This is a genomic window from Hydrogenophaga soli, from assembly GCF_054777695.1.
On the sequence record NZ_BAAHAK010000005.1, the window covers coordinates 1 to 112,964 of the forward strand.

Genomic DNA, 112,964 nt, shown 5'->3' on the forward strand with positions numbered 1-112,964 from the left:
GGTCAAAGGGGTTGTAGACGCTTTCGCCCAGCCAGTTGTAGCCGTTGTACCAGCGGCGCACCTCCTGGCGGTCCAACGCGGGCAGCTCGGGGGCGAACTCCGGGGCAAACACCGTGTCCACGTCGGCATCGGTGTAGCCACACAGGGCGCTGTAGCGGGGGTCCAGCGTGATGTCCTTGAGGTGGTTGAGGCCGGAGAACAAACTCACCTTGCTGAACTTGCTCACCCCGGTGATGAAGACAAAGCGCAGGTGCTCGTCGGCGTCTTTGAGCACGCTGTAGAAGTCCTTGAGGCCTTCGCGCATGTCCAGCGCCACAGCGCTGTTGGTGATGTTGTCCAGAATGGGTTTGTCGTATTCGTCCACCAGCACCACCGCGGTTTGGCCGGTGGTCTGGTGCACACGCAGCAGCAAATCGGCCAGGCGGCTGCGGGCATCGGGAAACTGCGCGGGCAGGCCAAACAGGGTTTCGTGTTCGTGCAGCTTCTGGTGCAGCACCGCGTCCAGGTCGGCCCGGTTCTTGAGCACCCCGCCCCCAAAGCTGATGCGAATGACCGGGTGGGTGCGCCCCCAATCCCAGCGAGAGTCTGCCGCCAAGCCTTCAAACAGCGAGCGCTTGCCTTCGAACAGCTGTTTGAGCGTGTCCAGGAACAGGCTTTTGCCAAAGCGGCGCGGGCGGCTCAAAAAGTAGCAGTTGCCGTTTTGCGCCAGATCCACCGCCATGCCCGACTTGTCCACGTAGTAGTGCGCATCGCCCTCGCGCAGCTTGGCAAAACTCTGGATGCCAATGGGCAGTTTTTTGCGGCGGGTGTGTGGAGCGGTGGGCGGCGTCATGGGGCAATTTTGGGCAGGCGCTGCATTGTGACTGTGACAGGGCCTCAAAGCCCGGGCAGCTTGTAGTCCTTGAGCTGCTCGCGCAAGGTGACCTTCATCATCTTGCCGGTGGCCCCCAGCGGAATGGTGGGCACAAACACCACGTCATCGGGGGTCTGCCATTTGGCAATCCTGCCCTCGTAGAAGGCCAGCAGCTCTTCGCGGCTGACGTCCGCCCCGGGCTTGAGTGCCACCACCACAATGGGCCGCTCGTCCCACTTGGGGTGCGGCATGCCGATGCAGGCGGCCATGGCCACCGCCGGGTGCGCCATGGCGATGTTCTCCACGTCGATGGAGCTGATCCACTCGCCGCCCGACTTGATCACGTCCTTGCTGCGGTCGGTGATCTGCATGAAACCGTCGGCGTCGATGGTGGCCACGTCGCCCGTGGGGAACCAGCCGTCCACCAGCGGCGAGCCTTCGCCCTTGAAGTAACGGTCGATGATCCACGAGCCGCGCACCAGCAAGTCGCCAAAGGTTTTGCCGTCCCACGGCAGTTCCTTGCCTTCGGGATCGACGATTTTCATGTCCACCCCGTACACGGCACGGCCCTGCTTGAGGCGCACCTTCATGCGCCCGGCTGCGTCCATGGCCAGGTGTTTGTTCTTGAGGGTGCACACCGTGCCCAGGGGCGACATCTCGGTCATGCCCCAGGCGTGCAGCACCTCCACGTTGTAGGTGTCCTGGAAGGTGGCCAGCATGGCCGGGGGGCAGGCCGAGCCGCCGATGACGGTGCGGTTGAGCGTGGAGAAACGCACGCCCGCCGTCTGCATGTGGCCCAGCAGCATCTGCCACACCGTGGGCACCCCGGCGGCCATGGTCACGCCCTCGGCCTCGATCAGCTCGTACACCGACTTGCCGTCCAGCGCCGGGCCGGGAAACACCACCTTGCAGCCCACCGCCGCCGCACAGTACGGCAGGCCCCAGGCGTTGACGTGGAACATGGGCACCACGGGCAGCACGCTGTCGCGGGCGCTGATGTTCAGCGCATCGGGCAAACACCCGCCGTAGGCGTGCAGCAGCGTGGAGCGGTGGCTGTACAACACGCCCTTGGGGTTGCCGGTGGTGCCGCTGGTGTAGCACAGGCTGGAGGCGGAGTTTTCGTCGAACTCCGGCCAGGTGTAGGTGGTGGGGTGCTGGGCAATCCAGGCTTCGTAACTCACCAGGTTGGGAATGCCGCTGTCGGCGGGCAGCTTGTCGGCGTCACACAGCGCCACCCACTTGCGCACCGTGGGGCACTTGGCGTGCACGGCCTGCACCAGGGGCAAAAAGGTCATGTCAAAACACAGCACCTGGTCTTCGGCGTGGTTGACGATCCAGGCCAGCTGCTGCGGGTGCAGGCGCGGGTTGAGGGTGTGCAGCACACGGCCCGTGCCGCTGACGCCGTAGTACAGCTCCAGGTGGCGGTAGCCGTTCCAGGCCAGGGTGGCCACCCGGTCGCTGAAGGCCAGGTTTTCGCCATCCAGCGCATGGGCCAGCTGGCGCGAGCGGCGGGCCACGTCGGCCCAGGTGTAGCGGTGGATGTCACCTTCCACCCGGCGCGACACCACTTCCCCCTCGGGGTGGTGACGGTCAGCGTGCTCAATGAGCGACGAAATCAACAGCGAATGGTGTTGCATCAAACCCAGCATGGCATCTCCTCTTGTGGTGTGTGTGGCCCGGGATGAAGGGCGCTGTCCCTATGGTAGACCAGCCCATAACCCCTGCCCCAGCAGGTGCAAGTCGCGCACCGGACAATCGCGGCCATGCCCACGGCCCCCTTCACCGCCCCTCCGTTGCAGCCCAGTGGCTTGGCCCGCGCCCTCCCCGGCCTGGCCTTCGAAGTGGCCCCCACCCCCCTGCCCGCGCTGCACTGGGTGGCCCGCTCGGACGCCCTGGCCGCCGAACTGGGCCTGGACGCGGACTGGCTGGCCAGCCCCGACGCGCTGGCCCTGCTGGGCGGCAACCGCCTGCCCACCCACGGCCCCACGCTGGCCACCGTCTACAGCGGCCACCAGTTCGGACACTGGGCCGGGCGCCTGGGCGATGGCCGGGCCCTGCTGCTGGGCGAACTGCCCTCGCCCCAGGGCCCCATGGAAGTGCAAATCAAAGGCGCGGGGCTCACACCGTTTTCGCGCATGGGCGACGGGCGGGCCGTGCTGCGCAGCAGCATCCGCGAATTTTTGTGCAGCGAGGCCATGCACGGCCTGGGCATCCCCACCACCCGGGCGCTGGCCCTGGTGGGCTCGCCCCAGCCGGTGGCGCGCGAAACGGTGGAAACCGCCGCCGTCGTCACCCGTGTGGCCCCCAGCTTCCTGCGCTTTGGGCACATGGAGCATTTTTCGTACAGCGGCCAGCACGAGGTGTTGAAGGCGCTGGCCGACCACGTCATCGACCGCTTCTACCCCCACTGCCACCAGACCCCCCACCCCTACACCGCCTGGCTGCGGGCCGTGAGCCACGCCACCGCCGCCCTGCTGGCACAGTGGCAGGCCGTAGGTTTTTGCCATGGGGTGATGAACACCGACAACATGAGCCTGCTGGGCCTCACGCTGGACTACGGCCCCTTCCAGTTCATGGACGGGTTCGACCCCCACCACATCTGCAACCACACCGACAGCCAGGGCCGCTACGCCTACGCCCGCCAGCCTGCGGTGGCGCGCTGGAACCTGTTCTGCCTGGCCCAGGCGCTGCTGCCCCTCATCGGCAACCCCGAAGATGCCCTGGCCGCCCTGGAAGACCATGCCGAGGTGTTTGCCACCCAGCTGGACCAGCGCATGGCCGCCAAACTGGGGCTGCCCGCCGACGCCGCAGGCGGCACCAGCACCGACGCCAACGCCCCCAACCCACTGCGCCAGTTGTCGGTGCAAGCCCTGCAGCTGCTGGCCACCGAACGGGTGGACCACACGCTGTTCTGGCGTCGCCTCAGCCACTGGGTGGCGGCGGGCCGCCCCCAGCCCCTGGACAGCCACCCCGCAGGCCGGGCGCTGGCCGACCTGTTCATCGACCGCGAAGCCCTGGCGCGATGGTTGCTATCGTATTCAGAGCTGCTTGCGCTTTTAAATAAAGCGCCAGATGCCATTTTGATGCTCAACACCAACCCCAAATACGTGTTGCGCAACCACCTGGCGCAAACGGCCATCGAGCACGCACAGGCCGGGGACTTCAGCACCGTCCACCAACTGCTGGGCGTGTTGCAATCCCCCTTTGACGAACACCCCACCTTCGACGCCTGGGCCGGCCTGCCCCCCGATTGGGCCGCGGGCCTGAGCGTCAGCTGTTCCTCCTGAAGCCCCTTCGGTCGCCGCGCCTACCCGCACTGACGTCAACGTTGGGACCGGCGACGCTTGCTCATCCGCAGCGCGCCCATGCCCGCCAGCAACGCCACCAGCAATGCCCACCACCCTGTGCGCCCCGCGGGCACACCCACCACAACGCCGCCGGGAATGCCCGGCCCGCCCGGATCGGTGATGACACCGGCGGTGTTGTTGCTGTCGCCCTGCCCGTTGTCGGTCACGCTGTAGGTGATGGTGTTGCCGCTGATGGTGGCCGGGTGCACGTACCAGCTGGGACTGGCCCCTGCCGTGGCCGGGCCATATTTGTAAAGCTGGGTGCCTGCAGGCAAGGCACTGGGGTACGTGAGGGTGACGGTGATGGCGCCCCCAAGGGAACAGCTGTTGGTGGTGAAGGCCACCACGCCATGGGGAAAGGTCACGCCCGGCGGCACAGGTGCCACCGAGGCCGCGGACTGCTGCCCCACGCTGGCAAAACCACACGAGGCCCCTCCAGCCAAGGCAGCGCTCACCGTTCCGGTGCCGGTGGGTGCCGGGCCACTGTAGGCGGTGTTCAGCGTGAAGGCGGCGTTGACGGTGCAATCGGCCGTGATGGCCCCCACGGTGTAGACGCTCCCCCCTCCCCAGCTGCCGCCGCACCCACTCATGCTCGACAGGGTGTACCCGCTTTGGGCCGAGGCGGTGAAGCTGGGTGTGGCGTTGTACGCCACCACCTGCGCCCCCGCGGGATTCAGGCTGCCCCCTGTGCCCGGGTTGGGGGTGACGGTGTACCCCCGGCTGGCGCTGCAGCTGGCGGTCGCCCCTCCGTTGCTCCCCGCACAAGTCCAACCGTAGGCACTGGAGCCGACCACCACGCTGCTGGCCGTGCCACCCACCCCACACAGGTTGGCAGACGGGGCGCTGGTCACCAATGGCGTGGTGCCATGGGCACTGCCGCAAGTGCCGTCCACCACAGGCAGCAAACCGTCGAAGGCGGACAGGGACTGCCCAGCCCGCACCAGGCGCACGTAAAGAACATCCCCCTTGTCCCCGGAGTTGGCGTACCCAAAACTGAACTCCACCACCCAAGCCCAGGTGGGGTCAAACGCATAGGAGGTGGACGACCAGTGCCCCCCATTGCCCCAGGTATCGCCACCGGTCGGGGTGTCGGGGAACGCAGTGCCGTCCACGGTGGGCCACACGGGCACGCTGGTGTCCACCAGACTCTCCAACTCCCGGATGCTGGGCAAGCGCCAATCGCTGTACCCCAGGTGAACGGCGGTGTTGCGGGCACTCACCTCGGCCAAGGCATCGGCCCAGGTGTACGTGGCGTTGGTGTTGGCGGCGCAAGACGTGGCCGCGCTGGTGCGGCTGCCCAGCACGCAACGGTCCCACACCAACCCGGTGGAGGTGTCGGTCACGGTGCCATCGGCATTGACGTTGAACGCCGCGTGGGCGGCCGACGCCAACAGGAGCAGCACGGCCACCATCAGACACACCCCCACCCGTTTCAGGGCGCACCTTGGCGAAAACCTGAATGGGGGTGGGACGGCGACGAGCGATGCCATGACAAACCCCATCACGGCACACCGCGCACCAGGCGCACGAAATATGGACTGGTCTTGTAGTACGCCATGGTCGTGCCGTCGCTGAAATAGACCAACCACGCAAAATCGGCGTTGAAGGCCGCCGGTTCACTGCTCCAATGCCAATCGCTGGTGGTGGCCGGGAAGTAGGTGGCGTCGATGGAGGGGTCCCACTGGCCCCAGTGCACGATGCTCAGCAGCTCACGCCGGGTGGGCAGCCGCCAACCCGTGCTGTGGCCGCAACGGTTGGCACTGTTGTGTCCGGCGTTGGGGTAGGAGGCGGCAACGGCGGTGCTCCAAGTGGCATTCTGGGTTTGCAGGCTCCACACCAGGCCGGTCACGTTGTCGAGGGTGCACGCCCAATCGGTGGACGGGCTGCCGCTGGCGGTGCCCGTGGTGTTGGCCGTGAGGGTGCTGGTGCAAGTGGGGCTGTTGACCACGGTCCCGTTCCACAACACACACGAATAATCAAACCCCGCCGAGCCGCCCCCGGTCTTGGTCGGCAACACACCGGCGGCCTGCGCCGCATCGCGCCCATGGCGCCCATCCTGGTGGGGGCGCGTGCCGCTGTTGCCCGCGGTGGCAGCGTCACACGCCACGGCGGCGTGGCTGACGTCGTAACACGCGGTCTGCCCCGTGTCGTTCAAACGCCCTGTTTGCGCCAACACCGATGTGCAGCCCAGTGCAGCCATGCCGACGGTCAGTGCGGTGGTGTGAAGTGGCGAGCACCACAAGGAACGGTGCATGGCGTGCCTCAACCTCAAAAATTGAGGAAAAGCCGATGATGCACCAGGCGGTTGCACACCGATAGTCCCCCCGGCGTCCTGGCCGCGACGTGTTGAGGCACCCGTTGGCCCACACGGGCTTGCACTTTGCCCTACCCTTGCAGACCTGCGGTTCGATGTTCCTGACCCCTGAAGCCCCATGACCCACCCCATCCAGAAAACCGACGCCGAATGGCGTGCCCTGCTGGCCGACAAAGTGGCCCAGGGCCAGGCCGAGCCCCTGGCCTACGAAGTGACCCGCCATGCCCGCACCGAACGCCCGTTCACGGGCCGGTACGAAACCGTGTGGGCCGATGGCAGCTACCACTGCGTGTGCTGCGGCAACACCCTGTTCAGCGCCGACACCAAGTTCGACGCCGGTTGCGGCTGGCCCAGCTTTGCGCAGGCCGTGCCCGGGGCCATCACCGAAGTGCCCGACCACAGCTTTGGCATGCGGCGCGTGGAAACCGTGTGCAGCCAGTGCGGCGCCCACCTGGGCCATGTGTTCGAAGACGGCCCCACCCCCACCGGCCTGCGCTACTGCATGAACTCCGCCGCCCTGGAACACCAGCCTGCCGACCCGAAAGACCCCCGGCCATGAGCGCAATGCCTTCGCCTTCCGGCCCCTATCCCCTGCCCGTCTCCATGCTGGACCTGGTGGCCGTGCGCCAAGGGGCCACCGTGGCCGACGCCCTGGCCCTGGCCTTGCGCACCGCCCGCCATGTGGAAGCCCTGGGCTTCACCCGCTACTGGATGGCCGAGCACCACAACATGCCCGGCATTGCCAGCTCGGCCACCGCCGTGCTGGTGGGCCATGTGGCCGGGGGCACGCAGCGCATCCGCGTGGGCTCGGGTGGCGTCATGCTGCCCAACCATGCGCCCCTGGTGGTGGCCGAAGCCTTTGGCACCCTGGCCGAGCTGTACCCCCACCGCATCGACCTGGGGCTGGGCCGCGCGCCCGGCACCGACCCGCTGACCCTGCGCGCCCTGCGCCGCAGCCGGGTGGAGATGGAAGAAGACTTCCCCCGCGACGTGTCCGAACTGCGCCACCTGCTGTCCCCGGCCCAACCCGACCAACGGCTGGTGGCCATGCCGGGGGCGGGCACCCAGGTGCCGCTGTGGCTGCTGGGCTCCAGCCTGTATTCGGCCCGCCTGGCCGGTGAAATGGGCCTGCCCTACGCCTTTGCCAGCCACTTTGCGCCGCAAATGCTGCACGAGGCGCTGGCGGTGTACCGCCAGCACTTCCGGGCATCGGCCCAGCAGCCCCAGCCGCATGCCATGGTGGCCGCCCCGGTGGTGGTGGCCCCCACCGACGACGAAGCCGAGCTGCTGGCCTCCAGCGTGCAGCAGCGGGTGCTGGGCATCGTCACCGGGCGGCGCGGCCTGCTGCCGCCGCCGGTGCCGGGCTTCATGGACGACCTGCCCGCGCACGAACGGGCCACCGTCAACGACTTCCTGGCCTGCGCTGCCATCGGCAGCCCCGCCACGGTGCAGACGCAACTGCAACGCCTGTGGCGCGCCACCGAGGCCGACGAATTCATGCTGGTGTGCGACGTGTTCGACCCCGAACTGCGCCTGCGCTCGCTCACGCTGGCGGCCAGCGCCGTGGAAAAACTACAAAAACCATAGCTGCTTGCGCTTTATTTGAAAGCGCGAGAGGCCAAAAAGGCTTCAATCCTCGGCATTCACCGCCTGCACCTGCACCGCCTGCCCCCACAGCGTGGACATGCGCGTGCGGGCCTGCGCCACGTCGTCGGTGGTGAAAAACCGCACCTCGCCCGTGCGGCTGGCGTGTTGGGGGTGGCGGCGGTCTTCGGTGCGCCGGGTCAGTTCGCGAGCCACCGCCGCCGACGACTCCACCAGCGTCACCCCCGGCCCGGCCACCTCGCGGATCAGCGGTTCCAGAAACGGGTAGTGCGTGCAGCCCAGCACCAGGGTGTCGGCCCCGGCCTCCACCAAGGGCTGCACATAGGTTTGAACCAGCTCACGCGTGGCCGGGGTGTCCAGCTCGCCCCGCTCCACCTGCGTCACCAGGCCCGGACAGGCTTGCAGCCGGATGTCCACGCCCTGGCCAAACTGTGCACACAAGCGGGCCACCGACGGGCTGTTCACCGTGCGTGTGGTGGCCAGCACCCCCACCACCCCGCTGCGGGTGAGGGCCGCGGCGGGTTTGATGGCGGGCTCCAGCGCCACGATGGGAATGTGCGCATGCGCCTGGATGCGCTGGCGCAGCTCGGACACCGCCACCACCGTGGCCGTGTTGCAGGCCACCACCACCGCCTTGGCCCCTTGGCCCACCAGGAAGTCCACCATGGCCATGGAGCGCTCGATGATGTAGGCGGCGTCGCGGTCGCCATACGGGGCGTGGCCCGAATCGGCCACATACAGCAGGTCTTCACCCGGCAGCGCCTGGTGAATGGCCCGCAGCACCGACAAGCCGCCCAGCCCCGAGTCGAACACGCCCAGCGGCGCGGTCGCGTCCACCACGGGGAAGATGGCGGAAGCAGCAACAGGTACAGCGGTGGAAGCGGCAGACACGGCGGGGGGCAACAACATCACAAGCCCAAGGGCGGTGGCCGCTATTCTGCATGGCCTGCATGACACTGCCCCGATAATCGCCGCCCATGCGCATCCTGCTCGACTTCTTTCCCATCGCCCTGTTTGTGGCCGCCTACAAGTGGCACGGCATTTACGCGGGCACGGCGGTGCTGATGGCCGCCACCCTGGTGCAAAGCGGGGTGATGTACGCCATCGACCGCAAGCTGGCCACCCTGCAAAAGGTCACCTTGGGCCTGGTGCTGCTGTTCGGCACGCTCACGCTGGTGCTGCAGGACGAACGCTTCATCAAATGGAAACCCACGGTGCTCTACATCGGCATGGCCCTGGTGCTGGCCCTGGCGCTGTGGGTGTGGAAAAAGAACCTGCTGCAGCTGCTGCTGGGCACACAACTCACACTGCCCACTGCCGTGTGGGACCGCCTCAACACCGTGTGGGTGGCCTACTTCCTGTTCATGAGCGGCATCAACGGCTACGTGGCCGCCTATTTCAGCACCGACGAGTGGGTCAACTTCAAGCTGTGGGGGTATGTGTTCCCGCTGATGTTCATCGTGGGCCAGGGCCTCTACATCGCCCGCCACCTGAAAACCGACGAACCGCCTGCCCCCGACCAACCATGACCCCCACCGCCACCCTCATGGACGCACCCCTCGCCTTCCCCAGCGCCCAGGCCCTGCACCACACCCTGAGCACCGCGCTGCAGCCCCAGGTGCTGGAGGTGCTGGACGAGTCGGCCGCACACGCAGGCCATGCCGGTGCCCAAGGGCGCAGTGCAGGCACGCACTTTCGGGTGCGCATTGGCGGAGCGGCCTTTGCAGGCCTGTCGCGGGTGGCGGCCCATCGGCTTGTGTATGATGCTTTGCGCCCTTACATGGACGCTGGCCTGCATGCGCTGGCCATTGAACTTGTGCCCACCACTCCAGTCTGAGCCTCGTTTCAACCGGCAAAGTTCCTGTTTTCTTTCCTCCCTTTCATCTCACATGAAACCCATCCTCACCCTGGCCGCCGTGGCGGTGCTGACCCTGTCTTCCTCTTTCGCATCGGCCCAGAACGTGGCGGTGGTCAACGGCAAGCCCGTGCCCATGTCGCGCGTGGACATGCTGGCCGACCAAATCGCCAAGACAGGCCGTCCGGTGAACGACGAGGTGAAGGCCCAGATCAAGGAAGAAGTGATCCTGCGTGAAGTGTTCATGCAAGAAGCCGCCAAGCGTGGCCTGGCCGGCAATGCCGACGTCAAGGCCCAGATGGAACTGGCCCGCCAGACCATCCTGATCCGCGAGCTGTTCAACGACTTCAACAAGAAGAACCCCGTCACCGACGCCGACGTCAAGGCCGAGTACGACAAGTTCGTGGCCGCCAACGGTGGCAAGGAATTCAAGGCCAGCCACATCCTGGTGGAAAAGGAAGACGAAGCCAAGGCCATCCTGGCCGACCTGAAGAAGGGTGCCAAGTTCGAAGAACTGGCCAAGAAGCTGTCCAAGGACCCCGGCTCCGGTGCCAAGGGTGGCGACCTGGACTGGGCCGCTCCCGGCAGCTACGTGCCCGAGTTCTCTGACGCCCTGGTCAAGCTGGCCAAGGGCGAAACCAGCGTCGAGCCCGTCAAGAGCCAGTTCGGCTACCACATCATCCGCGTGGACGACGTGCGCGAAGCCAAGCTGCCCAGCATGGAAGAAGTGGCTCCCCAGATCAAACAGCAACTGGGCCAGCAAAAGCTGACCCAGTTCCAGGAAGGCCTGCGCAAGGCCGCCACCATCAAGTAAGCCCTGGCGGCTTGCCCCTGCACAACGGCCCTTCGGGGCCGTTTTTCATTGGCTCCATGTCCACGAGATTTTTTTGCTTGAATGTGGAACCACCATGCACAGCCCAGCCAAGTCCACCCCCGTCCCGCCCCCCACAGCCGCCGCTGCGGGGTCTCCCGCGTCGACCCGCCCTTCACGCCCCGGCCTGGACTGGCCCCGCGCCCAGGCCTTTGCCACCCGTGAGCGCCAGCGGTTTGAACAGGCCCACCCCCAATCCGCCGCACTCGCCGCCCAGGCCCGCCAGCACCTGATGTTTGGTGTGCCCCTGCACTGGATGACCGACTGGGGCACCCCCTTCCCACTGCACCTGGCCCAGGCCCAGGGCGCCTGCGTGACCGACGTGGACGGCCACACCCTCACCGACTTCTGCCTGGGCGACACCGGGGCCATGTTCGGCCACGCCCCTGCCCCCGTGGCCGCCGCCTTGCAGCGGCAGGCCACCCGCGGCTACACCACCATGCTGGCCACCGAGGACGCCGCCATCGTGGGCCAGCAGCTGGCGCAGCGCTTCGGCCTGCCCCAATGGCAATTTGCCCTCAGCGCCACCGACGCCAACCGCTACGTGCTGCGCTGGATTCGCGCCGTGGCCGCACACCGCCACCCCGGGTCGGCCAAGACCAAGCTGCTGGTGTTCAACGGCTGCTACCACGGCACGGTGGAAGACGTGTTTGTGGACCTGGTGCACGGCCAGCCCACCCAGCGCGACAGCCTGCTGGGCCAGGTGCACGACCTGCGGGCCCACACCGTGGTGGTGGAGTTCAACGACCTGCCCGCCCTGCAAGCCGCGCTGGCCGCGGGCGACGTGGCCTGCGTGCTGGCCGAACCGGTCATGACCAACATCGGCATGGTGCTGCCCGAGCCCAGTTACTGGGAGGCTGCCCAGGCCCTGATCCGCCAGGCCGGGGCCTGGCTGGTGGTGGACGAAACCCACACCATCAGCACCGGCCCCGGCGGTTACACCCAGGCCCACGGCCTGCGCCCTGACGCCGTGGTGCTGGGCAAACCCGTGGGCGGCGGTGTGCCCAGCGCGGTGTACGGTTTTTCAGCCGAACTGGCCGCTGCCGCCGTGCAGGCCAAACACGATGCGCCGCCCGGCCACTCGGGCATTGGCACCACCCTCACCGGCAACATGCTGGCCATGGCCGCCATGCGGGCCTGCCTGACCGAGGTGATGACACCCGCCGCCTACGCCCACATGCAGGCGCTGGCCACCCGGTTGGCCGAGGGCTTGCGGGGCCACATCGCCCGCCGCCACCTGCCCTGGTGCGTGACGCAGGTGGGCGCGCGCACCGAGTTCCAGTTCTGCCCCACCCCGCCGCGCAACGGCACCGAGGCCGGCCAGGCGCTGGACAGCGAGCTGGAGCACCTCATCCACCTGGGGCTGCTCAACCGGGGCGTGCTCATCACCCCGTTCCACAACATGATGCTGGTCAGCCCCGCCCACACCCAGGCCGACGTGGACCGCCTGCTGTCGGCGTTTGACGAGGTGATCAGCCAGCTGGTGTGAGCCGCGGCGCGTTCATGCGGGCGGCGTAGGCCACCAACCGGGGCAGGCTGCGGGCATGGCGGGCCACGGCGTGGTCGAAGGGTGGGCTCAGCAACCCGTCGATGAGGGCCACCGCGCTGAAGTCGATCAGGTGCATCTGTTCACCCAGCACGTAGGGCCCCTCGCCCAGCAGGGTGTGGAAGGCGTCCACCAGTTCCACGCCCCGGGCTTCAATCTCCGCGGGGCTGCGCCGCCCCACCCCCTGCATGCGCAGGCTTTTGGCCACCGAGGCGCGGATGCGGTCGGCCACGAAACCGGACACCCAGCCCGGCACCTTCACGGTTTGCAGGTACTGCCGGATGACGGGGCGGTAATGCGCCCAGCCCGCGTCGTCCACCCAGCGCAGCCACACCAGCACGAAGTACAGGTCTTCTTCCAGCAGGGACTGGATGGCACGGGACAAGGCCTGTTGCGCGGGGCTGAGGTGGGCGTCCAGCGGCTGCGGGTGGCGCTGCTCCAGCACCGCCAGGATGTGGCTGGAATCGGCCACCACCTGCCCGTCGATCACCGCGCACGGCAGCTTGCCCGTGGGCGACTGGTTGGGCACCACGGTCTGCGCCTGGTAGGGCCAGCCGCGGTGGTCCAGGTAGGCCAGCACCTTGCGGCAAAACGGCGAAATGTCGGCCTGGCCCCAGGCGGGCAGGTAGCGGTAGAGGTGAATCATGGCGGTCATCGGTTCCAGGTGGTCCACAGCATCAAAACGCCCATCAGCACCGGCTGGTGCAGCATGTAGTAGCTCAGGCTCCAGCGGCCGGGTGCGGCCAGGCGGGGCATCCACCGCCGCTCCCACGCGCTGGGGGCCGTGGGTTGCAGCCAGTGCGGACGGTGGCGCAGCACCCACAGGCCCGCGGCCAGACCCCACGCCACGGCGGCCAGCCAGGGCACCAGGGGCACGTAGTCCTCGGTGAAGGGTTTGCGGCTGATCAGGCCCAGCCAGTTGAGCGATTTTTCATTGAAAAAATCGAGTGCAGCGCTTTCATATAAAGCGTAAGCAGCTACAAATTGAAGAGCAATCACCCCCACCCCCGCCCACCACAGCACCCGGCCCCAGCCCGCACACAGGCGGGCCAGCAGCAGCATCACGGCCAGGCCGTGCAACACGCCAAAGTAGATGTAGCTGTGGGGAAACATCACCGCCGACCCGGCGCTGACCAGCAGCGCACACCCGGCCACCTGCGCCCAACGCAGCCAGAAGCGGGCGTCCAAGCGCTGCGCCACCGGGCGTTGCAGCAGCCCCTGCCCGTGCAGGGCCACCGCCTGAGACAGCCCGGCGGTGAACAAGAACAGGCTGACGATGGCCGTGCGCTGCCAGGTCCAGAACGGGTCCAGCAGAAACTGCTGCGGCGGGATCAGGCGGAAGTGGTTGAGGTCAAAACAGAAGTGAAACACCGTCATCCACCCCATGGCCAGGGTGCGCAGCGCATCCAGCCGGTGGTGGCGACGGTCCAGCGGGCGCTGCGGCATCAGCACGCGGCCGCAACGGCCTGGGGCAGCCCGGCGGCCTGCACCAACAGGCGGGCCAGGTCTTGCGGGGCGCTGACCATGGGGTCGTGGCCGGTGGCCAGTTCGTGCACCGTCCAGCCGGGCTCGGAGCGCACCCGCTGGCGCATGACGGCCACCGTGGGCAGCGCGGGGCTGGTGCAGTCGATGAAGTGGCGCGGCAGCGCGGCCACGGCGGCGGCGTCAAAGTCCAGCGGGTCCTGGTACACGCCCAGGGGCTGTGGGGTCTGGCGGCGGTTCACCCACTCGTGGTCCGGCCCGTGCAGGCCAAAGGCCCCGGCATCGGGCGGCGGAATGGCCACGCCACCACCACGCTCACGCGCCAGCTTCAGGCGGGCGGCCACGGTTTCGGGGGTGTGCTGGCTGCTCCAGCTTTCGCCAGGGTGGGGGGTGACGGCGTCCACGTAGACCAGCCCGGCCACCTGGGCGGTGACCGGCCGGCGCTTGAGCAAGGCATCGGCCACGCCGGTGATGACCAGCCCGCCGTAGCTGTGCCCCACCAGCAGCACCCGATCCAGCTCCCAGCTGTCGATCAGGCCCAGCACATCGGCCACGTGGGTGGACAGGCGGATGTGTTCGGTCAGCAAATGCGCCCGCTCGCCCACCCCGGTCAGGGTGACGGCATGGGCCGCCAGGCCGTGCTGCGCCAGCAGGGGCAACACACGCTGCCAGCACCAGCCGCCGTGCCAGGCACCGTGCACCAGCACCACCGTGGGTGGCTTGGGGGACGAAGGGGGGGTGGAAGTCTGCGAAGGGCTCATGGTCTGGGCACAAAAAGGGGTTTCACAGGACAATGACGGGTTCAGTCATTTTGCACCGCCCATGCTCGCCCATCAGCTCGAACTGCTTGCCCCCGCCCGCACCGCCGACATCGGCATCGAGGCCGTCAACCACGGGGCCGACGCCGTCTACATCGGCGGCCCCGGCTTCGGGGCCCGCAGCAGCGCCGACAACCCGGTGCAGGACATTGCCCGGTTGGTCAAACACGCACACCGCTTCCACAGCCGGATTTTTGTCACCCTCAACACCATCCTGCGCGACGACGAGCTGCCACTGGCCCGCAAACTGGCCTGGCAGCTGTACGACGCGGGGGTGGACGCCCTCATCGTGCAGGACATGGGGCTGCTGGAGCTTGACCTGCCGCCCATCCAGCTGCACGCCAGCACACAAACCGACATCCGCACCCCCGAAAAAGCCCGCTTCTTGCAAGACGCGGGCCTGTCGCAGCTGGTGCTGGCCCGCGAGCTGACGCTGCCGCAGATTGCCGCCATTCGCCAGGGCCTGGCGAACGGTCTGGCGAACGGCCTGGGGGCCGAGCGCGAACCGGCCATCCTGGAGTTTTTTGTGCACGGGGCGCTGTGCGTGGCCTACAGCGGGCAGTGTTACATCTCCGAGGCGCACACGGGCCGCAGCGCCAACCGGGGCGATTGCAGCCAGGCCTGCCGCCTGCCCTACCAGGTGCAGGACGCCCAGGGCCGCTTTGTGGCCCACGACAAACACGTGCTGTCCATGAAGGACAACAACCAGAGCGCCAACCTCGAAGCCCTGGTGGACGCGGGCGTGCGCAGCTTCAAGATCGAAGGCCGCTACAAGGACATGGGCTATGTGAAGAACATCACCGCCCACTACCGCACCCTGCTGGACGAGCTGCTCCACCGCCGCCCCGAGCTGGCCCCCGCCTCCAGCGGGCGCTGCACCTACACCTTCACCCCCGACCCGGACCAGAACTTCAACCGCGAGTTCACCGACTACTTCGTCAATGGCCGCCAGGACGACATTGGCGCGTTCGACAGCCCCAAGAACCCCGGCCAGCCCATGGGCTGGGTGGCCAGCGTCAAGACCGGGCTGGGCCAGGGCAAGGACTGGTTCGAACTGGACGCCGACGACCCCGCGCTGGAGCTGCGCAACGGCGACGGCCTGTGTTACCACGACCTGCAGCAAGAGCTGGTGGGCCTGCAAACCAACCGGGTGGAGCGCCTCAGCGGCCCCGGCGTGCCGCCCGGGCGTTGGCGTGTGTTCCCCAAGGACCCCATGGCCAGCCTGAAGGACCTGCGCAAGGGCCGCCGCGTCAACCGAAACCGCAGCATGGACTGGGTGCGCACGCTGGAAAAACCTTCGGCCCAGCGCCGCATGGCGGTGTGGATGCAGCTGAGCGACGCCCACGGCAGCCTCAGCCTCACGCTGACCGACGAAAACGGCCACGAGGCCCAGGCCACCGCACCGCTGCCCACCGACCTGGCACAACACCCCGAACAAGCCCTGGCCAAGACCCGCGAGCAACTCTGCCGCCTGGGCGACACCGCCTTTGAAGTACGCAACCCTGAGGCCGACGTGACCGTGACGCTGAGCGCGCCCTGGTTCATCCCCGCCTCGCAGCTCAACGCCCTGCGCCGCGACGCCGTGGTGGCGCTGGAATCGGCCCGTATGGCCGCCTGCAAGCGGCTGCCCCGCGCCACGCCGGTGGAGCCGCCCGCGCCCTACCCCGAAGACACGCTGACCTACCTGGCCAACGTCTACAACCAGAAGGCCCGCGACTTCTACGCCCGCCATGGCGTGAAGGTGGTGGCCGCCGCCTACGAAAGCCACGAGGAAGAAGGCGACGTCAGCCTGATGATCACCAAGCACTGCGTGCGCTTTTCCTTGAGCCTGTGCCCCAAACAGGCCAAGGGGGTGACGGGGGTGCAAGGCACGGTCAAGGCCGAACCGCTGACCCTGGTGCATGGCAAGGACAAGCTCACCCTGCGGTTTGACTGCAAGCCCTGTGAAATGCACGTGGTGGGCCGCATCCGGCCCAACGTGCTGGCCCAGGTGCCCGCCAGCCCGGTGCACTTTTACCGCACCCGGCCCGCGGCGGGTGCCCCTCAGGCCTGAGGTTCAGGGGCCTGCACCGCCTCCGGGGGCTGGCCGAAAGCTTCGGCCTGGCCGGTGGGGTCGGCGGGCGACTGATACGGCGTGTACTGGTCGCCCAGCACCAGGCGGCGCACGCCTTCGCGCATGATCTTTTTCTCGGGCCAGGTCAGCGGGTGGCCCAGCGTGCGGCTCAGGCGCACCAGCAGCTGCCGGTCCACTTCCTGCGGGATGCCGCGGGCGTATTGCAGCTCGCTTTGCAGGTCGATGCGCTGGGTTTCGGGCTCTTCGTCCCACCACTGGGCCAGCTGGGCCATGATGCCCTCACGGTCCACGGGTTGCATGGAGACCGCAGGTGCCATGCCCGCCGCACCCGGGCGGCTGCCGTGCGCAGAGGTGGCCACGGCGGCCCCGGCGGCGCTGCCGTCCCACACGATGCGGCGGTCGGCCTGGGCCAGCAGGCGGGCCCAGCTGGGGTCGTCTTCCTGGAGCTGGCTGTAGTCGCCCACGCTGTCGTCGCACAGCAGGGCCACGCTCAGGCCATGCAGTTGGGCGTCGTCAATGGCCGCCCACAGGCGTTCGTCGTCCGACACCACCACCAGGTGGTCAGCGGCCTGGTGCTGGGCCAGGCGTTGGATGTCGGCCGACATGGCGCGGGTCATGGACAGGCCGCCGTCCTGCTCGGCATCGGCCACCGGGCGCACCAGCACGCCGTCGATCAGCACGTTCACTTCGCGGTCGGTGTACCAGTACACGCGGGTGGCCTCGGGCAGGCCGCCCACGTCACGCACCACCCGTCGCAGGGTGGCCACGCCATCGGCGCTCAGGTTGGCGGTGGCCCCGGGGCCCGAACGGTCGGCCGCATGGCCCAGCCAGGCCATGAACCGGGCATCGACCAAGGCCACGCAGCGTCCGCCCCGGCTGTCCGCAGACCCCGAGGGCACCGAAGTGGCATGGCCTTCCCCCGCGGTACCACGGTTGTTGAAGTAACGGGGAGAACGTCGATTGCGATAGGTATACATGGATTGAACAGACAATGAAAAGAAATAAGGCGCCCCCCTCGGGGCGCAAATCAAAACGCTCAGCGGGCCGAACGCAGCCGCCCGATCAGGGTCACCAGGGCCACCGTCAGCAGCCCGGCCACCACCCCGGACAGCGCCCCGGCCAAGACCACACCCGCGCTGCCCAACAGGCCGCCCACCGTGGGGATGGCGTTGGCCGCGGTTTCCACGCCCTGCACCCAGTGGTGCAACGCGGGCCAGCCGTGCAACAGGATGCCACCGCCCACCAAGAACATGGCCGCTGTACCCACCACCGACAGGGTCTTCATCAGCCAAGGGGCAAACACCAGCAACCCGGCCCCCAGGCGCTGTGCCCCAGCCCCGGGGCGACGCGCCAGGGCCAGGCCCGCATCGTCCAGTTTGACGATGGCGGCCACCAGGCCGTAGACGCCCAGCGTCATCACCACCGAAATGCCCACCAGCACCGCCACCCGTTCGGCCAGGGCGGCAGCGGCCACGGTGCCCAGGGTGATGACGACGATTTCCGCCGACAAGATGAAATCGGTGCGGATGGCCCCCTTCACCTTGTCGCGCTCAAAGGCCACCAGGTCCACCGCTTCGTTGGCCACGGCGGCCAATTGCTGCTGGTGGGCGTGTTCGTCTTCCGCTGGGGTGTGCAAAAAGCGGTGGGCCAGCTTTTCGGCCCCTTCAAAACACAGGAACAAACCGCCCACCATCAGCAGCGGGGTGATGGCCCAGGGGGCCACCGCGCTGATGACCAGGGCCAGCGGCACCAGAATGGCCTTGTTCAGCAGCGAGCCCTTGGCCACGGCCCAGACCACGGGCAACTCGCGGTCGGCCTGCACCCCCGTCACCTGCTGGGCGTTGAGTGCCAGGTCATCGCCCAGCACCCCGGCGGTTTTGGTGGCGGCCACCTTGGTCATGGTGGCCACGTCGTCCAACAGGGTGGCAATGTCGTCGAGCAGGACAAGAAGGCTGGAACTCATGGAAACCGTTTCTAAAATAACGAAGGCGCAGCGCGCGCCGTTGTGAACGGAGGCTCAGATTGACCCCCTGCTTTTCCACCCTGCCCCCCCGATTGTCGGTCACCCGTCGACCCTCGCGGCCCCGTCACCTGCAAATCGCCTTGTGCGCCCTGATGGTGAACGCCCTGTGCGGCCAGGGTGCACTCGCCGACCCAGCGCTGGACCTAGCCCAGGAACTGCTGTCTCGCGGCCAGGCCGTCCAGGCATTTGAACACCTGGCCCCGCTGGAGCCGGAGCAGGCCGGCTCCCCCGATTTTGACGCAACCCTGGGCCAGGCGGCCTTTGCTGCAGGCCACTACACCCGGGCCATCATGGCCTGGGAGCGCGTGGCGGCGGCCCAACCCGACAACGGCCTGGTCCGGCACCAGTTGCTGCGGGCCCTGCGCGCCGTGGGCGACCGGCCCGCCGCCGCGGCCCTGGCCTCCCACCTGGGGCTGCCCCCCTGGCAACCCGATGCCACCCGCACCGACGACGCTTTTTTTGTGTCGTTCGATGCCGTCGAACACGCCGGTCAAAGCACGCTGCACGGCAGCGTGGACATGGCGGTGGGCCGGGACACCAACGCCAACGTGGGCCCCAGCGATGCCAGCCTGAGCGGCGTTCTGGGCGATGGGGTCACCCCCTGGGTGCTGGCCCCCGGCGCGTCGGCCCAACGCGCCTCGTTCTGGCAACTGGCCGGAGCGGTGAGCGGACGCCATGTGTGGTCCCCGCAAGCCTCGTTGTTCGGGCAGGTGTCTCAAGTGCGGCGCAATTACCAGTCCCCTGTGGACAGCCTGGACCGCAACACCACCGACGCCCAGCTGGGCGTGGCCTGGCTGGAGGGCCGCCACGACCTGTCGGCCAGCTGGCGGTACAGCGGCGAACGCGAACGGGCGCAAACCACCCGCCGCGCCCAGGGGCTGGAGTTCAACTGGGTGTACCGGCTGGATGGTCACCGCCAATGGGCCAGCTTCGCCCAGCTGATGCGCCTGACCTACCCGGCGCAGCCGGAGCGAGATGCCGACCGCACGGTGGTGGGCACCACCTACATGCACCGCAGCCCGCTGGGGCACTTGACCTATGCCGGGGCTTACCTGGGCCGTGAACGGGCCCGGAACCACAACGGCGCACCCTACGGCCACGACCTGCAAGGCCTTCGTGCGGGTTACCAGCACTCGATCCGGCACGACCTGTCGGCCTACGTGTCGGTGCTGCACGAAAACCGCTCGCACGGCACGGCAGACCCGCTGTTTGCCCTGGCCCGCCACGACCGCCAGACCGAGATCGCCATGGGCCTGCACTGGGTGCCCGCCGACCATTGGCGGTTGAGCACCGCGTGGTCCAGCACCCGAAATGCGTCCAACATGCCCTTCCTGGCCTACCGCCGCCAGCAGCTGAGCCTGAGCCTGCGGCGCGAATTTTGAAGACCCGCCACCCACACTGAGGGAGCCTCACCATGTCGTTTCACTTCCGGTTGGCACGGGTTGCTGTGCTCGTCTCCCTGTCGGCAGGCGTTCACCCGTGGGTGCATGCCACGGCGGGCCGCATCCAGTACGCGGCGGGGGACGTGGAGCGAAGCCACGGCACCGTCCGCGAGTCCGTCGTCAAAGGCGTGACCGTGGACGTGGGCGATGCCATCATCACCGGGCTGACCGGACGGGCCCAGATCCTGTTTTCAGACGGCGGCCTGATTTCGCTCTACCCCGAAAGCCGTTTCAACATCCAAGACTATGGCAACGCCAGCGCGGGTGAGAGCGACCGCTTTCAGGTTCAGCTGTACCGCGGCTTGATGCGCGTCATCACCGGTTTGATTGGCAAACGGGCCCCCACCCGCTACAAGGTGGCCACCCCGGTGGCGACCATTGGCATCAGAGGGTCGGCCTTCCTGGTTCAGGCCAGCGACACCGAGGTGCGGGTGTCGTGTGAGGAAGACGCCATCGAGGTGTGCACCTCGGTGGGCTGCGTGGAGCTGAAACGGGGCGAATCCGCCCGCGTCACCTCGGAAACCGAGCTGCCGCTGCGCACCCACGTGCGGGCCAACATGCCGTCGCTGCCGGTGATGTACCCCGCGCTGGTCAACCCACAGGAAACCCGGGCTGCGCCCGCGCCCGCCACCGAGCCTCCGGCTCCGGCGGCCCCTGCACCGACACCCTCGCCGACGCCCACACAGCCCCCCTCACCGACGCCCGCGCCTGCACCAGCCCCCACAGACACGCCGACACCCGCGCCTGCACCTGGGGCCACACCGGTCAGTCCCAGCCCCACGGGCGCGGCACCACCACCCACACGGAACCCCAACCCCACCACCGGTGGCACCACCAGCCCCACGGCTCCAGCACCGGCACCGGCACCGATATTCACCATACGGCCACCGGTGAGCATCATCATTCACCCCATCACACCGCCCCCACCACCACCGCCGCCCGCCATTCGGTGAGCCGCGGGGCGCGGCGCGGGCGCAGGGTCAGCCCACCCAGCGGCGGGCGTTGTGCCAGATCTGCATCCAGGGGCTGTGGGCACCCAGGCCACCGGTGGCGGCCAGGTCGGTCCAGCTCATTTGCGCGTTGCGGAACACGCGCTCGGGGTGCGGCATCATGGCCGTGAAGCGGCCATCGGCGGTGGTGACCGCGGTCAGACCGCCGGGGCTGCCATTGGGGTTGAGCGGGTAGGTTTCCGTCGGCTGGCCGTGGTGGTCCACAAAGCGCAACGATGCCAGACCACCGGCCTGGATGGCCGCCAGGTTGCCGCGGTGGGCAAAGTTGGCAAAACCCTCGCCGTGGGACACCACCGCAGGCAAACGCGCCCCGGCCATGCCTTGCAGGAACAGGCTGGGCGATTCCAGCACCTCCACCAGCGCCAGACGGCCTTCAAACCGCTCGCTCTGGTTGGTGGTGAAGCGCGGCCAGGCATCGGCACCGGGGATGATGTCGGCCAGCTCGGCAAACATCTGGCAGCCGTTGCACACGCCCAGGCCGAAGGTGTCGGTGCGGGCAAAGAAGGCCTTGAACTGGTCGGCCAGGCGCGGGTTGAAGGTGATGCTGCGCGCCCAGCCGATGCCTGCGCCCAGGGTGTCGCCGTAGCTGAAGCCACCGCAGGCCACCACGCCCTTGAAAGTGGCCAGGTCAGCCCGACCGGTTTGCAGGTCGGTCATGTGCACGTCCACCGAGTCGAAACCCGCCTCGTGGAAGGCCCAGGCCATTTCCACGTGCGAGTTGACGCCCTGCTCGCGCAGGATGGCCACACGGGGCCGGGCCACATGCACCGCAGGCGCTACACCATTGGTAGCTGCTTGCGCTTGATTTGAAAGCGCTGGAGCCCCTAAATCCATAGAAAATGGCTTCAAATCAAACGGCATGTGGACGCGCATGCCGGGGTCGTCGGGCAGGCCGGCCAGGGCGTGCTCGCTGTCGGCGCAGGCGGGGTTGTCGCGCAGCTGGCAGATCTTCCAGCTCACGCTGTCCCACACCTGGTGCAGGTCGAACAGGCTGGCGTCAAACACCTTTTTGGTGTCGCGCCACACCTGCAGCTGGCCCTTGCCTTCGCCCATGGCCGACGACGTCGGACGGGTCTTGCCCACGAAGTGGCTGAACTTGGACAGGCCGTGCTCGCGCAGCACCTGCATGACCTCGTTGCGCTCGGCGGTGCGCACTTGCAGCACCACGCCCAGTTCCTCGTTGAACAGGGCCTTGAGCGTGAGTTCTTCGCGGCGGGCGCTGACCTGGGTGGCCCAGTTCTTGGCGTCGCCAAAGTCGGCACGGCTGTCGGCAATGCCGTCGCCTTCGGTGATGAGCATGTCCACGTTCAGCGCCACGCCCACATGGCCGGCAAAGGCCATTTCGGCGGCGGCGGCCAGCAGGCCCCCGTCGCTGCGGTCGTGGTAGGCCAGCAGCTTGCCTTGGCCGCGCAGGGCGTTGACGGCGTTGACCAGGCCGATCAGCAGCTGCGGGTCGTCCAGGTCGGGCACGGCACCGCCGAAGGGCGCGCCGTCCAGGGTTTGCATCAGCACGCTGCCGCCCATGCGGTGCTGGCCGCGGCCCAGATCCACCAGCACCAGGGTGGTGTCGTCCTCGGTGGCGTTGAGCTGCGGGGTGAGCGTGCCGGTGATGTCGGGCAGCGTGGCAAAGGCGCTGACGATCAGGCTGACCGGGGACGACACCTTTTGCTTCTGGCCCGCGGCATCGGTCCATTGGGTGCGCATGGACAGGCTGTCCTTGCCCACGGGGATGGACACGCCCAGGGCCGGGCACAGTTCCAGGCCCACGGCCTTGACGGTGTCGTACAGCGCGGCGTCTTCGCCGGGCTCGCCACATGCGGCCATCCAGTTGGCCGACAGCTTGACGCGGCCCAACTCGATGGGGGCGGCCAGCAGGTTGGTGATGGCCTCGGCCACGGCCATGCGGCCCGAGGCCGGGCCGTCCACCGCCGCCAGCGGGGTGCGCTCGCCCATGCTCATGGCCTCGCCACGCAGACTGGCGAAATCGGCCAGGGTCACGGCACAGTCGGCCACCGGCACCTGCCAGGGGCCCACCATCTGGTCGCGGTGCGACAGGCCACCCACGGTGCGGTCACCGATGGTGACGAGGAAGCGCTTGCTGGCCACGGTGGGGTGCGAGAGCACGTCGATGACGGCTTTTTCCAGGCTCACGCCGGTGAGGTCGGCGGCAGCGGCCTCGCGGGCGATGCGTTGCACGTTGCGTTGCATCTTGGGCGGTTTGCCCAGCAGCACGTCCATGGGCATGTGGACTGGCAGTGTGTCTTCGGACAGTGGCGGTTCCGGCTGGGCCAGGTCCACGTCACCGACCACCAGTTCCCGTTTATCGGTGGCCACGCCCACCACGGCGAAGGGGCAGCGCTCGCGTTCACAGAAGGCCTTGAACTGCGCCAGCGACTCGGGCGCAATGGCCATCACGTAGCGTTCCTGGCTTTCGTTGCACCAGATTTCCTTGGGGGCCAGGCCGGATTCTTCCAGCGGCACCTGGCGCAGGTCGAAGCGGGCACCGCGGCCGGCGTCGTTGGTCAGCTCGGGGAAGGCGTTGGACAGGCCGCCCGCACCCACGTCGTGGATGGCCAGGATGGGGTTGTCCGCACCCAGCGCCCAGCAGTGGTTGATGACCTCCTGCGCCCGGCGCTCGATTTCGGGGTTGCCGCGCTGCACCGAGTCAAAGTCCAGCGACGCGGCGTTGGTGCCGGTGGCCATGGAGCTGGCGGCCCCGCCGCCCATGCCAATGCGCATGCCCGGCCCGCCCAGCTGAATGAGCAGCGTGCCCGCGGGGAACTGGATCTTGTGGGTCAGTTGGGCGTCGATCTGGCCCAGGCCGCCCGCGATCATGATGGGCTTGTGGTAGCCGCGCACCAGGGTTTCGGTGCCCTGCGGGGTGTGCGCCACCACGGTCTGTTCGTACTCGCGGAAGTAACCGGCCAGGTTGGGTCGGCCGAACTCGTTGTTGAAGGCCGCGCCGCCCAACGGGCCTTCCACCATGATTTGCAGCGGGCTGGCGATGTGCTCGGGCTTGCCCACGGTGCTGCCCCACAGCTTGGAGACGGAAAAACCCGTCAACCCCGCCTTGGGCTTGGAGCCACGACCTGTGGCCCCTTCGTCGCGGATTTCGCCGCCCGCGCCGGTGGACGCACCGGGGAACGGGGAAATGGCCGTGGGGTGGTTGTGTGTTTCCACCTTCATCAGGATGTGGTGGGTGGCACTCTCTTTTTGATAGCTTGGTGCGCTTTCAGAAAAAGCGCCGGAGGCATTTTTTTCTTGTGAATTGGCGTGGTACTTGGCGACAAAGCGGGTCAGCTCGTGGCCTTCCATCACCGAGGCGTTGTCCGAATAGGCCACCACCGTGTGCTGCGGCGTGGTGCGGTGGGTGTGGCGGATCATGCCGAACAGGCTGTGGTCCTGCTTCTGCCCGTCGATGGTGAATTCGGCGTTGAAGATCTTGTGGCGGCAGTGCTCGCTGTTGGCCTGGGCGAACATCATCAGCTCCACATCGGTGGGGTTGCGGCCCATGGCGGTGAAGTGGGTGACGAGGTAGTCCATCTCGTCGTCGGCCAGGGCCAGGCCGAATTCGACGTTGGCCGCCTCCAGCGCAGGGCGGCCACCGGCCAGGATGTCCACATGCGCCATGGGCTGCGGCGGCAGCTCGGCAAACAGGGCCTGGGCCTGGTCCAGGCTGTGGAGCACGCTTTCGGTCATGCGGTCGTGCAGCACGTCGGCCACGGCCTGCAGCTGCTCGGGCGTGAGGGCCGCGGAGCCCAGCACCCCCAGCAAGGTTTTTTTCAGTTGCAGGGTGAACTGGGTGAGCCGTTCGACCCGGCGCACCACCAGGCCGCAGTTGTGCGCAATGTCGGTGGCCTTGGAGGCCCAGGGCGACACCGTGCCCACGCGGGGCGACACCCACAGTTGCGCGACCTCGCCGGTCACGTCCTGCGCGGGCTCGCCGTAGGTCATCAGCTCTTGCAGGCGTTGCAGGGTGGGCGCGTCGGGGGCCGATTCAAAGCCTGCCAGATGCACAAAACGGGCGCTGAGGCCCGTGATGCGTTCGGACACCGCCTGCAAACGCGGCAGCAGCTGTTGGGTTTTGAAGGGGCTCAGGGCGTTGCCGCCCAGGAAGGTGTGCAGGTGCAGGGTCACGGTGGTGAACGGGTGAGCAGCGTGGCAGCCGGGAGGGCCAAGGGAAACAAACACCCCGGCCTGGCGTGTGGGAAACCGGGGATTTTACCGGGGCAGCTTGCCCCCCAGAACCCCATGAAGCGCCTGCGCGAAACCCGGGGCGGCGCAGAACTCAGCTGAACCTCAGCAAGCCGTGACATGGTCCGCCCCGCGACGCAAGCGCTCTCCGCTTGGACACAGACCACAAAAACCTTGCAGAAAAGGGAACACCACCATGAAAACCACCCCCTCGAACGGACGTCGTCCCAGCCTGCGGGCATTCGCAGCTGCTGTGCTGTGCATGGCCGCGAGCCTGGGCCATGCCGACGGCACCAACGACGACTACCTTCACGCCAACGGTGGCCGCCTGTATGACGCCGCAGGCCAGGAGGTGCGCCTGACCGGCATTTCATGGTTTGGCTTCGAGACCGACCTGCAGGTGTTCCACGGGCTGTGGAGCGTGAACATGCAGAGCGTGCTCAGCACCGTGGCCAATCGCGGCTTCAACGTGGTGCGCATTCCCCTGTCGGTGCAACTGGTCAATCAGTGGCGCAATGGCAACGGCGGCACCGCGGGCAGCATCAACTACAACGCCAACCCGAGTTTGCAGGGCATGAGCAGCCTGCAGGTGTTCGATGCGGCCATTGCCGCGGCCAAGCAGTCCGGCCTGAAGGTCATGCTGGACATGCACCGCGTTGTCAACACCCAGCAGTCCAACAGCTGGGCCGCCCAGGGTTACACCACCGCAGATTTCGAAGCCTCCTGGCAATGGCTGGCCACCCGGTACAAGAACGACGACACCGTGATTGCGGTTGACTTGTTCAACGAGCCGCACGGCATGCCGGGCGACCCCACCATGAGCAAGTGGGACGACTCCACCGACGCCAACAACTGGCCCTACGAAGCCGCCCGCGTCGCCAACCAGATCCTGAGCATCAACCCGAACCTGCTGATCGTGGTGGAAGGCGTGGCCGCGACGCCGAAAACCGGCTTCACCTACGCCGACCCCAACGGGGGCAATTACGACTACAACTGGTGGGGTGGCAACCTGCGCCGGGCCGCCAGCCACCCGGTCAACCTGGGCAGCGCCCAAAAGCAGCTCGCCTATTCCGCGCACGACTATGGCACCAGCGTGGCCAACCAGCCCTGGTTCTACAACGGTTTCACCGAGGCCACGCTGACGGCGGACTGCTGGCAACCCAACTGGCTGTACCTGGTCACCCAGAACCTGGCGCCGGTCATCATCGGTGAGTGGGGCGGCAAGCTGGATGGCGGCTCCAACCAGGCCTGGATGACCGCCCTGGCCAGCACCATCAAGACCCATCGGCTCAACCACTTCTTCTGGGCGGTGAACCCCAATTCCGGCGACACGGGCGGCATCCTTCTGGACGACTGGAACACGGTGGACAGCGCGAAGTACGCCATCGTCGCGCCCACCCTGTGGGCCGATGCCAACGGCAAGTTCATCGGCCTCGACCACCAGGTGAACCTGGGGGCGAACGGCACCCACATCATGCCCGCCGCGAACGGAAGTGGCAGCGGCACAGGCACAGGCAGCGGGACGGGAACCCCCATCGTCAGCGCCACCATCAGCCCCACCACGGTCAGCATCGACAAGGCAACCGCAGCCAACCTGAGCGTGACGCTGACGCCCAATGGCCATGCGCTGACAGACATCTTCAACGGCGGCACCACCCTCAAGCTCGGCACGGATTACACCGTCTCGGGCAACACCGTCACCCTGCTGGCCAGCTACCTGAAAACCCTGCCCAAAGGGGCCTTGACGCTCACTTTCGGCTTCGACAAGGGCAGCAACCCGACGCTGATCGTCGTGGTGAACGACTCCACCAGCACGGTCGTTCCGGTCAGTGGCATCACGGTCAGCCCGGCGCAATTGACGCTGAACGGGGCCACCACCGGCCAACTGACGGCCGCCCCGGAGCCCACCAACGCCACCGGCGCGACGGTCAGCTGGCAGTCGAGCAACCCCGCCGTGGCCACCGTCAATGCCAGCGGGCTGGTCAGCGCCGTCGCCAACGGCACGGCCACCATCACCGCCACCGTCAGCGCCGCCAACGGCAGCTACAGCGCCAGCAGCACGGTCAGTGTGAGCGGCATCGGCAGCAACGCCGGTGCACCCGCCGGTTGTGCCAACGCCATCGCGACCAGCCTGCCGCTCACCATCGACGGGGCCAAGGACGTGTGCTACGTCACGTCCGGCACGGTCAACTTCGTCAACTCATGGAACATGCAGACGGTTGAGATCAATGGCACGAGCTACACCAACGTCTGGTCCAACACCTTGCCCGCGCGGATCAACGGCAACCACTACTTCCGCTACGTCGGCCAGTTCCCCTGGTCTCACCTGGAGGTTTCCGGCAGCGGCGGCAGTGGGAGCAGCACAAGCAGCCCGACCGCGCCCGCCCAGTACACCCTGACGATGGCGGTCAACGGCAACGGTTCCACCAACGTGGCCGTCGGCCCGCACGACTACACCTCCGGAACCACGGTGAGCGTCACGGCCACGCCCGCCAGCGGCTCCAGCTTCACGGGGTGGAGTGGTGGCGCCAGCGGCACCACCAACCCGGTGACCATCACCATGGACGGCAGCAAGACCCTGACGGCCAACTTCACCACCACCACCACCAACACCACGCCCCCCTCCAGTGGCGACAACGGCCTGCCCAGCCAATGTTCCGGTGTCTGCAATGCGACGCCCCCGGCCATGCCCATCCTGAGCAACAGCGGTGGCCAGGGCAACGTGACCCTGTACAGCACCGGGGCCAGCAATGGGGGGGCCTGCAATTACGGCTCGACCAACATCACGTCCTACGCGGCCATCAACGTCAACCGGCTGCCCGGAGACCTCCAAGGCCAATGGCAAGGTGGCCAGGTGTGCGGGCAATGCGTTGAGGTCACCACCCTCACCTCGCAAGGGCGCAAGACGGTGACCGTGCGCATCATGGACAAATGCCCGGACGACAACTGCGGCATCGACCTGGGTGGGGACGCACCCGCCGCCGTCATGAGCGATGGCTTCGGCCGCTACGCGGGCACCTGGAAATTCGTGGCCTGCGACGGCCACCCCGAAGTCTCCGACGGGGTGCCCGCCCTCGCGGTGGCCGACGGCAGCAACCCCTGGTGGGCGCGCGTGCGTGTGGCCAACCCCGTCAACGGCGTCGCCTCCATCGAGTGGAAAAGCACCACAACCACAGCCCAGGGCCACCTGCCCTTCTCAAACAATCCGGAAAACGCCTATGAGGTTCCCATCTCGGAGGTTCTCCAGACCTCGGGCGACTTCCTGATCACCGTGCATTACGTCGATGGGCGCAGTGCCACCGTTCAGCTCAGCGCCGCACAGCTCGCGACCGCGGGTGGCCGTTACGCGCTCAACTGAGGGCGTGGGGCGGCTCACTTCTGCGACAGCACCTCGGCCAGCTGGCGCTGGGCGGCCTCGGGGGACATTTTGGGGTCGTTGAAGAAGTCGGCCACCACCCCAATCCATCCCTCCGACATGTGCGACGGCATGGTCATGGACTGGGCGGACACCTGCTTGCCCTTGCGGGACATCAGGTCCAGACCGATCTTTCCGCAGGAATCCAGATGACTGCGCTGAATGTCGGTCCGCACCGGAATGGAACCCTTGATCCGGTTGAACGCCAGCTGGTTTTGGGTGTCCATGAGCTGACGCACAAACAGCAACTGAGCGCGTCGATCGCTCTCATGGTTGGTGACCGGAAACGCAAACGCATCCACCACCACGAAGTACACCGATTCGGTCCCCGGGGCCAGCAGGCATTGGTAGTCCTTGTCCAAGGCCAACCCGGCCTCGGTGAGTTCGCCTTTGGCCCAATCGCCCATGAATTGCATGGCCGCCCGGCCCTGGCCCACGGACAGGGTGGCGTCGGCCCAGGTCTTGTTCTTTCGAACCGGCTCGGCAAAAGCGCTGAGCCGCCGCAGCATGCCCAGCGCCTTCAGCATGTTGGGGGACATGGCGGACTGAGGATCCCCCCCGCTCATCAGTCGCGCATAGGCATCATGCCCGTAGAGCGAATAAATGATGTCATTGAAGATCAGCGAAATCTCCCAGGCACCCTCCCCCAATGCAATCGGGGTGTGACCCGCAGCCTTGATCTTGGCGGCGCTGGCCAACAAGCCCTCCCAGGTGTTGGGGGCTGGCAGCTTCAATTTGTCAAAGATCTTCTTGCTGTACCAAAGCCAATTTTCGGCGTGGATGTTGACCGGCGCAAAATAAACGCGCCCTTTGTAACTGATTTGATCCACGATGTTGGCGGGCAAGAAGTTGCGCCAGCCATCGGCCGTGGCCACTTCCTCAATGTCCTGAACCACGCCCATGGCCGGCAGTTCCTTGCTGCCTTCATTCGCATGCCATTGCATGACCGAAGGCGGATAACCATTGGCCACCCGGTCCGTCACCAACTTCACTTCGCTGGCCTTGTCTTTGGTGGGAACGTCATTCCATCGTCCCCCCTGGTTCTTCCAGACCCGACGATACACATCCAGGGATTTTTTCTCGCTGTTGGACACCCAAAAATGCACCACCTCAACGGCGGGATCAGACACACCACCTGATCCGGGAGCTTTCACCTCAGAAGCGGCATGGGACATCGGTACCGCAAACAACCCAACCGCGTACACAGCTGTCCACAACCAAGCTCTTTCAACCAAATTCATTCTGGTCACACCCCAACAACAACCTTGCCACCTCCGCCAACCGACAACGCCGATCCGGTGGCACGTGACGAAGAGTCATCCCCCGCAGAGGGGAAATTCTGAAAAAAACCCTTTACCGCATCAAACGGCTGGGGACGGGAGAAAAAATACCCTTGAAACACATTGCAACCCGCTTCCCGCAAAAACTGAACCTGGCCCTGGGTTTCCACCCCTTCGGCCACACAATGTTTACCCAAACTCTCCGCCAGTCCGATCAAGGCCCGAATGATCTGCTCCGACTTGACATCCACACCAATGTCCGCCACAAAACTGCGGTCAATCTTGATCTCATCAAACTGAAAATACCGAATATTGGCCAATGAAGCAAAGCCTGTGCCGAAATCGTCCAATGCGATCGACACCCCAAGTTCGCGCAACCGAATCACATTGGACAAAATTTGCTCTTTGTATTTGTTCACAAAAACATCTTCTGTGATCTCGATGGAAAAATTCATCCAATCGATGCCATGGCGTTTGACTGCATGCTCCAGCATGTCATAACACACCTCGGACACAAGCACCGCTTCCGGCATGTTGATGGCCACGGCCACAGACGATTGCCCTGCATTCCGCCAGGTGAGAATGTCACGGGCAACCTGGTTGATGACGACCTCGGTCATTTCGGTGATGGACGCTGCGGTATCCAACAAATGCAAAAAACGCCCGGGCGCGAGAATTCCCAGGTCGGGGTGACGCCACCGCACCAAGGCTTCGAACATGGGTTTGCGAATATTCCAGACATCCAACTTGGGCTGGTAATAAACAATGTACTCATTGTTTTCGGCCGCCATGGACAGGGCCGCACGCATTCTATTTTCTGCCATGCGCTCGGCCATCATGGCCTCATTGAAAATCGTCAGGCTGTTTCTTTTTCGCTTGGATGCATACAAGGCCAGATCTGCACATCGGATCATGTCCGCTGAATTGGTTGCATGGTCCGGGTACACCGCCCCCCCAATGCTGGCCGATGCATAAAAATCATGCCCTTCAATGCGATAGGGTTTGGAGAGCTCGTGTCGAATGGCTTCTGCCATGACCTCAAGCTCGGAGGCCGTGGTTTTATTGGAGGTCAGGACCGCAAACTCATCCCCACTCAATCGAGCAGACATGGTCACCTCCTTGACCACAAGCTGAATGCGGCGAGCCGCTTCCAGAAGCAACTCATTGCCTGCCGGATGCCCGAAAATGTCGTTGACAGCCTTGAAGTTATCCAGATCAATCAGCAACAAGCCAAACGAAATTTCAGAATGATCGGATTGATCATGGGCATCAGAAAACACCAAGGCATCCAGCGCCTTGAGGAATGACATCCGATTGGGGAGCTTGGTCAAACCATCTGTGTGCGCCAGATCCGACAGCTTTTCTTCATAGATCTTTTTCTTTTCGTATGTCACCCTCAGCCGACCGATCAAGGGATTCAATACAAAAACGCCCACAACCACCAGAGCAAGCACCAACGACCCCGTGAGCATTGCACTGATTCGTTCAGCGGCAACAATGCTTTCTTCACTTTTCGTCAACGATTTTTTGATTTCCTCTTCAAACCCCCGCATCATGGAACTTCCGGACGCAGCGGCAAAATCAATTGCCCCCCAATAGGAATACCGCTGACGCCGACTGGCCGTGTCAATCTTGACCAGAACTTCTGCCCTCTCCAGAAAATTCCTCAGCTGAATGTCCAGATCATTGTGCTCGACATCCTCCCCCAACTGGCTCCGAAGCTCATTCAACCGAGCCCGGATGTCTCGGATGTCGGCAATCTTTTGCCCCACGTCCTCCACCAGGCGGTCCACCGCGTTGGGGGGCAGGTTGACATCGGCGGATGCCCGCATCAATGCCCGCGTGGCATTCGTCAATTGCTGGAACTTGATGAATTGGCTGCCAATGAGAAAGCTGACACTCTGCTGCGCAGAGTGTCGATTCAACACCGAATGCATCACGGCATACATCAGCAGTGCCACCCCGACAATGGTGGCAAGCGTGCCCATGTAGTACCTGGAAACCGACTCAATGGGTCGATCAAGCGAAATGCTTTCGGTCACAGACGAGGCGTTTGGGGTCATCAATTGCAGCAGCAGGTGGCTGAAAGACCGTCAAAGGTCGGCGCAACACACCGTCCCTCTTTGGCACCAAAATCCATGTGGTACGCACAGCTCCCCCTGCCTGGACACCCTCTGCCTCTGCCGTGCGGCGTCTCCACAAGGACGCAAAGTTTCGATTGAACCCAGCCCCGAGGCTTCAAACCATCAGCGGTTTCTGAATTTCCCCCAGGGAAATCCCTAACTCTCAACCGCCCACACTGACTGACCCCGCGAAGTCGGTTCAAAATTTGTCACCGATCTCCATCTTAAGCGCTTATTAAGAATGCGCGGATAGCTATCTTTTTTAACCCTACACCACAACGCCTGAAACCCCGGACGCGGCCCCCCTGGGCCCCGCCCATCCGACAGCCGGTTGCGGCCACGCCGCCACAACCTGGCCCACCGCTGGGGTCTTGTCGGGCTGGCGATAATCTGTTCATGAGCATCACCATCAAAGACGCGGCAGGCATCGCCGCCATGCGCACCGCCTGTCGCCTCGCCGCCGAGGTGCTGGACCAACTGACCCCCCACATCCAACCGGGCATCACCACCCTGGAAATCGACCGCCTGGCGGCCGATTTCATGAAGCAGCAGGGCACGGTGTCGGCCACCGTGGGGTATCAGCCCCCCGGCTACCCGCCCTACCCCGGCCATTTGTGCACCTCGGTCAACCAGGTGGTGTGCCACGGCATTCCCAACGACAAGCCGCTGAAAAAAGGCGACATCGTCAACGTGGACGTGACGGTCATCACCAAGGACGGCTGGTTTGGCGACACCAGCCGCATGTTCTTGGTGGGCGACTGCTCCATCCTGGCCAAGCGCCTGGTGTCGGTCACCTACGACGCCATGTGGATCGGCATCGAGCAGGTGCGCCCCGGCGCGCGGTTGGGTGACATCGGCCACGCCATCCAGAAATTTGGCGAGGCGCAAGGCTTTTCCATCGTGCGCGAGTTCTGCGGCCACGGCATCGGCCAGAAATTCCACGAAGACCCGCAGGTGCTGCACTACGGCAAGCCGGGCACGCTGGACGAACTCAAGCCCGGCATGATCTTCACCATCGAGCCCATGATCAACGCGGGCAAGCGCGACATCAAGGAAATGGGCGACGGCTGGACCATCGTCACCAAGGACCGCTCGCTGTCCGCCCAGTGGGAGCACACCGTGCTGGTCACCGAAACCGGGTACGAGGTGCTGTCGCTGTCGGCTGGTTCGCCGCCCATCCCCGCCTTCGTCAAGGGCCGTTGAGCCCGGCCCCATCCCATGTCCACAGCTGAACCGTCGGTCGCACGGCCACTGAGCCTGCGTGAGCAGTACCGCCAAGGCAAGCAAGCGCTGCTGCAAGGCATGCCCCGCGAGGGTGCATCCACCCGCGGGGTGCAGTCCACCCTGCGCAAGCTGGCGGCCCATGCCGATGCGCTGCTGCGCCAGTTGTGGCAGCAGGCAGGGTTTGATGCGGCCACGGCCCTGGTGGCGGTGGGCGGTTTTGGTCGGGGAGAGCTGTTCCCCCACTCCGACGTGGACGTGCTGGTGCTGCTGCCCGACGCCGCCGAGCCCGAGCAGGACCCGGCCCTCAAGGCGCGCATCGAAAGCTTCATCGGCTCGTGCTGGGACGCGGGGCTGGAAATCGGCTCCAGCGTGCGCAAGGTGGCCGAGTGTGTGCAAGAGGCCGCCCACGACGTGACCATCCAGACCGCGCTGCTGGAATGCCGCCTGGTGTGTGGCCAAGGGCGGCTGTTCAAGCGGCTGGTGAAAGAACTCAGCGCGGTGATGAACCCGCGGGCCTTCTTCGTGGCCAAGACGCTGGAAATGCGCCAGCGCCACCAACGCCACGAAGACACGCCCTACTCGCTGGAGCCCAATTGCAAGGAAAGCCCGGGGGGTTTGCGGGACTTGCAGATCATCCTGTGGGTGGCCAAGGCCGCCGGGCTGGGCCACAGCTGGGACGAACTGGGCCGCCGCGGCATGGCCACGCCACTGGAGGTGCGCCAGCTCAAGGCCAACGAGGCCTTGCTCAACCTCATCCGCATGCGGCTGCACCTCATTGCCAACCGGCGCGAAGACCGGCTGGTGTTTGACATGCAAACGGCCGTGGCCGAGTCGTTCGGCTACCGCAGCGAAGTGTCCACCGACGAAAGCGGTGCCCCCAAGACCGTCAGCCGGGCCAGCGAAGCGCTGATGAAGCGTTACTACTGGGCGGCCAAGGCGGTGGCACAGCTCAACCAGATTCTGATGCTCAACATCGAAGAGCACCTGGGCAAGGAAGACGGTTTGGGCACGCACCAGTTGCGGCCCATCAACGAGCGGTTCTTTGAAAAGGCCGGCATGCTGGAGGTGGCCAGCGACGACCTGTACGTGCAGCAGCCCCACGCCATCCTGGAAACCTTTTTGCTGTTCCAGACCACGCTGGGCATCAAAGGACTGTCGGCGCGCACCCTGCGGGCGCTGTACAACGCCCGGCCGATCATGGGGGCCAAGTTCCGCGCCGATCCCGTCAACCGCCAGACCTTTCTGCGCATCCTCCAGCAGCCCGAAGGCATCACCCACGCCATGCGGCTGATGAACCAGACCTCGGTGCTGGGGCGCTACCTGTGGGTGTTCCGGCACATCGTGGGGCAGATGCAGCACGATCTGTTCCACGTCTACACCGTGGACCAGCACGTGCTGATGGTGCTGCGCAACGTGCGGCGGTTCTTCATCCCCGAGCACTCGCACGAATACCCGTTCTGCTCCCAACTGGCCGCGGGCTGGGACAAGCCCTGGGTTTTCTACATCGCCGCGCTGTTCCACGACATTGCCAAGGGCCGGGGGGGCGACCACTCCGAGCTGGGTGCCAAGGACGTGCGCACCTTCTGCCGCCAGCACGGCATTGCCCGTGCCGACGCCAAGCTGATCGAGTTCATGGTGGCCGAGCACCTGACCATGAGCCGCATGGCGCAAAAGGAAGACCTGAGCGACCCCGACGTCATCCGCAGCTTTGCCCAGCGCGTGGGCAACGAGCGCAAGCTGACCGCCCTGTACCTGCTGACCGTGGCCGACATCCGCGGCACCAGCCCCAAGGTGTGGAACAACTGGAAAGCCAAGCTGCTGGAAGACCTGTACCGCTACACCCTGCGCACCTTGGGTGGGCGCGAGGCCAGCCCCGACGCCCTGGTGGAAGGCCGCAAGCGCGAAGCCCTCACCCAGCTGGCCCTGCACTCGCTGCCGCACGAAGCCCACAAGACGCTGTGGGACACGCTGGACGTGAGCTACTTCATGCGCCATCAGGCGGGCGAAATCGCCTGGCACACGCGGCAAATCACCCGCGAAATGGCCCGCACCTCACCGGACACGGTGCCCACCCTGGTCCGTGCCCGCACCTCCCCCACGGGAGAAGGCTTCCAGGTGCTGGTGTACGCCCGCGACCAGGCCGACCTGTTCGCCCGCATCTGCGGCTATTTCGACATGACGGGCTTCAGCATCCAGGACGCCAAGATCCACACCACCCGCAATGGGCATGCGCTGGACACCTTCCAGGTGGTGGCCTCCAACCTGGACAGCCACACCCGCGAGCTCATGGCCATGGTGGAGTCGGACCTGTGCCGTTTCATCGACGAGCAGGCCCCGCTGCCCCGGCCCTCCAAAGGTCGCCTGTCGCGCCGGGTGAAGAGTTTCCCGGTCAATCCCCGCGTGGAGCTGCGCCCCGACGAAAAAGCCCAGCGCTGGTTGCTCAGCGTGTCGGCCAGTGACCGCCCGGGTCTGTTGTACAACGTGGCCCTGGTGCTGGCGCGGCATGCCATCAGCCTGCAACTGGCCAAGGTCACCACGCTGGGCGAACGGGTGGAAGACACCTTCCTCATCTGCGGCCAGCAGTTGCAACACAACCGCACCCAGATCGACATCGAAACCGAGCTGCTGGCCGCCCTGTCCGGCCAAGGTTGACGCCGCCGCGGTCAGTCGTCGTCCGCCGAAGCGTCCAGCCCCGGAAACAGCACCTCGGTGTACCCGAAGCGGCTGAAGTCGCGCACCCGCATGGGGTACAGCACCCCCATGAGGTGGTCACACTCGTGCTGAACCACCCGGGCGTGGAAGCCGTCCACCGTGCGGTCGATGGCCTGGCCATGTTCGTCCACCCCTTGGTAGCGGATGCGCTGCCAGCGCGGCACCATGGCACGCAGACCGGGCACCGACAAACAGCCTTCCCAGTCCACCTGCTCTTCCTCACCCAGCGGGGTGATGACGGGATTGATGAGCACCGTGGGGGGCACCACGGGCGCCTCGGGGTAACGCGGGTTGGGCTGCCCCGATCCAAAAATGACCACCTGCCAATCCACCCCGATTTGGGGGGCAGCCAGCCCTGCACCATGGGCAGCGGCCATGGTATCGCGCATGTCTTGCAGCAGTTGGGCCAGTGCCGGATCGGCCACATCGGCCACCGGCTGGGCCACCCGCAACAGGCGCGGGTCGCCCATTTTGAGGATGGGCAGGACCGCCATCAGCCCTGGCGGCGGGCGCTTTGCCAGCGCTGGACCAGGTCGCCAATGCGCCCCGCCACCGCGGCCACCGCCTGCGCAGGGGCTGAGCCCGGGGCGCTGGTGAACAGCAGTTGCCGCTTTTGCACCGCGGCACGCACCAGGGTGTCGGAGGGGATGTCGCCCATGTGGGACAACACCACCGGCCCACCGCCCAAGGAGGGCACAAACCGGTCCACCACACGCTGCAACTGGGTGGTGATCATGCGACCCTCACCGGGCTGCAGGGTTTGGTTGATGACCACGCGGATGGTGCGCCGCCCCTGCTGCGCCGCCAGCACCTTGACGGTGGCATAGGCGTCGGTGAGCGACGTGGGTTCGGGTGTGGACACCAGCAACACCTCGTCGGCCAACGAAATGGCGTACAGCACCACGTCGGAAATGCCCGCGCCGGTGTCGAGGATGACCACGTCGTAGTCGAGCAGCACGCCATGCAGCACCGACTGGAACTGCTCGCGCACCTCCGCCGTCAGGCGGGAGTACTCGACCAGGCCCGATCCGGCCAGCAGCACGTCGAAGCCCCCCGGCCCTTTGAGGATGGCCTCGCGCAGCGTGGCCTTGCCGGTGAACACGTCGTGCAACGTGGTTTTGGGAAACAGGTTGAGCACCACGTCCAGGTTGGCCAAGCCCAGGTCGGCGTCCAGCACCAGCACGCGCAGGCCGCGCTTGGCCAGCGCTGCGGCGGTGTTGGCCGACATGAAGGTTTTGCCCACCCCACCCTTGCCACTGGTGACCGCAAGGACCACGGCACGTTGGGGGTCTGCAGGGAACATGGGGGTGTAGGCCACCACGGGTTTTGCGGGAGCTGCTGCACTCGTCATCCGTTGCTCTCTTGCGCCCAGGCGAGACGCGCTTCATTCATGTCCAGATTCAAAGCCCCGTAGAGCAATTCTTTTTCTTCGGAAGACACCACCGTGTCGATGGTCTCTTCCAGGCACACGCGGTTGCGGCCCTCGTGCTTGGCACGGTACAACTGGCGGTCCGCCCGTTCGATCCAGATGTCCGGTGCCGAGCGTATCCACTGGGGCGCATAAGCGCCGCCCACGCTGACGGAGATGTCCAGTTCCAGCGTGCCGCCCACACAAACCGTGGTGACCGCCATGGCCTGGCGAATGCGTTCGGCCACGAACAAACCGTACGAATGGGAGCAATTGGGCAGCACCACCGCAAACTCTTCGCCGCCAAAGCGGGCCACCGAATCCATGGGGCGCACACAGTCCACCAGACGCTGCGCCACTTGGCGCAGCACTTCGTCGCCCGCCAGGTGACCATGGGTGTCGTTCACCCGCTTGAAATGGTCAATGTCCACCAGCAGCAGCAGCGCAACGTCGCCCGAACGGGCCACGCGGTCCAGCTCGCGCTCCATCACCTGCGCAAAACTGCGGCGATTGCTCAGCCCAGTGAGCGCGTCATGCGACGACAGGTCGCACAGGGCATCCACCACCGCCTGAACGTACTGGCACGAACTCAAGGCACTTCGATCGGGCACCGTTGAGGACTGCGCAATGAGCTTCAAAGCCGAATCCAGCTTCAGCTCGTCAACGAGGACACAAGGGTCCGAAGGTGGAGTTTTCACGGTGCTCGGTTGTGGGGGTCTCGTCGCGAGTCTAGCATTCAGGCGCCCCCCAGACCGCAGGAGAAGGCCATGAAACACGCCGTTGTTCTGCGTTTCGCCGCGCCATGGTCAGGGCCTTGGGCCTGTGGGGGGATCCCAATGACCGCCCACCGCCCCACGGGCAGCCCCTCAGTGCGGATACCCCGGGGTGAACCCGCATGCGAATATTCTGATCGATGGCTATACTCGTCAGGGTATTTTCATGGAGCCCGCCATTGAACGAGACAGCCCCTGATCAACGTCGCACTGTCAAACCCTTCTGGCCCCCGCTGGCCGCTGGCGTGGCCCTGGGCCTGGTGTTGTTGCTGACCTTTGTGTGGACCGGGCACGGTCTGGGTGCCACCGGTGCCTCCACCCGCCTGACCGCCTGGCTGGGGCTGGAAGTGGCCCCTTCCGTCACCCAGGCCAACGCCTACCTGGGCCCCCTGGTGGCCAACGGCAACCCCCTGCCATCGTGGATCAGCTGGCAGGTGGTGGGTGTGGCCTTGGGCGCGGTGGTGGCGGCCTTCCTGGGCGGACGGTTCAAGGTGCAAATGGACGGCGCACGCAGCGTGGGTACCCCCCGGCGTGTCGCCACCGCCCTGGTGGGCGGCATGCTGGCCGGGTTTGGCGCCCGTGTGGCCGCCGGTTGCACCAGTGGCCTGGGCCTGTCGGGCGCGGCCACGCTGGGCATTGCGGCCTTTGTGTTCCTGGGCACGTTCTTCGCGGCGGGCCTGCTGGTCAGCCGCCTCGTGGAAGGGCTTTGACATGTTTCCCTTGAACGACGGTGGGGCCATCTCCGGCCTGGTGTGTGGCGCCTTGTTCGGCTTTGTGCTGGAAAACGCCGGTTTTGGCAGCCCCTGCAAGCTGACCGCGCAATTCCGCCTGACCGATTGGTCGGTGTTCAAGGTCATGTTCACCGCCATCGTGGTGGCCGCGGCGGGGCTGTACGGACTGACCCTGGCGGGTCTGCTCAACCCCGACAACGTGTTTGTGCCCACGGCGCTGGTGATGGCCTCGGCCTTGGGCGGCGTCCTGGTGGGCAGCGGGTTTGCCGTGGGTGGCTATTGCCCGGGCACCTCGGTGGTGGGGCTGTTTTCGGGCCGACTCGATGCCCTGCTGTTCATCGTGGGCCTGCTGCTGGGCACCTTTGCCTTTGTCGGCCTGTACGGCCCCGCCATCGAGGCCGTGATGGCCATGGCAGAGATTGAAACCGGCGACACCTTCACCGACGCCTGGGGCATCCCCGAATGGGTGCTGATCGCCGGGCTCGGCGCGGCGCTGGTGGGCGTGTTCAAGGCGGGCTCGTGGTTCGAGCGCCGCAGCCGCGGCCCGGTCACCGCCCAGGAGGCGGTGGACGGTGCCCAGGCGGAGTCGGCCTGAAACCCATTCCCCCAAACCCCTTGTTGTTGATCGGAGTTGTCCATGTCCACCCGCCAAACCTCACCCCAGTCGCTGGCCCAAACCCTGTCCGCACTGCTGGTGGCCACCGCCCTGGTCACCCCGGCCATGACCGCCGTGGCCGCCGAACCCGCCAAGGCCGAGGCCACCAAAGGTGCCAGCAACCCCTGCGCCCCTGAAAACCCCTGCGCCCCCCTGAAGAAGAAAAAGAAAAAGGCCGACAGTGGCAACCCCTGTGCCCCGGCCAACCCCTGCGCCCCCAAGAAGTGACGCAGGCCACGCCCCAGCCCCAAGCCGCCGCCCGGGTGGCCTTGGAGGTGCCGCTGCGTTACGCCCATGCGGGCAGCAGCCTGGCACACGCCGCCCTGGCTGGGGCCCGCCAGTTCATCGAACTGGCCCACCACCCCAAGGCCGACGTGCGCGACGCCGCCGCAGGCACCCAGTTCTACTACCACGCCCATCGGCACGGCGGCGGGGAGCACGGGCACTTTCACCTGTTTGCCCGCGGCCCTGAAGAACGGGGCGACTTCATTCACCTGGCGGCCCTGTCGCTCAACGCCCAAGGCCTGCCCCTGCAGTGGTTCACCACCAACCAATGGGTCACGGGGGAACACTGGGCACCAGCGCCCGCGGTGCAGGCCCGGCTGGCCTCGTTCCGCATTGCCACCCCCGGGCGATTGGCTCCAGTGGCCCGGTGGTTGACGGCCATGGTGCAGCTGTTCCACCCCCAACTGCACCGCTTGCTGCAAGACCGCGACCAGGCCCTGGCCCGGTTGCAGCAACAACACCCAGAGCTGACGCCCCAGGCCCTGCGGCAAGACCGACGGTTCGACATCCTGTCGGCCACCTCGGCCGAGCTGGCCCCGCTTTTCATCGCCCCACCCCAAGGAGAACAACCATGAGACAACTGATGCGCCGTTTTGCGCTGGCCGCCACGGTGGCCGGTACCTCGCTGCTGGCCCAGGCTGGCATGCTGCCCGGCCCGCTGGTAGACACCGCCTGGCTGGCCGCCAACATGGACAAGGTGCAAGTGGTCGAGGTTCGCAGCAATGTGAAAACCTTCACCACGGCCCCCGAGTTCGAAACCGATGCCAAAATCGGCAAGAAACAGCTGGTGGAGGCCGGGGGCCACATCCCGGGTTCTCGCCTGATCGACATGAAGGCCATGCGCACCGACCGCACCTTCGGTGACCTGAAGGTGAAGTACATGATCCCCACCCAGGCCGACTTCCAGAAGGCCATCCAGGCCGCGGGCGTGGACGCCGACAAACCCATCGTGCTGGTGCCCCTGGGCGTGGAAGTGACCGACGTGGACGACGCCCTGCGCGTGCACTGGCAGCTGAAAACCTATGGCGAAGACGACCTGGCCGTGCTGGACGGCGGCCTGGCCACCTGGCTGTTGGAAAGCCGCGCCTTCAGCACCGACGCCCCCAGCGCCAAGACCGGCACCTGGGTGGCCAAGGCCGACCGCACCGCCCGCTACATGGCCACCTCGGAAGACGTGGCCCAGGCCATGGCCCAGAAAAACGCCACGCTGATCGACTCGCGCGACATCAAGCAATTCCACGGCCTGAGCAAGCGCGACTACGTGTACGCCTACGGCCACCTGGACGGGGCCAAGCTCTACTCGCCCGACCTGATGATGAAAACCGCCGGTGGTGCGCTGAAGTTCATGAGCACCGCCACCTACAAGGGCTTGCTGGTCGGCCAGGGCATTGACCCCGCCGCCCCCTCCATCTCGTACTGCAACAGCGGCCACCTGTCGTCCGGCCCCTGGTTCGTGATGAGCGAGCTGCTGGGCACCCCCGCCAAGCTGTACGACGGCTCCCTGCACCAGTGGACGCTGGAAAAGCGCCAACTGGCAGGAGCCGTGCCGCTGAACTGAAACGTGGTGGCCTGCGGGGCTGAAGCGCCGCTTCAGCCGCCCGCCAGGAGGGCGCGCAAGCCCTCCTCGTCCAGCACCTCAATGCCCAGCTCCCGCGCCTTGTCGAGCTTGCTGCCTGCGTCCGCACCCGCCACCACGTAGCGGGTTTTCTTGCTGACCGAACCGGCCACCTTGGCCCCGGCGGCCTCCAGCAGGGCCTTGGCCTCCTCGCGCCCCAACGTGGGCAAGGTGCCCGTCAGCACCACGGTGATGCCCGCCAGCGGCTGCGGGGCCTGGCTGTCGGCAGCGCCCTCGCCTTCCGGCCAGGTGACGCCGCACTGGCGCAGGCCCAGCACCACCTCGCGGTTGTGGGGTTGCTGGAAAAAGGTGTAGATGCTTTGCGCCACCACCGGCCCCACGTCGCGCACGGCCAGCAGCTGCTCCACCGTGGCGGCCTGGGCGGGCGTGGCCCCCATGATGGCCTCCAGCCGCCCGAAGTGCTTGGCCAGGTCCTTGGCCGTGGCCTCGCCCACGTGGCGAATGCCCAGCCCGAACAGGAAACGCGCCAGCGTGGTCTGCTTGGACTTTTCCAGCGCCTCCAGCAGGTTGCGGGCGGACTTTTCGGCCATGCGGTCCAAGGCCATCACCTGAGCCAGCTCCAGCCGGTACAGGTCGTCCAGTGCAAAGGCTCGGGTGCGCTGGGCCAGCTTGCCAAAGCGCAGGTGGCGCTGCACGCGCAGGCCCGTGGCCCGCGGCGGGTGCGCCACGCACACGCCCAGCAGTTGCCCGCCGTAGCCGGTGAGCGCGCCCTTCTTGCCTTGCCAGTCGTACATGGTGCGGGCCACGGGAAAACGCAGCTCCACCAGTTGGTCCACCAGCTTTTCGCCCAGGCCTTCCACCTCCACGGCACGGCGCTGCGCGTAGTGCAGGATGGCCTGCTTGCGCTGCGCCCCGCAGAACAGGCCGCCGGTGCAGCGGGTGTCGGCCTCGCCTTCTTCGCGCACGGCCAGGCTGCCACACACCGGGCAATGGCTGGGGGCGGTGTAGGGCTGGCCCCGCGGCGGCAGGGGCTGGCCATCGGCCCCCAGGCCGTCTTCGGGCCGGGGCAACACGGCCACCACCTCGGGAATGACGTCACCCGCACGGCGCACGATCACGGTGTCGCCCACCCGCACATCCTTGCGGCGGGCCTCGTCCTCGTTGTGCAGGGTGGCGTTGGTCACGGTCACGCCGCCCACGAACACCGGGGCCAGCTTGGCCACGGGGGTGAGCTTGCCGGTGCGGCCCACCTGAACCTCGATGGCCAGCACCGTGGTCATCTGCTCCTGCGCCGGGTATTTGTGGGCCACGGCCCAGCGCGGGTCGCGGGTGAGGAAACCCAGCTCCCGCTGCAAGGCCAGGCTGTCCACCTTGTAGACCGCGCCGTCGATGTCGAACGGCAGGCTGTCGCGCAGTTGGCCCAGGTGCTGGTGAAACGCTACCAATTCAGAAGCACCTTGCGCTTTCTGTACCAGCGCAGAAACCGGAAAACCCCACAATTTCAGGGCCTGCAGCATGTCGCTGTGGCAGGCCCATTGAGGGCCGCCCTCGGCGGCGGGGCTGACCTCGCCCACGCCGTAGGCAAAAAAGCTCAAGGGGCGCTGGGCGGCAATGCCCGAGTCCAGCTGGCGCACCGCGCCCGCGGCGGCGTTGCGCGGGTTGACAAAGGTTTTTTCGCCCTTGGCCCCGGCGGCGATTTTCTGGCGCTGCCCTTCGTTGAGCGCCTCGAAGTCGTCGCGGCGCATGTACACCTCGCCGCGCACCTCCAGCACGGGGGGAATGGCGGCCCCGGGCGCGCCCTCCAGCAGCCGCAGCGGAATTTGCGCAATGGTGCGGATGTTGTGCGTCACGTCCTCGCCCACCTCGCCGTCACCCCGGGTGGCGGCCTGCACCAGCACGCCCTGCTCGTAACGCAGGCTCATGGCCAGGCCGTCGAACTTGGGTTCGGCCACATAGGCCACGGGGGTGCCGGCCAGGATGGCCAGGGCCTCGGGGCCCAGCGGTTCGGCGCGGTGGCGCTCGTCGGTGGGTTTGAGTTGGGTGCGGCGGTGTTCGCTGGCCAGGTAGTCGCGCACGCGCTGGTCGAAGGCCTCGGCCCCCGTGGCGGTGGTGTCGGTTTCGGTGCGCAAACTCAGCATGGGCACCCGGTGGCGCACGGGCTTCAACTCAGCCAGGATGGCCCCGCCCACCCGCTGCGTGGGCGAATCGGGGCGGGCCAGCTCGGGGTGGCGGGCCTCCAGCGCTTGCAGGCGCTGGAACAGGCGGTCGTACTCGGCATCGGGGATGTCGGGCGCGTCCAGCACGTAGTAGCGGTGGGCGTGGTGCTGCAACTGGCGCACCAATGCTTCCATTTCGATAGCTTCTTGCGCTTTTACATCAAGCGCAGGAGTCGAATTTTCTTCAAAAAAATCGGGCTGTTGGGCCATGGGTCAGGAGAACAGGCGGCGGGCCAGCACGCTGCCCGCGTGCAGGTCGCGGGCTTCCAGCGCCGCGTACAGGCTTTCCAGGTCGGCGCCGATGCGGTCCAGCGCCTCTTCGGTCAGGCGGTGGCCCTGGTCGTCGGTCAGCATGCCGTCCATGGTGCTGCCCAGGGCGGCGGCCACCTCGCGCATGCGCTGGTAGGGTTGCTCGGCGCGGGCCACGTGGGCCACGTCCAGCAGCAGGCTCACCTCGCGCAGGGCCGATTGTTCGGGGTCTTCGGCCAGGGCGGCCTGGGTGTCGAACAACAGGCTGAGCACGGGGGCCTGGGATTCGGTCCCCGGCAACACCATGCGGCCCGGCAGGGCCCCGGCCACAAAGCCCAGCTTGGCGGCGTGCTGCTGCACGTAGCCGGGGCTCCAGGCGGCCTGCACGGCGCGCAGGGTGAAGCCCAGCTGGGCGTCGTGGGTGCTGGCGAACTGGTCCAGCTCGCGGGCGCGCAGCACCTCGTCGCGCATTTCGGGGAATTCGGGGGCGGCACCGATGGCGTCGGCCAGGTTCTGCGCCTTCATCACGAATTCGGAGAACTCGATGTCGTTCAGCGGCCCGTGGCGGTTGGCCAGTTGCACCCCCGCCTGCACGGCGGTGTAACGCTGGCCGGGGCGCGGGGTTTCCCATTCGCCGGTGGTGGCGTGCTGGGCCTCGATGGCAAAAGGCTTGCTGCCCACGCGGCGGGTGCCGGGCATGGCGGCCAGGATGGCGTCGCCCGACACCGCACCCTCCAGCACCAGCGGGGCCACCACGTCGATCAGGGCGTCCAGCCCGGCGCGTTTGTCGGCGCCGCGGCCATCGCCCGTGCCATCGGTGGACAGGGGCACACCGTCAAAGCCGGGTTCTTGCCGGTCGGTGTCGGGCTGCTGCGACTCCACCGGGGCGTCGGCCTTGCGCGGGGCGCTCTTGCGGGTGACCCAGGCGTTGTAGGCGACCACCGCCGCCAGGATGATGCCGCCCAGCATTGCCAGGCCAAGTTGAAGGTTGCTCATGGTGTGTGATTTTCGCTCAGTGCCACGCGGGGCCCATCAGTGCAACTCGGCCATGCCGATGGCGGCGTCCATGTCCACCGCCACGATGCGGGAAACGCCCTGCTCTTGCATGGTCACGCCAATGAGTTGCTCGGCCATTTCCATGGCAATTTTGTTGTGGCTGATGAACAGGAACTGCGTGCCGGTGCTCATGCTGGCCACCAGCTTGGCGTAACGCTCGGTGTTGGCGTCGTCCAGCGGGGCGTCCACCTCGTCCAGCAGGCAGAACGGTGCGGGGTTGAGCTGGAAGATGGCAAACACCAGCGCAATGGCGGTCAGCGCCTTTTCGCCGCCCGACAGCAGGTGGATGGTCTGGTTCTTCTTGCCCGGGGGTTGGGCCATGACCTGCACCCCGGCGTCCAGGATTTCGTCACCCGTCATCACCAGCTTGGCCTGCCCGCCGCCAAACAGCTCGGGGAACATGCGCCCGAAGTGGCTGTTGACGGCCTCGAAGGTGCCGCCCAGCAGCTCGCGGGTTTCGTTGTCGATCTTGCGGATGGCGTCTTCCAGCGTCTGGATGGCCTCGTTCAGGTCGGCCATCTGGGCGTCGAGGAAGGTCTTGCGCTCGCGGGCGGCGCTCAGCTCGTCCAGCGCCGCCAGGTTGACCGCGCCCAACGCCGTCATGTCGCGCTGCAGGCGGTCGATTTCGCCTTGCAGGCCGGTCAGCTTCACGCCCTCGGCGGCAATGCCTTCGGCCAGCGCGGCCAGGGCTTCGGGCTCGGTCTGCCCGGCCTCCAGCAGTTGCTGGTGGTATTGCTCGAAGGCCAGCCGGGCGGCCTGCTCCTTCAGTTGCAGCTCCACGATGCGCTGGCGCATGGGGTCCAGCTCGCGCTCGTGCTTCAGGCGCTGCTCGTCGGACGCACGCAGCTTGGCGGTCAGGTCGTCGTATTCGGAGCGGCGGGCGGCCAGGGCCTGCTCGCGCTCCATCTTGCGTTCCAGCGCCTCTTGCAGGCCGCCCTGGGCGGCGGCGTCGGACAGGCGGCCCATTTCGTCGTGGGCGCGTTGTTCCTCGTCCACCACCTGGGCCATTTGTTGGCGGGCGGTGTCGATGGCGCGGCCCAGCTCGGCCTGGCGGGCTTGCAGGCTGCGCTGGGCAAAGTTGGCCTCCTGGGCCTGGCGTTCCAGCACGCGCAGTTGGTCGCGGGCGGCGTTGAGGCGGCGTTCGGCCTCCAGCGCCAGGTCTTCGTGCTGGGCGTGGCGTTCCTGGGCGTCGGCCAGTTGCATGTCCAGCTCTTCAAACCGGCCTTCGGCGGCCATGCGGCGCTCTTGCAGGTCTTCCAGCTGGGCGTCCACCTCGGCCAGGTCCGACTCCACCTGCGCCTGGCGCTGGCGGGCCTGTTCGGCCTGGGCGTGCAGGCGCAGCACCTCCACCTGCAGGCTGTGGCGCTGGGCCTGGGCCTGCTGGGCCTGGGTGCGGGTGTGGCCCAGGCGCTGGCTGGCGTCGGCATAGGCGGCCTCGGCGCGGGCCAGCGCGGTGCGGGCCTCGTCGGCAATGAGGGTGTGGGCCTTGACTTCCTTTTCCAGGTTTTCGATTTCCTGGGCGCGGGCCAGCAAGCCGGCCTGCTCGGAATCCGCCGCGTAGAACGACAGCGCGTGGCGCGACACCGCATGCCCCGCGGGGGTGACGATGCTCTGCCCCGCGGCCAGCGCCTCACGCTGGGCCAGGGCGTGTTCCAGCGTGTCGGCGGTGTAGACGCCTTGCAGCCAGTCGTCCAACAGGCCGCGCAGGCCCGCGTCGGCCACCTGCAGGTAGCTGCTGAGGGCGGTCAGCCCCGCGGGCGTGCCCCCTGCCCCACCCGATGCCGCCGGAGGGTGAAAAAACGTGAGCCGCGCCGCGGGCGGGTCGTTGGCAAAGGCGCGCAGCATCTCCAGCCGCCCCACCTCCAGCGACTGCATGCGCTCGCGCAGTGCCGACTCCAGCGCGGTTTCCCACCCGGGCTGGATGTGGATGCGCTTCCACAGCGGCTGCAAGCCCTCCAGCCCCTGCTTGGCCAGCCAGGGCTGGAGCTTGCCGCCGCTTTGCACCTTGTCTTGCAGGGCGCGCAGGGCGTCCAGGCGGGCGGTGCGCTGGGCCACGGTGGCCAGCTCGGTGTTGAGGGTGTGCTGCCGCTGGCGGCGTTCGTCGTCCAGCGCGGGCACCTGGGCCTGGCCGTCTTCCAGCCGGGCCTGGGCCTCGGCCTCGCGCTCGCTGGCTTCGTCCAGCTGGGCTTGCAGGTCTTGCAGGCGTTCTTCGTCCGGGGCCACCAGGGTCTGGCGGTCGGCCCCCAGGCGCTCGCGCCGGGTACCCAGCTGGCGCACCTGCTCGTCCAGGCTGCGCTGCTCGGCGGCCAGCACCTGAATCTGCTGCTGCACGCTGGTGGCGGCCTGGCGCTGGGCGTTGGCCTTGGCCTGGGCCTGGCGGTGGGCGTCTTCCAGCGTGGGCAGGTTGGCGGCCTGGTCTTCAATTTGGGCGGCCAGAATTTCGGCCTGCTCTTCGGCGCTCAGGCCCTGGCCGCTCAGCGCCTCCAGCTCGGCCTGGGCCTGGGCTTCGCGCTCGGCCCACTGGGCGCTTTGCTCCTTGAGCTGGGCCAGCCGCAGCTCCACCCGGCGGCGGCCTTCCACCACAAAGCGGATTTCGGCCTCCAGCTTGCCCACGTCGGCGGTGGATTCGTACAGCGCACCCTGGGCCTGGTTGACGGCATCACCCGCCGCGTAGTGGGCCTGGCGCAGGGTTTCCAGGTCGGCCTCGGTGCGGCGCAGGTCGGCGGTGCGGGCCTCCAAGTCGTTGAGGGCCTTCAAGCCATCCTGGTGGATGCGGGCCTGTTCGGCCTCGGCGTCGGCACGCTTCAAAAACCAGAGCTGGTGCTGCTTGATGGTGCTGCGCGAGAGCAGGTTTTTGTACTGCAACGCCACCTCGGCCTGCTTTTCCAGGCGCTCCAGGTTGGCGTTGAGTTCGCGCAGGATGTCTTCCACCCGCGTGAGGTTGTCGCGCGTGTCGCTGAGGCGGTTGGCGGTTTCGCGGCGGCGCTCCTTGTATTTGGACACGCCCGCCGCCTCTTCCAGGAACAGGCGCAGTTCCTCGGGGCGGCTTTCGATGATGCGGCTGATGGTGCCCTGGCCAATGATGGCGTAGGCCCGCGGCCCCAGGCCGGTGCCCAGGAACACGTCTTGCACGTCGCGGCGGCGCACCACCTGGTTGTTGATGAGGTAGCTGCTGTTGCCGTCGCGGGTGAGCACGCGCTTGACGGCGATCTCGGCAAACTGGTTCCACTGCCCTCCGGCGCGGTGGTCTTCGTTGCTGAACACCAGTTCCACGCTGGCGCGGCTGGCGGGCTTGCGGTGGGTGGTGCCGTTGAAGATGACGTCTTGCATGGACTCGCCACGCAACTCGCTGGCCTTGCTTTCACCCAGCACCCAGCGCACGGCGTCCATGATGTTGGACTTGCCGCAGCCGTTGGGCCCCACCACGCCCACCAGCTGCCCGGGCAGCTGGAAATGCGTGGGTTCGGCAAACGACTTGAAGCCGGAGAGTTTGATGGACTGAAGGCGCACGGTGGGCAGGCAAAAGGCGAGGCCGCGATGATACCGGGGGGGCTGGTGGCGGGAGCTGCGGAGCGGGTGCCCGTGGGCGCGGCAGCCGGAAAGGCACCAAGGCTGGAACTTACAAAAGAAAAATGCTGCCAGCGCTTTATTTGAAAGCGATGGCTGCTATTGATTTTCGATGTACGAATGTGGGGCTAGCAAGAATGGGGGAAGGCTCAACATTTTAGTTCGGGGACCTTGCGCGGCTTTATGCGCAAGGTCCCCGCAACGACCAATTAGGCTGTGACACCAACGAAGGCTGTACATGGGACTAGTCATGATTGAGGCATCAGGAGCAAAGGCCTATTGCTACAAATTTTTGGCAAAGTTTAGTTGGAAGAATTGCACCACCATCGAGGCCTCCATTGCTCCGCCCCAAGCCAGCATTTACAAAAGCAAGCAGAGGCGCCTCATCCATTTTCATAGAATCATCAATGGTGGCAGCCGAAAATTGCCTCAATTTTTCTATATCAAATGATGGAATTCGTTCAAGAGCAAGCAAAATTCGGCGAAGCTCCTCGAAGGATATCTCATTTCTCGCGTATGCCGCAAAACATTTCGCAGTCAACTCTGGCTTTTTCTCACTCTCCATTCTGTCAATAATTTCAATTATTACCGCACCAGCTCTACCCGCAAATTTTTCATCCTCGTTTAGCTTTTCCACCATTGCAACTCGCTCAGCCTGAGGAACCTCTGAGAGCTGATTGAAAAAACGCCAAATCTTTGAGGCGAGCACCTGATCTCTCACAGAGCCCGCAATATTGAATACCCCAACAAAAGTATTAACCACCGGAACATCTTTCCACACCCCAGAATCAAGCAAGCCATCAATGCCAATCTCCAAATATTCCTTCCCCATATTAACCACCGAATCAGATCTAAGAAAATCAATTACAGCCAAACCTCGCGCAGTATCTTTTTTCATTTCAAACAACCCCCGAACTTAATTGAACCAATACATCCTAAATGGAAGCAAATAAAGAACCCAGCAATTACCTAAACAACACCCGGTTCAGCAACCATCAACAAGACCTCACCAAGAACAATTACTCAAGAAGCCAAATAGGCCCATATGAATTAAAGCACGCATTGCGAACAGCCTCCAAACGAACACTCCCCATAGACTCGAGCTCACCCCATTTATTAATCTGGAATACTGCAATGGTGTGCAGAACCTCCTTAGGCGTCCGCAGTACGTCGTAAATTCGAACTTCTCCATCCCTCTCCTGAACAGATGTCTCCAACCACATCTCCTTTTTATCCGCCGACGCCAACCTTGAATACAATACATTGATCAAAGGCAGATAGTGCCCATTACCCCGAGAAGCCTTGCAATCAATATCAAAACCCCTTACAATTCGCTCGGCCTTTGATGACTCAAAAGAAATTCGATTTCGATAGTCTCTCTCCAATTTCTGAATATATAGGGAATTGGAGGCATTGATTAATTTGACAACATCTTTCCCATTCAGTGAAGAAAGGCGCCCTTGGTTGTACATGGAGCCAAGGGCCTCTTGCGCCTTCATCCTGCCTTGCATAGCAGCTGCGCGGAACCACCTCACAGCCTCTTTGTCGTCTTTTGCGATTCCACGACCGTTTGCATATAGCAAACCAAGATTGGCTTGAGCCCATGCAGACCCTTGATCCGCAGCCGCAAGATACCATCTGAAAGCTTCTTTTAAATCTAGTGCAACACCTTGTCCGAATTCATACATCACACCAAGGTAAGCTTGGGCTTCAGAATTACCTTGATCCGCAAGAGGCTTTAGCAATTCGAATGCCAAGGAATATTTCTTTTCCTCAATGGCATCCTTTGCCTCAGACAACGATGCCAACGCCACCGAATCGACCTCACACTCAGGCTGCAAATCAAAAATAATTTGATTACCACCTGGAATATCTACATAAACCTGAATACCACCCTTACCCGAAGATTTAGTTTTGACATCACCATGACCTCGAATCACTAGAGATTGTTTTGCCTGAGCCACGCTCAGCTGCTCGCAACGGCCAGCTGATGTTTTAAAAAACCATTGTTGACTCTCCGATTCAGCAGCTGACGTGAGCGCATCAGATGCATCGTCCTTGCACGGCATCCAGCGCTTATCCGCACCAATGGCATTTTTTGGTCCCCAACACCAACCCCTGGCTTCGATTTCTGTTCCGAGTGCATCACGCCGCTCGCACGCTTTAGCGGTTTTCTCCTCATCGCCACCCCCTCGACAAAGGCCGTTCAAGCGATCAGCCTCCGCAAGCATTGCGTCAATACTCTGCGGGGTGGTTGCACCTACCTGACCTTCAACGGATTTGTCAAAGCAGCCTGACGACAAAAGAATTGCAACAACCGTAGCAAATGCAAAACGGCGATTAAAAAATATACTGATCAAGGCATCCTCCTAAAAGCGGCTTGAAGCTCGGGTATTCGGTGACACGAAATCCTGCGACCCCGTTGTGCTCCACGCATCGACCGGATAGGTTCTGTATGCGGATTCAAAACCTTCACTATAGCCTCAGCACTGAGAAGTACTGACCTCCACTGGGTGCGCATTTTTACCCGGAGACATGGCCGCAACGGCGAAATGCCGCAACCGTGCGACATAGGCGCGGCAGAGTGTGTGGCACTCCAGCACCGGTAACTCTGTGGGTAGTTGAATCGGTTACAGCATGGCGAGGTGACCAAGAATGCTTCCTTGCCGAGGTACTGCACTCGCATGATGGGCATGCTAGTTGTTGCCCGTGGATCTTGGGCAAGTCGTGGAGTCTCTCGCCGCATGGCGGGCTTCAGTACCGTCGAATCTTGTCCGTCAGAAGTTCTAGGCTGCGCACTAGCACATAGTGCCACTAGCAGGCCAGGAAATATGATTACTTTGCGCATCTTGGTGTGCGGCTTCAATGCGAGGCCCAACGCTGGAGGCAAAGTACAGCAGCGGAGGGACCCCAAAGCGCAGCTGTGGTTTATCACGTTGACCGAAAATTTAGGCTCCGTTTATTTGGCTAATTCCTTATATTCTGGAGTATTGCGTCGGCAAAAATCTTCCCTCCTAATTTCATCAATTTCCTTTTTAACTGATTCAGCCACTTCAGCTGTCCATGATTTTCTTTGAATCTCACTCATGTTTTTACAGATTGCCTTTGCCGACATTCCGATTTTCATGGAAACCCCAAGATTCAAGTTGCAAGCCTCTTCCAGCAAGCCATTGAAAACCCATGCTTGATATAACTCTTGACACTTTGAGCGCAAGGAAGAATTGTTAGACGTATTTTCCTTTTTTTCGGGATCATTTGTCATTTTAAATGCCGCCAAGGCAAAGACGTAGGCTCTTGTCTCGCGATTGTCATAGCGAGTCATTTGCGTATGAATTTCATTATCATGAAATATCCAGCAACCGTGCGCAAATGATTTTTCATTTAAATAAAACATGGCTTGCTTAGCATTACCATGCTTATCTCTGCATGAAGGGTCTAGCGCGGCGTCGTCAAACAGAACTGCCTTTAGGGCTTTCCCATTAACGGGGATGATTCCTTCGGCAACTTGTTTTGCGCATAATTCAAGGCAAAATACGGCTACACATAAAGCAAATATTAGTTTCCACATGAAATTATTTACATTAACAATAATCATTATATTTACCTACTCCCTTTCGAATGACCCGACAAATTAGCAAAGTGCTCTTTAACTTTGCGATGCGCTTTTTCAGGAGCCCACTCAACGGGTACAGCACAGCAATTCATTAATTCATTACCAACAGGGTGAGTTTTTAATGCCACCTTATAACCAAGAGTGCAAAGTTCAGCTTCGGAAATGGGTGAGCGTTTCTGCCCAGCCAGTGGGCCGCCAATGAAATCTGCATTCATGTCGTTCATCTCATGCTCCTAGTTGAGCCCAGCGGCCTAACGAATGAAAGGAACTTCCCCGTCCCGAGTGCGCCGCGCAGTTGCGGCAATCGGCATCCAAGTGCCACGATGGGAAGTGCGAAATCTCTTCAACTCACTCATTTGTTGGAAGGAAAGCCCATGGCCATTGCCACCATCGGCAACGCCGCTGCAATAGCGTCGATTCTGGTCAACACAAGCGCTCCCGCGCTTCCCCCATTTGAGGGATGTGTTGCGTGTTGACACTCAACTCACCGAGGTTACTTGACGGGGAAAAATTCAAGAAAAATCAGCCCCCATCGCTTGATCTAAAAGCGCAAGCAGCTCCATTTTCAATAGCAAGCCACCCTCACTTGGCGTTGACGATGCCTTTGAAGTCGTAGGGCACCACGATGGTGTGCACCTTGCCCGAGGCCACGCCCTCGGCAATCTTGAGGTTGGCCATGGCGTTCATGTAGCCAATGGCCCCGGCGTTGGCGTTGAGCGCGGCAATGCGCTCGGCCTCTTTCTTGGCGGTCTGGACTTCCACCTCTTTGGTCTTGAGCTCGTTTTGCGCCCGCACCAGTTCGTTGGCGCTTTGCACGATCACGTCGGCCGGCACGATGGCCCGCACCTGCACCTGGGACACCGAGAGCTTGTCGCCCAGGTTTTCTTCGGCCAGGGTCTTGCCGATCAGCTCGCGGATTTGCTGCTCGATTTGGGGGCGGTTGTCGGCCAGCTTCAGGGCTTCGTACCCCCGGGCCACCTTGTAGGCCGCGTTGCGGGCGCTCAGGGCCACGTAGTTCTGCATGAGCAGGATGTCTTCGCCCAGCATGCCGTGGAAGGTCTTGTTCTTGGTGGTCCACAACTCCGACACCGCCGCGGGGTTGACGCTGTAGACCACGGTCATGTCAAAGTCCTTGACGGTGGAGTTGTCGGAAGCCAGGGGCGTGAGGTTGTCCACCGGAACGGCCACGTCCTGCACCTTGAAGGTGAGCACGCTGCCCACCAGGGTCTGGTTGAAGGAGCCGGGCAGCAGCTCGCTGGCATCCACCGTTTTGTCGAAGTGGATGCGCAGCCCCACTTCCCCGGTTTCGATGCGGGTGCAGCCCACCAAGCCGCCCGCCGCCAATGCCACCACCGCCACCCACACACGATTTCGTTGGAACATGAAAACGCCCTCCTTGGTTTGACTTGCGCGTGGCTTCAGGCAGCGCTGGGCCACTTGATCTCGATCTTGCGATTCTGGGCAAGACAATCTCTGAGGTAGAGGTTGATGAGGCTTTGGTACGGAACCCCAGCCTCGGCGGCCATGCCCTTGAAGTACTGCACCACGTCTTCCGACAGGCGCATGGTCACCGACTTCTTGAGCTTGGACGCATAGGGGTTGGGGCGGGCGCGCATTTTGGACAGGTCGTACTCAGCTTTCATGTCATTCACCTCGGTAGTACTGGGCTTCGTTCTCGGTTGCTTTGCGGGCCGAGATGATGCGGATGACGTTGCCGTCTTCTCTCTCGCAGTGGCACACCAGCAGCAGCCGGGCGTCTGAACTCATGCCCAACAAAAGAAAGCGGTCTTCATCTTACATAGGCGGTCAAGCCGGGTGGCGTTGCAGCACCCGACCAAACAACACACCACTTCCACCCCGAATGCACCACAATCGGCCCATCCCTCCACCCCTTGCTGACCGCCATGAACACACTGTGCCTGCGGCTGGTTTTGCCGCTTCTGGTGACCCTGCCCCTGGCGGGCTGGGCCGAAGACCTGCCGTTGAGCAAGACCTACAACCAGTGCATGGAAAAGTCGGACGGGGTCACGGCGGCCATGGTGGAGTGCATCACCGCCGAGTACAAACAGCAGGACACGCGGCTGAACCAGGCGTACAAGGCCCTGGCCAAGGACTTGAACGCCGCCCGCAAGAAGCAGCTGCAAGAGGTTCAACGGGCGTGGCTGAAGTTTCGGGACGCCAACTGCGCCTTCTACGACGACCCCGATGGCGGCACCCTGGCCCGGGTGTTGAGCAACGAGTGCATGCTGACCCTGACCGCCCAGCGGGCCAAGGAACTTGAAACGCTGGCGCAGCCCTGAATGAGGTGGGGGCGTGCGATGATCGCCCCCCTCTCCCACACTGCCCGGTGCCGACTCACGCACCCGGCCACCCCACCCGATGCCCGGCTATTTCACTCAGCAACAGAGCATCGCCGTGCGTGGCGTGGCCGATTTGCACATCCGTTCGCTGCTCAACAACCAGCAATATGCCGACCCTCTGGGGCTGGCCGAAAAGGTGGGGCTGTCTGCGGCCACCTGGTCGCTGTTCGGGCTGTTGTGGCCCTCGGGCCTGGAGCTGGCCGCCCACCTGGGGCAGCGCCCGGTGGCGGCGGGTGAACGCATTCTGGAAATTGGCTGTGGCCTGGGGCTGGCCAGCCTGGTGGGCCATCGCCGGGGGGCGGACATGACCGCCAGCGACTGCCACCCGTTGGCCGCCGAGTTCCTGGCCGAAAACCTGCGGCTCAACGACCTGCCCCCCATGAAGTACCGGCACGGCCTGTGGGGCGGGTTGGTGCCCGAAGGCCCGTTGGTGCCCACGCCCTCCCCCGTGCCCAACGACGGCAGCGTGGCCGTGGCGGGGCGTTTCGACCTGATTTTGGGCAGCGACGTGTTGTACGAGCGTGACGACAGCGGCGGACTGGCCCAGTTCATTGACGACCACGCGGCTGCGCAGGCCGAGGTGTGGATCGTGGACCCGCACCGCGGCAACCGCCCGGCCTTCAACCGGCGCATGGCCCAGCAGGGCTTTGATTTGACGGAACAGCGCCTGGACCGCCCGGCCTCCGTCACCGAGACCGCCTACCGCGGGCGGCTGCTGACCTACGTGCGGGGAGGCGGTTCGGCCCACCGATAATGGCCGCCCATGAACCCGCTGCTCTCCCGCCTTCAGCCCTACCCGTTTGAACGCCTGAAAAAACTGTTTGCAGGCGTCACCCCCAACCCCGCGTACCGCCCCATCAGCCTCGGCATTGGCGAACCCAAACACGCCACGCCCGCCTTTGTGGTGGAGGCCCTGCACCAAAGCGCCCTGGCGCAGCCCAGCGGCCTGGCGGGCTACCCGGCCACGGCGGGTGAGCCCGCGCTGCGCAAGGCCTGCACCGACTGGATGCAGCGCCGCTACGGCCTGACGCTGGACGCCGCCACGCAGGTGCTGCCGGTGAACGGCTCACGCGAGGCGCTGTTTGCCTTTGCCCAGACCGTGCTGGACCCCACGAAGCCCAATTCAGTGGTGGTGTGCCCCAACCCGTTCTACCAAATCTACGAAGGTGCGGCCCTGCTGGGCGGGGCCACGCCCTACTACGCGCCCAGCGACCCGGCGCGCAACTTTGCCGTGGCCTGGGACACCGTGCCGCCCGAGGTGTGGGCGCGCACCCAACTGCTGTACGTGTGCTCGCCCGGCAACCCCACGGGGGCGGTGATGCCGCTGGACGAGTGGGCGCGGCTGTTCGAGCTGAGCGACCGCCACGGCTTTGTGATTGCGTCGGACGAGTGTTACAGCGAAATCTATTTCCGTGACGATGCGCCGCTGGGCGGGCTGGAAGCCGCCGCCCAACTGGGCCGCACGGATTTCAAGAACCTGGTGATGTTCACCAGCCTGTCCAAACGCAGCAATGTGCCGGGCATGCGCAGCGGTTTTGTGGCCGGTGACGCGGCGCTGATCAAGCAGTTTTTGCTGTACCGCACCTACCACGGCAGCGCCATGAGCCCGGTGGTGCAGGCCGCCAGCGTGGCCGCCTGGAACGACGAGGCCCATGTGGTGGACAACCGCAACCAGTACCGCACCAAGTTTGCCCAGGTGACGCCGGTGCTGGAAGCCGTGCTGGACGTGCGCCTGCCCGACGCCGGTTTTTACCTGTGGGCCGCCGTGCCCGGGCACTGGGCCACGCCCGAGCTGAGCGCCGACGAGCACTTCGCCCAGGCGCTGCTGGCTCAATACAATGTGACGGTGCTGCCGGGCAGCTACCTGGCGCGTGAGGCCCAAGGCTTCAACCCAGGGGCGGGCCGCATCCGCATGGCGCTGGTGGCTGAAACCGCCGAATGCCTGGAAGCCGCCCAGCGCATTGCCGCGTTTGTGCAAAGCCACGCAGCGGCCGCCTGAACACCCCCCGATTTCATCTCCGCAACATTCACCATGACCCAACAACTGCAAACCCTGATCGAAAACGCCTGGGACAACCGCACCAGCCTGTCCGCCTCGTCTGCACCCAAGGAGGTGATGGACGCGGTCAACCACGTGATCGACCAGCTCAACACCGGCAAGCTGCGCGTGGCCACCCGCGAGGCCGTGGGCCAGTGGACGGTGCACCAGTGGATCAAGAAGGCGGTGCTGCTGTCCTTCCGCCTGAACGACAACGTGCTGGTGCGCGCCGGTGACCTGGGCTTTTACGACAAGGTGCCCACCAAGTTTGCCGACCTGAGCGAAGAAGAAATGAAGGCCACCGGCGTGCGCGTGGTGCCCCCGGCCGTGGCCCGCAAGGGCAGCTATGTGGCCAAGGGCGCGATCCTGATGCCCAGCTACGTGAACATTGGTGCCTATGTGGACGAAGGCACCATGGTGGACACCTGGGCCACCGTGGGCAGCTGCGCCCAGATTGGCAAGAACGTGCACCTGAGCGGTGGCGTGGGCATTGGCGGCGTGCTGGAGCCCCTGCAAGCCGGCCCCACCATCATTGAAGACAACTGCTTCATCGGGGCCCGCTCCGAGGTGGTGGAAGGTGTGGTGATTGAAGAGAACTCGGTGCTGGGCATGGGCGTGTACATCGGCCAGAGCACCCCCATCTTCAACCGCGACACCGGCGAAACCACGTTCGGCCGTGTGCCCGCGGGCAGCGTGGTCATCAGCGGCAACCTGCCCAAGAAGACCAAGGCCGGCCAGGACTACAGCACCTACGCCGCCATCATCGTGAAGACGGTGGACGCGCAAACCCGCTCCAAGACCAGCCTGAACGACCTGCTGCGCGACTGACACCCAGCGCCTCCCACGGCCCACCCCGCACCCGCCCCCCCGGAGAGCTGCACATGGCGATGATGGAACGCATCCTCAGGCTGATGGCCGAGAAGCAGGCGTCGGACGTTTACCTGTCCCCGTTTGCCCCGGCCCTGATCAAGATCAACGGCCAGTGCGTGCCCATCAACGCCCAGCCACTGGCCAAGGACTCGCCCATCAAGCTGCTGGCCGAGGTGCTGCCGCCCACCAAGATCGAAGAGCTGGAGGAGGTGGGCGAGCTGAACATGGCCCTGCCGCTGGATGGGGTGGGCAACTTCCGCATCAGCGCCATGCGCCAGCGGGGCACCTATGCGGTGGTCATCCGCTACATCACGCTCAACATCCCGCCGCTCAAGTCGCTGAACGTGCCCGACATCCTGGGTGACCTGGTGATGGAAAAGCGTGGGCTGGTGCTGGTGGTGGGGGCCACGGGCTCGGGCAAGAGCACCACGCTGGCGTCCATGCTGGACCACCGCAACCAGCGCATGAGCGGACACATCCTGACCATCGAAGACCCGGTGGAATTCATGATCCGCCACAAAAAGTCGGTGGTGAACCAGCGCGAGGTGGGCAGCGACACGGCCAGCCTGCAAACGGCCCTGAAAAACGCGCTGCGTCAGGCCCCGGACGTGATCATGATCGGGGAAATCCGCGACCGCGAAACCATGAGCGCGGCGCTGGCCTACGCCCAGTCGGGCCACGTCTGCCTGGCCACGCTGCACGCCAACAACAGCTACCACGCGCTCAACCGCATCCTGAGCTTCTACCCGGTGGAGTCGCGGCCCACCATGCTGGGCGACATGGCCGCCGCGCTCAAGGCCATCGTGTCGCAGCGGCTGATGCGCACGGTGGAGGGCAAGCGGGTGCCCGCGGTGGAGGTCATGCTCAACACCGCGCTGATTGCCGACCTGATCGCCAAGTGCGATGTGGGCGGCGTGCGCGAGGCCATGGAAAAGTCGCTGGCCGAAGGCTCGCAAACCTTTGAAAGCGACATTGCCCGGCTGATCACCGACGGCACCGTCACCCGTGAAGAGGGCCTGGCCTATGCCGACTCGCCCACCAACCTGATCTGGCGCCTGCAAAACACCCACTCCGGCACCGCCGCGGCCCCCACCCCCGCCGTGGCCCAGCCCGACCCGGACGACACCCCGTCGTTCACCGAAATCACCCTCGACGACACCCCATGACCGCCGCGCTGCGCCTGACCGAACAGCTGATTGCCCGCCCCTCCGTCACCCCTGCCGACGAAGGCTGTCAGGACCTCATCGCCCGCCGCCTGGCACCCCTGGGGTTTCACTGCGAAACCCTCATGAGTGGCCCGGACGACTTTCGGGTGACCAACCTGTGGGCAAAATTTGAAACAAAAATGGCCAAAGCGCTTTCAGACAAAGCGCAAGCAGCTATCAAAACAATAGTATTTGCCGGCCACACCGACGTGGTGCCCACCGGCCCGCTGGACCAATGGCGCACGCCGCCTTTCGTGCCCAGCCATGCCAACGGCCTGCTGTATGGCCGTGGGGCCAGCGACATGAAGGCCTCGCTGGCGGCCATGGTGGTGGCGGTGGAAGAGTTCCTCGCCGCGCACCCACAACCGGCGCTCAACATTGCTTTTCTGCTCACCAGCGACGAGGAAGGCCCCGCGCGCGACGGCACCGTGGTGGTGTGTGACCAGCTCAAGGCCCGGGGCGAGCGGCTGGACTGCTGCATCGTGGGGGAACCCACCTCGGTGGAACGCACCGGCGACATGATCAAGAACGGCCGCCGCGGCACCATGAGCGGCAAGCTCACGGTCAAGGGCATCCAGGGGCACATTGCCTACCCGCACCTGGCGCAAAACCCCATCCACACCCTGGCCCCGGCGTTGGCCGAACTGGTGGGCACCGAGTGGGACCGAGGCAACGATTTCTTTCCGCCCACCACCTGGCAGGTGAGCAACATCCACGGGGGCACCGGGGCCAGCAACGTCATTCCCGGTGAGGTGGTGGTGGATTTCAACTTCCGTTTCAGCACCGAAAGCACGCCCGAGGGCCTGCAACAGCGGCTGGAAGCGGTGTTGCAGCGCCACGGCCTGGAATACACCCTGGCCTGGACGGTGGGCGGCCTGCCCTTCCTCACCCGCCCCGGCCCGCTGGTCAACGCGGTGCGGGAGGCCATTCGCGCCGAAACCGGGCTGGACACCGAGCTGTCCACCACCGGCGGCACCAGTGACGGGCGTTTCATTGCCCAGATCTGCCCCGAGGTGATTGAACTGGGGCCGCCGAACGCCACCATCCACAAGATCAACGAATGTGTGGCGGTGGCGGACATCGAGCCCCTCAAGAACATCTACCGCGGCGTGTTGGAGCGGCTCCACGCCACGGCCTGAGGGCCGCAGCGTGGTGTCGCGTCCCCCAGATCAGATGGGGTTGGCCAGGTAGGCTGCCAGGTCTGCCGCCTGCTGGGCGCTGATGGTTCCCTTGAGGAAGCCCATGCCCCCGGCATTGCTGTTGATGGCGTTCAGGATGGTGCTGGCCGAGTTGGCCCCCTTCAGCACCTTGCTGACGTTGGCCGACGGGTTGGCGGTGTGGCACATCGCGCAGCTGGCGGCATACACCACCTTGCCATTGGCCGCTGACACCGCGGGTGCCGGAGCCGGAGCCGGAGCCGGAGCAGGAGCAGGAGCAGGAGCAGGAGCAGGAGCAGGGGCAGGTGCCGGTGCGGGTGCGGGTGCGGGTGCGGGTGCGGGTGCGGGTGCGGGTGCGGGTGCGGGTGCCGGTGCCGGTGCCGGTGCAGGTGCAGGTGCAGGTGCAGGTGACGGTACTGGCGTGGTGGTGGGGGTGCACGACACCACCGGGGCGTGACGGCCCAAGGCCTCATCACACGCGGCGGTCAGGCCGCTGGCACAGGCTTGGCGCACGTCGTCGTTGTCCAGGGCGGTGGCCAGCGTGGGCAGCTTGTTGACCAGCGAGGTGCGGATCTTGCGTTGCTTGCGACCGTTGTCGTCGGCCTCGCGCTTGCCTTCGTCGTCTCCGTCGTCTTCCATGTGGCAGTTGTCGGCAGATGTTTCCGCCGTGGCGTCATGCGAGCGCTGCGAGCTTTGAACCCACAGGCGGGCCAGTTCACCGGCCTTCTTGTGGCTGGCACTGGTGCCGCGCTGGGCAATGTAGTTGTCGAACACCGACACCGTCAGTCCGGCCTGGGCCTTCACGGCGGCTTCTGCCGTCTCCAGCGACTCTTTGGCCGCCACCATGCGGGCATGGGCCATGGTGGTCAGCGGGCTCACCACATTGGGCCGTGCCAACGGTGCGGTCAGGGTGTAGGGGGTGGTGACGGGGCCGGTGTCGGCGTCCACCGCGTCGGTGCCCACCACCGCCAGCAGGTTGGCGTTGCTCAGGTTGTCCAACCCGGTGACGCTCAGGTTCACCTTGCCCTGGGCATCGGTGCGTCCTTGGGGTTCGGTGGGGTCACAGGCCTGGTTCTGGTTGACGTCCACACACACCAAGGCGTTCTGGACCAGGCCGTCCATGACGGTGGTGGACAAGGTGGACTGGGTCGGGGCGTTGTCCGAACCGCCACCACCACAGGCGGTGAGGGCGATGGTGGCCGCGGCCAGCAGGGACAGTTTGAACAAAGAAGTTTGATGGGTTGACATGGTCTCTCTCCTGAATGAGTGGGATGGGGGTAACGGAAACGTTTGAAAAAGAAAAAATGGACTCCACAGCGGCCCACGGTCACGGGGCTTGCGCTGAAAAGTGGTGGCTGGACACCTGGCCGTCGTGACGCACCAGCAGGTGGTCCACGCCCTGCCCCAGCAGCCACTCGGTGGCGCCATCGGTGCGCAGCATGGCCACGGTGGTCAGGGCACCGGCGGTGGTGGTGTTGGCGGCCCGCACGCTGACCGACTGCCAATGCGACACGGGCCAACCGGTGCGGGGGTTCAGCACATGGCAATAGCGCTGGCCCTGGTGGACAAAGTAGCGTTCGTAGTCGCCACTGGTGGCCAGACCGCCTTGCCGCAGGGGCACGCGCATCAGCACCGCCTCTCCGGCGTCGGGGCGCGGATGCTGAATGTCGATCCACCACGGCTGGTCGGCCAGCTCGGGCAGGCCGCGGGGTCCCAGGGCATTCAGGTCGCCACCCAGGTTGACCAGCGCGTGCCGCAGGCCGTGCTGGTGCAGCACCAGGGCGGCACGGTCGGCGGCGTATTCCTTGCCAAAGCCACCCAGGTCCAGCTCCATGCCTTCTTGCAGGCGCACCTGGTTCCCCCGCCGATCGACCCGAGGCCAACCCACGCAGGCCAGCAGCGCTTGCAGGCGCTCGGGCTCGGGCAGGCGGCCGGCCTTGAAGTCCCAGGCGTGGCGCAGCACGCCGGAGGTCACGTCGAACAGGCCGTCGCTTTGCGTCCACAGGCCAGCAGCAAAGTCCAGCAGGCCCTGGGTTTCGGCGTCCACCTCCACCCAGTCCTGTCCGGCGGCGCGGTTGATGCGCGAGACCACGCTGGACTCGCGGTACCGCGAGTACTTGTGCTCGATGCGCTTCACTTCGGCCATGGCCTCGGCGGCGGCGCGGGTGATGGCACGCTCGTCCCGCCCGTCGATTTGCAGGCTGCACGGCGAGGCCATGGCGGTGAAGTCAAAACGCAAGGTGCGCCAGCGGCTCATGGCAGGCCTCAGAAGCGGTGGGTCAGACCGACTTGCACAAACGTGGCGTTGAACGGCGCCAAGCCAGGGCTGCCGCTGCCGCCCAGGCGCAAGCCCGAGGTCTGGCGGTAGCGCTCCACCTTGAAGTCCACCGTGGTCTGGGCACTCAGCGCATGTGAGGCCTTGAGCGACAGCGTGACCGCGCCAAACGCCGACAGCCGCTGGTCCATCGACTTGGGGCCCGACGTGGTGGCCGCCCGAATGACGGTGGCGCCCTCGTCGTACTGTCCCGAGGCGTTGAACACCGGGTCCAGGTAGAAGCTGGCCGCACTCTGGGTGTAGTAGCGCACCCCGGGCGTGAAGGTCCAGCGTCCCACGGGTTGGACCCATTCGGCCCCCAGGGTGTGGGCGGACACGCCGAAGGTGTCCCGGTAGTAGCGGTAGCTGGTGCGCAGGGCCGCGTCAAAGCGCTCGATGTGGTGGTTCCAGCGGGCCATGGCAATCCAGCCATTGCGCTGTTCGGGCCGCACGTCAAAGGCCTTGTACGGGTCGTTGTAATAACCCTTGCCCACGCTGCGGGTCAGGTTGAACTGCACCACGTCCGACGGGGTCAGCACCTGGGTCACCCCGGCCATGATTTCCCGGGTGCGCTTGTGCTGGTTGATGGCGGTGTTGACGCCGTTGGAGGTGTTGTCGATGGTGTCGCTGGAGCCGCCCACACCCAGCACCCAGGTGCGGTTGTTGTCGTCGGACGACCAACGGCCTTCCAGCCCCAAGGCCCGCGAGGTGTAGTCGTGTTCATCCGAGTAGGTGGCACTGACCGACACCGACGCGCGGGACAGGTAGCGGGTGAGCTTCACATCCCCGGCCTTGCGGTGGTCGGACATGCGGCTGGCCCCCGACACCTGGGTGTGCATGCGGGGCGAGGCACCCGAGACGCTGTCGCTGACCATGGAGCCTTCAATGGCCCACTCGGGTGACAACGGGGCCTGGATGTAGACCTGGGGGGCGTTGACGCTCACCCGGTCCAGGTCAGGCTGGCTGTCGGCGTAATGCCCGTACTTGATGGCCAGGGTGGTTTTTTCGGGGGCGTTTTCGGCCTGGGCCGCGGTGGGGGCCAGCGCGGTCAGGGCTGTCAATGCGGTCAGCGTGGCCAGCCCGGGCAGGCACAACGACGCGCCCAGCACGCCCGCGGGTTTGGCGGCAGAGACCACACAGGAGGATTGGTGTGTTTTGGACATGGTGCAGTGCCTTGCTTCAGTTGCACCCGCAGCCACCACCACCGACCCCTTGGCCGCCGCTGGCGTTTTCTTTGCTGGTGTAGATGTGTTGGACAAACCGCTCGTCCAGCGGATCGCCCTCGAAGGTCATGTGCGGCTTGGCCAGGTTGCCCTTTTCCCAAGGGTTGACCTGCCCCAGGTTGCTGCACCCGGTGGTTCCCACCAGGACGCCACCCAGCGCCAGCGCACAGGCACCGCGCCACAGCGCAGCACACCGGGTTGAAGGGGTTGCAACGCTCATGGCTTGCTCCCTGCGTTCAGTGCCTGCTGGATGCGACCTTCCAGCTCGGCCCGCTGCTCTTCCCGGAAACCGCTGTGCACCATCAGCACCTTGCCGTCGGGGCCGATCAGCACCGAGGTGGGCATGCCCTTGATGGCATAGGCCTTGGGCACCTTGCCCGCGGCGTCAAACACCACCTCAAAACGGGCCGGGTTGTCGGTCAGGAACGCCTTGGCGTCGTCGGTCTTCTGGTCCAGGTTGACGGCCAGCACCTGCAAGCCTTTGCTGCCGTAGCGGCTTTGCATGTCGTTCATCCACGGGAACGACTGCTTGCACGGCCCGCACCACGACGCCCAGAAGTCCAGGTACACGGTTTTGCCCTTGTACTGGGACAGGTTGACGGTGCCTGCGGGCCCCGCCAGTTCGAAGGTGGGTGCGGGCTGGCCCACATCCACCGCCAGGGCGGACTGCGCCACCAAGCCAGCAGACCCCACCCAAGCCAGGGCCACTGCCCGGCGCATCCAGTGTTGAAAAGCAGGTTTTTTCACGGGGCTGATCTCCATTCAAGCAACGTTTGTGGGAAAATTTCCCGCAAAGTATAGACACACAAAACCCGTTTGAAACACCTGTTGTTGAAAATTTTGGTAAAAAGTCCCAAAACATGCAGAAGTTCCCCGCCCGCGGCACAATGGCGATGACATGACCGCCGAAGACCCTTCCAACCCGCCCTCCATGCCGCCGCCCTGCGGTTTGCCCCAGCCCGAGCTGGCGGCTGATGCGGTGTCGCAGGTGCTGCGCCCGCTGGCCCGGCTCATGATTGACCACGGCCTGCAACTGGCCCCCATGGTCGAGTTGCTCAAAAAGGCGTTGGTGGACGAGGCGGTGGGGGCCTATGGCCTGGCGGACAAGGGAAGCTCGGACACCCGCATTGCGCTGCTGACCGGGGTGCACCGCAAAGACGTGAAACGCCTGCGCGATCAATCGTCCGCCGACGTGACGCCGCCCATGGTGCCGTTGGCCGCATCGGTGGTGGCGCGCTGGATCAGCGAGCCTCGTTACCTGGAGGCCAACCGCAGCCCCCGCCCCCTGCCCCGCACCCCCGGCAAAAGCCGCCCGGGTGAGCCCGACTTCACCAGCCTGGTGGCCGACGTCAGCCGGGATGTGGGCGCCCGTGCCGTGTTGGACGAACTGGTGCGGCTGGGGGTGGTGGAGCTGACCGACGACGGCCATGCCGTGCTCAAGACCAAGGCCTTTGTGCCCCACGGTGGGCAGGGTGACGCCTTCCACTTCCTGGCTGCCAACGTCAGCGACCACCTGGCCACCGCCGTGCACAACCTGCAACCCGGGCGCACGGTGCCGCCCATGCTGGAGCAAAGCGCCTTTTCGCAAGACCTCACCGCCCATCAGGCCAACCAGTTGCACGAGTTGGCACGGCAGCTGTGGGCGCAAGCCTTGCAGCAGTTCCTGCAAATGGCCACGGTGGCCGAGGAGCGCAGCCTGGGGGCCGAAGAGCCTAAGCAAAGGATCAGGTTCGGTGTTTACCTTCATCAGGTCCCCCAAAACACACCCGAGGAAGCGGCCAAGCCGAAACCCTCGAAGAAGACACCGAGACCCAAAGCATGAAGCCCGATTCCGTCCCTCACCCTGCTGATCTGACCCGCCGGTCTGTGTTGGGAGTGGTTGTCTGCACCCTGATGGGCTGTGGCGGTGGTGGCGCTGCCGACACCGCCGCCGTGCCCTTGCCCACAAGCACGGGCTCTGGCGGCAGCGGCGGCTCAGGTGGCCCCAGCGGGGGAAGCGGTGGTGGGGGTGGCCCCTCGCCCGGGGACACCAATGTCGCCGGAGCACCTGGCACCGGTGGCACGGGCGTGACGTCGCACGGGGCCATCTCTGCCTTTGGCAGTGTGGTGGTCAACGGCATTCATTACGACGAACTGACCGCCCGCATCAGCCTGGATGGGGTTGAGTCCACGCCCGCGGCATTGCGCCTGGGCATGGTGGCCACCGTCCAAGGCACGCGCGACACATCGGCGCTGCTGGGCACCGCGCAACGCATTGACGTGTGGTCCATTGCGCAAGGTGACATTGCCCAGCTGTCCGTGCAAGGCAACACGGCGCAGTTCAGCGTCAGCAACCTCAGCATCGTGGCCGATGTGAACACCATGCTGGAAGGCGTCTCCAGCCTCTCCGCATTGCGCCCCAGCATGCGGGTCACCGTGTGGGGGCTGCAAACCAACACCGCGGCCACGCAATGGCGCGCCACCCGGGTGGCCACCACCAGCAACAGCCAGGTGGTCACCACCGGTTTGCTGGGCAGCTCGCCCGATGCCGCCGTGATCAACGGCTGGCGTCTGGATGGAGAGTTGCCCCAGGGCTGGAAATACGGCGAACTGATGCGCGCCCAGGGCACGCTGTCGGCTCAAGGCAACACGCTGAGGCTGGACAGTTGCATTCCCCAAGACTTCACGGCCCAGGCCGCCTCGGGGCAAGAGGTGGAAGTGGAAGGCGTGATCACCAGCGCACCACAAAACGGGCATTTCAAGGTGGGCACCGTCACCATCGACGCCCGCAACCTGACTGGTCTTCCCAACCTGACGGTGGGCATGGAAGTGGAAGTGAAAGGCACGCTGTCCAACGGGGTGCTGGTGGCCCGTGAGTTCGAGTTGGAGGACGAGTCCAAGCTCAACACCACTGAACTGGAAGCCCGCATCGACCAGTTCACCAGCCTGTCCAACTTTGTGATGCGGGGTCAGCGTTGCGACGCGTCCGGCGTTCAGCGCATTGAGGGCGGTCAAGCCAGCGACTTGCGGGTGGGCCTGAAGATCAAGGTCAAAGGCGTTCGGGCGGGGGACACGTTGATGGTCACCGAGATCGAAATCGACCATTGAAACGAATTCGGGCGGCCCAAAGCCGCCCGATGGGTCAATGAAAAAGGGGGCTTGGAAAAGCCCCCTTTTTTCATTCAGGCGAAGTTCAAAGTCCGTTGTTCGGCCAAGCCCGGTTGAGCGAGGTCAGGAAAGCCCCCGCGTCCTGGTAGCCCACCACCTTGTGGGCCACATTGGCGGAACTGGCCTCAAAAAACACCATGCCCGGTGGGCCAAACAGCCCAAAGCGCTTCATCAGGGCCTTGTCGTCGGCTGAGTTGCCCGTCACATCGGCCTGGAGCAGGCGTGCGCCCTGCAAACGGCGCTGCACATCCGGGTTGGAGAAGGTGAAGCTCTCCAACTCCTTGCAGGCCACACACCAATCGGCATAAAAGTCCAGCATCACGGTTTGCCCCTGTTGACGGGCCTGCGCCAAGGCGGCGTCCAACGCCTGCACGCTGTGAATGCGCTCGAACTTCAAATGGCCTGCGGCACTGGCCGTGCTGGCCGCGCCGCCCGCTGCCGCAGTGGCCGCCCCGGCCACCGCCACAGGACGCAAATGCCCCAGCGGCTGCAAGACCGACTGGCCGCCAGACGCGGCCCCCACCAACAGCACCCCAGCCACGGCCATCAACCCCACGCCACAGGCACGAGCGGGGACCGGCGCAGGATGGCCAGAGCCGCCACCAAACAAGCCCAACAGCGCGGCGGCAATCAGCAACCAAACCGCCCACAGCAGCATGTGCACGGCGGTGGGCAACACGGGCGACACCATCCAGATGGCCACGGCCAGCAGCATCATCCCGAACACCTGCTTGACCCGCTCCATCCACCCGCCCACACGAGGCAGCAGACTACCGGCCGACAAGCCCACCAGCAGCAGGGGCACGCTCATGCCCAACGCCATGGTGAACAGCGCGGTGCCGCCCAGCAACACATCGCGGGTTTGGCTGATGTAGACCAACGCCCCGGCCAGGGGCGCTGCCACGCAGGGCCCCACCACCAAGGCAGACACACCGCCCATCAGAAACACCCCAATCAGAGAACCACCCTGAAAGCGGTTGGACCATTCGGTCGCCCGACTCTGGATGGCGCTGGGCATTTGCAGCTCATAAAACCCGAACATGGACAGGGCCAAGCCGGACAGCAGCAGCGCAAACGCACCCAGCACCCAAGGGTTTTGCAGCGCGGCCGCCAGGCCCTCACCCGCCAAGCCCGCCGCCGCGCCAAACGAGGCGTACACCAAGGCCATACCCAGGGAATACGCCAGGGACAGCAAAAACCCCTGCCGACGGCTCACCGGACCGGACTGCCCCGCGATCAGCGACGACAGGATGGGCACCATGGGCAACACACAGGGGGTGAACGACAGCAACAAACCCGCCAGCCAGAACATGCCCGCCGTGCGCCACAGGCTGCCCGTGGCCAACGTGCGGGCAATGGCATCGGCATCCCCACCATCACCCACGGTGGACACCGCGCTGGACTGCACGGGAGAGGCTGAAGGCACTGCCGCCACAGCCGCGACCGCAGCGTCCGCCTCATCGTCTTTCAGCCAGGTGACGTCGGCTTGGCTCGCCCCCAGCACAGGCAGCCGGACCGCCAACGCCTGGGTCATGGGGGGGTAACACAAACCGGCCTCGGCACAGCCCTGCCACCCCACGTTGATGCGAGCGGGCGCCCCCCCCGCGCTGAAGACCACATCCACGTCCAGCGCATGCTTGTACACCGCCATGGTCTTGTTGAAATTGCTGTCCCACTTTTCCTCCGCTGGGGGCAGCACCAGGGGTTTGAGCACCGGCGCCTGCGTGGTGCCCTGGGCTTGCGGCTGCACGCTCAAACGCTCACGGTACAGGTGGTGTCCCGGCGCAATGTCCCAGTGCAGGCGCACGGTGTGGTCGTCCACCACCCAAGTGGTCAGGGCAAATGCTTTTTCGGGTGGCAAAAACTCGTCGGCCCACGCGGCAGGCCAGGTCATCACCAGCCCCACCAGCAGCATGAACCACGCCCCCCACCCACGCCAGCCGACCACGCCTGAGTGGCGCACTGAACGCTCCGCAGGAGCAACCGCTGGCTCATTGCCGCGGTCACCCACGCCACAAAGCGGCTTCAAGCCGCCCGTGGGTGCCAATGTCGAAGTGCACATGAACAACCTCCAAAAAAGTACAACCCTTGAATTGAACCACAAATTGGGAATTTTTCCCGATTTTTTAAAATTCAAGGATGTAACCGGAGGGGCTGCGGTGATGCAGCGCCTTGCGTTCAGTGGGAAATGGGGTCCGGCCCGAAGCGCCTCAGCACCTCACCGTACTCAGCCCAGTCCACCAAAGCGCCCCCTTGGCCCAGGAAGCGTTCGAAATCGGCTGCGGCGGGGTAGCTGAAATACTGAGGTTCCCCTTGCTGGGGGTGGGACGGGGGCCGTAGACCTTGTGCGAGCCGTTGCACGGCCTCCCCCATGGCCTGCATGCCCGGCTGGTACAGGCTGGCAATGTGGGCAAACAGCGACCGCCCAGGTTGCACCGGCATCCGCACGGTGTGAACGACACCGCCGGTGTCAATCTGCCCATCGTCAATCCAATGGAGGGTGCAACCGTATTCAGCGCGTTGTTGCAGCAGGGTCCAGAAGGTGGCCAGCACGCCACGGAAATCAGGCAACAGACCGGAATGCAGGTTGAGGATGCCGTGGCGCGCCACCGAGAGCCACGGCCCCTTGAAGATCTTGCCAAAACGGACGGACAGCATCACGTCAGGGGCAAAGGCTTGCACCGTGTCCAGCAGGCCAGGGGTGTTGAGGGACTCGATCAGCGTCAAGGGCCACGCGTGCCTGCGGGCCAGTTGCACGGTGGTCAGCCACTGCTCGGAACCCGTCAGGGGCAAGGCCTGCAACTTGGGGAACAGGGTGCGCATGGGCAACCCCTGCTCCAGAAACCGCCATTGGTCCAAACACGGGTTGGGATCGGCGGGCGTTGCCGGGGTTGCGCTGACCCCCACACGGCTGGTGCAGCCCAGCCAGACCTCATGGCCTTGCAGGTAAGGGGCCAGGTGGTTCAGTGCGATGCAGCTGAACAGGTCGTCGTTGACCATCACGGCAATGCGCATGCGGGGTGTCCTCCAAAGGAGGGGCATTGTCGCAGGCAAAATGGGCGGATTGCATCCCTTTCACCTTCGGTCACACCCTCCTCCATGTCCGCCGTTTTCAACTTCACGTTCGTGCCCTGGTTCCGTTCCGTGGCACCGTACATCCACAAGTTCCGCAACCAGACGTTTGTGGTTGGGGTGGCGGGCGAGGCCATTGCCGCGGGCAAGTTGCACCACCTGGCCCAGGACCTGGCCATGATCCAGAGCATGGGTGTCAAGGTGGTGCTGGTGCACGGCTTTCGCCCGCAGGTGAACGAGCAGCTCAAGGCCAAGGGCCACGCGGCCAGGTACTCGCATGGCATCCGCATCACCGACTCGGTGGCGTTGGACTGCGCCCAGGAGGCTGCCGGGCAGTTGCGCTACGAGATTGAGGCCGCGTTCAGCCAGGGCCTGCCCAACACACCCATGGCGGGCAGCACGGTGCGGGTCATTTCCGGAAACTTCATCACCGCTCGCCCTGTGGGCATTGTGGATGGGGTGGACTTCCAGCACAGCGGGCTGGTGCGCAAGGTGGACGTGAAGGGCATCACCCAGACGCTGGACCAGGGCTCGCTGGTGCTGCTCTCCCCCTTCGGCTTCTCCCCCACCGGCGAAGCCTTCAACCTCAGCATGGAAGAAGTGGCCACCAGCGTGGCGATTGCCTTGCAGGCCGACAAGCTGATTTTCGTGACCGAGGTGCCCGGCATTGCGCTGGACCCCACTCAGCCCGTGGGCGAAGACAATCCCATCGACACCGAGCTGCCGTTGGCCGCCGCGGAAAGCATGCTGGCCAAGCTCCCAGCGGCGCAAAACCCCACCGACGTGGCGTTTTACCTGCAGCACTGCGTCAAGGCCTGCAAGGCCGGGGTGGAGCGCAGCCACATCATCCCGTTTGCGGTGGATGGTGCCCTGCTGCTGGAGGTGTACGTGCACGACGGCATCGGCACCATGGTGGTGGACGAAAAACTGGAAGAACTGCGCGAGGCCACCCCCGACGACGTGGGCGGCATCCTGCAACTCATCGAGCCGTTCGAGAAGGACGGCACGCTGGTCAAGCGCAACCGCACCGAGATCGAGCGCGACATTGCCAACTACACCATCATCGAACACGATGGGGTGATCTTCGCCTGCGCCGCGCTCTACCCCTACCCCGAGGCCAAGACCGCCGAAATGGCCGCCGTGACCGTGTCCCCCCAAAGCCAGGGCCAGGGCGATGGCGAAAAAATCCTCAAACGCATCGAGCAGCGTGCCCGCCTGATGGGGCTGCAAAGCATTTTTGTGCTGACCACCCGCACCATGCACTGGTTCATCAAGCGCGGCTTTGTGCAGGTGGACCCCGACTGGCTGCCCGAGGCCCGCAAGCGCAAGTACAACTGGGACCGCAAGAGTGTGGTGATGGTCAAGAAGCTGAACTGAGCTTTCTTTCCATCAGTCCAGCTGCACGCTGGCCTTGGCGGACTGGACCTCCTTGGTGGTGCGCAGCTTGAGTCCCCCCGCCGACCGGCCTCGGGACTGCCCCATGGGCGGAGCCACACACGAGGGGGTGAACAGGTCAAGCCGCATGCGGATGTCGGTCTCCAGCGCATCGGCGTCAGGCACCTTGGCTCGGTGGCGTTCCAGCGACAACCGGGCGGTTTCCATCAGTTTGAGGTTGAGCGTGGTGTCGCACTGCTCCAGCAACATCCGCACCGTTTCGGCAGGTTTGCCCGCCACCGTCAGCGCCAGTGCCTCCTGCGCAATGCTCCCGATGCGTTGGTAGCTCGTCCTCACAGCGGCTTCGTAAGGAGGATGGCGCTTGGCGGCATTGGCCAACAAGTCGGTCAGGCTGCCGCTGGTGCAAAAACGCAATGCCAGGGTGTTGACCCATTCGTCGGCCACTTCCAGCATCAACTCCGAACGGGCAATTTCGCTGATCAGCGTGAGGAAGTTGCTGGCCGCTTCCACGTCGAAGACAGACGAGCGGATTTCCTGGGCGTGTTCCTTGATGTTCCCCACCACCAGAGCCAGCTGCTTGTTGACCAGCAGCAACAGGGTGTTGGCCATGGCCTTGAAGCGCACCAGTCGGGGTGAGCTCTCGTGCCGTTCCATCAGCTTGACAATCTGTTCGATGCAGCGTTTGATGCCCTGCGCATCCTTGAGTTGAAAGCGCGCAAACGTCAGCAACATCAAGGCCTGTGGGTCATAGAGCTTGGAGGTCAGCCCCAGCAAGGTGGCGCGATCCAAGGTCCGTGCCGCTTCTTTGTAGTCGCCTTGGTAGTAGGCCATCATGCCGTAGCGCTGCAACCGATCCACCGACCCCGGGGTGATCTCGGCGGCTTGACGAGCAGCCTCCAGGGCTTCGGTCGGACGGCTGTTGTCCAGGTGGAGCCGCAGCAGCACATCGTGGGTATCGGCAAACGCAGGTTGGTCTTTGGCCAAAGCGGACAACTCGGTCAACGCCGCCTCTGACTTGCCCCCATCCAGCAGCGAACGGGCCACGCCCAACCGAGCCCACGGCAGAGGCTGCTGGGCCACGATGCTGCGGTAAATCTCACCGGCCTCCTCGTGCTGGCCTTCCCGCATCATCAGCTCGGCGGCCACCCGACCCGCGTACAGCCAGTAGCTGGTCCGGGCCCGGTAGCGATCCAGGCAATGCTGAATGGCCGCCCGGAAGTCCCCCACCTCAATGGCATTGAAGATGTCTGCCAGCATGATCTTGCGGCGGTGGGCGTGTCGCAACCGCTCCAGCAAACCGCCCGCGGTGTGGGGTTTGAGCAGGTAACTGTCCAATGCGGACTCAGCCGCTTCCGACACCTGTGCATAGGTGGCTTCGCCCGTGAGCATGACGAACACGGTGCCGTAAGGCAGCACCTGCGCCCGCCGCAGATCGTCCAGCAACTCCTGTCCGGTGTAGTCGGTGTCTGGAAAACGCTGCTCGCACAGCACCACCTCGAACGACTTGGTTTCCAGCTTGTTGCGTGCTTCGATGGGGCGGTTGGCCGTTTCGACCGCCGTCATCCCGAAATCCCGCAACTGCTGTGCAATGACGCCGCGTGAGACGGCGTTGCCATCCACCACCAAGGCAGAGCAATCCAACAAATCAATTTCGCGCTGTTTCTTTCCACTCATGTCAGCTTCAAACCCCAACCCCAAAAGCGGGACTTTTTACCGCAAACAAACCCCGTTTTTTGTCCCGACCCGATATTTGCGTGGCCGCTGTGTCCCACGTCCAACGAAATGCCCTGTGCCGTGCGAAATGCCTCACTGTGTGTGAGCGGCACACACCCTGGTTGACCCCCATCAACACACAGGCCGCACCGTGTCCCCATACTCAAACCAGCAGAGTCAAACAACCCGAGACAAAGGAGCTGTGTTCCATGGATGTGCCCCATCAAGCGGTCAACTTGAATCAATCACCCGCAACCCCCGAGCCCACACCTTCCGCAGCACCGACCCCACCGGTCCGCAGCCGCTCGCCCAGGCGTCAGCCCCCTCGCAAGGTTGCCACCGGGGACACCCTGGGCACCGTCCGTGCCGAGCCGCTGCGCAAAGCCGCCGTCGACAGGGCCACAGACAAAGCCCGCAGTGCCAAACTGGTGGCCGTTGAAGACATCTTGGCCACCAGCTCCCCGGTGCCCAAAAACAAGGCGGCATCCCTGCGTGCCATTTTGGAAGGGGCCTCACCCGACGACGCCCAGGCCATCCGCCGCCTGCTGAAAGCCGAGGCCAAGAGCGCCCAGCGCAAAGCCCGCGACACCGCCACCGCCAAGGCCGACGAGGAACTGGCCAGCAACTGGCGCGGCGGCGAGTACCCGTACAAAAACCTGCTCTCTCGCAAGAACTACGAGCAGCAGAAGTACCTGTTGCAGGTGGAGTTGCTCAAGCTCCAGGCCTGGGTGAAGGAAACGCGCCAGCGGGTGGTCATCCTGTTCGAAGGGCGCGACGCCGCCGGCAAGGGCGGCACCATCAAACGCATGATGGAACACCTCAACCCCCGCGGTGCCCGCGTGGTGGCGCTGGAAAAACCCAGCGAAGTGGAACGCGGCCAGTGGTACTTTCAGCGCTACGTGCAGCACCTGCCCACCGCGGGCGAAATCGTGCTGTTCGACCGCAGTTGGTACAACCGGGCCGGGGTGGAGCGGGTCATGGGTTTTTGCTCAGAGGCTGAATACCAGGAGTTCATCCGACAGACCCCACAGTTTGAGCGCCAGCTGGTGCGCAGCGGCATCCACCTCATCAAGTTCTGGTTCTCGGTCAGCCGCAAGGAGCAGCGCCGTCGCTTCAAGGAGCGCGAGGCCCACCCGCTCAAGCAGTGGAAGCTCAGCCCCATCGACCTGGCCAGCCTGGACAAGTGGGACGACTACACCAAGGCCAAGGAAGCCATGTTCTTCGAAACCGACACCGCCGACGCGCCCTGGACGGTGATCAAGAGCGACTGCAAGAAGCGCGCACGCCTGAACGCCATGCGCTATGTGCTGCAAAAGCTGCCCTACACCAACAAGGACCCGCGCAACATCGGCGACCTGGACACCCTGTTGGTGGGCCGCGCCCACGTGGTGTACGAGCGGGGCGAACACCCGGGCAGTGCCATTTTGTGAACCAAAACGGCCTCTAGCGCTTTTTATACGGAGCTTTTCAGCTCCGTTTTTGATTGCAGACCAGCACCGCCACGGTGACGGCTGCGATGAACACGAAGTTCAGGAACGACCAATTGGCAATGGTCAGCGACAGGAAGGTCCAGTCCACCGCGGCACAGTCGCCACTGCCCTTGAACACCATGGGAATGACGCGCTGGAGCGGGAAGTTCTCGATCATGCCGTACAGGTCACGCCCGCAGCTGGCCACCTCGGGCGGGTTCCATTGCAACCAGCTTTGGCGGGCGGCCACAAACGCGCCAAACCCGGCCATCAGCAGCAGCTCGCCCTGAAAGACCAGGCGCAAGGCCCCGGCCTTGACCACGGAGGCCGCCAGTGCCGCCAACCCCACCAGTACCAGCGCATACCGTTGGACGATGCACATGGGGCACGGCTCCAGGCCCACCACATGCTGCAAGTACATGCCAAAGGCCAGCAGGCCCAGACACAGGGCGGCCAGGGCGGCCATCACTCGGGCGGGTTGTTCCGCCAGGAATCGTTGAATCATGAAATAACCACGTTTGAAAGGTTGCGCCAGATCAAGGGTGTCGGGCTCTTATGCCATCGCGTGACTTTTGTCACTGCGGTCAACCATATGAGGCAGCTTACACTCCCGCGGTTCCCATCCACCCGCACAACCGCAGAGTTTTTTCATGAGCGCTTTCCTGGAAGAAACCGTCACCGAAGTCCACCACTGGACCGATCGCCTGTTCAGCTTCAAGACCACCCGCGACCAGGCATTGCGCTTCTCCAACGGCCACTTCACCATGATTGGCCTGCGGGTCGATGGCAAGCCGCTGCTGCGCGCCTACTCCATCGTCAGCGCCAACTACGAAGAGCACCTGGAGTTCCTGAGCATCAAGGTGCAAGACGGTCCGCTGACCTCGCGCCTGCAACACATCCAGGTGGGCGACAAGATCATCGTGGGCAAAAAGCCCACCGGCACGCTGCTGATCGATTACCTGCTGCCCGGCAAAAACCTGTACCTGATCGGCACGGGCACAGGCCTGGCCCCGTTCATGTGCCTGATCCGCGACCCCGCCACCTACGAAAAGTACGAAAAGGTCATCCTGTTCCACGGCGTGCGCGAGGTCAAGGAACTGGCCTACGCCGAATACATCACCATGGACCTGCCCAACCACGAGTACCTGGGCGACATGGTCAAGGAACAACTGCTGTACTACCCCTCGGTGACGCGTGAGCCCTTCAAGAACCGGGGCCGTGCCACCGACCTGCTGGCCAGCGGCAAGCTCCAGGAAGACCTGGGCCTGCCCAAGCTGGACCCGGTGCACGACCGCGTGATGATCTGCGGCAGCCCCGCCTTGAACAAGGACATGCGCGAGCTGCTCAACGCCCGCGGGTTCACCGAAGGCAGCACCACCACGCCAGGGGATTACGTGGTCGAACGCGCCTTCGTGGAGCAGTGACGCTACCATCGCGCCATTTCTGAAAACGCCTCAAGGACACCTCGACATGGCACGCATGGTTCAATGCATCAAGCTCGGCAAGGAAGCCGAAGGCCTGGATTTCCCCCCCTACCCCGGTGAACTGGGCAAACGGCTGTGGGAAAGCGTCAGCAAGGAAGCCTGGGCCGCCTGGCTCAAGCACCAGACCATGCTGGTCAACGAAAACCGCCTGAACCTGGCCGACGCCCGCGCCCGCCAGTACCTCGCCCGCCAGATGGAAAACCATTTCTTCGGTTCGGGTGCCGACGTGGCCCAAGGCTACGTTCCTCCTTCGGCCTGAGGCCTGTCCCCCTTCCGCCGCCGGTGCCTGCGGGCACGGCGGCCCCTGCACAATGTCCACCCACCTGTCCCTGGTCGGACCCGATGCCACCGCATGGCTGGCCAGCCTGAGCGGCCAGCCTGAATCGGACCACCCGGTGGTGCTGGTCGAATCTGGCGCCCTCCCCTCCCTCCTGAACGGCCTGCCCGCCGCCCTCAACCAAGCCCCGCCCGTGGCCTGGCCCGAGCACCTGCCCGATGGCTTCCACCCCCTGCAACTGGGTGAGCGCTGGTGGCTGCTGTGCGTGGGTGATGTGGCCGAGTCGCTGGCCGAGCTGGTGGGCACGGTGCAATCGGTGTGGGTGTCTGCCGCTTGTGTACCCCTGCTGCCCGCGCAACTGCGGGTGCTGGGCCGCCTGTGCACGCGCGAGGCAGCCCTTCAGCTGCCCGCAGACTCCGTCACTCCCAGCGTACAAACAGCTCTGGCCGACGCGGGGTTTGCGCCTGCCGACCGCAAAGACAGCACCGACACCGCCACGTGGCACTACCAACCCCGCTGGCCCGTGACCAACAACGAGGCCGCCAGCCACCCGCCCTCCGCCCTGGTGGTGGGCGCGGGCCTGGCCGGTGCGGCGGTGACCCTGAGCCTGATCGAACGGGGCTGGCACGTTCACCTGCTGGACCAGCATGCGGAACCTGCCCAAGGCGCATCGGCCCTGCCCGTGGGCGTGATGACCGAACACCTGGCCGCCCACGACACCGTGCTGTGTGAGCTGTCCCGCATTGGCGTGCCCCTGCACTGGCGGGAGCTGAAATCCCGCATCCCCGAAGGCCACGGCTGGCAGGCGGCACCGGTGGCCAACCTCAAATCGGTGCCCACCGAATCCCTGCCCCCGCTGGACCGCCTGTTGACCGACCCGGCCCTGGCCCACCACCTGCAACCCGGTGGCCTGATTCGCCCCGCCGCCCTGGTGCAAGCCTGGCTGGCACAGGCCCGTGCCAGCGGTCGCCTGACCGAACACTGGAACGCCCGTGTGGCGGCGCTGCGCAACACCCCCGCCACCCGCTGGGCCGCGCTGGACGGCCAAGGCCACACGCAGGCCGAAGCCGACCATGCGGTGCTGACCGCCGCCCATGGCTCGCTGGCGCTGCTGGCCCTGCACACCCCGCAGCCCGAGGTGGACCTGCCGCTGCGCCCCGTCAAAGGCCAAATGACCTACGGCCCCCTGGACGGCGACGCCCACGCCCCCTGCCCGGTGCGCCACAGCGGGGTGCTGGTGCCCCGTTACGACGACGCCACCCACCCGGTGGCGCAACACCTGTGGTCCATGGGTTCCACCTACGAACGCGGGTTGGACAATGCCGAGGTCACCCTGGCTTCGCACCAGCGCAACGCCGCCAGCCTGCAGCACATCTCGGGCCCGGCCCATGCGCGGCTGACCGAACAGGCGCAGCAAGGCCGTGTGCATGACTGGGCCGAGGTGCGCTGCGCCTCGTTGGACCGCCTGCCTCTGGTGGGGCCGCTGTTGCAACACCCCAGTGGCGGACTCAAACCCTCCGCCACGCTGGCGGCGGTGCCTCGCCTGCCGGGGCTGTGGACGCTGTCGGCCTTGGGCTCGCGGGGGTTGACCTTGTCCCTGCTGGCCGCACAGTTGCTGAGTGCCCGCATGGCGGGGGGACCCTGGCCCATGAAGCGCCGCCACGCCGAAGCTCTGGACCCCGCCCGGTTCGCCCTGCGCCACGCACGCAAGGCCACCGTCAAAGCCGCAGGTTGAACCGTTGCCCTGCCGAGGGCATTCAATTGGCGTGAATGCGCGCCCAGTCCTGCAACACGTCGGCCACTTCAGCCGGGTTGAGGGGCTTGCCCAGCAGCCGGGTGAACCGCGCATCCCCCAGGTGCTCACGCAACTTGCGTTCGCGCCAACGGGCCAGCAGGTTGAGGGGGTTTCGATGCTCCAGGCTGGCGGTGGACACCACCAAGCTGCCCAAACGGTTGCGTGCGCGGTAGGCCGCGGCCACCGCCGAGGCGTCGATGGTGACGGAGTCGTCGTTGACAAACACCATGGTGTACTCCCGAAGGCTCAACGCCGACAGGGCCTGGGTGGTGGACAGGACTTCGTCCACCTTGACCAGGTTGGCCAAGGCCAGTCGGGCCCGCAGGTACATGCGCTCGGTCTCGTCGGTGCTGGCCACCAGCACGCGCCAAACCAGCCAGCCAGTGGTCAAGGTGCCTGTGGGCTGGGTGGCGTCGTAGACCTGCCCATCGGCCACGGGGGCCGACGACACCAAGAAAGCCGCCGCGGGAGCCGCCACAGGGGCGGCTGGGGGCGTGGGCGGAAGGGTCAAGTCCAAATCCAGGTCCAGGCCATCGGTCTCGACCGACAACCCGGGCAAGGTGTCGGCAAATGCATCAGGGGCCGGGGCAGCGGACGTCATGCGGCGATGCTAACCCATCCGGTGTGCCACCTCCAGGCCCAGGGGGTCCCGCCCCCATGGCCGACGGTCCTTTATTCCCACCTAACATACGTCAATGAAAAATCAATAGTTTGAAATATGAAAGCCCACTTATAAAGTGCCCTCCATGCATGATTTCGCCTTTGTGATCGCGGGGTTCTCGGTGGGGCTGGTGGTGGGCCTCACCGGTGTGGGCGGCGGCTCGCTGATGACCCCCATCCTCATCTTCTTCTTCGGCATCAAGCCCTACCTGGCCGTGGGGACCGACCTGCTGTTTGCCGCCTTCACCAAGATGGGGGGCACCGTCAGTCTGGCCCGGCAGAAGCTGGTGCCGTGGCGCGTGGTGGGCTCGCTGTGCGCGGGCAGCATCCCGGCCTCGCTGATCACGCTGTGGGCGCTGCACGAGGCGGGCACCACCTCCGCCGTGGTGCAAAAGCTCATGACCACCACCCTGGGTGTGGCCCTGCTGCTGACCGCCGTCGCCAGCCTGTACAAGGCGGTGCGCGGCAAACAGCTGCCCCGCACCCTGGCCGCCGCCGACGAAGCCCTGGCCCTGCACCCACGCCACCCGGCCCTGCCGGTGCTGCTGGGGGCCGTCATCGGCACGTTGGTGACGCTGACCTCGGTGGGTGCCGGTGCCATTGGCGTGACCGCCCTGCTGCTGCTCTACCCCATGCTGCCGCTGCCGCGCATCGTGGCCGCCGACATCGCCTACGCCGTGCCGCTGACCCTGGTGGCCGGGCTGGGCCATGCCTCGCTGGGCTCGGTGGACTGGCCGCTGCTCACCAAGCTGCTGGCGGGCTCGCTGCCGGGCATCTGGCTGGGCTCGCGCCTGGTCACCCGCACGCCCGAACGACTGATTCGCGGTGCCCTGTCCCTGCTGCTGGCCTGGGCAGGCACCAAGCTGGTGATGGTCTGACCCCTCACCGCGCCCGACACCTTTTGCATTCCTTGTTTTTTCGGCTGATTCCTGATGTACGCCTACACCGACTTTGACCGCCAGTTCATCCGCCTGCGGGCCGCGCAGTACCGCGACCAGCTGGAGCGCAACCTCAACGGCACCCTGAGCGAGGACGCCTTCCGTCCGCTGCGCCTGCAGAACGGCTGGTATGTGCAGCGCTACGCCCCCATGCTGCGCGTGGCCGTGCCCTATGGCGAACTGTCGGCCCGCCAGTTGCGCGTGCTGGCCCGCATTGCCCGTGAATACGACCGCCCCACGCCCGAGCTGCTGGCCCGCGCCCAGGCCACGCAAGACGGCATCGACCAGCGTGCAGGCACCCCGCCGGGGCCGCGCCTGAAGTCGGGCTACGCCCACTTCACCACCCGGCAGAACGTGCAGTTCAACTGGATTCCGCTGGAGCGCAGCGCCGACGTGATGGAGCTGCTGGCCAGCGTGGACATGCACGGCATCCAGACCAGCGGCAACTGCATCCGCAACATCACCAGCGACGAACGCGCCGGCATTGCCGTGGACGAGGTGGCCGACCCCCGCCCCTTTGCCGAAGTGCTGCGCCAGTGGAGCACGCTGCACCCCGAATTTGCCCACCTGCCCCGCAAGTTCAAGATCGCCATCCACGGTGCCCGCGAAGACCGTGCCGCCATCCGCTGGCACGACGTGGGCCTGGAACTGGTGCGCAACCCCAACGCCCCCGAGAACGCTATCAATTCAGAAGCTGCTCACGCTTTCAATGAAAGCGCTACAGGCCATTTTGATGCTAAAAACCTGGGCTTCAAAGTCTGGGTGGGCGGCGGCATGGGCCGCACCCCGGTGGTGGCCAGCCTGGTGCGCGAGTTCCTGCCCTGGGACCAGATCGTCAACTACCTGGAAGCCGTGGTCCGCGTCTACAACCGCTGGGGCCGCCGCGACAACAAGTACAAGGCCCGCATCAAGATCCTGCTCAAGGCCGAAGGCCAGCGCTTCATCGACGAGGTGGAGGCCGAGTACCGCGACATCCTTGAAAAAGACGGCGCCCCGCACACCATTCCCCTGGCCGAGCTGCAACGCGTGGCCGCCAGCTTCGTGCCCCCGGCACTGGACTGCGACCGCAAGAGCGCTGACGAAAAGATCAACCACATCCTCAAGGCCGCCGCCGAGGACGACGTGGAGTTTGGCCGCTGGCTGCAACAGAACGTGGCCCCCCACCGCAACCCCGACCTGCGGGCCGTGACCCTGTCGTTCAAGCGCCTGGGCCAGGCCCCCGGTGACGCCACCGCCGACCAACTCGACGCCGTGGCCGAGCTGGCCGAACGCTACAGCGTCGGTGAAGCCCGCGTCTCCCACGACCAGAACCTGCTGCTGCCCTGGGTGCGCTGCGACCAGTTGCCCGAGCTGTGGCGCGACGCCCGCCGCCTGGGCCTGGCCAAGCCCAACATCCACCTGCTGACCGACATGATTGCCTGCCCCGGCGGCGACTTCTGCGCCCTGGCCAACGCCCGCGCCATCCCCGTGGCCGCCGCCATTGCCGAGCGTTACACCGACCTGGACGAGCTGCACGACCTGGGCGAAATCGACCTGCACATCAGCGGCTGCATCAACTCCTGCGGCCACCACCACAGCGGCCACATCGGCATCCTGGGCGTGGACAAGGACGGGCAGGAGTGGTACCAGGTCACGCTGGGCGGATCGGACGGCTCGCAGCTGTCGGGCCAGCCCGGCGCGGGCAAGGTGGTGGGCCCCTCGTTCGCCGCCGAAGAGGTGGTGGAGGTGGTGGAAGCCGTGCTGGACACCTACCGCGAGCAACGCCAGTCGGGCGAAACCTTCATCGACTGCCTGCGCCGCGTGGGCCACGACCCGTTCAAGGCCGCGGCCAACGCCACCCGCCACCGCACCGCCCGCGACACCGACCACGCCCTGGCCACCGAGAACGCCTGAGCCGCCCCAAACCCTTCAGAGACAGCCCCATGAAACTGTTTGCCGCCGACGCCCTGCCGCCCGAGCCCACCGGGCCTGACCACCGCACCCTGGCCGTGGCCAACGACGCCGACCCCCGCAGCCTGAACCTGAACGGCGTGGTCCGCGTGGACCTGCACTTCCCCGCCTTCACCGATGGCCGCGCCTTCAGCCAGGCCTTCTTGCTGCGCCGCCGCCTGGGCTTCATCGGCGACATCCGCGCCACCGGCGACGTGCTGGTGGACCAGCTCCAGCAGATGCAGCGCACCGGCTTCACCGAAGCGGTGCTGGCCCCCGGGCAAGACCTGGCCCATGGCGTCAAGCTGCTGAGCCTGTTCAACGACTTCTACCAAGGCGACGCCGTGAGCCCCCGCCCGCTGTTCGCCCGGGACGCCACCACCGCCACGGAGGCCGCATGACCGCCACCGTGTCCGCCACCGCCTCCGCCCTGCCGGGGGCCGCATCTGAACTGCCTGGCGCGGTGTCGTCCTGGCCCGGGGCCGATGCCGCACCCCTGCGCAAGGCCACCGAGCTGAACGACCGCCCCAGCGCCACCTACGCCGACAAACTGGCCGCCACCGAAGCGCTGCTGCGCCAGGCCGCCACCGACTTCACCGCGCCCGACGGGCAGGTGCAGGTCGTCCAGGCCCACAGCCTGGGGGCTGAAGACGTGGTGGTGGCCCACATCCTCCAGCGCCTGAACCTGCCCATTGCCGCCTTTGTGCTGGAAACCGGGGCCCTGCACGCCGAAACCCTGGCCCTGCTGGAACGCACCCGCCAAGCCCACCCCGAACGCCTGCGCGTCTACCAACCCCAGGCCGAGGCCGTGGTGCAATTTGTGCAGTGCCACGGTGCCGAGGCCATGTACCAGAGCATCGAGCTGCGCAAGGCCTGCTGCGGCGTGCGCAAGATGGAACCGCTGGCCCGCGCCCTGGCCGGACAGCGCGCCTGGATCACCGGCCTGCGCCGCGAACAGTCCGGTGCCCGTGCCGACGTGCCCGCCATCGAGCCCGACCGCTCGGGCGACGTGGAACGCACCAAGTTCAACCCCCTGGCCGACTGGACCTGGGGCGACGTGTGGCACTACATCGCCACCCACGGCGTGGACTACAACCCGCTGCACGACCGGTTCTTCCCCAGCATCGGCTGTGCGCCCTGCACCCGCGCCATCAGCCTGGGCGAGGACTTCCGCGCCGGCCGCTGGTGGTGGGAAGACGAAGCTGCGAAAGAATGCGGACTGCACGCCAAGAAAGCCTGAACCATGAACGCCCCCCTCTCCCTTGACAGGCTCCAGGAGCCCACCGCCACGCCCAGCACCGCCATGAGCGAACACCACCTCAACAACACCCACCTGGACGCGCTGGAAGAAGAAACCATCTTCATCCTGCGCGAAGTGGCCGCCACCTTCGAGCGCCCCGCCCTGCTGTTCTCGGGCGGCAAGGACTCGCTGGTCATGCTCAAGTGCGCCGAAAAGGCCTTTGGCACCAAAGCGAGTGGCGGTGGCCTGCCCTACCCGCTGCTGATGATCGACACCGGCCACAACTTCCAGGAAGTGACCGATTTCCGTGACTTCCGCGCCCAGGAGCTGGGTGCCCAGCTCATCGTGCGTAGCGTCGAAGACAGCATGGCCCGCGGCACCGTGCGCCTGGCCCACCCGGGCGAGAGCCGCAATGCCCACCAGTCGGTCACGCTGCTGGAGGCCATTGAGGAGTTCCGCTTCGACGCCCTCATTGGCGGAGCCCGCCGCGACGAGGAAAAGGCCCGCGCCAAGGAGCGCATCTTTTCCCACCGCGACAGCTTCGGCCAATGGCAACCCAAGGCCCAGCGCCCCGAGCTGTGGACGCTGTTCAACACCCGCATCCAGCCGGGGGAACACTTCCGCGTGTTCCCCATCAGCAACTGGACCGAGCTGGACGTGTGGCAGTACATCGCCCGCGAAAACATCGGCCTGCCCAGCCTGTACTACAGCCACAAGCGCGAAGTGGTGGAGCGCAAGGGCCTGCTGGTGCCGGTGACCCCCCTCACCCCGCCGCGCGAGGGCGAAACCGTGGTGGTACGCGACGTGCGTTTCCGCACCGTGGGCGACATCACCTGCACCTGCCCCGTGGCCAGCACCGCCGCCACGCCGCAGGACATCGTGATCGAGACCCTGGCCGCCGACGTGTCCGAACGCGGCGCCACCCGCATGGACGACCAGACCAGCGAAGCCTCCATGGAAAAACGCAAGAAGGACGGGTATTTCTGATGACTACCAATTCGATAGCTGCTCACGCTTTCAATGAAAGCGCTACAAGCCAAAAAGACACTCAAAATGCCCTGCGCTTCATCACCTGCGGCAGCGTGGACGACGGCAAGAGCACCCTCATCGGCCGCCTGTTGGTTGATACGCAAGCCGTGCTGCGCGACCACTTGGCCGGTGTGCAACGCCAAGGCGAGACCGACCTGGCCCTGCTGACCGACGGCCTCTCTGCCGAGCGCGAGCAAGGCATCACCATCGACGTGGCCTACCGCTACTTCAACACCGAGACGCGCAAGTTCATCATCGGCGACGCCCCGGGCCACGAGCAGTACACCCGCAACATGGTCACCGCCGCCTCGCAGGCCGACGCCGCCGTGGTGCTGGTGGACGCCACCAAGCTCGACTGGGCCAACCCCCAGCTGCCGCTGCTCGTCCAGACGCGCCGTCACTCGCTGCTGGTGAATTTGCTGCGCGTGCCCAGCATCGTGTTCGCCATCAACAAGCTCGACGCCGTGGCCGACCCCGCGCTGGCCTTTGCCCACATCAGCGCCGCGCTCAACGCCTTTGCGGCTGAAGCGGGCATCACCCCCGCCGCCATCGTGCCGGTGTCCGCCCTCAAGGGCTGGAACGTGGTGGACGACCACCACGAACACGTCGGCTGGTGCGGCTACACCGGGCCCACCCTGCTGGACATCCTGGAGGGCCTGCCCGTCACCCGCAGCGACACCGCCGCCCCGCTGGCCTTCCCCGTGCAGTGGGTGGAAAAGCAACACAGCAGCAACGTCACCCACCAGGGCCGCCGCATTTTCTGGGGCCGCGTGGCCGCAGGCGCGGTGGCCCCCGGCACCGAGGTACAGGTGTTCCCCAGCGGCCAGAAGGCCGTGGTGGCCCAGGTGCTGGACCACGCCCGCCGCCCCAAGAACGTGGACGCGGGCACCAGCGCCGGCATCGTGCTGGACCGCGAGGTGGACGTGTCGCGGGGCGACTGGATCCTGGCCGCGCCCGTGGCCGCTGCGGTGGCCGACGACGATTTCGACACCCCCGCCGCCGTCAGCGCCTACCCGGGCCGCAAGGAGCTGCTGGCCACCGTGGCCTGGATGGACGACGAACCCCTGGTGCCTGGCCGCGTGTACTGGGCGCTGCACGGCCACCGCTGGGTCAAGGCCAAGGTCAAACGTGTGGTGCACCGCCTCAACATCCACACCCTGGCCGAGGAAGACGCCACGCAGCTGGAACCCAACGCCGTGGGCCATGTGGAACTGCTGTTCCAAGATGCGCTGCCCGCCGTGGCCTACACCCAGTCGCGCGTGCTGGGGGCCATGATCCTGGTGGACACCGCCAGCCACCGCACCTCAGGTGCCGTGCTGGTGAACTGACCCAGCCCTTTTTGGGCCCTGCCTTTTGTCAATGCGTGGGGGCTTTGCGGCCCCTACCATCCACAACTTTTAAAATCGGCGGTTTTGACCGTTTCACCCACCCCACCATGACCCACGTTGTCACCGAAGCCTGCATCCGCTGCAAATACACCGACTGTGTCGATGTGTGCCCTGTGGACTGCTTCCGCGAAGGCCCCAATTTCCTCACCATCGACCCCGACGAGTGCATCGACTGCGCCGTGTGCATCCCCGAATGCCCCGTCAGCGCCATCTACGCCGAGGAAGACGTGCCCAAGGACCAGGAGCACATGATCAAGCTCAACGCCGAGCTGGCCCTGCTGCCGTCCTGGAAAAGCATCACCAAGCGCAAGGCCCCGCTGCCCGACCACGAAGAGTGGAAGGACCGCACCGGCAAGCTGTCCGAGCTGGTTCGCTGATCCACCCCGGCCACCGGGTTTTCAGCCGCTGTGCCCGCGATCTGCGGCACACTGCAAGCGCCCCCGCCGGGCGCTTTGTCGTTTCTGAAGCCCCCCGTCGTCGCGCCAGCCCCTTCCGACCTTGCCCACTGCCATGACCGCCCCCACCCACCCGGTGCCCGATCCCACGTCCACCGCCCCCATCGAAACCGACGCCCTGGTCATCGGCGCGGGGCCCGTGGGCTTGTTCCAGGTGTTTCAGCTGGGGCTGCAAGACATCCGCACCCAGGTGGTGGATGCCCATGCGGCCCCTGGAGGGCAACCCCAGGCGCTCTACCCCGACAAGCCCATTTACGACCTGCCCGGCATCCCCATGTGCACCGGTGCCGAGTTGACCCAGCGGCTGTGGCAGCAGGTGCAGCCCTTTGCCCCCCAGTGCCACTGGGGCCAGCAGGTTCATTCGCTCACCCCCCTGCCCGATGGCCGCCTGGCCGTGGGGATGCAGTCGGCATCCCGCACCTCCACACGCTTCATCGCCCGCACCGTGTTCATTGCCGCCGGTGTGGGGGCGTTTGTGCCCAAACGCCTGGCGGTGCCCGGATGGGCCGACTGGGAGGGGCGCCAACTGTTCCACCACCCAGGCCCTGACCTGCCCTTGGCCGGACAACGCGTGCTGGTGGTGGGCGGCGACCAATGGGCGCTGGAACGGGCCGCCGACTTGGCCGAACAAGCGCAGCCTCCTTCTCACCTCACCCTGCTGCACCGACGCGACCACTGGGACGCCGACACCTGCACCCTGCAACGCATCGAATCCCTGGAAGCCGCCGGTCGCCTCCAGCGCCGCGTGGGTCAGGTGCAAAGCCTGCTGAGCACCAGTGACCGGCTGAACGGCGTGACGCTGAGCCTGCCTGATGGCGGCACCGACACCCTGGCGCTCGACCAGGTGCTGGTGTTCCTGGGGCTGAGTCCCAAGCTGGGCCCCGTGGCCGACTGGGGCCTGGCCATGGCACGCAAACAACTGCATGTGGAGCCCGGCGGCTGCGAAACCAGCTGTCCCGGCGTGTACGCGGTGGGTGATGTGGTGACCTACCCGGGCAAGAAGAAACTGCTGGTCTGCGGCTTTCACGAGGCGGTGATGGCGGCCTTTGCCGCCGCGCAGCGCCTGCGCCCCGACGCCCCGGTGCTGCTGGAGTACACCAGCAGCAGCACCCGCCTCCAGCGTCTTTTGGGTGTTCTCTGACCGACATCTTTCAAAAGGCTCGATTTACACCGTATAATGCGAGGCTATTCCCCGATAGCTCAGTCGGTAGAGCGCCGGACTGTTAATCCGTAGGTCCCTGGTTCGAGCCCAGGTCGGGGAGCCAAACAATTTGCACCGATTTTTTCCCCGATAGCTCAGTCGGTAGAGCGCCGGACTGTTAATCCGTAGGTCCCTGGTTCGAGCCCAGGTCGGGGAGCCAACAATTTGCAAAGCGATCCAAAGCCCGGTTTTTCCGGGCTTTGTCGTTTGGAAACCATGTCCACCCGCGACACACCGGCCACCTTGCCCTCGCACCCGCAGCCCGATGTGCTGCCACTGCATGCCGAGCCTGGCCACTTGATGCGCCGTGCGCACCAGTTGGCGGTGTCCACCTTCCACGACACACACGGTCGCCACATCACCCCGGTGCAATACGCAGTGTTGCGGGCGTTGCTGGACCACCCAGGCATCGATCAGGTCACGCTGGCCCAGCATGTGGCCCTCGACACATCCACCACCGCCGACATCGCCACCCGCCTGGAAGCCAAGGGCTGGGTCATCCGGGAACTGCTGCCGAGGCGTCAACGCGCCCTGTACCTCAGTCCGCAGGGCCAAGCGGTGCTGCATGACATGCTGCCCCATGTGCACGCGGTACACGAAGGCCTGCTCGGTCCCCTGTCCCCCGAAGAGCGCGCAGAGCTTCTTCGCCTGCTGAACAAGCTGCTGCGCCTGCCCGCCGCCTGACGGCATCAGGGAAAACACGCATCAGAAGCCCGTGCAAACAGGCCTTTCATTCCGCATAATGAATGTCATTCAGCATACACAATGAAGGAGACTTGCATGTTCCCCAAAAACACGTGGTACGTCGCAGCCATGAGCCAGGAGTTGACCGACAAGCCCCTGGGCCGCACCGTCTGCAACGAAAAGGTGGTGTTCTACCGGGCCGACCAGGGTCGGGTGGCCGCATTGGAGGATTTCTGCCCCCACCGGGGTGCCCCCTTGTCGCTGGGTTATGTGCAAGACGGCAAGCTGGTGTGTGGCTACCACGGTCTGGAAATGGGTTGCCAAGGCAAGACGGTGGCCATGCCCGGCCAGCGGGTGGGTGGGTTTCCCGCCATCCGCAGTTTCCCGGTGGAGGAACGGTATGGTTTCGTCTGGTTCTGGCCGGGCGACCCCGCACAGGCCGACGCCAACCTCATCCCCGTCCAGGTGTGGCACAACAACCCTGATTGGGCCTATGGTGGCGGGCTTTACCACATCGCCTGCGACTACCGGCTGATGGTGGACAACCTGATGGACCTCACCCACGAGACCTACGTCCACGCCACCAGCATCGGCCAGAAGGAAATTGACGAGACGCCCTGCAAGACCACGGTCAACGGCGACGAGGTGGTGACCAGCCGTTTCATGGACAATATCGAAGCGCCCCCATTCTGGAAGGCTGCCTTGCGCGCCAAGGGCCTGGCCGACCAGGTGCCGGTGGACCGCTGGCAGATCTGCCATTTCACCCCGCCCAGCCACGTGATGATCGAAGTGGGCGTGGCCCATGCGGGCCATGGTGGGTACAACGCCCCCGACAGCCACAAGGTGTACAGCGTGGTGGTGGACTTCATCACCCCCGCCACGAACACGTCCATCCACTATTTCTGGGGCATGGCGCGCAAGTTCAATCCCACCGATGCGGCACTGACCGATGCCATCCGAGAAGGCCAAGGCAAGATCTTTGCCGAGGATTTGGCCATGCTGGAGCAGCAACAGCAGAACCTGCTGCGCTGGCCGGATCGCAACCTGCTCAAGCTCAACATCGACACCGGTGGGGTTCAGGCCCGGCGTGTGATCGATCGACTGGTGGCCGCCGAGGCAGCTGGCACATCCACTTGAGGACGGGAACATGAGTCAAGCATCCACTCCGCTGACCGTCCAGGTGGTGCACAAGCACACCGAGGCCGAAGGCATTTGCAGCCTGGAGTTGCAGGCACCCGGGGGCGAGCCACTGCCCGCCTTCACCGCAGGCGCACACATCGACGTTCACCTGCCCAATGGCCTGGTGCGCCCATACTCCCTGTGCAATGACCCCGCCGAAGCACACCGCTACGTCATTGCCGTGCTGCTCGACCCGGCGTCCCGCGGCGGTTCGCGGGCCGTTCACGAACAGATCCAGCCAGGCATGACGCTGTCCATCAGCCCGCCTCGCAACCACTTCCCCTTGGACGAAACCGCTCCCCACCATGTGCTGCTGGCCGGCGGCATCGGCATCACCCCGCTGCTGTCCATGGCGCAGCGGCTGGCGCACGTGGGGGCGGCCTTCGAGCTGCACCACTGCACACGCGATGCATCGCGCACGCCGTTCCACGCCCAACTGTCCCAACCACCACTGGGCGCACGCTGCCACCACCACCAGGATGACCGTGACGGCTCAGTGGACTTGGCCGCGCTGTTGAACGCGACTCCACCCAACGCCCACCTGTATGTGTGTGGCCCCCAGGGGTTCATGGAAGCGGTGTTGGCCACCGCACGGGTCCAAGGCTGGGCCGAGGATCGGTTGCACCGGGAGTTTTTCGGTGCCGCCGTGTCAACGCCCACGGCGGAAGACCGCTTCGAACTGCAACTGGGGCACGGTGGACGGGTGGTGCAGGTCTTGCCCGAACAAAGCGCCTTGCAGGCCCTGCTGCAAGCGGGCATGGACATCCCCATGTCGTGTGAACAGGGGGTTTGCGGCACCTGCCTGACCCGTGTGCTGGCCGGAGAACCCGACCACCGGGACCACTACCTGACCGCAGACGAACAGGCCGCCAACGACCAGTTTCTGCCCTGTTGTTCCCGCAGCAAGTCCCCCCGCCTGGTGCTGGCGCTTTGAGGCTGACACGCTGACCCCGGCAGGCCTCCGTCATGCGTCATGATGGAGGCCTTGCCCATGCCTCATCCAAGCGCCCCACCCCCTCTGCCCTGGCTGCTGCCCTCGGAACCCTTCCCCGCGGTGGAACGGGCGTGGGGACCTGACAGCCCCGCCCCCGGCTTGCTGGCCGCCGGTGGCTGCCTGGACACGCCCACCTTGGTACAAGCCTACCGCCAAGGCATCTTCCCCTGGTACAGCGACGGACAGCCCATCCTGTGGTGGCACACCAGCCCCCGCATGGTGCTGCGCACCACCGACTTCCACCTGTCCCATTCGCTGCGCAAGCTGCTGCGCAGCCAGGTTCGCCAAAACCGCCTGAACGTCACGTTTGACCTTGCGTTTGCCCAGGTCATCGCCGCTTGCGCCCAAACGCCACGGCCAGGCCAGCAAGGCACGTGGATCACCGACGACATGGTCCAGGCCTACATCGACCTTCACCACGCGGGCGTCGCACACAGCGTGGAGGTATGGAGCGACGACCAACTGCGGGGCGGCCTGTACGCGCTCAACGTGGGCCGGATGGTGTACGGCGAATCCATGTTTGCCCGACAAAGCAATGCGTCCAAGGTGGCTTTGGCGGCTTTGGTGGCGTTTTGTCGCACCCACGACCTGCCCGCCATCGACTGCCAGCAGGTGACCTCACACCTGGCCTCGCTGGGCGCCAAGCCCATCGAAGCCACAGCATTTGGCACGTTGCTGCACACTTTGGTGGATCAGCCTTCGCCACAATGGCGTTTTGACACCAATTTCTGGCCCGCCGTTCTCGGCCCACTCGACCTGTGACCACGCCCCAAGAACTGCCTTTGCAAGCACTGCAGTACTACGCCACGGCCCCTTACCCGTGCAGCTACCTGCCGGATCACATGGCCCGGTCGCAGGTGGCCACCCCCAGCCACCTGATCAACAGCCATGTGTATTCGCAGCTGATCCTGCAGGGGTACCGCCGCAGTGGCATGTTCACCTACCGGCCCCATTGCGATGGGTGTCAGGCGTGCATCCCTTTGCGCATCCGGGTGGCCGACTTCCAGCCCAGCCGCAGCCAGCGGCGCGCCTGGCGACAGCACCAGAACTTGCAAACCCGCATCCTGAGCCTCGGATTCCTGCCCGAGCATTACCAGCTCTACCTTCGATACCAGAGTTCACGCCATCCGGGTGGTGGCATGGACCAGGACAGCGTGGACCAATACACCCAGTTTTTGCTCCAAAGCCGCGTCAACACCCGGCTGGTGGAGTTCAACAGCCCGGACCACGGGTTGCAGATGGTCAGCGTGATCGATGTGCTGGAAGATGGGCTGTCCGCCGTCTACACGTTTTACGACACCCAAGACGCCAGCCATAGCCTGGGCACACATTCCATCCTGTGGCAAATCCGCCAGGCGCAGGCGCTGGGCCTGCCCTACCTGTACTTGGGCTACTGGATCGCCCAAAGCGACAAGATGGCCTACAAAACGCGCTTTCGCCCTCACGAGGTCTTGCGAGACGGACACTGGCAGTCCCCCGATTGACCTTGGCCGTCAAGGAAAGAAGCACCCTCCAAGCCCCCCCTGAAAGGGAATGTGCTTTTCGCAAAGTAAAATGCGCCCACCCATCGTGAATTGACCATGCCCAAAACCAAACCACCCGCCAAACCCGCCGTGCAGGTGATCGAACGCATGTTCACGCTGTTGGACATCCTTGCCCAGCATGAAGAGCCCGTGGCGCTCAAGGACATTGCCGAACAAGCCGGTCTGCACCCGTCCACCACCCACCGCATCCTGAACGATCTGGCGGTGGGTCGCTTTGTGGAACGCCCCGAAGCGGGCAGCTACCGGCTGGGCATGCGCCTGCTGGAACTGGGCAACCTGGTCAAAGGCCGACTGAACGCCCGCGATGCGGCCGTGGGCCCCATGCGTGAGTTGCACAAGCTGATTCAACAACCCGTCAACCTGAGCGTGCGTCAGGGCGACGAAATTGTGTATGTGGAACGCGCCTACAGCGAGCGCTCGGGCATGCAGGTGGTCCGGGCCATTGGTGGTCGGGCGCCACTGCACCTCACCTCGGTGGGCAAGCTGTTTCTGGCGGCGGATGACCCCCAAAAATTGAGGGCCTACGCCACACGCACCGGGCTGGCCGGACAGACTCGCAACAGCCTCACTCAGCTGTCCAGGCTGGAAACCGAACTGGCCCAGGCACGCGCCACAGGCATTGCCAGGGACAATGAGGAACTGGAACTGGGGGTGCGCTGCATGGCCGCAGGCATCCGGGACGACCACGGTCGCTTGGTGGCCGGACTGTCCATCTCCGCACCGGCAGACCGTCTGGATGAAAGTTGGCTGCCCAAACTCAAGGCCACAGCAGCTGAAATCTCTCGGGCGCTGGGCTACACCGGCTGAAGCGGGAACCACGGCTCCCGCATGTCAGGTTCAAAGCCAGTCAGCGGGTTTCAATCCAGCGGCGAACGCGCTCGGCGTCGGCCATGCGGGTGAATTTTCCGGCCGAATCCAAGAAGACCATGATGAGCTGACGCCCTGCCACGGTGGCTTGCATCACCAAACAGCGCCCCGCTTCGGCGATGTACCCGGTTTTCTGCAGACCGATGTCCCAGTTGGGGTTGCTGACCAGTCGATTGGTGTTGCGGTACTGCAGGGTGCGACGTCCGACCTCCACTTCATGACCCGGTGACGTGGACAACTCACGAATCAAGGGACGCTCATAAGCGACCCCCACCAGGTTGGCCAGATCCTTGGCGCTGGACTGGTTGAGCGGAGAGAGCCCGGTGGGGTCCACATACCGGGTACTGGACATGCCCAGCAGCTTCGCTTTGGCATTCATGAGCTCGACGAACCGACCCAGCCCCCCAGGAAACGTCCGCCCCAACGCATGGGCGGCACGGTTTTCACTGGACATCAAGGCCAAATGAAGCAGTTCCCCGCGAGACAATGTGGTGCCCACCGCGAGACGTGAACTGCTGCCTTTGAGCGTGTCCACATCGGCCTCGGTGATGGTGATTTGCTCATCCAGCGGCAACTCGGCATCGGTCACCACCAGCCCCGTCATGAGCTTGGTGAGTGACGCGATGGGTAAAACGGCTTTGGCGTTTTTGTCAAACAGAACCTCTTGGGTTTGCTGATCCAACACCATGACCGCGTTGGACTTGAGGTCCAACGCATCATCCACCCGATGCAACCCTGACCGGTCCGCATGGCTGAGGTTGTCCACCGACCGAGACGCCGAAGCACGAACGGCGGGAATGGAGACAACTCTCCGCTGAGCTGGTGTGTGAACCGCCTTGGCACGCACGGGCGACTGCGTGCGTTTGGCCTGAACCTTGCTGCTGGCTTTGGAGGTTTTCTTGATGGAGACTGTATGTGCCTGCTTTCGCGCAGGCGCAGCGTGAACCGACAACGAGGCGAACACCACAGCCAATGCCGTGGCGCTGCTGCACAAAAGCCGGAGGGTGGTGCCAGCGAGTGTCATGACGGTAGTTTTCCTGAGGCTGTCAAACGGCATCAGGAGTATAAACCAACGAAAAGTTTAATGGCATCAAGCAGTTGCGTGAAGGTGTTCAAGTGATCACAAAAACGCCCCCTTCACGCTCCCTGCGCCAGATCAGCCTTGGGCAGCCACCCGGTCCGCCTTGCTGTGCAGCTTGTTGAGGGCGCTCAAATACGCCTTGGCCGACGCCACCACGATGTCAGGATCGGCCCCCACACCGTTGACCACGCGGCCACCCTGCTGCAACCGGACGGTCACTTCACCCTGGCTCTCGGTGGAACCCGAGGTGATGGCATTGACCGAGTACAACAGCATCTCGGCACCGCTCTTCACATGGGATTCAATGGCCTTCAACGAGGCATCCACCGGACCGTTGCCATCGGAAGTGCCTTGAACCTCCTTGCCGTCGATGGTGAACACCACCTCCGCATGCGGACGCTCGCCGGTCTCGCTGCGCTGCGACAACGACACCAGACCGTATTGCTCCTTTTCGGCGGTGACGCTTTCGTCGCTGGCCAGTGCCAGGATGTCTTCGTCAAATATCTCTGCCTTGCGGTCTGCCAGTTCCTTGAACTTGGCAAAGGCGGTGTTGATTTCGGACTCGGACTCCATCTGGATGCCCAGTTCCTGCAGGCGTTGCTTGAACGCATTGCGACCCGACAGCTTGCCCAGCACGATCTTGTTGGCGCTCCAGCCCACGTCTTCGGCACGCATGATTTCGTAGGTGTCGCGGGCCTTGAGCACGCCGTCCTGGTGGATGCCGCTGGCGTGGGCAAAGGCATTGGCCCCCACCACGGCCTTGTTGGGCTGAACCACAAACCCCGTGGTCTGGCTGACCATGCGGCTGGCGGGCACAATCTGCGTGGTGTCGATGCCCACGTCCAGCCCGAAGTAGTCGCGGCGGGTGCGCACGGCCATCACCACCTCTTCCAGCGAGCAGTTGCCTGCCCGTTCGCCCAGGCCGTTGATGGTGCACTCCACCTGGCGTGCGCCGCCGATCTTGACACCCGCCAGCGAATTGGCCACCGCCATGCCCAGGTCGTTGTGGCAATGCACGCTCCAGATGGCCTTGTCGGAATTCGGCACGCGCTCGCGCAAGGTCTTGATGAAGTGGCCATACAACTCCGGAATGGCATACCCCACGGTGTCGGGCACGTTGATGGTGGTGGCCCCCTCGGCAATCACCGCCTCGATCACGCGGCACAGAAAGTCCATTTCGCTGCGGTAGCCGTCCTCGGGACTGAACTCCACATCACCCACACGGGTGCGGGCGTAACGCACCGCCAGCTTGGCCTGCTCCAGCACCTGCTCGGGCGACATGCGCAGCTTCTTCTCCATGTGCAGCGGGCTGGTGGCGATGAAGGTGTGGATGCGGGCGCTGTTGGCACCAGCCAGGGCATCGGCCGCACGGCCAATGTCACGGTCGTTGGCACGGGCCAACGAACACACGGTGGAGTCCTTGATGACATCGGCAATGGCCTTGACGGCCTCGAAGTCGCCGTTGGAGCTGGCGGCAAAACCGGCCTCGATGACGTTGACCTTCAGACGCTCCAGTTGACGGGCAATGCGCAGCTTCTCGTCCTTGGTCATGGACGCGCCAGGCGACTGCTCGCCATCACGCAAGGTGGTGTCAAAAATGATCAACTGGTCACTCATCTCGATTCTCCGGTGGGTCGCCTCATGGGCGACGCTTGAAAAAACCCGCAGTTCCAAAACAAACGGCCCGCTGCGGGTGCAAACGGGCCGTTGTCGGTTGAAGACGCGTGCGCTAAAGCACCTGCCCGTGGGGTAGGTTGGCTAGTAGCAGCAGGCTGAAGGAATTCATGCAAGGCACTTTAACAGAAAGCGAACATCCCCCCGCTGGGGAATACCCATGTGCACCGCCGGGTGCACTCAACTGTGCAGCCCGCGCTCGTCGGGCTCATCGGTCGAGGTGCTGATCACGCTGGTGGGCTTGCCCTTGGAGCGTTTCCAGGCGTACACGGCATACCCCGACAGGCCATACACCACAAACAAGCCGAACAGCACGATGGGCGGATGGATGTTGATGATGGCGATGGTGAGGGCCAGCAGCACGATCACCGCGAACGGCACACTCTTCTTCATGTGCACGTCCTTGAAACTGTAGAACGGCACGTTGGTGACCATGGTCAAACCCGCGTACAGCGTGATGCCAAACACCCACCATTGCACGTCCACGCCCTGGATGCCGACGTCGGTCATCAACCAGATGAACCCGGCCACCAGTGCAGCCGCGGCGGGCGATGGCAGCCCCTGGAAGAAGCGTTTGTCCACCACGCTGGTGTTGACGTTGAAGCGCGCCAGGCGCAAAGCCGCACACGCGCAGTACACAAAGGCCGCAATCCAGCCCCAGCGGCCCAGGTTGGTCAACGACCACACATAGGCCACCAGCGCCGGAGCTGCGCCAAAGGACACCATGTCGGAGAGCGAATCCATCTGCTCCCCAAAGGCGCTTTGGGTGTTGGTCATGCGGGCCACACGGCCATCGAGGCTGTCGAGCACCATGGCGGCAAAAATGCCCACCGTGGCCAGGTCGAACCGACCGTTCATGGACATCACGATGGCGTAAAAGCCACCGAACAAGGCGGCCAGGGTGATGAGGTTGGGCAGGATGTAAATGCCCTTGTTCCGTTTGGGCAACGTCAGCGGGGGAGTGCCCTTGGGCTGCGTATCGTCGTTCATGCGATCCAACTTTGGTGACGGGCGCCTAGTGTAGCCCCAAGAAAAATCGCGCCTGCACAGGCCTGCGCCCTCTAGACGCGTGCGCCCAAAAAAACAAGGCCACCGAAGTGGCCTTGCTGACTGCGGCTTCCCGGACAGGCCGGGAAACACCGCCATCAGTTGCGGGTCTGGTCGACCAGCTTGTTCTTGGCGATCCAAGGCATCATGGCGCGCAGCTTGCCACCCACCACTTCGATCGGGTGGTCGGCGGTGTTGCGGCGGCGGGCGGTCATGGACGGGTAGTTCAGACGGCCTTCCTGGATGAACATCTTGGCGTAGTCGCCGTTCTGGATGCGCTTCAGGGCGTTGCGCATGGCGGCGCGAGACTGGTCGTTGATGACTTCAGGGCCGGTCACGTACTCGCCAAACTCCGCGTTGTTGGAGATGGAGTAGTTCATGTTGGCAATGCCGCCTTCGTAGATCAGGTCCACGATGAGCTTGAGCTCGTGCAGGCACTCGAAGTAGGCCATTTCAGGGGCGTAACCGGCTTCCACCAGGGTTTCGAAGCCCATTTTCACCAGCTCAACTGCGCCGCCGCACAGAACGGCTTGCTCGCCGAACAGGTCGGTTTCGGTCTCTTCCTTGAAGTTGGTCTCGATGATGCCGGCCTTGCCGCCACCATTGGCCATGGCGTAGCTCAGCGCCAGGTCACGGGCCTTGCCGGACTTGTCCTGGTGCACGGCCACCAGGTGGGGCACGCCGCCACCCTGCGTGTAGGTGTTGCGCACGGTGTGGCCCGGGGCCTTGGGGGCCACCATCCACACGTCCAGGTCGGCGCGGGGCACCACTTGGTTGTAGTGCACGTTGAAACCGTGGGCAAACGCCAGCGAAGCACCTTGCTTGATGTTGGGGGCCACGTTGTTGTTGTACACCTCGGCGATCTGCTCGTCGGGCAACAGGATCATGACCACGTCGGCGGCCTTGACGGCGTCGTTGACTTCCATCACGGTCAGACCGGCCTTGCCGACCTTGTCCCACGAGGCTCCGCCCTTGCGCAGACCCACCACCACCTTCACGCCGCTGTCGTTCAGGTTCTGGGCGTGGGCGTGGCCTTGGCTGCCGTAGCCGATGATGGCCACGGTCTTGCCCTTGATCAGGCTCAGGTCACAGTCTTTGTCGTAGAAAACTTTCATGGGTTGCTCCGGTTGAAATAGGGGTGTTGGTTGAGAGGATGTGCGCGGGTTCAGACGCGCAGAATGCGTTCGCCGCGACCGATGCCACTGGCACCGGTGCGCACGGTTTCGAGGATGGCGCTGCGGTCGATGGCTTCCAGGAAAGCGTCGTTCTTGCCCTGGTCGCCGGTCAGCTCGATGGTGTAGCTCTTTTCGGTCACGTCGATGATGCGGCCACGGAAGATGTCGGCCATGCGCTTCATCTCTTCGCGCTCCTTGCCCACGGCACGGACCTTGACCATCATCAGCTCGCGCTCGGTGTAGGCCCCTTCGGTCAGATCCACCACCTTGACCACTTCGATCAGGCGGTTGAGGTGCTTGGTGATCTGCTCGATGACGTCGTCCGAACCCGTGGTCTGGATGGTCATGCGCGACAGGCTGGGGTCTTCGGTGGGGGCCACGGTCAGCGACTCGATGTTGTAGCCCCGGGCCGAAAACAGGCCCACCACGCGGGAGAGTGCGCCGGCTTCGTTTTCGAGCAGCACGGCAATGATGTGTTTCATGACAGTTTCCTCTTTTCGCCGCCCTCCCCTGGAACCGGTAAGCCCCAGGCTTGGCGAACAATAGATTCTACAAATTTGATAGCTGCTACCGCTTTACATGAAAGCGGTAGAGGCCAATAACAGGCTCAAAATCAAAGGTCTTCGCTGGCCAGCAGCATCTCGGTGATGCCCTTGCCTGCACGCACCATGGGGAACACGTTCTCCGTGGGGTCGGTGCGGAAGTCCATGAACACCGTGCGGTCCTTGAGCTTGCGAGCCTCGCGCAGGGCGGGTTCAACGTCTTGTGGACGTTCGATCAACATGCCCACATGGCCATAGGCCTCGGCCAACTTCACGAAGTTGGGCAACGCGTCCATGTAGCTGTGGCTGTAACGGCCCGAGTATTCAATTTCTTGCCACTGCCGCACCATGCCCAGGTAGCGGTTGTTGAGCGACAGGATCTTGATGGGCGTGTTGTACTGCAGGCAGGTTGACAGCTCTTGAATGCACATCTGCACCGAGCCTTCGCCGGTCACGCAGAACACCTCGCTCTCGGGCTTGGCCAGCTTGATGCCCATGGCGTAGGGAATGCCCACGCCCATGGTGCCCAGGCCACCGGAGTTGATCCAGCGGCGCGGCTCGTTGAATTTGTAGTACTGCGCGGCCCACATCTGGTGCTGGCCCACGTCAGAGGTGATGTAGGCGTCGGCATCGTGGGTCATGTTCCACAGGGTCTCGATGACCATCTGCGGCTTGATCACGTCGCCATTGCCCGGGTCGTACTTCAGGCAATCGCGGCCACGCCAATCCTCGATGGTGGACCACCAGGCGGCCAACGCCTGTGCGTCGGGCTTTTGCTGGCTTTCCTTGATCATGGAAATCAGCTCGGTCAGCACGTCCTTCACGTCACCCACGATGGGCACATCCACCTTCACCCGCTTGGAGATGCTGGAGGGGTCGATGTCGATGTGGATGATCTTGCGCTCGTTCTGCGCAAAGTGCTTGGGGTTGCCGATCACGCGGTCGTCAAACCGAGCGCCCACCGCCAGCAACACGTCGCAGTTCTGCATGGTGTTGTTGGCTTCCAGCGTGCCGTGCATGCCCAGCATGCCCAGGAAGCGCTTGTCGGTGGCCGGGAATGCACCCAGGCCCATCAGCGTGTTGGTGATGGGGTAGCCCAGCAAATCCACCAGCGTGCGCAGCTCGTTGACGGCGTTGGACATCAACACGCCACCGCCGGTGTAGATGTAGGGACGCTTGGCGTTGAGCAGCAGCTGCAGGGCCTTGCGGATCTGGCCGCCGTGCCCCTTGCGCACCGGGTTGTACGAGCGCATTTCCACCGTCTCGGGGTAGCCGGTGTAGGCCGTCTTGTTGAACGACACGTCCTTGGGAATGTCCACCACCACCGGGCCGGGACGGCCACTGCGGGCGATGTGGAAGGCCTTCTTCATGACCATGGCCATGTCCCGCACATCCTTCACCAGGAAGTTGTGCTTGACCACCGGGCGCGTGATGCCCACGGTGTCGCACTCCTGGAAGGCGTCTTGCCCGATGGCCGCCGTGGGCACCTGCCCACTGATGATGACCATGGGAATGCTGTCCATGTAGGCGGTGGCAATGCCGGTCACGGCATTGGTGAGACCCGGACCCGAGGTGACCAGCGCCACACCCACGTCGCCCGTGGCACGGGCATAACCGTCCGCCGCATGCACAGCCGCCTGTTCATGGCGGACCAGCACATGCTGGATGGTGTCCTGTTTGTAGAAAGCGTCGTAGATGTGCAGCACGGCGCCACCGGGGTAGCCCCAGATGAACTTCACGCCTTCGGCCTGCAGGGCCTTGACGAGGATTTCAGCACCACGGAGTTCTTGAGCTTGCGCACCAGCGGCGGCAGCGGATGCCATTTCGGCTTTGGAGATTTCCATTTTGATGAACCTTTCGAGAATTTCTCTGACGAAAAACCTTGGGTGCCCCTTCACGAACCCTTGTGAGGCCGGGTTGGGACTTGAGACCAAAACCATGGGCAACCACCATTGGCTGCGCGACCTTGATCCGTTTGCCTTGAATTTGCAACTTGCCATTATCGCACTGTGGCCGAGCTGCTCAGACAAGAATGCCACAATCCGCGCTCGCTCCCCGCTGCATCCATGCCAGAACAAGCCTCCAACGCCTCCCTTGACCTGACCGCCCCGCCCCTGCCGCGACGCCTCGCAAGCTGGCTTTACGAGGGCATGCTGCTCTTTGGGGTGGTGTTTGTCGCGGGCTACCTGTTTTCATCGCTCAGCCAGACCAAACATGCCCTGGAGAACCGCCATGCACACCAGGCCTTTGTGTTTGTGGTGCTGGGCATTTACTTCACCTGGTTCTGGGCCAAGGGCCAGACCCTGGCCATGAAAACCTGGCACATCCGGGTGGTGGATGCCCAGGGCCAACGCCTGACCCAGCCCCGCGCCTTGGCCCGTTACCTGTTGAGCTGGTTGTGGTTTTTGCCCCCGCTGGTGGCCGCATGGACGTTCCAGCTTGGCGTGGGCGAATCTGCAGTGGTCATTGGGGGCTGGATCTGGATTTACGCCCTGCTGTCCCGCTTCCACCCGCAGCGCCAGTACCTGCACGACGCCCTGGCAGGAACGCGCCTGGTGAAGTCTGAACCCAAACCCGCTAAATCATGACCCCCATCGACCCCAACGACCCGGTCAACCCGCAAAAGGCGCGCCGCGGCCTCAACCGCATGCTGCATGCCACCGGCTACTCCATGGCCGGCCTGCGTGCGGGATGGCACGAAACCGCCTTTCGCCAGGAAGCGCTGGCCGCCCTCTTGATGGTGCCCGCTGCCTTTTGGGTGGGACGCAACTGGCTGGAGGTGGCCATGCTCACCGGCACCGTGGTGCTGGTGATGGTGGTGGAACTGCTCAACACCGGGGTGGAATCGGCCATCGACCGCATCGGCCCCGAATGGCACGAGCTGTCCAAACGGGCCAAGGACATGGGCAGCGCCGCCGTGCTGCTGAGCCTGCTGTTGTGCGTGGGCACCTGGGTCGGTGCCCTTTGGAGTCGCTGGGGCGGCTGATCTCAGGACCCTTCACATGAACACCATGGACCGGATCACCACGCCCAACGGCACTGAAGCGCCCCGTTTTTCGCTGTGCGTTTACTGCGGCTCCCGCATGGGCACCCATCCCGCATTCGCCGATGCCGCCAGGGCCGTGGGCGCCTGGATCGGCCAACAGGGAGGGCAGTTGGTGTACGGTGGCGGCAACAACGGTCTGATGGGCGTCGTGGCCGATGCCACCCTGGCCCACGGTGGGCGCGTGGTGGGCGTCATCCCCCAGGCACTGGTGGACAAGGAGGTGGCCAAGACCGACTGCACCGAGCTGCACGTGGTGGCCAACATGCACCAGCGCAAGGCCCTGATGGCCGAGCGTGCCGACGCCTTCCTGGCACTGCCCGGCGGCATTGGCACGTTTGAGGAACTGTTTGAGGTGTGGGCGTGGCGGCAGCTGGGCTACCACGACAAGCCGCTGGGCCTGCTCAACGTCAACGGCTGCTACGACAGCCTGCTGGGCTTTTTGAGCCAGACGGTGGACAACGGCTTTGTCTCCACCTGGCAGATGGACCTGCTGCACGTGGGCACCGACGTGCAGCTGCTGCCCACGCTGCGGTCTGCCGCCGGTGGCGTGCACCAGCGCGTGCAGACCGAACAGATGTGAGGCGGGGTCAGACGGCGGTTTCGTCTTCCTCACCCGTGCGGATGCGCACCACGCGATCCACCGAGGTGACAAAAATCTTGCCGTCGCCAATCTTGCCGGTGCGAGCGGCCTTGATGATGGCGTCCACGCAGCGGTCCACATCATCGGTCTTGACCACCACCTCCACCTTCACCTTGGGCAGAAAGTCCACCACGTACTCGGCACCGCGGTACAGCTCGGTGTGGCCCTTCTGGCGCCCGAAACCCTTGACCTCGGTCACCGTCAACCCCGTCACACCCTGCTCGGCCAGGGCTTCACGCACTTCTTCCAGTTTGAACGGCTTGATGACGGCGGTGATCTGTTTCATGTCGGAATTCCTGTCGATGGGAGTGTGAAAAACTGGGGTAGAAAGGTGTTTGTCCGCATGATACCCAAGCCATGATCCAGCCTCACACCTTTGGTGCATTGCCCTCACACACACCCCTCACCGTGGTGCACCGCGGCGGCCATCCCGAACTGATCCACCTGGGCTCCGTGGCCGTGGTGAACACCAGTGGGCAGTTGCTCGCCCATGCGGGCGACATCACCAGCCCCATGTTCACCCGGTCGGCCCTCAAGCCCTTCCAGGCCATGCCCTTGATCGCCCGGCATGCCGAGCGCTACCGGCTCAGGCCCGCCGAAACCGCCCTGCTCTGCGCCAGCCACAACGGCGAAGACCTGCACACCCGGGGCGTCACCAACCTGCTGGAGCGTGCAGGCACCACCCCACAGGCCCTGGCCTGCGGCAGCCATGTGCCCTACCGGTTTGCGGCCACGGGCACCCAGCCAGCCCCCGGACAAACGTTTGGCAACGTGCACCACAACTGCTCGGGCAAACACTCGGGCATGCTGCTGCTGGCCGCTGCGGAAGGCTGGCCCCTGGCGGGATACCTGGACCCCGCCCACCCGGTGCAACAGGCCATCCGCGACAGCGTGGTGCACTTCACCGGGGTTCCTGCGTCAGCGCTGGTGATGGGCGTGGACGGGTGCAGCGCCCCCAACTACGCCCTGCCCCTGCCCGCCCTGGCCCATGCCTTTGCGCGCCTGACCCTGGCCGAACCCGACCCCGTGTACGGCGAAGGCCCATGCCGCATTGCCACCGCCATGGCCCAGCACCCTGAAATGGTCAGTGGCCAAGGCCGCAACGACCTGACCCTGGCCCGCGCCGGGCGAGGCGACTGGGTGTGCAAAGTGGGCGCCGACGGCGTGCAGGCCATCGCCAGCCGCAGCCGTGGCGTGGCCCTGGCCGCCAAGGTGGCCGACGGCAACCTGAAAGCCCTGATGGTGGCCGTGGCCGCCGTGCTCGAGCAACTGGGCTGGCTGGACGACAACGCCCGTGCCGCGCTGGCAGAGTTCACCCCACCCCCCATGAAAAACGCCGCCGGGCTGGATGTGGGGCAGATGGTGCCGGTGGTGCGGCTGGCCTTCAGGTCGGCACTATGATCCCCACACGCCCATTCCCACCCGGAACCCATGCCCAACCTGGCAGAACAAATCCGCGAAGCATTAGCCATGTTCGCCCTCAGCGGTACTGAGCCGGCGCTCATTGGAGGCTTGGCGGTCGCGGCACACCAGGTGATTCGCGCCACCAAAGATGTTGACTTCCTGGTGGCAGCCGAAGCGGCCAATGAAGTGCACGACGCGCTGCTGAATTTGGGCTACCAATGCCTGTACCGCAGTGAGGACGCAGCCAACTACGTGCGTGGCATGGAAGGATTGGATTTGCTGTACGCGCATCGTCCGCTCGCACGCCGCCTGCTGGCGCAGGCAACGCCACGCGAAACGCCCATGGGCCGTTTGCGCGTCATCAGTGTGGAGGGGTTGATCGGCTTCAAGCTGCAAGGCTTCACCAACGATGCCACACGCACCCGGGACTTGGACGACATTCGCGCCCTCATGCAACGGCACCGTCCGTCCCTCGACATGACCGAGTTGCGTGAATATTTTGCTCTGTTCAACCAACTGGATTTGTTCCATGAACTCCTCGGTTGACACTGACGCCAAACCCGAAACCATGCGACAAGGGGCTGAGGCCCAGATGCCGCTGGCACGCGAAGCGGGCATCCCTTTCAAGCCGAGCGCAACCACCAACGTCGGTGTGGACCCGATTGCCGAATGGCTGAGCCTGATGGAGGTGGTGCAAATGCTGTGTCCCGTGTGGCCGGTGCGTGACCAACCCATGCAAGGCGACTGCTGGCGGCTGTAACCGCCCTCTGGGCACCGTTGGTGGCGAGGCACACAGGCAGCGGCGAAAGCACCGCGCCTGCGGCAACCAACCTCACCGGGCCTCGAAACGCCCCGCATACCGAAACACCTGCCCGAACCAGGGGTGAATGAGGCGAAAGTCCATGCGAAAGTGCGTGTCGTCCAACCCCACTTCCTCAATGACGGTGTGCCCCAACCCCAGCCACTCGGGGACATGCCAACACCGCTGCCCCCACCGAAAAACCAGGCTCAAGCCCTCATAGTGCAGCCGCCCCTCCACCACGCGCACCGCCATCCGCAAGCCCAAGACGCGGTTGACGTACTCCACCAGCTCCCCTTCGCGCGAGCTCGTCCACACGCTGTTGAAGTGCAGCCGCCGCCCGTTGGCAAACGTGAGGGTGCGCCGCCACTGCAAGCCCTCAGCCTCCATGTGCTTGTGCACCACGGTGTGCACCGCGGCCTCGGCCCGGTTCACCAGGATGCCGCACCCGCCCAGCACCGCCAGCACAGGCCGCATGAACCACGGAAACTCAACGTCCATGTACCCGTCATCACATGTGGCACCCAAGCGATGGTGCGCCTGCAAACCCGGATGCAGCGACGCCCACCCCTCGCCCAACACGCGACCCATGACCCCGTTCATGACTGCCCCCATGGAATGTGTTTGAACACCATCAGCACCACCACAACCACCATGGATGTGAACGCAGGCACCCCCAACGCGAACCACCAGCGGGCCAGTTGCCTGTACTCCACACGCCAGTGGTCGTTCTGCTCGGCAGCTCCGGCAGCTGGCGGTGCAAGCGATGCAGCCAGCGCCGCGTCGGTCAGTTGCCGCATGCGGATTTGCATCCACACCACCGGCAGCCAGCACAGGCCCGCCACCGTATACAGGGCCAGACTGAGCAGCACCCACGGGGTGGTCCACGGCCACCCCATCAGGTGCAACATCCACAGACCGCTGAGGGGCTGAAAAATCACCGTCGGCGTGGTGAACACCCAGTCGGCCAGCACCACATGCCGGTTGGTCACCGCCATGTGGGCCAACTCGCCATGGCGGTCGGCCATCCATTTGTAAAACGCACTGCCCAAGCCGGTGCCAAACAGCAACACCATGCTGAGGACGTGCAGCGCCTTCCAGCTGAGGTAGCTCATGCCATTTCTCCTTCTTCATCAAGCAACGAAATCCGTGCGGGCGTCCATGGCCGGGGCGGACGCCCCAACAGGGCCGTCAAGGGTTCGATGCTGTACCCGGCTCCCGCACCGCCACGCAACATGCGCAGGTTGTCCAACGTGAGCAAGGGGTAGAAGGGAGGCATCCGGCCCAGCACCCGGGCCGCGGCCAGCGCCAGCGGCCAGGGCACGGGCAGCAAGCCCGCCGCACCCAAGCCCTGCGCCTGCCGCAAGGTTTGCAGCCACTGCGCCATGCTGAAGGTCCGCGGCCCCACCACATCCACGGTCTGAGGGGGCCGTGCAGACGCCAGGCAGGCCTGGACCGCGTCCACCACGTCGCTGATGTGAACCGGCTGAATGGCCTGATCGCCATCGCCCAACACGGGAATGCGTGGCCAACGGGCCACGCGCATGAACAAGCCCGCGCTGGCGCCACCCGGTCCGTGGATGAGCGATGGCCGCAAAACAACCCCCTCCAGGTCCATGCCGCGCAGCGCGTCATCGGCCACCCGCTTGCTCAGGTGAAAGGCCGAAAACGCGCGCGCGTCCGCCCCCAAGGCTGAAATCTGGACCACACGACGAACCCCCTCCTGCGCACAGGCGCGGAACAGGGCCTGCGGCACCTGGGTGTGCAGCACGTCGAAGTGCTGCCCCGCCCCTGGGGTGATGATGCCCACGGCATTGACGACGGCATCCACCCCTTGGAGCCAAGGCCGCCAAGCCTGGGGTTGAACCAGTTCCGACACATTCACGCCATGTCGGCGGGAAATGGGACGAATTTCATGCCCTGCGGCCACCAATGCGCGGGACAATGCGCGCCCCACAAATCCGCTGGCCCCCAACAGCAAAATGTTCATGACATTGCTCCCATTGAGTGGGTCGGTATCCAGACATTGACGTCTGAATTCACCCCTCCGGGGACAAAATCCCGCGCCCATTCCCGCGGCCATCCATTTTCAAAACACATGAAGAACTCCCATCCAACAAGGAGCCTTCAGTGTGATGTGGGGGGCGTTCCAAAGCCTCCGGATGGATCGTTTTGGAGGCCGTGGCGCTCCGAAACGATCCGTTCAGAACACAAACCCCGGCTTCAGCCGGACGCCATCAGGCGGGCGGGGTGGAAAACCGTTTGCGGTACTGCCCGGGCGTCATGCCTTCCACCTCTCGAAAAGCATCGTAAAAGCTGGATTGCGATGCGAATCCCACATTCAGCCCCACGGACAGCACGGAAGCCGAAGGTTCATCCAGCAACATGGATTTGGCCGCAGCCACCCGATGTTCACGCAAATAGCGCAGAAATCCTTTGCCCACGTGGTGGTTGAGCAATTCGGACAATTGGTGCGTGCTCAATTGCAATTGATCGGCCAATGTCGGCAGACTCAATTCGGGGTCCAGGTACACCTTTTGCTCGTCCATCAAATGCTGCAAGCGTTGCAATGCATGGTCACAATCGATGCGTTTGAGCGTGGACGATTCGGGCGTGGCCTCCGCCATCTGCATGGCTTCCTGAACGTCTTCGGCCAAGGTGGGGCGCCATGTCAAGGCCAACTGAAGCAACCACAGCGCCAAGCCAATGGCCACGGCGTACAGGCTGAAGAACACGTCGTCCCCCAGAGCCCAGCGCATCACACCCAGCACGGTGGCCACCGAGCCCGCCACCAGCACCCCCGCCAGCAAGCCCATTTCGCGCTGGAAGTGTTCGCGCTGGTGCCGCCACTTCAGCAGCGCCGGGGCAATGGCCGCCACATAAGCAACCCCCAGCACAAAGGCCAATGGCACGGCCACGGACGAGGGCAAGCCCGCGGCCAGCACCAGCGGCACCGCATGCAGCACCGACATCGGTCCCAGCGGGCGAGCTTCTTTCAACACCGCCAGACCGACGTGCCAGAACAGCGGCGCCACCGCAAACAGCGCCATGCGGTACAGCGGCCCATGCACCCACGCCAGTGGGCCGTAGAGCCACGCGAAGTGCATGGCCTGCAGACTGGCCAGCACGCCCAGCAGACACCACGCCGCCCAACGCACCGAACGCTGGCCGGGGTAGTGCTGCACACGCACATGGGTCAAACCCAGCCACAGCGCGGTGCCCATGGCATGGCCACACGCCAGCAGTGCACCGGCTTTCAGCAGGGGCAGGCCCACGCCGTCCAAGCCCTCAACCCCGGTACTTGCTGGTGATGGGGTAGCGCCAGTCCTTGCCAAAGCTGCGGTGGGTCACGCGGATGCCCACCGGGGCTTGGCGGCGCTTGTACTCGTTGATGCGCAGCAGCCGCGTGACCTTGTCCACATCGGCCTGGGCGTAACCCGCGGCCACGATGGCAGCCGGGTGCTCGTCGTTCTCCATGTAGCGCTGGATGATGGCGTCCAGCACTTCGTACTCGGGCAGGCTGTCCTGGTCCTTCTGGTCGGGGCGCAGCTCGGCGCTGGGGGGCCGGGTGATGATGCGCTCGGGGATGGGGTTGGCCCCCGTGCCATAGGGGTCGTGGGCGTTGCGCCACCACGCCAGCTTGAACACCATGGTTTTCACCACGTCCTTGATGACGGCAAAGCCCCCTGCCATGTCGCCGTACAGCGTGCAGTAGCCGGTGGCCATTTCGCTCTTGTTGCCGGTGGTCAGCACGATGCTGCCGAACTTGTTGCTCAAGCCCATGAGCAGCGTGCCGCGGATGCGGGCCTGCAGGTTCTCTTCAGCCGTGTCTTCGGGCAGCCCGGCAAAGTCGAAGGCCAGGCTGGCCTTGAAGGCCTCGAAGTGCGGGCGGATGTCGATTTCGTCGTAGCGCACGCCCAGGCGGGCGGCCATATCGCGGGCGTCGATCCAGCTGATGTCGGCGGTGTAGGGCGACGGCATCATGACCGCCCTCACCTTGTCCTTGCCCAGGGCGTCCACGGCAATGGCCAGCACCAGCGCCGAGTCGATGCCGCCCGACAAGCCCAACAGCGCCCCGGGAAAGCCGTTTTTGCCCACGTAGTCGCGCACACCCAGCACCAGGGCGTGCCACAGGTCGGCCTCCAGCGAGTCCTCTGCCGCCACAGCCCCTACTATTTTGATAGCTGCTTGCGCTTTTTCTATAAGCGGTAGAGCCATATTTTCCTTGAAACTTTCCGCCCGGAAGCCCAGCGAACCATCGGCGTTGAGCGCAAAGCTGCGGCCCTCGAACACGATTTCGTCCTGCCCGCCCACCAGGTGGGTGTAGACCAGCGGCAGCCCGGTGCAGGCCACGCGCTGGCGCATGGTGTCTTCGCGCTCACTGCCCTTGCCGGTGTGAAACGGTGAGGCGTTGATGACCAGCAGCAGCTGCGCCCCCGCGTCGCGGGCGGCCAAGGCCGGTTCGTCGAACCAGGCGTCTTCACAAATCAGCAGGCCCACCTTCACCGACGCGCCCTGGGCGTCGGGCAGGTCAAACACCACCGGGTGGTGCCCGGGCACAAAGTAGCGCCGCTCGTCAAACACCTGGTAGTTGGGCAGCTTTTGCTTGCAATACAGCGCCACCTGCTGGCCGTCGCGCCACACGCTGGCGGCGTTGTACAGCTGGGCCTCGCGCACGCTGCGGCTGTGCTGAGGCTGGACGGTGGTCTCCCCCGCCGCCAGCCGCTGGGGATGTCCCACCACCAGCGTGAGGCCTTTCAGCCCCGCAGTGCCCGCCACCACCTGGGCCAAGGCATCATCACAGGCATCCAGAAAGCCGGGGCGCAGGTACAGGTCTTCGGCGGCATAACCACACAGGGCCAATTCGGGCGTGACCAACAGCCGGGCCCCTTGGGCGTGGGCCTGGTGGGCGGCATCGATGATGCGACGGGCATTGCCCTGAAGGTCGCCCACCACGAAGTTGAGCTGGGCCAGACAAATTGGGAAGGTCATGCGAGCGGAAATCCAGAAGCAAGGCGCGGCCCCGTCGGGGGGCAAGGGGTCAAACGATTATGTCATTCGGGTCCTGAACCATCCCGACGAGGTGGGCTTGTCCCACTGGCAGACGCTGCTGGCGGCCGAACGCCGCCAGGGCCGGGACGCCGCCCCGTTCATGACACCGCAATACCTCGGTGCCCTGCTGGACAGCGGCAGCGCCGTGCCCGCCACCGGCTGGGCCCTGCAACTGGTGACCTTGTGGTCGGCCGACGGCCAACACCTGCTGGCTGCCGCGCCGCTGTACCTCAAAAGCCATTCGTATGGCGAATACGTCTTCGACTGGGCCTGGGCCGACGCCCATGCCCGCCATGGGCTGGCCTACTACCCCAAGGGCGTGGTGGCCGTGCCCTTCACCCCGGTGCCCGGCCCCCGCCTGCTGGCCGTGGACGCGGCGGCCCGGCTGGCCCTGGTGCACGCGCTGGTGGAGCGGGCGCGGCAGCAAAACTTGTCATCCCTGCACCTGCTGTTTGCCCATGCCGACGACGTGACCGCCGCCCAGGCCGCCGGGCTGATGTTGCGCCAGACCGTGCAGTTCCACTGGACCAACCGGTGTGAGGCCACCGGCCAGCCCTACACCGGCTTTGACGACTTTCTGGCCACCTTGTCGCAGGACAAACGCAAGAAGGTGCGACAGGAGCAGCGCAAGGTGCGCGAGGCGGGCGTGGGTTTTCGCGTGCTGGAAGGCCCCGACATCACCCCCACCGACTGGGACTTCTTCTACCGCTGTTACCAGCAAACCTACCTGGAGCACGGCAGCGCCCCCTACCTCAGCCGGGACTTCTTCACCCGCCTGGCCCTGGAGCAGCCGCAGCACTGGGTGATGTTTGTGGCCGAGCGTGCCGGGCACCCCATTGCTTGCAGTATGATAGCTGTCAGCGCTTTCAATGAAAGCGCCAGAGGCCAAAAAGACTCACAAAATCTGCCCCGAGTAGCCTACGGCCGCTACTGGGGGGCGCTGGAGCGGGTGGACTGCCTGCACTTTGACGCCTGTTACCACCAGCCGCTGGCTTGGTGCATTGCCCATGGGTTTGATCGTTTTGAAGGCGGTGCCCAGGGCGAACACAAGATGGCCCGCGCCCTCATGCCCGTCAGCACCACCAGCGCCCACTGGCTGGCCCACCCGGCCTTTGCCGACGCCATCGACCGCTACCTGCAACGGGAAACCGAAGGTGTGGCCCACTACCTGGACGAACTGCACACCCGCAGCCCCTTTCGCCAAGGTCCGCTCAGCCGCTGACCCGCGGGACACCCCCTGAGCCCCCCAGGTTTGCGCGGCGTCAAGCACCGAATTGGGGCGGCATGATGTAATTCGCGGTCAGTTTTCAAGACCTTGACCCATGGCCCTCACGATTTTCAACACCCCCGTCGTCAACACCCTGCTCAAGGCGTTTTCGGTGGGTTTTCTGCGCCTGACCGGTTGGCGCGTGGAAGGGCAACTGCCCGACGAAGCCCGCAAAAGCGTGCTGATCGCCGCACCCCACACCAGCAACTGGGACCTGCCCTACACCTTGATGGTGGCCTTTGCGCTCAACCTGCGGGTGCAGTGGATGGGCAAAAGCGGCATCTTCCGCTTTCCGTTTGGCGGCCTCATGCGCTGGCTGGGCGGCATCCCGGTGGACCGCAGCCGCTCCACCAACCTGGTGGCCGCGTCCATCGACAGCATCCGCAACGCCGCGGGCCCGCTGCAACTCATCGTGCCGCCGGAGGGCACCCGCAGCAAGACGCGGTACTGGAAAACGGGCTTCTATCACATTGCCGTGGGCGCGGGCGTGCCCATCGTGATGGCCTACATGGACTACCGCCGCAAGGTCAGCGGCTTGGGGCCCATCTTCAAGGCCACGGGCGATGTGGAGCGTGACATGGCCACCATCAAGGCGTTCTACGCCACCATCGTGGGCAAGAACCCGCACCAGTTTGTCGCCGGGGATTGACCTTCACCCAAGCGCCCTTGAACCAGCCGGGTCAGCGGTGCAGGTTGCGGGGGTAGCGCACATGCTCCACCAACTCCTGCACCTTGGGGGGCGGTGGGGGCGACAGCAGGCTGACCACCACCATCACCGCAAAGCCCAGCGGCACCCCGAACACCCCGGCTGAAATGGGCTGAATGTCCCACCACAGGCGCACAGGCCCGGTGATGCCAAACACCTCCCGCAGCCAGGGCTGGTTGACCACCATGTAGTACGAGGTCAGGCCCAGGCCCGCCACCATGCCCAGCGATGCCGCCAGCCCCGTGGTGCGCCGCCAGAACACCCCCAGGGTGAGGGCCGGGAAAAACGCCGCCGCGGCAAACGAAAACGCCGCCGACACCAGGAACAGGATGTCTGCTGGTTTTTGCGCGGCCACGTAGGCCGCCGCCAAGGCCACCACCAACAACACCATCTTGGACAGCGTGACCCGCCGCGCCGTACCGGCGTGGGGGTCGATCATCTTGAAGTACAGGTCGTGGCTCAGCGCACTGGAAATGGTCAGCAGCAAGCCGTCTGCCGTGGACAGTGCCGCCGCCAGCCCGCCCGCGGCCACCAGGCCAGACACCACATAGGGCAACCCGGCAATTTCGGCGGTGGCCAGCACGATGATGTCGCCACCGATGTTCATCTCGTTGAGTTGCAGCACGCCATCGCCATTGATGTCGGTGATGGACAGCAGGCTGGGGTCCACCTTGTGCCAGGCATCCACCCAGGCCGGCAAATGGCTCAGTGAGCTGCCCACCACGTTGTGAAACACCTCGTACTTGACCAGCACCGCCAGCGCCGGGGCGGTGAAGTACAGCAGCACGATGAACAGCAACGACCACGTCACCGACTGCCGCGCCTGCTTCACGTTGGGGGTGGTGTAGTACCGCGTGAGCACATGGGGCAGCGCCGCGGTGCCCACCATCAGACAGAACACCAGCGCCAGGAAGTTGCGGCGAGACTGGTCAAACAGCGCCTGCTCTTGCGGGGTTCCGTCGGGGTTGCCCGCAAACTGCTGGGCCTGTGGCGGCATGCCGTTGAGGGGTTTGGCCTTCACCTGCACCTCGGCCAACTCCTGTTGCCAGCGGGCCACGGCGGCCTCAGGCTCGCGGGGCAGCCTTGCCAGGGTCCGCTCGGCGGCCACCTGCTCCTTTTGGGGGGCGTGGGCCACACGCACGGCCGCCAGTTGGGCTTCCGCGGCCTTGCGATCGTCGGCCAAGGCGCGAACGGGATCGGCCAGCTTGGCTTCCAGCCGTGCGGCGCGGTCGGCAAACACCTGCCGCACCTCCAGTTCACGGGTGTCCACGCCCAGATCGGACTCGATGGCGGACACCTTCTCCAGCTGGTAGCCATACACCACCTGCGGCACCGGCACGCCCGTCTGCTTCATGCTGAGCCAGACCACGGGAATCATGTAGGCCACGATGATCACGATGTACTGCGCCACCTGCGTCCAGGTCACCGCCCGCATGCCCCCCAGGAACGAGCACACCAGCACCCCGCCCAGGCCCAGGAAGATGCCCAGCTCGAACGCCACCCCCAACAAGCGCGAGGTGATCAGCCCGACACCGTAGATCTGCGCCACCACATAGGTGAACGAGCACAGCAGGGTGGCGGCAATGCCCAGCAACCGGGGGACGTTGTCCCCGTAGCGCTCGCCCAAAAAGTCGGGGATGGTGAACTGCCCGAACTTGCGCAGGTAGGGGGCCAGCAAAAACGCCACCAGGCAAAACCCGCCACTCCACCCCAGCACAAACGCCAGCCCGGTGTAGCCCGAGAGGTACAGCGTGCCCGCCAGCCCCAGGAAGGAGGCGGCCGACATCCAGTCGGCCCCCGTGGCCATGCCGTTGTAGAGCGCCGGCACCCGCCGCCCGGCCACGTAGTACTCCACGGGATCGGTGGTGCGGCACATGATGCCGATGCCCGCGTACACCGACACCGTGGCCAGCAGGAACATGAAGCCGATCCACTCGCGCGACATGCCCATCTGCTCGGCCACCGCCAATGCCGCCACAAACAGCGCGAACCACAGCGTGTACCAGCGGTAGGCCTTGTCCACCTGACGGCGGAACATGGACGCCGATGCATCGGCATCGCCACGGGAACCTCGGAACATGTGGGGCATGGGGGGGACTCAGCCTTCTTCGTCCAAGCCGTGGGCTTCGTCCAGGCGTTCCATGACATGGGCATACACCCAGACGATGAGGGCAAAGACGATCAGCGCCCCCTGCGACGCCACCCAGAAGCTGAACGGCCAGCCGAAGAAGCGAAAGCTCAGCTCACGGGCGAAAAAGGCCACGCCAAAGGTGACCCCGAACCACAGCCCCATCAGGACGGCGGTCAGGGTCAGGTTCTTGCGCCAGTAGTGACGCTGACTGGGGCTGGGCTCCAAGGCCGCTGCGGCTCGGGGCCGCTCAATCGGTCACGGCTTCTTCAGGCTTGGCCTTGTCGGCCTTCTTGGGCAGGGGCGTGATGTCCAGCTTGACGTCGCCGGTCTCCACGCCCTTGTCGTCGGTCTGGGTGACCCAGTCCACCGACAGTCGCCCGCCTTCGGTCAGGCGGCCGAACAACAGCTCGTCGGCCAAGGCACGGCGGATGGTGTCCTGGATGAGGCGTTGCATGG

At 65.0% G+C, this 112,964-nt stretch carries 102 protein-coding genes, 2 tRNA genes and 2 pseudogenes (1 of these 106 running past the window's edge); 55 read left to right on the plus strand and 51 right to left on the minus strand.

Features of this window, described 5'->3' with window-relative positions:
* Together ACYVB7_RS10145 and ACYVB7_RS10150 are read right to left on the minus strand one after the other, a co-directional pair.
* The coding region (locus ACYVB7_RS10145) for an ATP-binding protein (protein WP_460507048.1) at positions 1 to 832 on the minus strand (832 nt) is incomplete at its 3' end.
* A 44-nt stretch (positions 833 to 876) separates the two neighbouring features.
* Entirely contained in the window at positions 877 to 2,502 is a 1,626-nt protein-coding gene (locus tag ACYVB7_RS10150; RefSeq protein ID WP_460507050.1) for a fatty-acid--CoA ligase, read from the minus strand.
* A gap of 114 nt (positions 2,503 to 2,616) precedes the next feature.
* Here ACYVB7_RS10150 and ACYVB7_RS10155 point away from each other — a divergent pair, with 114 nt between their 5' ends.
* Positions 2,617 to 4,140 (plus strand): protein adenylyltransferase SelO, encoded by a 1,524-nt coding sequence (locus ACYVB7_RS10155; protein WP_460507052.1) that lies wholly within the window; start codon positions 2,617 to 2,619, stop codon positions 4,138 to 4,140.
* Between the two features lie 35 nt (positions 4,141 to 4,175).
* Here ACYVB7_RS10155 and ACYVB7_RS10160 read toward each other — a convergent pair whose 3' ends face one another.
* Positions 4,176 to 5,603, minus strand: coding sequence for an Lcl C-terminal domain-containing protein (locus ACYVB7_RS10160; RefSeq protein ID WP_460507054.1), 1,428 nt, complete (start codon positions 5,601 to 5,603; stop codon positions 4,176 to 4,178).
* A 98-nt stretch (positions 5,604 to 5,701) separates the two neighbouring features.
* Complete coding sequence (locus ACYVB7_RS10165) at positions 5,702 to 6,454, minus strand: Lcl C-terminal domain-containing protein (protein WP_460507056.1); 753 nt, start codon at positions 6,452 to 6,454, stop codon at positions 5,702 to 5,704.
* Positions 6,455 to 6,632: 178 nt separating this feature from the next.
* Between ACYVB7_RS10165 and msrB the strand changes: the two genes are divergently transcribed.
* Both msrB and ACYVB7_RS10175 read left to right on the plus strand, forming a co-directional pair.
* On the plus strand, positions 6,633 to 7,073 hold the full coding sequence (msrB, locus tag ACYVB7_RS10170) for a peptide-methionine (R)-S-oxide reductase (RefSeq protein ID WP_460507058.1): 441 nt from the start codon (positions 6,633 to 6,635) through the stop codon (positions 7,071 to 7,073).
* A complete protein-coding gene (locus ACYVB7_RS10175; protein WP_460507060.1) occupies positions 7,070 to 8,101 on the plus strand; it encodes an LLM class flavin-dependent oxidoreductase in 1,032 nt (343 codons plus the stop codon). Before msrB ends, ACYVB7_RS10175 begins: the two co-directional genes overlap by 4 nt.
* A 42-nt stretch (positions 8,102 to 8,143) precedes the next feature.
* Here the strand turns inward: ACYVB7_RS10175 and murI are convergent, their stop codons facing one another.
* Entirely contained in the window at positions 8,144 to 9,028 is an 885-nt protein-coding gene (gene murI / locus ACYVB7_RS10180; protein WP_460507062.1) for a glutamate racemase, read from the minus strand.
* A 68-nt stretch (positions 9,029 to 9,096) separates the two neighbouring features.
* Here murI and ACYVB7_RS10185 point away from each other — a divergent pair, with 68 nt between their 5' ends.
* The 4 genes from ACYVB7_RS10185 to ACYVB7_RS10200 all read left to right on the plus strand — a co-directional run bounded on the left by ACYVB7_RS10185 (position 9,097) and on the right by ACYVB7_RS10200 (position 12,334).
* Positions 9,097 to 9,648 (plus strand): inner membrane-spanning protein YciB, encoded by a 552-nt coding sequence (locus ACYVB7_RS10185; protein WP_460507064.1) that lies wholly within the window; start codon positions 9,097 to 9,099, stop codon positions 9,646 to 9,648.
* Positions 9,645 to 9,956: a BolA family protein gene (locus ACYVB7_RS10190; RefSeq protein WP_460507066.1), complete on the plus strand. Its 312-nt coding sequence runs from the start codon at positions 9,645 to 9,647 to the stop codon at positions 9,954 to 9,956. Before ACYVB7_RS10185 ends, ACYVB7_RS10190 begins: the two co-directional genes overlap by 4 nt.
* A gap of 52 nt (positions 9,957 to 10,008) precedes the next feature.
* On the plus strand, positions 10,009 to 10,788 hold the full coding sequence (locus ACYVB7_RS10195; RefSeq protein ID WP_460507068.1) for a foldase protein PrsA: 780 nt from the start codon (positions 10,009 to 10,011) through the stop codon (positions 10,786 to 10,788).
* Positions 10,789 to 10,882: 94 nt separating this feature from the next.
* A complete protein-coding gene (locus ACYVB7_RS10200; protein WP_460507071.1) occupies positions 10,883 to 12,334 on the plus strand; it encodes an aspartate aminotransferase family protein in 1,452 nt (483 codons plus the stop codon).
* On the opposite strand, the gene ACYVB7_RS10205 is transcribed toward ACYVB7_RS10200, so the two are convergent.
* The 3 genes from ACYVB7_RS10205 to ACYVB7_RS10215 are packed head-to-tail and all read right to left on the minus strand — an operon-like array spanning position 12,318 to position 14,634.
* Positions 12,318 to 13,046 carry a glutathione S-transferase family protein gene (locus ACYVB7_RS10205; protein WP_460507074.1) on the minus strand — a complete coding sequence of 243 codons (729 nt, stop codon included), beginning with the start codon at positions 13,044 to 13,046 and terminating at the stop codon, positions 12,318 to 12,320. The two genes, ACYVB7_RS10200 and ACYVB7_RS10205, sit on opposite strands and share 17 nt — an antisense overlap.
* Positions 13,043 to 13,837, minus strand: a complete 795-nt coding sequence (locus tag ACYVB7_RS10210) for a DUF1624 domain-containing protein (protein ID WP_460507757.1) — start codon at positions 13,835 to 13,837, stop codon at positions 13,043 to 13,045. The genes ACYVB7_RS10205 and ACYVB7_RS10210 overlap by 4 nt, the downstream gene beginning before the upstream one ends.
* Positions 13,837 to 14,634, minus strand: a complete 798-nt coding sequence (locus ACYVB7_RS10215) for an alpha/beta fold hydrolase (protein ID WP_460507076.1) — start codon at positions 14,632 to 14,634, stop codon at positions 13,837 to 13,839. Before ACYVB7_RS10215 ends, ACYVB7_RS10210 begins: the two co-directional genes overlap by 1 nt.
* A 61-nt stretch (positions 14,635 to 14,695) precedes the next feature.
* On the opposite strand from ACYVB7_RS10215, the gene ACYVB7_RS10220 reads away from it, so the two are divergent.
* The gene (locus tag ACYVB7_RS10220) at positions 14,696 to 16,744 is read left to right on the plus strand and encodes a peptidase U32 family protein (RefSeq protein ID WP_460507078.1); all 2,049 of its coding nucleotides are present in this window, start codon (positions 14,696 to 14,698) and stop codon (positions 16,742 to 16,744) included.
* Here ACYVB7_RS10220 and ACYVB7_RS10225 read toward each other — a convergent pair.
* Positions 16,735 to 17,742 carry a hypothetical protein gene (locus tag ACYVB7_RS10225; protein ID WP_460507081.1) on the minus strand — a complete coding sequence of 336 codons (1,008 nt, stop codon included), beginning with the start codon at positions 17,740 to 17,742 and terminating at the stop codon, positions 16,735 to 16,737. The two genes, ACYVB7_RS10220 and ACYVB7_RS10225, sit on opposite strands and share 10 nt — an antisense overlap.
* Before the next feature lie 59 nt (positions 17,743 to 17,801).
* Complete coding sequence (locus ACYVB7_RS10230) at positions 17,802 to 18,728, minus strand: DUF808 domain-containing protein (RefSeq protein ID WP_460507082.1); 927 nt, start codon at positions 18,726 to 18,728, stop codon at positions 17,802 to 17,804.
* 59 nt (positions 18,729 to 18,787) lie between these two features.
* Here ACYVB7_RS10230 and ACYVB7_RS10235 point away from each other — a divergent pair, with 59 nt between their 5' ends.
* Positions 18,788 to 20,170: a surface lipoprotein assembly modifier gene (locus tag ACYVB7_RS10235; RefSeq protein ID WP_460507084.1), complete on the plus strand. Its 1,383-nt coding sequence runs from the start codon at positions 18,788 to 18,790 to the stop codon at positions 20,168 to 20,170.
* Positions 20,171 to 20,202: 32 nt separating this feature from the next.
* On the plus strand, positions 20,203 to 21,183 hold the full coding sequence (locus ACYVB7_RS10240) for a FecR family protein (RefSeq protein ID WP_460507087.1): 981 nt from the start codon (positions 20,203 to 20,205) through the stop codon (positions 21,181 to 21,183).
* 27 nt (positions 21,184 to 21,210) lie between these two features.
* Here ACYVB7_RS10240 and purL read toward each other — a convergent pair whose 3' ends face one another.
* On the minus strand, positions 21,211 to 25,377 hold the full coding sequence (gene purL, locus ACYVB7_RS10245; RefSeq protein ID WP_460507089.1) for a phosphoribosylformylglycinamidine synthase: 4,167 nt from the start codon (positions 25,375 to 25,377) through the stop codon (positions 21,211 to 21,213).
* A 253-nt stretch (positions 25,378 to 25,630) separates the two neighbouring features.
* Between purL and ACYVB7_RS10250 the strand changes: the two genes are divergently transcribed.
* Positions 25,631 to 28,792, plus strand: a complete 3,162-nt coding sequence (locus tag ACYVB7_RS10250; protein WP_460507091.1) for a cellulase family glycosylhydrolase — start codon at positions 25,631 to 25,633, stop codon at positions 28,790 to 28,792.
* Between the two features lie 14 nt (positions 28,793 to 28,806).
* Here ACYVB7_RS10250 and ACYVB7_RS10255 read toward each other — a convergent pair whose 3' ends face one another.
* Both ACYVB7_RS10255 and ACYVB7_RS10260 read right to left on the minus strand, forming a co-directional pair.
* Positions 28,807 to 29,979 (minus strand): ABC transporter substrate-binding protein, encoded by a 1,173-nt coding sequence (locus ACYVB7_RS10255; RefSeq protein ID WP_460507093.1) that lies wholly within the window; start codon positions 29,977 to 29,979, stop codon positions 28,807 to 28,809.
* A gap of 116 nt (positions 29,980 to 30,095) precedes the next feature.
* Complete coding sequence (locus tag ACYVB7_RS10260; protein WP_460507095.1) at positions 30,096 to 32,117, minus strand: putative bifunctional diguanylate cyclase/phosphodiesterase; 2,022 nt, start codon at positions 32,115 to 32,117, stop codon at positions 30,096 to 30,098.
* A 531-nt stretch (positions 32,118 to 32,648) separates the two neighbouring features.
* Here ACYVB7_RS10260 and map point away from each other — a divergent pair.
* Complete coding sequence (map, locus tag ACYVB7_RS10265) at positions 32,649 to 33,455, plus strand: type I methionyl aminopeptidase (RefSeq protein WP_460507097.1); 807 nt, start codon at positions 32,649 to 32,651, stop codon at positions 33,453 to 33,455.
* A gap of 15 nt (positions 33,456 to 33,470) precedes the next feature.
* Positions 33,471 to 36,128 (plus strand): bifunctional uridylyltransferase/uridylyl-removing protein GlnD, encoded by a 2,658-nt coding sequence (locus ACYVB7_RS10270; protein WP_460507099.1) that lies wholly within the window; start codon positions 33,471 to 33,473, stop codon positions 36,126 to 36,128.
* An 11-nt stretch (positions 36,129 to 36,139) separates the two neighbouring features.
* Here the strand turns inward: ACYVB7_RS10270 and def are convergent, their stop codons facing one another.
* The 3 genes from def to ACYVB7_RS10285 are packed head-to-tail and all read right to left on the minus strand — an operon-like array spanning position 36,140 to position 38,294.
* Positions 36,140 to 36,682 carry a peptide deformylase gene (gene def, locus ACYVB7_RS10275; RefSeq protein ID WP_460507101.1) on the minus strand — a complete coding sequence of 181 codons (543 nt, stop codon included), beginning with the start codon at positions 36,680 to 36,682 and terminating at the stop codon, positions 36,140 to 36,142.
* Positions 36,682 to 37,539: a MinD/ParA family protein gene (locus ACYVB7_RS10280; RefSeq protein WP_460507103.1), complete on the minus strand. Its 858-nt coding sequence runs from the start codon at positions 37,537 to 37,539 to the stop codon at positions 36,682 to 36,684. The genes def and ACYVB7_RS10280 overlap by 1 nt, the downstream gene beginning before the upstream one ends.
* The gene (locus ACYVB7_RS10285; protein ID WP_460507105.1) at positions 37,536 to 38,294 is read right to left on the minus strand and encodes a GGDEF domain-containing protein; all 759 of its coding nucleotides are present in this window, start codon (positions 38,292 to 38,294) and stop codon (positions 37,536 to 37,538) included. The genes ACYVB7_RS10280 and ACYVB7_RS10285 overlap by 4 nt, the downstream gene beginning before the upstream one ends.
* Positions 38,295 to 38,548: 254 nt before the next feature.
* On the opposite strand from ACYVB7_RS10285, the gene ACYVB7_RS10290 reads away from it, so the two are divergent.
* From ACYVB7_RS10290 to ACYVB7_RS10310, 5 genes are read left to right on the plus strand one after another with little or no spacing between them, the layout of a single operon-like run.
* Positions 38,549 to 39,079, plus strand: a complete 531-nt coding sequence (locus ACYVB7_RS10290; protein ID WP_460507107.1) for a YeeE/YedE thiosulfate transporter family protein — start codon at positions 38,549 to 38,551, stop codon at positions 39,077 to 39,079.
* Position 39,080: 1 nt separating this feature from the next.
* Entirely contained in the window at positions 39,081 to 39,695 is a 615-nt protein-coding gene (locus ACYVB7_RS10295) for a DUF6691 family protein (RefSeq protein WP_460507109.1), read from the plus strand.
* A gap of 42 nt (positions 39,696 to 39,737) precedes the next feature.
* Positions 39,738 to 39,983, plus strand: coding sequence for a hypothetical protein (locus ACYVB7_RS10300; protein ID WP_460507112.1), 246 nt, complete (start codon positions 39,738 to 39,740; stop codon positions 39,981 to 39,983).
* A complete protein-coding gene (locus tag ACYVB7_RS10305) occupies positions 39,980 to 40,615 on the plus strand; it encodes a DUF6969 family protein (protein WP_460507114.1) in 636 nt (211 codons plus the stop codon). The genes ACYVB7_RS10300 and ACYVB7_RS10305 overlap by 4 nt, the downstream gene beginning before the upstream one ends.
* Positions 40,612 to 41,598, plus strand: coding sequence for a sulfurtransferase (locus ACYVB7_RS10310; protein WP_460507117.1), 987 nt, complete (start codon positions 40,612 to 40,614; stop codon positions 41,596 to 41,598). Before ACYVB7_RS10305 ends, ACYVB7_RS10310 begins: the two co-directional genes overlap by 4 nt.
* A 32-nt stretch (positions 41,599 to 41,630) precedes the next feature.
* Here ACYVB7_RS10310 and ligA read toward each other — a convergent pair whose 3' ends face one another.
* The 10 genes and pseudogenes from ligA to ACYVB7_RS10360 all read right to left on the minus strand — a co-directional run.
* Entirely contained in the window at positions 41,631 to 44,042 is a 2,412-nt protein-coding gene (gene ligA, locus ACYVB7_RS10315) for an NAD-dependent DNA ligase LigA (protein WP_460507119.1), read from the minus strand.
* 3 nt (positions 44,043 to 44,045) lie between these two features.
* Positions 44,046 to 45,077 carry a cell division protein ZipA C-terminal FtsZ-binding domain-containing protein gene (locus ACYVB7_RS10320; RefSeq protein WP_460507121.1) on the minus strand — a complete coding sequence of 344 codons (1,032 nt, stop codon included), beginning with the start codon at positions 45,075 to 45,077 and terminating at the stop codon, positions 44,046 to 44,048.
* 36 nt (positions 45,078 to 45,113) lie between these two features.
* A complete protein-coding gene (gene smc, locus ACYVB7_RS10325; RefSeq protein ID WP_460507123.1) occupies positions 45,114 to 48,647 on the minus strand; it encodes a chromosome segregation protein SMC in 3,534 nt (1,177 codons plus the stop codon).
* A gap of 319 nt (positions 48,648 to 48,966) precedes the next feature.
* Positions 48,967 to 49,611 (minus strand): hypothetical protein, encoded by a 645-nt coding sequence (locus ACYVB7_RS10330; RefSeq protein ID WP_460507125.1) that lies wholly within the window; start codon positions 49,609 to 49,611, stop codon positions 48,967 to 48,969.
* Between the two features lie 112 nt (positions 49,612 to 49,723).
* Complete coding sequence (locus ACYVB7_RS10335; RefSeq protein WP_460507127.1) at positions 49,724 to 51,064, minus strand: tetratricopeptide repeat protein; 1,341 nt, start codon at positions 51,062 to 51,064, stop codon at positions 49,724 to 49,726.
* Between the two features lie 599 nt (positions 51,065 to 51,663).
* A complete protein-coding gene (locus tag ACYVB7_RS10340) occupies positions 51,664 to 52,299 on the minus strand; it encodes a hypothetical protein (RefSeq protein ID WP_460507129.1) in 636 nt (211 codons plus the stop codon).
* Between the two features lie 5 nt (positions 52,300 to 52,304).
* Positions 52,305 to 52,541, minus strand: coding sequence for a hypothetical protein (locus tag ACYVB7_RS10345; protein WP_460507131.1), 237 nt, complete (start codon positions 52,539 to 52,541; stop codon positions 52,305 to 52,307).
* Positions 52,542 to 52,899: 358 nt separating this feature from the next.
* Positions 52,900 to 53,700 (minus strand): SPFH domain-containing protein, encoded by an 801-nt coding sequence (locus tag ACYVB7_RS10350; RefSeq protein ID WP_460507133.1) that lies wholly within the window; start codon positions 53,698 to 53,700, stop codon positions 52,900 to 52,902.
* A 35-nt stretch (positions 53,701 to 53,735) separates the two neighbouring features.
* Positions 53,736 to 53,981, minus strand: a pseudogene (locus ACYVB7_RS10355) (BrnA antitoxin family protein); the annotation flags it as partial.
* Positions 53,962 to 54,099: pseudogene (locus ACYVB7_RS10360) on the minus strand (BrnT family toxin); the annotation flags it as partial. The pseudogenes ACYVB7_RS10360 and ACYVB7_RS10355, both read right to left, overlap by 20 nt.
* Before the next feature lie 122 nt (positions 54,100 to 54,221).
* Here ACYVB7_RS10360 and ACYVB7_RS10365 point away from each other — a divergent pair.
* The 6 genes from ACYVB7_RS10365 to dapE all read left to right on the plus strand — a co-directional run bounded on the left by ACYVB7_RS10365 (position 54,222) and on the right by dapE (position 59,929).
* A complete protein-coding gene (locus tag ACYVB7_RS10365) occupies positions 54,222 to 54,617 on the plus strand; it encodes a lysozyme inhibitor LprI family protein (RefSeq protein WP_460507136.1) in 396 nt (131 codons plus the stop codon).
* 79 nt (positions 54,618 to 54,696) lie between these two features.
* Positions 54,697 to 55,431, plus strand: a complete 735-nt coding sequence (locus tag ACYVB7_RS10370; protein WP_460507138.1) for a class I SAM-dependent methyltransferase — start codon at positions 54,697 to 54,699, stop codon at positions 55,429 to 55,431.
* A gap of 9 nt (positions 55,432 to 55,440) precedes the next feature.
* Complete coding sequence (gene dapC / locus ACYVB7_RS10375) at positions 55,441 to 56,676, plus strand: pyridoxal phosphate-dependent aminotransferase (RefSeq protein ID WP_460507140.1); 1,236 nt, start codon at positions 55,441 to 55,443, stop codon at positions 56,674 to 56,676.
* 33 nt (positions 56,677 to 56,709) lie between these two features.
* Complete coding sequence (dapD, locus tag ACYVB7_RS10380; RefSeq protein ID WP_460507142.1) at positions 56,710 to 57,543, plus strand: 2,3,4,5-tetrahydropyridine-2,6-dicarboxylate N-succinyltransferase; 834 nt, start codon at positions 56,710 to 56,712, stop codon at positions 57,541 to 57,543.
* A 53-nt stretch (positions 57,544 to 57,596) separates the two neighbouring features.
* Positions 57,597 to 58,751: a PilT/PilU family type 4a pilus ATPase gene (locus tag ACYVB7_RS10385; protein ID WP_460507144.1), complete on the plus strand. Its 1,155-nt coding sequence runs from the start codon at positions 57,597 to 57,599 to the stop codon at positions 58,749 to 58,751.
* Positions 58,748 to 59,929 (plus strand): succinyl-diaminopimelate desuccinylase, encoded by a 1,182-nt coding sequence (gene dapE, locus ACYVB7_RS10390; protein ID WP_460507146.1) that lies wholly within the window; start codon positions 58,748 to 58,750, stop codon positions 59,927 to 59,929. Before ACYVB7_RS10385 ends, dapE begins: the two co-directional genes overlap by 4 nt.
* A gap of 30 nt (positions 59,930 to 59,959) precedes the next feature.
* Here dapE and ACYVB7_RS10395 read toward each other — a convergent pair whose 3' ends face one another.
* The 5 genes from ACYVB7_RS10395 to ACYVB7_RS10415 form a co-directional block, all read right to left on the minus strand.
* Positions 59,960 to 61,195, minus strand: a complete 1,236-nt coding sequence (locus tag ACYVB7_RS10395) for a c-type cytochrome (protein ID WP_460507148.1) — start codon at positions 61,193 to 61,195, stop codon at positions 59,960 to 59,962.
* 79 nt (positions 61,196 to 61,274) lie between these two features.
* Entirely contained in the window at positions 61,275 to 62,204 is a 930-nt protein-coding gene (locus ACYVB7_RS10400; protein WP_460507151.1) for an FAD:protein FMN transferase, read from the minus strand.
* Positions 62,205 to 62,212: 8 nt separating this feature from the next.
* Positions 62,213 to 63,424, minus strand: coding sequence for a DUF3570 domain-containing protein (locus tag ACYVB7_RS10405; protein WP_460507154.1), 1,212 nt, complete (start codon positions 63,422 to 63,424; stop codon positions 62,213 to 62,215).
* Between the two features lie 16 nt (positions 63,425 to 63,440).
* A complete protein-coding gene (locus ACYVB7_RS10410; RefSeq protein WP_460507156.1) occupies positions 63,441 to 63,704 on the minus strand; it encodes a DUF4266 domain-containing protein in 264 nt (87 codons plus the stop codon).
* Positions 63,701 to 64,231, minus strand: coding sequence for a TlpA family protein disulfide reductase (locus tag ACYVB7_RS10415; protein WP_460507158.1), 531 nt, complete (start codon positions 64,229 to 64,231; stop codon positions 63,701 to 63,703). The genes ACYVB7_RS10410 and ACYVB7_RS10415 overlap by 4 nt, the downstream gene beginning before the upstream one ends.
* A gap of 151 nt (positions 64,232 to 64,382) precedes the next feature.
* Between ACYVB7_RS10415 and ACYVB7_RS10420 the strand changes: the two genes are divergently transcribed.
* Both ACYVB7_RS10420 and ACYVB7_RS10425 read left to right on the plus strand, forming a co-directional pair.
* On the plus strand, positions 64,383 to 65,306 hold the full coding sequence (locus ACYVB7_RS10420) for a DUF6502 family protein (protein ID WP_460507160.1): 924 nt from the start codon (positions 64,383 to 64,385) through the stop codon (positions 65,304 to 65,306).
* A 53-nt stretch (positions 65,307 to 65,359) separates the two neighbouring features.
* The gene (locus ACYVB7_RS10425) at positions 65,360 to 66,571 is read left to right on the plus strand and encodes a DUF5666 domain-containing protein (RefSeq protein ID WP_460507760.1); all 1,212 of its coding nucleotides are present in this window, start codon (positions 65,360 to 65,362) and stop codon (positions 66,569 to 66,571) included.
* An 85-nt stretch (positions 66,572 to 66,656) separates the two neighbouring features.
* Here ACYVB7_RS10425 and dsbD read toward each other — a convergent pair whose 3' ends face one another.
* Both dsbD and ACYVB7_RS10435 read right to left on the minus strand, forming a co-directional pair.
* Positions 66,657 to 68,594: a protein-disulfide reductase DsbD gene (gene dsbD / locus ACYVB7_RS10430; protein ID WP_460507162.1), complete on the minus strand. Its 1,938-nt coding sequence runs from the start codon at positions 68,592 to 68,594 to the stop codon at positions 66,657 to 66,659.
* Between the two features lie 215 nt (positions 68,595 to 68,809).
* Positions 68,810 to 69,646 (minus strand): formyl transferase, encoded by an 837-nt coding sequence (locus ACYVB7_RS10435; protein WP_460507164.1) that lies wholly within the window; start codon positions 69,644 to 69,646, stop codon positions 68,810 to 68,812.
* Between the two features lie 84 nt (positions 69,647 to 69,730).
* Between ACYVB7_RS10435 and argA the strand changes: the two genes are divergently transcribed.
* Positions 69,731 to 71,080 (plus strand): N-acetylglutamate synthase, encoded by a 1,350-nt coding sequence (argA, locus tag ACYVB7_RS10440; RefSeq protein WP_460507166.1) that lies wholly within the window; start codon positions 69,731 to 69,733, stop codon positions 71,078 to 71,080.
* A 12-nt stretch (positions 71,081 to 71,092) separates the two neighbouring features.
* Here argA and ACYVB7_RS10445 read toward each other — a convergent pair whose 3' ends face one another.
* Positions 71,093 to 72,772: a response regulator gene (locus ACYVB7_RS10445; protein WP_460507168.1), complete on the minus strand. Its 1,680-nt coding sequence runs from the start codon at positions 72,770 to 72,772 to the stop codon at positions 71,093 to 71,095.
* A gap of 248 nt (positions 72,773 to 73,020) precedes the next feature.
* Here ACYVB7_RS10445 and ppk2 point away from each other — a divergent pair, with 248 nt between their 5' ends.
* Entirely contained in the window at positions 73,021 to 74,241 is a 1,221-nt protein-coding gene (gene ppk2, locus ACYVB7_RS10450) for a polyphosphate kinase 2 family protein (protein ID WP_460507170.1), read from the plus strand.
* 37 nt (positions 74,242 to 74,278) lie between these two features.
* Here the strand turns inward: ppk2 and ACYVB7_RS10455 are convergent, their stop codons facing one another.
* A complete protein-coding gene (locus tag ACYVB7_RS10455) occupies positions 74,279 to 74,785 on the minus strand; it encodes a disulfide bond formation protein B (RefSeq protein ID WP_460507172.1) in 507 nt (168 codons plus the stop codon).
* A gap of 145 nt (positions 74,786 to 74,930) precedes the next feature.
* Here ACYVB7_RS10455 and ACYVB7_RS10460 point away from each other — a divergent pair, with 145 nt between their 5' ends.
* Genes ACYVB7_RS10460 through ACYVB7_RS10470 form a run of 3 tightly spaced genes read left to right on the plus strand, consistent with a single transcriptional unit; the run spans position 74,931 to position 77,776 of the window.
* Entirely contained in the window at positions 74,931 to 75,704 is a 774-nt protein-coding gene (locus tag ACYVB7_RS10460; RefSeq protein WP_460507174.1) for a ferredoxin--NADP reductase, read from the plus strand.
* Between the two features lie 46 nt (positions 75,705 to 75,750).
* The gene (locus tag ACYVB7_RS10465) at positions 75,751 to 76,023 is read left to right on the plus strand and encodes a Fe(2+)-trafficking protein (RefSeq protein ID WP_460507176.1); all 273 of its coding nucleotides are present in this window, start codon (positions 75,751 to 75,753) and stop codon (positions 76,021 to 76,023) included.
* Between the two features lie 52 nt (positions 76,024 to 76,075).
* Positions 76,076 to 77,776 carry an MnmC family protein gene (locus ACYVB7_RS10470; RefSeq protein WP_460507178.1) on the plus strand — a complete coding sequence of 567 codons (1,701 nt, stop codon included), beginning with the start codon at positions 76,076 to 76,078 and terminating at the stop codon, positions 77,774 to 77,776.
* A 22-nt stretch (positions 77,777 to 77,798) separates the two neighbouring features.
* Here ACYVB7_RS10470 and ACYVB7_RS10475 read toward each other — a convergent pair whose 3' ends face one another.
* Positions 77,799 to 78,437 (minus strand): hypothetical protein, encoded by a 639-nt coding sequence (locus ACYVB7_RS10475; protein WP_460507180.1) that lies wholly within the window; start codon positions 78,435 to 78,437, stop codon positions 77,799 to 77,801.
* Positions 78,438 to 78,582: 145 nt separating this feature from the next.
* On the opposite strand from ACYVB7_RS10475, the gene ACYVB7_RS10480 reads away from it, so the two are divergent.
* The 16 genes from ACYVB7_RS10480 to ACYVB7_RS10555 all read left to right on the plus strand — a co-directional run bounded on the left by ACYVB7_RS10480 (position 78,583) and on the right by ACYVB7_RS10555 (position 91,884).
* A complete protein-coding gene (locus tag ACYVB7_RS10480) occupies positions 78,583 to 79,374 on the plus strand; it encodes a sulfite exporter TauE/SafE family protein (RefSeq protein WP_460507183.1) in 792 nt (263 codons plus the stop codon).
* 54 nt (positions 79,375 to 79,428) lie between these two features.
* Positions 79,429 to 81,327, plus strand: a complete 1,899-nt coding sequence (locus ACYVB7_RS10485) for a nitrite/sulfite reductase (RefSeq protein WP_460507186.1) — start codon at positions 79,429 to 79,431, stop codon at positions 81,325 to 81,327.
* A gap of 29 nt (positions 81,328 to 81,356) precedes the next feature.
* On the plus strand, positions 81,357 to 81,764 hold the full coding sequence (locus ACYVB7_RS10490; protein WP_460507188.1) for a DUF934 domain-containing protein: 408 nt from the start codon (positions 81,357 to 81,359) through the stop codon (positions 81,762 to 81,764).
* A complete protein-coding gene (locus tag ACYVB7_RS10495; RefSeq protein WP_460507191.1) occupies positions 81,761 to 82,603 on the plus strand; it encodes a phosphoadenosine phosphosulfate reductase family protein in 843 nt (280 codons plus the stop codon). The genes ACYVB7_RS10490 and ACYVB7_RS10495 overlap by 4 nt, the downstream gene beginning before the upstream one ends.
* Before the next feature lie 63 nt (positions 82,604 to 82,666).
* Entirely contained in the window at positions 82,667 to 83,590 is a 924-nt protein-coding gene (cysD, locus tag ACYVB7_RS10500; RefSeq protein WP_460507763.1) for a sulfate adenylyltransferase subunit CysD, read from the plus strand.
* On the plus strand, positions 83,590 to 84,960 hold the full coding sequence (locus ACYVB7_RS10505) for a sulfate adenylyltransferase subunit 1 (RefSeq protein WP_460507193.1): 1,371 nt from the start codon (positions 83,590 to 83,592) through the stop codon (positions 84,958 to 84,960). Before cysD ends, ACYVB7_RS10505 begins: the two co-directional genes overlap by 1 nt.
* Positions 84,961 to 85,067: 107 nt before the next feature.
* The gene (gene fdxA, locus ACYVB7_RS10510) at positions 85,068 to 85,397 is read left to right on the plus strand and encodes a ferredoxin FdxA (protein ID WP_460507195.1); all 330 of its coding nucleotides are present in this window, start codon (positions 85,068 to 85,070) and stop codon (positions 85,395 to 85,397) included.
* A gap of 133 nt (positions 85,398 to 85,530) precedes the next feature.
* Complete coding sequence (locus ACYVB7_RS10515) at positions 85,531 to 86,616, plus strand: NAD(P)/FAD-dependent oxidoreductase (protein ID WP_460507198.1); 1,086 nt, start codon at positions 85,531 to 85,533, stop codon at positions 86,614 to 86,616.
* Between the two features lie 48 nt (positions 86,617 to 86,664).
* A tRNA-Asn gene (locus ACYVB7_RS10520) sits at positions 86,665 to 86,740 on the plus strand.
* Positions 86,741 to 86,760: 20 nt separating this feature from the next.
* A tRNA-Asn gene (locus ACYVB7_RS10525) sits at positions 86,761 to 86,836 on the plus strand.
* Between the two features lie 56 nt (positions 86,837 to 86,892).
* Complete coding sequence (locus ACYVB7_RS10530) at positions 86,893 to 87,360, plus strand: MarR family winged helix-turn-helix transcriptional regulator (RefSeq protein WP_460507200.1); 468 nt, start codon at positions 86,893 to 86,895, stop codon at positions 87,358 to 87,360.
* A gap of 96 nt (positions 87,361 to 87,456) precedes the next feature.
* Positions 87,457 to 88,497, plus strand: coding sequence for a Rieske 2Fe-2S domain-containing protein (locus tag ACYVB7_RS10535; protein ID WP_460507202.1), 1,041 nt, complete (start codon positions 87,457 to 87,459; stop codon positions 88,495 to 88,497).
* 10 nt (positions 88,498 to 88,507) lie between these two features.
* Positions 88,508 to 89,473 (plus strand): PDR/VanB family oxidoreductase, encoded by a 966-nt coding sequence (locus ACYVB7_RS10540; RefSeq protein WP_460507204.1) that lies wholly within the window; start codon positions 88,508 to 88,510, stop codon positions 89,471 to 89,473.
* A 57-nt stretch (positions 89,474 to 89,530) separates the two neighbouring features.
* Entirely contained in the window at positions 89,531 to 90,295 is a 765-nt protein-coding gene (aat, locus tag ACYVB7_RS10545) for a leucyl/phenylalanyl-tRNA--protein transferase (RefSeq protein ID WP_460507207.1), read from the plus strand.
* Positions 90,292 to 91,017: an arginyltransferase gene (locus tag ACYVB7_RS10550; RefSeq protein WP_460507209.1), complete on the plus strand. Its 726-nt coding sequence runs from the start codon at positions 90,292 to 90,294 to the stop codon at positions 91,015 to 91,017. Before aat ends, ACYVB7_RS10550 begins: the two co-directional genes overlap by 4 nt.
* 96 nt (positions 91,018 to 91,113) lie before the next feature.
* The gene (locus ACYVB7_RS10555) at positions 91,114 to 91,884 is read left to right on the plus strand and encodes an IclR family transcriptional regulator (protein ID WP_460507211.1); all 771 of its coding nucleotides are present in this window, start codon (positions 91,114 to 91,116) and stop codon (positions 91,882 to 91,884) included.
* Positions 91,885 to 91,924: 40 nt separating this feature from the next.
* Here the strand turns inward: ACYVB7_RS10555 and pbpG are convergent, their stop codons facing one another.
* The 6 genes from pbpG to ACYVB7_RS10585 all read right to left on the minus strand — a co-directional run bounded on the left by pbpG (position 91,925) and on the right by ACYVB7_RS10585 (position 99,307).
* Positions 91,925 to 92,968 carry a D-alanyl-D-alanine endopeptidase gene (gene pbpG, locus ACYVB7_RS10560; RefSeq protein WP_460507213.1) on the minus strand — a complete coding sequence of 348 codons (1,044 nt, stop codon included), beginning with the start codon at positions 92,966 to 92,968 and terminating at the stop codon, positions 91,925 to 91,927.
* Between the two features lie 132 nt (positions 92,969 to 93,100).
* Positions 93,101 to 94,642: a 2-isopropylmalate synthase gene (locus ACYVB7_RS10565; RefSeq protein ID WP_460507215.1), complete on the minus strand. Its 1,542-nt coding sequence runs from the start codon at positions 94,640 to 94,642 to the stop codon at positions 93,101 to 93,103.
* Positions 94,643 to 94,879: 237 nt separating this feature from the next.
* Positions 94,880 to 95,689 (minus strand): CDP-alcohol phosphatidyltransferase family protein, encoded by an 810-nt coding sequence (gene pssA, locus ACYVB7_RS10570; protein ID WP_460507217.1) that lies wholly within the window; start codon positions 95,687 to 95,689, stop codon positions 94,880 to 94,882.
* A 155-nt stretch (positions 95,690 to 95,844) separates the two neighbouring features.
* Entirely contained in the window at positions 95,845 to 96,861 is a 1,017-nt protein-coding gene (gene ilvC, locus ACYVB7_RS10575) for an NADP-dependent ketol-acid reductoisomerase (protein ID WP_460507219.1), read from the minus strand.
* 50 nt (positions 96,862 to 96,911) lie between these two features.
* The gene (gene ilvN, locus ACYVB7_RS10580; RefSeq protein ID WP_460507221.1) at positions 96,912 to 97,403 is read right to left on the minus strand and encodes an acetolactate synthase small subunit; all 492 of its coding nucleotides are present in this window, start codon (positions 97,401 to 97,403) and stop codon (positions 96,912 to 96,914) included.
* Positions 97,404 to 97,534: 131 nt separating this feature from the next.
* Complete coding sequence (locus ACYVB7_RS10585; RefSeq protein ID WP_460507223.1) at positions 97,535 to 99,307, minus strand: acetolactate synthase 3 catalytic subunit; 1,773 nt, start codon at positions 99,305 to 99,307, stop codon at positions 97,535 to 97,537.
* A gap of 222 nt (positions 99,308 to 99,529) precedes the next feature.
* On the opposite strand from ACYVB7_RS10585, the gene ACYVB7_RS10590 reads away from it, so the two are divergent.
* Genes ACYVB7_RS10590 through ACYVB7_RS10600 form a run of 3 tightly spaced genes read left to right on the plus strand, consistent with a single transcriptional unit; the run spans position 99,530 to position 101,089 of the window.
* Entirely contained in the window at positions 99,530 to 100,051 is a 522-nt protein-coding gene (locus tag ACYVB7_RS10590) for an RDD family protein (protein ID WP_460507225.1), read from the plus strand.
* The gene (locus ACYVB7_RS10595; protein WP_460507227.1) at positions 100,048 to 100,449 is read left to right on the plus strand and encodes a diacylglycerol kinase; all 402 of its coding nucleotides are present in this window, start codon (positions 100,048 to 100,050) and stop codon (positions 100,447 to 100,449) included. The genes ACYVB7_RS10590 and ACYVB7_RS10595 overlap by 4 nt, the downstream gene beginning before the upstream one ends.
* A gap of 16 nt (positions 100,450 to 100,465) precedes the next feature.
* Positions 100,466 to 101,089 (plus strand): LOG family protein, encoded by a 624-nt coding sequence (locus ACYVB7_RS10600; protein WP_460507229.1) that lies wholly within the window; start codon positions 100,466 to 100,468, stop codon positions 101,087 to 101,089.
* A gap of 7 nt (positions 101,090 to 101,096) precedes the next feature.
* Here the strand turns inward: ACYVB7_RS10600 and ACYVB7_RS10605 are convergent, their stop codons facing one another.
* The gene (locus tag ACYVB7_RS10605; protein ID WP_460507232.1) at positions 101,097 to 101,435 is read right to left on the minus strand and encodes a P-II family nitrogen regulator; all 339 of its coding nucleotides are present in this window, start codon (positions 101,433 to 101,435) and stop codon (positions 101,097 to 101,099) included.
* 71 nt (positions 101,436 to 101,506) lie between these two features.
* Between ACYVB7_RS10605 and ACYVB7_RS10610 the strand changes: the two genes are divergently transcribed.
* From ACYVB7_RS10610 to ACYVB7_RS10620, 3 genes are read left to right on the plus strand one after another with little or no spacing between them, the layout of a single operon-like run.
* Positions 101,507 to 102,550: an asparaginase gene (locus tag ACYVB7_RS10610; RefSeq protein ID WP_460507233.1), complete on the plus strand. Its 1,044-nt coding sequence runs from the start codon at positions 101,507 to 101,509 to the stop codon at positions 102,548 to 102,550.
* A gap of 30 nt (positions 102,551 to 102,580) precedes the next feature.
* The gene (locus ACYVB7_RS10615) at positions 102,581 to 103,099 is read left to right on the plus strand and encodes a nucleotidyltransferase family protein (RefSeq protein WP_460507235.1); all 519 of its coding nucleotides are present in this window, start codon (positions 102,581 to 102,583) and stop codon (positions 103,097 to 103,099) included.
* The gene (locus ACYVB7_RS10620; RefSeq protein WP_460507238.1) at positions 103,083 to 103,313 is read left to right on the plus strand and encodes a hypothetical protein; all 231 of its coding nucleotides are present in this window, start codon (positions 103,083 to 103,085) and stop codon (positions 103,311 to 103,313) included. The genes ACYVB7_RS10615 and ACYVB7_RS10620 overlap by 17 nt, the downstream gene beginning before the upstream one ends.
* A gap of 72 nt (positions 103,314 to 103,385) precedes the next feature.
* On the opposite strand, the gene ACYVB7_RS10625 is transcribed toward ACYVB7_RS10620, so the two are convergent.
* The 5 genes from ACYVB7_RS10625 to ACYVB7_RS10645 form a co-directional block, all read right to left on the minus strand.
* The gene (locus ACYVB7_RS10625) at positions 103,386 to 103,967 is read right to left on the minus strand and encodes a DUF4166 domain-containing protein (RefSeq protein ID WP_460507240.1); all 582 of its coding nucleotides are present in this window, start codon (positions 103,965 to 103,967) and stop codon (positions 103,386 to 103,388) included.
* Positions 103,952 to 104,467, minus strand: a complete 516-nt coding sequence (locus ACYVB7_RS10630) for a DUF2269 family protein (protein ID WP_460507243.1) — start codon at positions 104,465 to 104,467, stop codon at positions 103,952 to 103,954. Before ACYVB7_RS10630 ends, ACYVB7_RS10625 begins: the two co-directional genes overlap by 16 nt.
* Positions 104,464 to 105,342 carry a Rossmann-fold NAD(P)-binding domain-containing protein gene (locus tag ACYVB7_RS10635; protein ID WP_460507245.1) on the minus strand — a complete coding sequence of 293 codons (879 nt, stop codon included), beginning with the start codon at positions 105,340 to 105,342 and terminating at the stop codon, positions 104,464 to 104,466. The genes ACYVB7_RS10630 and ACYVB7_RS10635 overlap by 4 nt, the downstream gene beginning before the upstream one ends.
* Before the next feature lie 247 nt (positions 105,343 to 105,589).
* Positions 105,590 to 106,627 (minus strand): AraC family transcriptional regulator, encoded by a 1,038-nt coding sequence (locus tag ACYVB7_RS10640; protein ID WP_460507248.1) that lies wholly within the window; start codon positions 106,625 to 106,627, stop codon positions 105,590 to 105,592.
* Between the two features lie 13 nt (positions 106,628 to 106,640).
* Entirely contained in the window at positions 106,641 to 108,344 is a 1,704-nt protein-coding gene (locus ACYVB7_RS10645; protein WP_460507250.1) for a glutamine-dependent NAD(+) synthetase, read from the minus strand.
* Between ACYVB7_RS10645 and ACYVB7_RS10650 the strand changes: the two genes are divergently transcribed.
* Entirely contained in the window at positions 108,343 to 109,626 is a 1,284-nt protein-coding gene (locus ACYVB7_RS10650; protein ID WP_460507252.1) for a GNAT family N-acetyltransferase, read from the plus strand. The two genes, ACYVB7_RS10645 and ACYVB7_RS10650, sit on opposite strands and share 2 nt — an antisense overlap.
* Positions 109,627 to 109,726: 100 nt before the next feature.
* The gene (locus ACYVB7_RS10655; protein ID WP_460507254.1) at positions 109,727 to 110,320 is read left to right on the plus strand and encodes a lysophospholipid acyltransferase family protein; all 594 of its coding nucleotides are present in this window, start codon (positions 109,727 to 109,729) and stop codon (positions 110,318 to 110,320) included.
* 31 nt (positions 110,321 to 110,351) lie between these two features.
* Here the strand turns inward: ACYVB7_RS10655 and ACYVB7_RS10660 are convergent, their stop codons facing one another.
* The 3 genes in view from ACYVB7_RS10660 to clpA are tightly spaced (at most 22 nt apart) and all read right to left on the minus strand, a layout consistent with a single transcriptional unit that may run on beyond the window.
* Positions 110,352 to 112,466: a sodium:solute symporter family protein gene (locus tag ACYVB7_RS10660; protein ID WP_460507255.1), complete on the minus strand. Its 2,115-nt coding sequence runs from the start codon at positions 112,464 to 112,466 to the stop codon at positions 110,352 to 110,354.
* A gap of 9 nt (positions 112,467 to 112,475) precedes the next feature.
* Complete coding sequence (locus ACYVB7_RS10665) at positions 112,476 to 112,733, minus strand: DUF4212 domain-containing protein (protein WP_460507257.1); 258 nt, start codon at positions 112,731 to 112,733, stop codon at positions 112,476 to 112,478.
* A gap of 22 nt (positions 112,734 to 112,755) precedes the next feature.
* Positions 112,756 to 112,964, minus strand: the 3' end of a protein-coding gene (gene clpA, locus ACYVB7_RS10670; protein ID WP_460507259.1) for an ATP-dependent Clp protease ATP-binding subunit. 2,125 nt of this gene lie beyond the right edge of the window; the window shows 209 of its 2,334 coding nt (coding positions 2,126-2,334); its start codon lies off the right edge, out of view; the stop codon is at positions 112,756 to 112,758.

What these genes read in the sequence shown, in the direction of transcription:
- ACYVB7_RS10420 (WP_460507160.1), top strand. Translation starts at nt 64,383, where the DNA reads ATGACCGCCGAAGACCCTTCCAACCCGCCCTCCATGCCGCCGCCCTGC.
- ACYVB7_RS10495 (WP_460507191.1), top strand. Translation starts at nt 81,761, where the DNA reads ATGACCGCCACCGTGTCCGCCACCGCCTCCGCCCTGCCGGGGGCCGCA.
- ACYVB7_RS10460 (WP_460507174.1), top strand. Translation starts at nt 74,931, where the DNA reads ATGAGCGCTTTCCTGGAAGAAACCGTCACCGAAGTCCACCACTGGACC.
- ACYVB7_RS10585 (WP_460507223.1), bottom strand. Translation starts at nt 99,307, where the DNA reads ATGGAAATCTCCAAAGCCGAAATGGCATCCGCTGCCGCCGCTGGTGCG.
- pbpG (WP_460507213.1), bottom strand. Translation starts at nt 92,968, where the DNA reads ATGACACTCGCTGGCACCACCCTCCGGCTTTTGTGCAGCAGCGCCACG.
- ACYVB7_RS10630 (WP_460507243.1), bottom strand. Translation starts at nt 104,467, where the DNA reads ATGAGCTACCTCAGCTGGAAGGCGCTGCACGTCCTCAGCATGGTGTTG.
- ACYVB7_RS10300 (WP_460507112.1), top strand. Translation starts at nt 39,738, where the DNA reads ATGTCCACCCGCCAAACCTCACCCCAGTCGCTGGCCCAAACCCTGTCC.
- ACYVB7_RS10195 (WP_460507068.1), top strand. Translation starts at nt 10,009, where the DNA reads ATGAAACCCATCCTCACCCTGGCCGCCGTGGCGGTGCTGACCCTGTCT.
- dapC (WP_460507140.1), top strand. Translation starts at nt 55,441, where the DNA reads ATGAACCCGCTGCTCTCCCGCCTTCAGCCCTACCCGTTTGAACGCCTG.
- ACYVB7_RS10480 (WP_460507183.1), top strand. Translation starts at nt 78,583, where the DNA reads ATGCATGATTTCGCCTTTGTGATCGCGGGGTTCTCGGTGGGGCTGGTG.
- ACYVB7_RS10225 (WP_460507081.1), bottom strand. Translation starts at nt 17,742, where the DNA reads ATGTATACCTATCGCAATCGACGTTCTCCCCGTTACTTCAACAACCGT.
- fdxA (WP_460507195.1), top strand. Translation starts at nt 85,068, where the DNA reads ATGACCCACGTTGTCACCGAAGCCTGCATCCGCTGCAAATACACCGAC.
- ACYVB7_RS10625 (WP_460507240.1), bottom strand. Translation starts at nt 103,967, where the DNA reads ATGGGGGCAGTCATGAACGGGGTCATGGGTCGCGTGTTGGGCGAGGGG.
- ACYVB7_RS10295 (WP_460507109.1), top strand. Translation starts at nt 39,081, where the DNA reads ATGTTTCCCTTGAACGACGGTGGGGCCATCTCCGGCCTGGTGTGTGGC.
- ACYVB7_RS10350 (WP_460507133.1), bottom strand. Translation starts at nt 53,700, where the DNA reads ATGTTCCAACGAAATCGTGTGTGGGTGGCGGTGGTGGCATTGGCGGCG.
- ACYVB7_RS10615 (WP_460507235.1), top strand. Translation starts at nt 102,581, where the DNA reads ATGCCCAACCTGGCAGAACAAATCCGCGAAGCATTAGCCATGTTCGCC.
- ACYVB7_RS10600 (WP_460507229.1), top strand. Translation starts at nt 100,466, where the DNA reads ATGAACACCATGGACCGGATCACCACGCCCAACGGCACTGAAGCGCCC.
- dapD (WP_460507142.1), top strand. Translation starts at nt 56,710, where the DNA reads ATGACCCAACAACTGCAAACCCTGATCGAAAACGCCTGGGACAACCGC.
- ACYVB7_RS10590 (WP_460507225.1), top strand. Translation starts at nt 99,530, where the DNA reads ATGCCAGAACAAGCCTCCAACGCCTCCCTTGACCTGACCGCCCCGCCC.
- ACYVB7_RS10405 (WP_460507154.1), bottom strand. Translation starts at nt 63,424, where the DNA reads ATGTCCAAAACACACCAATCCTCCTGTGTGGTCTCTGCCGCCAAACCC.
- ilvN (WP_460507221.1), bottom strand. Translation starts at nt 97,403, where the DNA reads ATGAAACACATCATTGCCGTGCTGCTCGAAAACGAAGCCGGCGCACTC.
- ACYVB7_RS10465 (WP_460507176.1), top strand. Translation starts at nt 75,751, where the DNA reads ATGGCACGCATGGTTCAATGCATCAAGCTCGGCAAGGAAGCCGAAGGC.
- ACYVB7_RS10445 (WP_460507168.1), bottom strand. Translation starts at nt 72,772, where the DNA reads ATGAGTGGAAAGAAACAGCGCGAAATTGATTTGTTGGATTGCTCTGCC.
- ACYVB7_RS10385 (WP_460507144.1), top strand. Translation starts at nt 57,597, where the DNA reads ATGGCGATGATGGAACGCATCCTCAGGCTGATGGCCGAGAAGCAGGCG.
- ACYVB7_RS10365 (WP_460507136.1), top strand. Translation starts at nt 54,222, where the DNA reads ATGAACACACTGTGCCTGCGGCTGGTTTTGCCGCTTCTGGTGACCCTG.
- ACYVB7_RS10165 (WP_460507056.1), bottom strand. Translation starts at nt 6,454, where the DNA reads ATGCACCGTTCCTTGTGGTGCTCGCCACTTCACACCACCGCACTGACC.
- ACYVB7_RS10605 (WP_460507232.1), bottom strand. Translation starts at nt 101,435, where the DNA reads ATGAAACAGATCACCGCCGTCATCAAGCCGTTCAAACTGGAAGAAGTG.
- ACYVB7_RS10270 (WP_460507099.1), top strand. Translation starts at nt 33,471, where the DNA reads ATGTCCACAGCTGAACCGTCGGTCGCACGGCCACTGAGCCTGCGTGAG.
- ACYVB7_RS10200 (WP_460507071.1), top strand. Translation starts at nt 10,883, where the DNA reads ATGCACAGCCCAGCCAAGTCCACCCCCGTCCCGCCCCCCACAGCCGCC.
- ACYVB7_RS10435 (WP_460507164.1), bottom strand. Translation starts at nt 69,646, where the DNA reads ATGCGCATTGCCGTGATGGTCAACGACGACCTGTTCAGCTGCATCGCA.
- ACYVB7_RS10595 (WP_460507227.1), top strand. Translation starts at nt 100,048, where the DNA reads ATGACCCCCATCGACCCCAACGACCCGGTCAACCCGCAAAAGGCGCGC.
- ACYVB7_RS10475 (WP_460507180.1), bottom strand. Translation starts at nt 78,437, where the DNA reads ATGACGTCCGCTGCCCCGGCCCCTGATGCATTTGCCGACACCTTGCCC.
- ACYVB7_RS10485 (WP_460507186.1), top strand. Translation starts at nt 79,429, where the DNA reads ATGTACGCCTACACCGACTTTGACCGCCAGTTCATCCGCCTGCGGGCC.
- ACYVB7_RS10210 (WP_460507757.1), bottom strand. Translation starts at nt 13,837, where the DNA reads ATGCCGCAGCGCCCGCTGGACCGTCGCCACCACCGGCTGGATGCGCTG.
- ACYVB7_RS10280 (WP_460507103.1), bottom strand. Translation starts at nt 37,539, where the DNA reads ATGACGAGTGCAGCAGCTCCCGCAAAACCCGTGGTGGCCTACACCCCC.
- ACYVB7_RS10185 (WP_460507064.1), top strand. Translation starts at nt 9,097, where the DNA reads ATGCGCATCCTGCTCGACTTCTTTCCCATCGCCCTGTTTGTGGCCGCC.
- ACYVB7_RS10565 (WP_460507215.1), bottom strand. Translation starts at nt 94,642, where the DNA reads ATGAGTGACCAGTTGATCATTTTTGACACCACCTTGCGTGATGGCGAG.
- ACYVB7_RS10250 (WP_460507091.1), top strand. Translation starts at nt 25,631, where the DNA reads ATGAAAACCACCCCCTCGAACGGACGTCGTCCCAGCCTGCGGGCATTC.
- ACYVB7_RS10635 (WP_460507245.1), bottom strand. Translation starts at nt 105,342, where the DNA reads ATGAACATTTTGCTGTTGGGGGCCAGCGGATTTGTGGGGCGCGCATTG.
- ACYVB7_RS10535 (WP_460507202.1), top strand. Translation starts at nt 87,457, where the DNA reads ATGTTCCCCAAAAACACGTGGTACGTCGCAGCCATGAGCCAGGAGTTG.
- ACYVB7_RS10650 (WP_460507252.1), top strand. Translation starts at nt 108,343, where the DNA reads ATGCGAGCGGAAATCCAGAAGCAAGGCGCGGCCCCGTCGGGGGGCAAG.
- ACYVB7_RS10175 (WP_460507060.1), top strand. Translation starts at nt 7,070, where the DNA reads ATGAGCGCAATGCCTTCGCCTTCCGGCCCCTATCCCCTGCCCGTCTCC.
- ligA (WP_460507119.1), bottom strand. Translation starts at nt 44,042, where the DNA reads ATGGCCCAACAGCCCGATTTTTTTGAAGAAAATTCGACTCCTGCGCTT.
- ACYVB7_RS10345 (WP_460507131.1), bottom strand. Translation starts at nt 52,541, where the DNA reads ATGAACGACATGAATGCAGATTTCATTGGCGGCCCACTGGCTGGGCAG.
- ACYVB7_RS10530 (WP_460507200.1), top strand. Translation starts at nt 86,893, where the DNA reads ATGTCCACCCGCGACACACCGGCCACCTTGCCCTCGCACCCGCAGCCC.
- ACYVB7_RS10260 (WP_460507095.1), bottom strand. Translation starts at nt 32,117, where the DNA reads ATGGGCACGCTTGCCACCATTGTCGGGGTGGCACTGCTGATGTATGCC.
- ACYVB7_RS10340 (WP_460507129.1), bottom strand. Translation starts at nt 52,299, where the DNA reads ATGATTATTGTTAATGTAAATAATTTCATGTGGAAACTAATATTTGCT.
- ACYVB7_RS10410 (WP_460507156.1), bottom strand. Translation starts at nt 63,704, where the DNA reads ATGAGCGTTGCAACCCCTTCAACCCGGTGTGCTGCGCTGTGGCGCGGT.
- aat (WP_460507207.1), top strand. Translation starts at nt 89,531, where the DNA reads ATGCCTCATCCAAGCGCCCCACCCCCTCTGCCCTGGCTGCTGCCCTCG.
- ACYVB7_RS10400 (WP_460507151.1), bottom strand. Translation starts at nt 62,204, where the DNA reads ATGAGCCGCTGGCGCACCTTGCGTTTTGACTTCACCGCCATGGCCTCG.
- pssA (WP_460507217.1), bottom strand. Translation starts at nt 95,689, where the DNA reads ATGAACGACGATACGCAGCCCAAGGGCACTCCCCCGCTGACGTTGCCC.
- ACYVB7_RS10155 (WP_460507052.1), top strand. Translation starts at nt 2,617, where the DNA reads ATGCCCACGGCCCCCTTCACCGCCCCTCCGTTGCAGCCCAGTGGCTTG.
- ACYVB7_RS10610 (WP_460507233.1), top strand. Translation starts at nt 101,507, where the DNA reads ATGATCCAGCCTCACACCTTTGGTGCATTGCCCTCACACACACCCCTC.
- ACYVB7_RS10205 (WP_460507074.1), bottom strand. Translation starts at nt 13,046, where the DNA reads ATGACCGCCATGATTCACCTCTACCGCTACCTGCCCGCCTGGGGCCAG.
- ACYVB7_RS10455 (WP_460507172.1), bottom strand. Translation starts at nt 74,785, where the DNA reads ATGATTCAACGATTCCTGGCGGAACAACCCGCCCGAGTGATGGCCGCC.
- ACYVB7_RS10215 (WP_460507076.1), bottom strand. Translation starts at nt 14,634, where the DNA reads ATGAGCCCTTCGCAGACTTCCACCCCCCCTTCGTCCCCCAAGCCACCC.
- ACYVB7_RS10645 (WP_460507250.1), bottom strand. Translation starts at nt 108,344, where the DNA reads ATGACCTTCCCAATTTGTCTGGCCCAGCTCAACTTCGTGGTGGGCGAC.
- msrB (WP_460507058.1), top strand. Translation starts at nt 6,633, where the DNA reads ATGACCCACCCCATCCAGAAAACCGACGCCGAATGGCGTGCCCTGCTG.
- ACYVB7_RS10655 (WP_460507254.1), top strand. Translation starts at nt 109,727, where the DNA reads ATGGCCCTCACGATTTTCAACACCCCCGTCGTCAACACCCTGCTCAAG.
- ACYVB7_RS10190 (WP_460507066.1), top strand. Translation starts at nt 9,645, where the DNA reads ATGACCCCCACCGCCACCCTCATGGACGCACCCCTCGCCTTCCCCAGC.
- ACYVB7_RS10540 (WP_460507204.1), top strand. Translation starts at nt 88,508, where the DNA reads ATGAGTCAAGCATCCACTCCGCTGACCGTCCAGGTGGTGCACAAGCAC.
- ppk2 (WP_460507170.1), top strand. Translation starts at nt 73,021, where the DNA reads ATGGATGTGCCCCATCAAGCGGTCAACTTGAATCAATCACCCGCAACC.
- ACYVB7_RS10320 (WP_460507121.1), bottom strand. Translation starts at nt 45,077, where the DNA reads ATGAGCAACCTTCAACTTGGCCTGGCAATGCTGGGCGGCATCATCCTG.
- ACYVB7_RS10515 (WP_460507198.1), top strand. Translation starts at nt 85,531, where the DNA reads ATGACCGCCCCCACCCACCCGGTGCCCGATCCCACGTCCACCGCCCCC.
- ACYVB7_RS10660 (WP_460507255.1), bottom strand. Translation starts at nt 112,466, where the DNA reads ATGCCCCACATGTTCCGAGGTTCCCGTGGCGATGCCGATGCATCGGCG.
- ACYVB7_RS10470 (WP_460507178.1), top strand. Translation starts at nt 76,076, where the DNA reads ATGTCCACCCACCTGTCCCTGGTCGGACCCGATGCCACCGCATGGCTG.
- ACYVB7_RS10555 (WP_460507211.1), top strand. Translation starts at nt 91,114, where the DNA reads ATGCCCAAAACCAAACCACCCGCCAAACCCGCCGTGCAGGTGATCGAA.
- ACYVB7_RS10490 (WP_460507188.1), top strand. Translation starts at nt 81,357, where the DNA reads ATGAAACTGTTTGCCGCCGACGCCCTGCCGCCCGAGCCCACCGGGCCT.
- def (WP_460507101.1), bottom strand. Translation starts at nt 36,682, where the DNA reads ATGGCGGTCCTGCCCATCCTCAAAATGGGCGACCCGCGCCTGTTGCGG.
- ACYVB7_RS10370 (WP_460507138.1), top strand. Translation starts at nt 54,697, where the DNA reads ATGCCCGGCTATTTCACTCAGCAACAGAGCATCGCCGTGCGTGGCGTG.
- ACYVB7_RS10240 (WP_460507087.1), top strand. Translation starts at nt 20,203, where the DNA reads ATGTCGTTTCACTTCCGGTTGGCACGGGTTGCTGTGCTCGTCTCCCTG.
- ACYVB7_RS10220 (WP_460507078.1), top strand. Translation starts at nt 14,696, where the DNA reads ATGCTCGCCCATCAGCTCGAACTGCTTGCCCCCGCCCGCACCGCCGAC.
- map (WP_460507097.1), top strand. Translation starts at nt 32,649, where the DNA reads ATGAGCATCACCATCAAAGACGCGGCAGGCATCGCCGCCATGCGCACC.
- ACYVB7_RS10310 (WP_460507117.1), top strand. Translation starts at nt 40,612, where the DNA reads ATGAGACAACTGATGCGCCGTTTTGCGCTGGCCGCCACGGTGGCCGGT.
- argA (WP_460507166.1), top strand. Translation starts at nt 69,731, where the DNA reads ATGTCCGCCGTTTTCAACTTCACGTTCGTGCCCTGGTTCCGTTCCGTG.
- ACYVB7_RS10150 (WP_460507050.1), bottom strand. Translation starts at nt 2,502, where the DNA reads ATGCTGGGTTTGATGCAACACCATTCGCTGTTGATTTCGTCGCTCATT.
- dapE (WP_460507146.1), top strand. Translation starts at nt 58,748, where the DNA reads ATGACCGCCGCGCTGCGCCTGACCGAACAGCTGATTGCCCGCCCCTCC.
- ACYVB7_RS10230 (WP_460507082.1), bottom strand. Translation starts at nt 18,728, where the DNA reads ATGAGTTCCAGCCTTCTTGTCCTGCTCGACGACATTGCCACCCTGTTG.
- cysD (WP_460507763.1), top strand. Translation starts at nt 82,667, where the DNA reads ATGAGCGAACACCACCTCAACAACACCCACCTGGACGCGCTGGAAGAA.
- ACYVB7_RS10395 (WP_460507148.1), bottom strand. Translation starts at nt 61,195, where the DNA reads ATGTCAACCCATCAAACTTCTTTGTTCAAACTGTCCCTGCTGGCCGCG.
- ACYVB7_RS10505 (WP_460507193.1), top strand. Translation starts at nt 83,590, where the DNA reads ATGACTACCAATTCGATAGCTGCTCACGCTTTCAATGAAAGCGCTACA.
- ACYVB7_RS10620 (WP_460507238.1), top strand. Translation starts at nt 103,083, where the DNA reads ATGAACTCCTCGGTTGACACTGACGCCAAACCCGAAACCATGCGACAA.
- murI (WP_460507062.1), bottom strand. Translation starts at nt 9,028, where the DNA reads ATGTTGTTGCCCCCCGCCGTGTCTGCCGCTTCCACCGCTGTACCTGTT.
- ilvC (WP_460507219.1), bottom strand. Translation starts at nt 96,861, where the DNA reads ATGAAAGTTTTCTACGACAAAGACTGTGACCTGAGCCTGATCAAGGGC.